Origin of the sequence: Azospirillum sp. TSH64 (genome assembly GCF_003116035.1) — a bacterium.
GTDB lineage: Bacteria > Pseudomonadota > Alphaproteobacteria > Azospirillales > Azospirillaceae > Azospirillum.
The window spans coordinates 1,300,568-1,413,936 of record NZ_LGQW01000015.1; the positions used below are offsets into that span (position 1 = coordinate 1,300,568).

Consider the following 113,369-nt stretch of genomic DNA (forward strand, 5'->3'; position numbering starts at 1 on the left):
TATGGTCAACCAGTATCCTTGGCTCTATGAGCGCGCCGGGCCGTTTGCCTGGCGCGACCGCACCGGCACCTCCGGTTGAGCAGGGCCGGTTGAGCAGGGACCACTAGACATAAGGAATTAGACCGTACGGCTGATTGGTGCCCGCGAAACTGTCGCACTGTGCGCCACTCGGGGTATGGTATTCTGGAACCCGCCGGAGGGGACCCGGCGGCAAGGCCCGAAAGGGCCGGGGGTATGTTGCAACAGGGACCACTTCATAGAACAGGGAGCAAGCACACCCATGAAATTCAAGCTGTCCCTTCTCGCCGCGATCGCGGCGACCGCGCTCTCCGCCACGGCCGCCAAGGCTGATATCGCGGTGGCCACCGCCGGCCCGATCACCGGCCAGTACGCCACCTTCGGCGAGCAGATGAAGAAGGGCATGGAGCAGGCCGTCGCGGACATCAATGCCGCCGGCGGTGTTCTGGGCCAGAAGCTGAAGCTGGAGGTCGGTGACGACGCCTGCGATCCCAAGCAGGCCGTGGCCGTCGCCAACCAGCTGGCCAAGGCCGGTGTGAAGTTCGTGGCCGGTCACTTCTGCTCGGGCTCGTCGATCCCGGCCAGTCAGGTCTATGCCGAGGAAGGGATGCTGCAGATCTCCCCGGCTTCGACCAACCCGAAGCTGACCGAGCAGGGCCTGAAGAACGTCTTCCGCGTCTGCGGCCGTGACGACCAGCAGGGCCTGATCGCCGGAAAGTACCTGCTGGACAAGTACAAGGGCAAGAACATCGCCATCCTGCACGACAAGTCGGCCTACGGTAAGGGTCTGGCCGACGAGACGCAGAAGGCGCTGAACGCCGGCGGCCAGAAGGAAGCCATCTACGAAGCCTATACGGCCGGTGAGAAGGACTATTCCGCTCTGGTGTCGAAGCTGAAGCAGGCGAACATCGACGCCGTCTATGTCGGTGGCTACCACACCGAGGCCGGCCTGATCGCCCGCCAGATGAAGGACCAGGGCCTGAAGGCCATCATCGTGTCGGGTGACGCGCTGGTGACCAACGAGTACTGGGCCATCACCGGCGATGCCGGCGAGGACACCATGATGACCTTCGGCCCGGATCCGCGCGAGAAGCCGGACGCCAAGGCCGTCGTGGAGAAGTTCCGCAAGGCGGGCTACGAGCCGGAAGGCTACACCCTCTACACCTACGCCGCTCTCCAGATCTGGGCGAACGCGGTGAAGCAGGCGAACTCGACCGACGCTGCAAAGGTTGCCGACGTCATGCGCAAGGGCAGCTATGACACCGTCATCGGCAAGATCGGGTTCGACGCCAAGGGCGACGTCACCAGCCCGGCCTATGTCTGGTACAAGTGGCACAACGGCCAGTACGCCGAAGTGAAGTAAGCGAAACGCATCTGCGTTCCGCGAGAAAGGGCCGGCACGTCAGTGCCGGCCTTTTTCTTTGATGGTTCAAAAAAGTACCGGGCTTGTCGAACAAGCCGGTCAGGGAATAGGTCGGGGAACATAGGCGACGCGGTGCTGGGCCATGGCTGGCTGCGCCGCAGCAATTGCCTGGGGGGAGAGCCCGGTCGCCACACGCCGGCCCGACCGTTCGGTCAGCAGCCGTTCGCATGTGCCCATCACCTCCCGCCAGAAGGCGGCGGCACGGGTGTGGTTGGCGGCCGTGAGTTCGACAAGACGAACGCGGCTCATTCGAATCGCGGTTTCGCCCAGTTCATCAACCAGGCGGGTCGCGAAGACAAGCACGTCGAGATCGGTGTTCATGACCGCTATGAACTCACAGCCGCGCCTTTTGTTCCACTCTGAAGGGGGCCTGCGGCAAAGGGTCATCGGGGGTGCTCCGGACGTGCTGCGTTGCAACAACGCAAATGCGTCATCGGCAAAGGGTCACCGAACGGACACTCGCCACGGCAGGGGGGTTTTGTGCTTCAATGGCGCCCTTCGCGGCGACTGTGACGGTCGCCGGCATGGGACGGGTTTTGGAGAACGAAAATGCGCAGGAAGCGCGAGGTGGTCGAGGGACAGATTTATCGCAAGCTGTCCCCCAGCGGCGGCTATTGGGAAGTGATCGCCATCCGCAAGGACGGCATGGGCACCCAGCATGCCCAGATGAAGCGCACCGACGACCCGAAGACGTTGAAGACCCTGTCGGTGGCGACGCTGCTCGATCCGCACGAGTTCGAGATCGTCACCGAATAACTGCCGTCAGGCCGCTGTGATGGCTGCCGGCCGGCGGTAGAGGTCGGCCGGCGGAAGCGAAGCCGGCTCGCCAGCCGGTCCGGCGGTCCGCTCCAGCCGCCCCTTGCGGATCAGGTGGTTGAGGTGAGCCACCGCCTCGCCCACGGCGAAGAGCATCTGCTGCGGGTCGAGTGGGCGCGGAAACAGCGCCCGCGTCACCGCCGCGGCGGTCCGGGGGGCTGCACACAGAGTCTCGATCTCGGCCAGCCGCTCCCCATGGTGGAGAGCCAGCTCCTCTGCACGCCGGTGCAGGCCGCGGAAGGGACGGCCGTGGGAGGGCAGGACCAGCGTATCCGCCGGCAGGACGCTCCATCCCTCAAGACTGGCAAGATAGTCGGCGAGCGGATCGGCCTCCGGTTCCGACGGCCAGACGCTGATGTTCGGGCTGATGCGCGGAAGAATCTGGTCGCCGGAAATCAGCAGGTCCGGGCTGCCGCCGCCGGCCGGCCGGTAGAGGCTGACCGGTTCCGCCGTATGGCCGCTGCCGCCGATCACCGTCCAGTGGCGGTCCCCCACCGGCAGCCGGTCGCCGGCCCGCAGGCGGGTCAGCGTCGCCGGCACGGTGGGCACGCCGCGGCTGTAAGCCCCCTTGCGGGCGAGCAGCGACCGCAGCGTATCCTCCTCCAGGCCGCAGCGGCGATAGAACTGCTCGACCACCGCGTCGGTGGCGGCATCGGTGCCGGCCGACAGGGTGCGGGCGAACAGCCATTCGGTCAGCGAGGTGGCAAAGCCGGCGCCGGTCCGTTCCACCAGCCAGGCGGCGGCGCCGATATGGTCGGGATGGAAATGGGTGACGACCACCCGCTCCACCGGGCGCCCGCCCAGCGCATCGCGCAGCAGCACTTCCCACACCGCGCGGCTGCGCGGATCGCCGAGCCCGCAATCGACCAGCGTCCAGCCGACCGTGCCGCCGTCCAGCGCCCAGACATTGATGTGGTCGAGCTGGAAGGGGAGGGACAGCCGGATCCACAGCACGCCGGGCGCCACCTCCTGCCAGCCGCCGGGCTCGGGAGTGGTGCAGAGGGGGTAATCAACCGAACCGTCCGGGGTAGAGGGCATTGGGGATTCTGTCCAAGTTATTGTTATCGCGCGAGGAAATGCCTCTGAGGCGGCTGAGGCAAATCTGCAACAGGGAAAATGGGCGTGAGGCGGCGGGATTGGAAGCCGCAGGTGCGGAATCCATTGTCGGGGCCGGAGCCCGTTCTGTCACGCATTTCACCGCAGGCCGGGATGTCCCGATCGACCAACGCCGTCAACGATGGGAACAAGAACATGACGATGCGTGGGATTTTGCTGGGCACGGCACTGACCGTCGCCCTTCCTTCGCTGGCCGTCCCGACCGCCGCTTTCGCCGGTACGGAAGGCTTCTATGTCGGTGCTGGCGCCGGCGTGAACTGGACCGAGGATGCGGACCTCAGCAGCTATCCGGCTCCCGGCCTGGGCCTGAAGGAGGAATTCAAGATCGGCGGCATCGGCGACCTGTCGGTCGGCTACGCCACCGCGATGGGCCTGCGCGCCGAGCTGGAGGCCGCCTGGCGGTGGCGCAACAGCGTGGACGGCACCAGCAGCGCCACCCCCGGCCTGAACAATCTGGGCGGCAAGATGAGCTCGGTCGCCTTCATGGGCAACCTGCTGTACGACATCAACATCGGCCTGCCGATCACCCCCTACATCGGTGCCGGTGCCGGTATCGCCGGCGTCAAGCAATCGCTGAACGGCGCCAGCGACCGCGACTGGGTCTTCGCCTATCAGGGCATCGTCGGCGCCTCCTATGCGATCAACGACAATGTCGCGCTGACGCTGGATTACCGGTATTTCGCCACCGTCGATCCGGAGTTCGAACTGGGCCCGGTGACCTCGAAGGGCGAGTACCGCAATCACACGATCCTCGCCGGCCTGCGCTACACCTTCGGCGGTCCGGAGCGTGCGACCCCCATCGCCGCCCCGGCGCCGGCAGCCCCGCCGATGGCCGCCCAGCCGCAGAGCGAGTATCAGGTGTTCTTCGATTGGGACAAGGCGGTCATCACGCCGAACTCCGACAAGATCATCGCCGATGCCGCCGACGGTGCCAGCCGCGCGCGTGCCGTCCGCATCCAGGTGATCGGCCACACCGACACCTCGGGCGCGCCGTCCTACAACCAGAGGCTCTCGCTCCGCCGCGCCGAGGCGGTGCGGCAGGCCATGATCAAGCATGGCACGCCGGCCAACATCATCTCCATCGAAGGTGTCGGCGAGAACCAGTTGATGGTCCCGACCGGTCCGAACGTGCGCGAGCCGTCGAACCGCCGTGCCCAGATTATGATCAAGATCTCCTGAACGGCAAACGGGGGGAGGGGCAGCGGCCTCTCCCCCGCAGGCGCCTGCAATCCTTCCAAGCATCGCGGCAATGGAACAAAGGTGCCGGATGTGCGAAGGAGGTAGCGCGGACCGTTGCGTCAGCGTATGACGATACGGTACCCAAGGCATCTCCGGTCCGAGACGTTACATGCAGGTTCTGATCGCCGACGATCATTCCATCGTCCGCAGCGGCTTGACCCATCTGGTGGGTGAACTGGACGAGCAGGCCACCGTGGTGGCCGCCACCAGCTTCAGCCAATTGAACGCCATCCTCGACGGCACGATGCAGGACGGCGGGACCGCGTTCGACCTCATCGTGATGGACCTGCGCATGCCGGGTCTCGGCGGGCTGGAGGATGTCGAGGCGCTGGTCAAGCGCGTGGCGCCGGTTCCGGTTGCCATCTTCTCGATGATCGAGTCGCCGGACGAAATGCGCGCGGTGCTGTCGCGCGGCGTCCGGGCCTTCATTCCGAAATCGACCGACGACGTGCTGGTGGTGAACATCCTGCGGCTGGTGATGGCCGGCGGATCCTATGTGCCGCCGGTGCTGGGCATGCCGGGCGCACCGGCCCACGCGGCTGCGGGAGCCCCGCGCGCCGTGGCCCCCAGCATCTTCGACGGGCTGACCCGCCGCCAGTTGGAGGTTCTGGACCTGCTCGCCCAAGGCCTGTCCAACCAGGAGATCGGCGAGCGGCTGGGCCTGAACCTGTCCACCGTGAAGACCCACGTCACCGGCGTGCTCAAGGCGCTGAACGTCGGCAGCCGCACCCAGGCGGTTCTGCTGGTCAAGGAAACGGGGCGCGACCGTCTGGCCTGACGCCTACTGCGATCACAGGATCGCGTTCAGCAGCGATCCGCGCCCGCCATAGCTGCCGCCGGACCCGCCCAGCAGCATCGCCGAGGGGTTGAGCGAGGCGCTGCCCGCTCCCAGGATCGAGGCCAGGCCCTGAAGCTTGGTGTTGCCGCCGAAGGGGTTGTCGCCCTTGGCCGGCTGCTTGGCGATGGTGTCGTAGTCCTTGCTGTAGTTGCCCATGCGCAGCTGGACGCCGTAGCTCTTGGCATCCTTGACCGGCACGTCCTTGTCGCGGGCGACACGCAGGGTGTAGTCGCCCTTGTCCAGCGTCATCTGGCCGGATTTCAGCTTCTGGAAGGCGTCATAGCTGGCGCCGGCATCCTTGTTGCTGTCGGCGATGACCTTGCCGCCACGGTCCATCAGTTGAAGCCGGACGCCGGCATCGCCCACCGTCCCCAGCGTCACGGCGCCGGATGTGGGCACGTTGAACTTGTAGAAATCTGCCGGATCGTTGGAGGCCAGCGAGCTGAAGACGTTCAGCCGGCTGGTGTCCTTTATCAGGGTGCCGATGCCCGTCGCGAAGGGGGCGGCGTTCATCGCCGACTTGTTGACGGTCTGCTCGTACTCCTGGACCTTGCCGGTAGCACCACCATTGCCCGTTGCCTGCTGCTGCACGCGCTTGACCGCGGCGTCGATCGACTGCTGCAGGCTCTGGGCCATGCTGCCGACATCGGCGTAACTGGACAGGCTGACCATGGTGCGCTCCCCTCGTTCCGCATTCCCGTCAGGAAATGACAATCGAGGGGTGTGCAGGATGCGGGCCAGAGCTAAGCCTTTGACCTGACAGGGGCTATGGCAGGCTCATCGGTGCCGGGCGGCAGGTTTGGACCGGCAGGGGCGGCAGGATTTTCCCATCGGTGTTCACATGTCGCCGCCGCGGTGCCTGCACTCCGGTCAGACGATGGACAACATCGCCGCCGCGGGCGCGTCGATCGCATCGGCAAGGGCGCGCAGGCCGCGGGCGGCCTCGTCGCGGCTGCGCGGCATGCACAGGCCGACACGCACCGCATGGGGCGCACTGGCGCGGCCGACGGCGAAGGCGTCGGCACCGGTGACGATCACCCCGCGGCGGCGCGCCTCTCCGATGAAGTCCTCGCGCCGCCAGGGCTCGGGCAGGACCAGCCACAGATGCTGGGCCGCCGGGTGGCCATAGACGGTCTCGGCCGGCAGGATGGATCTGGCGAGCCGCTGGCGCGCCAGATCCTCCTCCCGCTGGGTGGCGACGATGCGGTCGGCGGTGCCGTCCTGGATCCAGCGCGCGGCCACCTCCGCCGGCAGGGCGGGAGCGGAATATTGCAGGGCCCGGATGGCGGTCTCGACACGGGTGCGCAGTTCCGCCGGGGCGACGACGAAGCCCAGCCGCAGGCCGGCGGCGAGGCTCTTCGACACGCTGGACACATAGAGCGTGATGTCGGGGGCCATGGTCTGGATCGGCACGGCATCCGGCACCATGAAGCCGAACACGTCGTCCTCGATCAGGATCACGCCATAGCGGCGGGCGATCTCGACGATCTCGCGCCGGCGGGCGGCGGGCATGACGACCGCCGTCGGATTCTGCAGGGTCGGCACCAGATAGGCTGCCTTCGGCCCCAGCCGGCGGCAGGCGCTGTCGAACGCGTCGGGCACCAGACCATGCTCGTCGATGGCGACGCCTTCCAGATGATAGCCCTGGGTGGCGGCCAGCGCCTTGGTGCCGATGTTGGTCAGCCGTTCCGCCAGGATGACGTCGCCGGGGCGGGCCACGGCGGCCAGCGCCACGGCCAGCGCGTTCTGCGCCCCGGTGGTCAGCAGCACCGACTCAGGCGTCGCCTTGACCCGGTGCTGGCGTTCCAGCCAGGCCGCCGCGGCGGCACGATGGTCGGGCAGGCCGGCATGCGGGCCGTAGCCGATCAGTTTCGCCGCATGTCCCGATGCCGCGATGGCGGACAGCGTCTGGCCGAAGGTCTGCACCGCCACGGCGTGTTCGGGATGGACCGTGGTCATGTTGACAATGGCGGGGCCCGCCGAGATCTCCCCGGCCGGCGGCCAGCCGAGCGGCAGGGGGGTGGTTGGCGGACGCTGTCCCTGGACGAAGGTGCCGCGGCCGACCTCGCCGCCGATCAGCCCACGCTTCTCGGCCTCCGTATAGGCGCGGGTCACCGTTCCCACCGTCACGCCGAGGCGGAAGGCGAGGTCGCGGTGCGTCGGCAGCCGCGTGCCGGTGGGCAGCACGCCCTCCGCGATGTCGTCGGCCAGCGCGTCGGCGATGACGCGATAGAGCGGGCCGGGACGGCCCTCCAGGTTCGGGGTCCAGTTTGTCATGGGGACAAATGTGGCATTGTCTCGACCTTCTGGCAAGATCGCCCGCGATTGTCCCTATCAGCCACTGTGGCGGGGCGGAACAATCTGCCACTGCCCGTCGCAGTTCCGTTACTCTCCAGCTTGTGTCAAATTGCCGGAACCGATAGTTTCGGTGCTGGGTGTGGCAGACAATCCGCCACCCGTCTCAGTCCGGTACGGGGGACAATGCACACCATCGCGGTGGTCGACGACGATCCCATCACCCGCGAGACCCTGAAGGCCTACCTGGAAGGGGAGGGCTATCGGGTGATGCTGGCGCGGGACGGCGACCAGCTGTCGGCGCTGCTGGCGCGGGGGCGCATCGACTTGCTGCTGCTGGACATCCGGTTGCCCGGCAAGGACGGTCTGGCGGTGACGCGGGAAATGCGGGCTGCCTCCAACATCGGCATCATCCTGATCACCGGGCGGTCCGACCGCATGGACCGGCTGATCGGGCTGGAACTGGGCGCCGACGACTACATCACCAAGCCGTTCGAGCCGCGCGAGATCCTGGCGCGCACCCGCAGCCTGCTGCGCCGCATCGCCAAGCCGACCAGACCGGCCGGCGGGCGGGTGAAGCGGTTCGACGGGTGGGAGCTTCATCTCGACAAGCGTCGGCTGCGCGGTCCCGATGGGGAGGACGCCCGGCTGACCTCCGCCGAATTCGAGCTGCTCGCCGCCTTCGTCGAGAATCCGGGGCGGGTGCTGAGCCGCGACGACCTTCTCGATCTGACCTTGCGCGGCGACTCGGTGCCGTACGACCGTTCCATCGACCGGCTGGTCCGCCGCCTGCGCCGGGTGGTGGAACACGACCCCGCCGACCCCACCCGAATCGTCACCGTCCACGGCATGGGATACATGTTCCAGGCCGCGGTGGATTGATCAGCTTCCGGTTTCCGGCAGCGATTTCAGGAAACCATCGACATCGTCCAGCACCGGGTTCAGCCAGCGCAAGGGTGCGGCGAGGGCGGCGACGATGCGGATGTGGCCGATGCCGTCATATTCCACCGTGCGCACGCTTCCGCCGACCTCGCGCGCCTTGGCCGCCAGATTCCGGCTGTTGCGGGGCAGGACCGTCTCGTCGGCAGTGCCGGTGGCGAGGAACAGGGGCGGCAGCGGGGCGGCGACATGGGTGATCGGCTGGGTGTCCGGCCGCGTCTTCTCCGGGCCGAACAGGTCCTTCAGCATGTCGCTCTGCAATGGCAGGAAGTCGTAGGGCCCGGCCAGCCCCACGGCGGCGCGCAGGTCGCGGGCGGGGTCGAGCCCCTGTTCGGCGAGCCAGCGGCGATCCATCGCCAGCATCAGGGCGTTGTAGGCTCCGGCCGAATGCCCCATCACCGCCACCGGTCCGGGCTGTGCGCCGTGCTCGGCACCGTGGCGCCGGACCCAGGCGACCGCGGCGGCGGAATCGCGCAGAAAGTCCGGATAGCGCACCTGCGGATAGAGCCGGTAGTCGGGGATGGCGACGCTGTAGCCGCGGCTGGTCAACGCCTGGGCGACGAAGCGGTACATGCCCTTGTCGCCGGTCTCCCAGTTGCCGCCATAGAAGAACACCACCGTCGGCGCCCCCGGCGCCGGCCGGTCGGGCCGGTAGAGATCCAGCCGCAGGCGCGGATCGTCGGCGAAGGGCAGGCCGGTGGCGACCGTGTAGCCCGACCGTGGGGTGAGCGCATCGACGATCTGCGGGCCGGAACAGGCGCCCACAAGCGGCATGAGCAGGAGAGGGGCGAAAACCCAGGGGTTCGGTCTTGGTCGTTTCAGGAGAAATCTTGGCATGGCCCGACAGCAGATAGGCCGCCGCCAGCGACGGGAAAGGGGCGTTGGACAGGTGAAGACGGACTCAGGACTGCGCGGGCGAGGTCCGGCGTTGCGGGCGGGCGGCGGCGGCGGCGTCCTCCTCCGGCTTGGCCGGCTTGCGGAAGGTGCTGAGTTCGGAAATGCGGTTGACGGTCAGGCCATTGATGCGGCAGCCGGCGACCTCGACGATCTCGAAACCGGCCTTGCGGGGATAGCGGGCGGCGACCCGTTCGCGGGCCTCGCGTTCACCGTCGGCGATCAGCAGGAAGCGGCGCACCCCGGTCCAGCCGCGATATCCGCGCTGGTCGGACAGGCTGACGCCGATCGGGTGGCAGCGCACCGCGACCTCCCAGAAACGGCCGGGGCGCGGCTCGTTCCGGTCGAAGACGACGTAGCGCTGCATCGGGGCCGACTTCTTCTGGTCCAGTTCCAGAATGGCGGCCTGCATGTCGATCTCCGCCTTCTGGACGCGCTTTTCCATCTCCGCATAATGGTGCGCCAGCTGGGCATAGTCGGAGGCGACGTCGGCGACCTCCTTGGTCACGTCCTCCACCTTCTCCTTCAGCTTGGACATGGCGATCCGCGTCACGACCAGCTGGCGGCGCCAGTAGCGGTTGGACAGGACGGTCAGCACCATCAGGCCCAGCGCGAAATACAGCATCATGCCGGTCATGGCGCCGTTCCCCTCATGCGATCCCCGATCATGCCGCGTCAGCCTCGACCTCGGGGTCGGGAGCGAGCGCCAGGGGGACCACGGGAGAGCAGATCACGCCGTTGCGCTGGGAAAAGCTGCTCCGCACCGTGGCATGGGCCTGTTCGGCGGACGGAGCGGTGATGTGGGAGACGTTGCGGTATTCCCAAATCTGGCGCGAAAAGACGATCTCCTTGCGGTCCAGCTCGTTGAAATTGGGACCGACCGCCAGCTGTGCCCAATAGATGTCGCCGTCGCTGTCCTGGTCGCCCAGTTCGTGGACCAGTTCGATCTTGGAGAATTCCAGAGCGCGCGACTCGGTCAACGCCTTCTGGCGCCGGCCGTTGAATTCGGTCAGGCGGGCTTGCAGGGTCGTCAGATCGACGCGCTTGCGCTCCGTCTTTTGGCGCCATTCGGCGAGTGCGGCGCGTTTCTTGTCGTACTGGCGCTGGTTTATCGCCTCGCGGGTCTTTTCCGCGCTGACGCGGCCGACATCGACGACGATGGAAAGTCCGAGCGCGGCGGCGCTGGCGATCAGTAGCAGCATCCCCAGGAATTCGGCCGAAATGACCATTCGCCCTCCGCCAGCCGCACCGAATGCCTGCGTCTGTCCATCGACGCATGGTGCCACGACCGGCGAAGGGCGGCGATGCCCTCGCGACAACCCGTCGCACGGAGCGGATCATACCATCGCGCTCCGTGTCGGGGTTGTCATTTTTAGCCGAAATAGGGGCAAACCCGCCTTTTTCATTAGGGTTTATGACCGAACGCCGATCCGTCGAAGGAAAGCCGGCGGCCGGTCATAGTTCTGCCGGTCAGTCGGACTTTTCCTCGGGCTCGAAGCTCATGGCGACGCCATTCATGCAATAGCGCTTGCCTGTCGGCCGCGGCCCGTCCTCGAAGACATGGCCGAGATGGCCTTTGCAGGATGCGCAATGAACCTCGGTGCGCGGATAGGCCAACTTGTAGTCGGTGGAGGTTTCGACCGCTCCCGGCAGCGGCTCCCAGAAGCTGGGCCAGCCCGATCCGCTTTCGTATTTGGTGTCGCTGGCATACAGCGGCTGGCCGCAGCCGGCACAGCGGTAGACGCCGTGGCGCTTCTCGTCGTTCAGCGGGCTGGTGCCCGGATATTCGGTGGCGTGCTCGCGCAGAACCTTGAACTGGTTGGGCGACAGGTCCTGCTTCCACTCCTGTTCGCTCTTGGCCGATGCTGTCTTGTCCGATTCGGGCATGCCGCCGGTCTCCCATGCAGATGATCGATGTTCTGAGCCCAGTATATTGGGTCGCCATTCCCCCTACCCAAGCCGGGGAAGGCATCGATCACGCGGTCGTGACCGGCGGGCCGGCCTATGTCGGACCGGAAATGTCCATGCAACAAAAGATTCTTGCCGATCGGGCGAAGGTTCGACGGCTGGCATCTTCCGGAATTCAACCGGTTTCGGTAACATCCACCACGCCAACAGTCCGGGACAGCGTGTCCGGGACGGAAATGCCGGGGCAACGACGCGCCGCATGATGGATGAACGCTACCTCCGGGCGGTTCGCGATGCGCTGGTACGCCACCAGCAATGGCTTCTGCGCGACCCGGCAGGGAAGGGGCGGCGCGCCAACCTCAGCTTCTACGATCTGGCCGGGCTCGGCCTCAACCGCGTCAACCTGTCGGGCGCCAAGCTGACCGGCGCCAGCCTCACACGGGCGCGGTTGGTCGGCACCCTGCTGTCCAAGGCCGATCTGTATGGCGCCGACCTGTCGAAGGCCGACCTGACCGGGGCGCAGTTGCAGGGGGCGGATTTGCGCGGCGCCAGGGTGGATGGCGCCCGGCTGCAGAATGCCAACCTCCAGGGCGCCGACCTCCGCCGCGGCATGGTTCTGGACAGTGGCGAGTTCCGGGCCGCCGGCAATACGGACGGCACCACCACCTTCGTCGGCTGCACCCTGTCCGAGGCGGTGCTGACCGATTGCCGGATGGCGCAGTGCGATTTCAGCGGCAGCGACCTGTCCGGCGCCGACCTAACCGGCAGCGACCTCAGCGGCGCCATCCTGATCGGGGCCGACCTGACCGGGGCGACCATGCGCAAGACGACGCTGGACGGCGTGCTGATGTGCGGCGCCCGGCTGAACGACGAGCTGCGTACGGCGCTGGAACGGCACGGCATCGATGTCGACGGCACCGGCCTGACCACCACGGCGGCGCGGATGAGCGAGCTGATCGCCGAGCATCAGATCTGGGTCGACAAGTTCGGCAAGGGCGGCGACCGCATCCAGCTCCAGCGGGTCGATCTGCGCGGCTACAATTTTGCCAACCAGCTGCTGTGCGGGGCGGTGATGCGGTTCTGCGGGCTGCGCGGGGCCGATTTCTCGGGCGCCAAGCTGATGATGGCCGATTTGTCCTACAGCGACCTGCGCGATGCCGACTTCACCAGCGCCGACCTGTCCGGCTGCAATCTGGAAGGTGCCAATCTGGCCGGAGCGAAGCTGTGGCGAGCCAAGTTCCGCAAGGTGGACCTCAGCGGCGACGGCAGCCGGCTGTGGCCGACCAGCTTCGCCAAGGCGCGGCTGAACGGCGCCGACCTGCGCGACGCCAGCCTTGCCGGCGTGGTGCTGCGCGGCACCGACCTGACCGCGATCAAGACCAGCTTCGCCACGCTGAAGGGCGCCGACCTGACCGGGGCCCGTGGCTGGCAGCCGTTCGAGGCGCCGGCATAGCCGTGGCTCAGCTTCCGTCGGCCACCGGGATGCGGCCGGCGACGATGCCGCGGCGGGCGGCCTCCACCGCCTCCACCATCGCGGTCGTCACCAGATCGCGGTTGTTTTCGTCGAGCGCATAATCGACCGCCGACTCGGCAAGGCCGAGCGCCACCGTGCCGGCGCTCCATCGGCCCTGACGGGCCGCCTCGAAACTCGATTCCACGGCCAGATCGACCCGCTTCAGCATCGAGGTCAGGATGGAGCCGGGATAGAGGTAGTTCTGGTTGCTGTCGACGCCGATGGCCAGCCGCCTTGCCTCGTTCGCCGCGGCGAAGATGCCGAAGTTGGAGACGCCGGCCCCGGCGAACACCACGTCGGCGCCGCGCTGGAACTGGCTGCGCGCCACCTCGGCCCCGCTGGCGGGATCGTTGAAGGCGGCCGGCGTGGTGCCGACGAAATTCACCAGCACCTTGATGTCGCCGCGGGCATGGCGGGCGCCCTGCTCGTAACCGGCGATGAATTTGCGGATCAGGGGGATGTCGAGCGCGCCGACGAACCCGACGGTCCCGCTTTTCGATGCCAGCGCCGCCAGCACGCCGACAAGGAAGGATCCCTCCTGCTCCTTGAAGGTGACGCAGCGGATGTTCGGTCCCTCCGCCACCGCATCGATCAGCGTGAAGCGGACCGCCGGGTGCGCCGGGGCCAGCCGCGCCAGCGGTGTCGCGTAGTAGAAGCCGATGGCGACCAGATCGGTCACCCCGCGCCGAAGCAGCGAGGCCGCGCCCTGATCGAACTGCACGGGCGTGGAGGGCAGATATTCGGTGACGGCGATGCCGGTGGCGTTCCTGAACCGCTCCGCCCCGGTGAAGGCGCCCTCGTTGAAGCTCTTGTCGAATTTCTGCCCGGCGGCATAGACCAGCCCAGGGACGAGGGCGGGCTGGGTGGACTGGATGGCTGCCGCATGCGCGTGGTGCGGAAGCAGCGCCAGGGCGGTGCCGGCGGCACCGAGGGACAGGACCGACCGGCGGGTGGGGTGCGGCATGGCGCGGCCTCTGGCTGGGTGGAAGCCTGTGAACCGGGTTCAATTTTAGGCATGGATTACTGGAGCGAACCAGAATTTTATTGCGCCGTAACCGCGGTGATTTGACCTGAACCCAGATTGTCGCGGCGGCGTTACGTCGCGGCTTGCTCAACGCTGCCATGCCGAGACAGGACTTTGCGTCGGGCAATGAAGGGATCAGCTTGAAAGCTGCGGATTCCGTCCGGCCGACTCCCCATTCCTTCATATCCGGATTTCCCGATGCTCGCGCGCCTTGCCGCCGTCCGTTCCCGTTCGCCTGCCGAAAGCCCGTTCTTCATCGCAGCACTGGGCGTGCTGATGTCGTTCGGGCCGATGGGCACCGACATGTATCTGCCCGGCATGCCGGCGATCGGCCGGGACCTGCATGCGGCGCAGGACCAGGTGCAGTGGACGCTGTCGGCCTTCTTCCTGGGGTTCGGCGTCGGACAGCTGCTGTGGGGGGCGCTGAGCGACCGGTTCGGCCGGCGGATTCCGGTGGCGACCGGCATCCTGCTTTACGCCATCGGCTGCGTCGGCTGTTCGATGACCGTCGATGTCGGCCATCTGGCGGCATGGCGCTTCGTGCAGGCGGTGGGGGCTTGCGCCGGGCCGGTGCTGGTCCGCGCCATGATCCGCGACGTCTTCGAGCGCGACCGGGCGGCCAGCGTCCTGTCGATGATGATGCTGGTGATGGGGGCTGCCCCGATCATCGCGCCGCTGATCGGCGGCCAGATCCTGGTGTGGGCGAACTGGCGCTGGATCTTCTGGGCGCAGGCCGCCTTCGGCATCGTCGCCTTGCTGGCGCTTGCCAGCCTGCCGGAAACCCATCCCGACTCGCGGCGCACCAGCCTGCGCCCGATGGTGCTGGGAGAAGCCTACCGCAAGCTCCTGACCGACCGCCGTTACCTGGGCTATGCGGTGGGATCGTCCTTCATCTATGCGGGGATGTTCGCCTTCATCTCCGGCTCGCCCTTCGTTTACATCGAGCTGTTCGGCGTGCGGCCGGAGAATTACGGTTTCCTGTTCGGGTTGAACATCGTCGGCATGATCATCGTCAACACGCTGAACAGCCGCGCCGTGATGCGCTTCGGCTCGGACGTGATGTTGCGGATCGGCGTCTGGCTGGCCGCCGCAACCGGCATCCTGCTCGTCGCCTGCGTGTTGAGCGGCTGGGGCGGGCTGTGGGGGCTGGTCGGCTGCCTGTTCCTGTTCATGTCGGTGACCGGATTCTGCTTTGCCAATTCCATGGCCGGGGCGTTGCAGTCCTTCCCGCAGATGGCCGGCACCGCGTCGGCGCTTGCCGGCATGCTGCAATTCAGCACCGGCGCGCTGTCGGGCTGGGCGGTCGGGTTGATGGCCGACGGCACCGCCATGCCGATGGCAGGGGTGATCGGCGGCGCAGCGTTGGTTAGTCTGGCACTGAACCTGTGGCTGATCCGCCCGGTCCGTCGCCGGTTGCCGGCCTGACGGTAAAACAAATGTGCAGTGTTGATTCGGGGTTCCTCCTGTCGGGACCGGCCGTGAATTGAAATTTGCGGCTGGCCCTACTAGGTTGGCGCGGCAAAAGGAGACCGTCATGCCGCAGACCAACCCGAGCCAGTTCACCGATTCCGACCGTCCGACCGCTCCCGACGTCAGCCGGCGCGAGCTTCTGCTGGGCGCGGCGGCCTTGGGCATCGCCGCCGCTGCCGCGTCGCTGCCGGCCTTCGCGGCGACCGGCCTGCGGGTCGGCTATATCCCGATCATCCCTATGACGCAGCTCTATGTGCTGACGGGCGAGGGTTGGGCGGCGGATGCCGGTCTTGCGCTGCAAACCACCAGCTTCCAGTCGGGGCCGGCGATGATCCAGGCGCTCGCGTCCGGGACGCTGGACGTCGCCTATGTCGGCATCGGACCGGCGATGATCGCCCGCTCGAAAGGGGTGAAGCTGAAGGTCGTCGCCGCCAACGTCATCGATCAGGTGGCGCTGATCGGCCGTGGCCCGCTGGTGAAGGCGATGGCCGGCGCCGCCAGCCCGGCCGAGGGGGTCAAGGCCTTCCGCGCCGCCAACGGCCGGCGGCCGAAGATCGGCTCGCTGCCCGCCGGATCGGTGCCGGATACGGTGCTGCGCTATTGGATGGCGGAGATCGCCCGCATCCCCTCGGAGGATATCGAGATCGTCGGCATGGGCGAACAGCCCTTGCAGCAGTCTCTGCTGACCGGCGCCATCGACGGCGCGTCGATCCTGGAGCCGATCCTGACGCTGGTGCAGTCGCGTCTCCAGGATGCGGCGATCATCGCCAAGGCCGGCAGCATGTTCCCAAAGCAGCCGGGTGCGGTGCTGGTGGTGACGGAGGACGCCATCGCCAAAAACCGCGACGCGGTGGCCGAACTGGTCAAGCTGCACATCCGCGCCACCGCCTTCGCCAAATCCAATCCGGACCGCACGGCGGAACTGGTGACCGACATCATCGGCAAGGGACTGGTCGAACGCGACGTGATGCGGGCGGCGCTGACCTCGGACGCGACGACCTTCATCGACGACCCGCGGGTGATCCTGGACTCCACCAAGCGGATGCAGGCCTTCCAGCAATCGCTGGCCCAGATCACCGAACCGGTGGATGTCGATGCGCTGTTCGACTTCACCTTCCATGACGCGGCAAAGAAGAAGTGACGGACATGGCATCTCCGCACATGGCATCTCCCCTGCGGCTGGTCATCCACGCCCCCACCCCGGCCGCGCTGGAGCGGGCGCGGAACAATGCCCGCAACCTGCTGAAGGCACGGCCGGATGCGGAGGTGCGCATCGTGGTCAATGCCGGTGCGGTCGCCGCGGCCCTCGACAGCCCGGATGCGGAGACCGACCGGCTCCTGCGGGTCTGCGGCAACACGCTGGCGAAGACCGGCCGGACCGCCGAGGGGCTGACGGTGGTCGCCGCCGGCGTCCTCGACATCGCCGAGGCGCAGGCGGACGGCTGGGGCTACATGCGGGCGTAAGCGCTCGTCAGCCCACGCCCCAGCCGCCGGTGTCGGGGAAGGGGACCGGAGGCGGTGGGACGGCCGCCGCCGGATCGGCGACGATCCCGCGCGGCAGGGCGGGGGCGCCGGCTGGGGTTGGGAGCAGCCGGGTCGGCCTGACCCACCAGCCAGGCGATGCAGCGGCGATGGATTTGGCCGCGGAGTCGGCCGCCGCCGCCGTGGCGTAGAGGCCGAAGCAGGTGGCGCCGCTGCCGGACAGGCGGGGCAGCAGGCAGCCGGCGCTGCGCTCCAGCGCCGCCAGCACGTCGGCGATCACCGGTGCCACCGTCAGGGCCGGGGCGGTCAGGTCGTTGTTCCGCTCCAGCAATAGGGCGGCGAGGTCGGCCGCGTCGGCCGGTTTGCGGGTGAAGCGGGCAGGGGTGGAGAAACCGGCGCCGCTTTTGGCGCGGGCGGCCGCCATCGCCTTGAACACCGCCGGGGTCGGTACCGGGACATTCGGGTTGACCAGGACCACATGGGTTTCCGGCAGGTCCGGCGCCTCGTCCAACTCATCGCCGATGCCGCCGAAATAGCAGCTTCGCCCAGCGACGCAGACCGGCACGTCGGCGCCCAGCCCGGCGGCCACCGCAAACAGCGCCGCGTCGTCCGGCGCCACTCTCCAGAGCCGGGCGAGCGCCCGCAGGCAGGCGGCGGCGTCCGCCGATCCGCCGCCGATCCCCGATGCGACCGGCAGCGCCTTGGTCAGGGCGATCATCACGTCGGCCTCGCGCCCCAGCCGGACGGCCAGGGCATGGGCGGCGCGCATCACCAGATTGCTGGCGGGGGACTCGCCCATCAGGGCCGGGCCGAAAGGACCGGCGATGGCCAGACGCGGGCCGGCCGGCGGCAGGTCGGCACCGCGCAGGGCCACCCGTGCCGCACCGGGTGTCAGGGCGATGCTGTCGCCGAACTCGGCGAAGGCGACGAGGCTGTCAAGCTCGTGATAGCCGTCGGCGCGCCGGCCGGTGACATGCAGGTAGAGGTTCAGCTTGGCCGGGGCGGCCTCGACGATGGGAAGACCGGTCATAAGCTCCAATCCGCTGGCGGGCGCGCGACGACGCTCCTGTGTCGCACCCTTTCGCCCGCAGCGGCAAGGGGAGGTTAGATCTGGGCCAGCATGTCCTTCAGCAGCGTCTCACCCATCGGCCAGGGGCCATGGCCGCTGGCGCCGTTGATGTGGCCGACCTCGCCCGCGTCGATGAAGTCGGCGCCCCACAGCGCGGCGAAGCCGCAGGCGCGGGCGGCGGTGCAGTAGGGGTCGCTGCGGCTGCCGACCACCACCGCCGGGAAGGGCAGGGGATCGGTCGGCACCGGGGCGAAGCGGCAGGCCTCGGCCGGCACCGTCTGGGGTGATTCGACGTCGGGCGGGGCGACCAGCAAAGCGGCGGCGACCGTTTCCGTCCTGTCGCTGGCCGCGGCCCAGCGGGCGACGAGGATGCAGGCAAGGCTGTGCGCGACCAGCACGACCGGACCGGGCGCGGCACGCACCGCGTCGTCGAGCCGCTCCACCCAGCGGTCCGGCTCCGGCGCATCCCAATCGCCCAGATCGACGCGGGTCAGGGCCGGCAGACGGCCTTCCAGCCAGCTCTGCCAATGATCGGGGCCGGAGTTGCCCAGACCGGGAAGCACCAGAACGGTCGGCTGCGTCATTCTTTCAACTCTTCGTTCGTAAATGTTGTGTGTACTGTCTGAACATTGCGTGCGGGCGAAAGCAGTGCTCGCAACGCGGTAATTCGGCGACTGGCATATCCCGTTACAACGGGATGTGCCGTGGAAATCCGATTGAAAACCATAAACGGGAAGAAGGGGAGAAGCGTCTTGGACATCAGCGCCACCATCGCACAGGATCTTTGCGACTCCATCGGCCGGGAACTGGACTCCGTCGTCTCCATCGCCGGCAAGAGCGGTGCCGTCATCGCCTCAACCGCGCGGGAGCGGATCGGCACCGGCCATCCGGTCGCCGGCGACATCGTGGCCCGCCGGCTGGACGAGCGTGCCGTCACCCGCGATGAGGCGGCCAAGTCGGGCGGCACGATGCGGGAAGGCTATGCCATCGCCATCGAGCTGGACGGAGAGCGGGTCGGGGCGCTCGCCATCGCGGCGCCGGCCGATCAGGCCCGCCGCTTCGCCCGCCTCGCGCGCCATTGGGTGCTGGCGACCCTGCGGGCCGAAACGGCGGAAACCCGCCGGGTCGCCCTGATGCGCGAATTGTCGGAACGGGTCGAGCGCGAAGTCGGCGGGTTCGCCACCGAACTGGCCGATGCCGGCCGCAAGCTGGAATCGGCGGTCGCGGCCGTCCGCTCCGCCGGGACGGATGGGTTGCGGCAGGCCGCCGATGCCGCGGGGGCGGCGCGTGCCGTGGATGGCTCGGTCAGCGCCATCGCCGGCATGCTCGACCGGCTGGCCTCGACCTCCGACCAGATTTCCGGGGACACCAGCAAGGCGCGGGAGATCAGCCTTGCCGCGGCGTCGGACAGCGACCGCGCCACCACGGTGATGAACTCGCTGCGCTCCGCCGCGGAACAGATCGCCAGCGTGGTGAAGCTGATCAATGCCATCGCCAGCCAGACCAACCTGCTGGCGTTGAACGCCACCATCGAGGCCGCGCGGGCGGGAGAGGCCGGGCGCGGCTTTGCCGTCGTCGCCAACGAGGTGAAGGCACTGTCGCGCCAGACCGCCGACGCCACCAAGCAGATCGCCGATCAGGTCGCCAATCTGCAAAAGGAAACCGCCGCGGTGGACGAGGCGCTGGGCCGCATCCATTCCACCATCGGCTCGATCCAGGCGATCAACGGCACCGTCGCCGCCGCCATCGACGAGCAGGCGACCCTGACCTCGGAGGTCGCGCGGTCGCTCGACCGTTCGCGTCAGGACGCCATGGCGGCGGAACAGCGGATCGGCGACGCCGAACAGACGCTGGGGGGCGTGACCCGCAATCTTGAGGAGCTGACCGCGCTGAGCCGCAGCATCGCGGAGCGGGCCGGCAGCCTGGGCAGCGGTCTCGCCGGCCGCGTCACCGACGCGCTGCGTCAGACGCGCGGATAAGGCTGCTGGCAGTCGACGGAATCGCCGCCGGCGATGGTGGTGCGGGGGGTGCCGCTTCTGGCGGCGGGGGCCGCACCGCCCGGCAGCGGCACGATCAGCCGGCGCTTCACCGGCTGCTGCGCCGCCCGGCGCGACACGCCGGCAAAGATCTGCTTCGACGCCTCGATCATCGTCACCCCGGCGAAGGCCTTGAACCAGCGCCCGCCGACCTCTTCCCAGGCGGGTGCCGTCTTTTGCAGGAAGTGCGAGCGGAGCGGCGGCATGAACAGGGCGTGGCGGGTGCGTTCCGGCACGAACATGGTGTCGCGCAGCACCTGCTTCAGCTGCGAGGCGGAATAGGGAAAGCCGTGGCCGAAGGGTGTCCAGTCGGCGCGCGCCCACAGGCCGCGGCGGTTCGGCACCACCGCCAGCACCCGGCCGCCGCCGGCCAGCACGCGCCAGATCTCGCGCATCATCGGGCGCAACTGCTCGGTGCCCTCGAGCCCATGGACCAGAAGCACGCGGTCAATGGTGTTGTCGCCGAAGGGCAGGTCGGCCTCGTCGCCCAGCGCCACCATGCCGGGCCCCTCCGCCGGCCAGAAGCTGACGCCCTGGCTGGCCGGCATCACCGCCACCACCCGGTCGGCCTCGCCCATGAAGGGTCGCAGGTAGGGTGTGGTGTAGCCGACGCCGAGAACGATCTGGTCGCGCACGTCCGGCCAGATGGTGCGGATGCGCCGCCGGATCATCCGCTGGGCCGTCTGCCCCAATCCGGACTCGTAGAACTCCCTCAGATCGACGATATCTGTGTACATGGTATCCCAAGCGTAACACGGGTTTCGTATCGCAACAGCAGGGAGTCCGCTGCCGTGGAGGTCATTCTCGTTCCGGCTTTCGCCGACAACTATATCTATGTGCTGCGCGACGCGGCATCCGGCAAGGTCGGTGTGGTCGATCCCGGCGACGCTGCCCCGGTGCAGGCCGAGCTGGATCGGCGCGGCTGGTCCCTGACCCACATCTTCCTGACCCATCATCACGACGACCATATCGGCGGAGCGGCGGCACTGAAGGAGCGCCATCGCGCCAGCGTGGTCGGCGCCCGTGCCGACGCCCACCGCATCCCCGGCATGGATGTGGCACTCAGCGACGGCGACCGTACGGTGTTCGGCGAGCAGACCGCCCGTGTCTTCGCCGTGCCCGGCCACACCAGCGGCCACATCGCTTTCTGGTTCGAGGCGGCGGAAACCCTGTTCAGCGGCGACACGCTGTTCTCGCTGGGCTGCGGCCGTCTGTTTGAAGGCACGCCGGCGCAGATGTGGGAGTCGCTGCAAAGCCTGCGGGCGCTGACCGACCGGACCCTGGTCTATTGCGGCCACGAATACACCCAGTCGAATGGACGCTTCGCCCTGACCGTCGATCCCGCCAACGCCGCCCTGCATCAGCGGATGGAGGAGGTTGCGGAGCTGCGCGAGCGGAACCGGCCGACGCTTCCCACCACCATCGGCATGGAACGGCGCACCAACCCCTTCCTGCGCGCCGACGATCCCGGTGTCCAGGCCGCCATCGGCATGACCGGCGCCCCGTCGGTGGAGGTGTTCGCCGAACTGCGCCGGCGCAAGGACCATTTCCGCGGGTGAAGCTTGCCGACAACCAATCGAATGCGGAAGGAGCGTCCATGTTGAAGCTGCGCTGGAGCCCCACCTCGCCCTATGTGCGCAAGGTGATGATGGTCCTGATCGAACGCGGGCTGGAGGACCGGGTGGAGCGGGTGACGACCGATCCCTGGTCGGCCGACACCGATCTGCCGACGGACAACCCGCTGGGCAAGGTCCCCGCCCTGACGCTGGAGGACGGCACCACGCTGTTCGACAGCCCGGTGATCGTCGAGTATCTCGATTCGCTGGGCGACCGGGCGCCGCTGTTCCCGCCGGCCGGCCCGGCCCGTTGGACGGCGCTGCGCCAGCAGGCCGTCGCCGACGGCATCTGTGATGCCGCCATCCTGCGCCGGCTGGAATCCATGCGTCCGGACGGCGAAAAATCGGCCAACTGGATGGAACGCCAGCGTAAGGCGGTGGCCCGTTCGCTCGACCTGCTGGAGGCGGAGGCCGCGTCGCTGGAGGGTGAGGCGACCATCGGCATCCTGTCGGTGCTGGTGGCGCTCGGTTACCTCGATTTCCGGTTCGGGCACGAGGATTGGCGCGTGGGGCGCCCGGCGCTCACCGCCTGGTTCACCAAGGCTTCTGACCGTGACAGCCTGCGTCGGACGGCGCCGCCGGTGTAACGTCGGCATTCCTTCCAGATTCTACGCGGTATGCGTGCAGTAACGCGGCGTCCGGCCCAGTCGGGCGCCGCTATTCGTTTCACGCGCTGTTTACGTTCGATTCACCATGACCGCCTGCGCGACCGATGATTTCCGGCCTCCGGCAATCTTTCGATTGTGCGTAGCGAAAACTTCATCCAACCGTCACCGATTCATCCAACCAGAAGGGCTACCCATGGCACCGGCCGGCTTGCGGAGAACCGCGGGCGCGGTACGGACAACCTCCAAGCCACGGGTGGCCCATATGGCAAAGCCTATCGACCAGCGCCGGCGGTCCGGCATCAAGTCGAAGATGCTGATCGCCTTCGGAACCGTGGCGGCACTGCCCTGCATCGCGGCGGTGGTCGGCTGGATGTCCTACGGCGCCGTCCGCGGCCATGTCGCCGACATCACAGGGACGCAGGTGCCGGTGCTCAGCGCCGCCCATGGCCTTGCCACCACCACGGCGCGGGTGCTGGCGCTGGGGCCGCTGATCGACGCCGCTTCGTCGGAGGAGGATCTGGTCCGGCTGCGCAATGCGGCGGGCGAGCAGCGTCGGACGCTGGATGGTCAGCTCGCCCAGCTGGCCGGCGGACAGGGCCATGCTGGTGGCGATGCGGCCCGCGTCGCCGACCTGACCGGAACCGCGCGCTCGCTGCTCGGCACCATCGATGCGCTGGGGACGGCGACCGGACGGCGGCTGACCTTGCAGGAACAGCGCAGCGGCCGGCTGGCGGAGCTGAGCGATGCCCATGCCCGTCTGCTCGCCGCGCTGAAGCCGGACATGCAGGCCTCGCGCGAACAGCTGGCCCAGGCGATTTCCGCGATGGTGCAGGCGACCTCCGAATCCTCCGCGGTGATCGGCGCCGAACTGGGGCAGACGGTGATCCCGCTGTTCCAGCTGCGCGGTGCCGAAGCGGCCCTGGCAAAATCGCTGCTGATCGGCGCCTTCGAGACCAACCGGTCCAAGGTGATGTCGCTCTCCACCGACTTCGACTCCGCGCTGTCCGACCTGCAGGGCGCACTGCGTCCGCTGGCGAAGAGCGAGGCGGCGGCCCCGGTGGTGGCGACGATCAACGAGCTGGCCGCCTTCGGCGATGGCGATGCCAGCGTCTACACCCGCCGCGTCCGTCAGCTGAGCCCCGGGATTCCGGAGGCGGAAGGGCAAAAGCTGACCGAGTCGCTAAACGCCAGCGTCGACGACATCGTCCGGCTGGACCGCGACGCCAACGCCCGCATGCTGCCGCTGATGCTGAATTCGCGCGGCCGCATCGCTGAGGCCGGCAATGCGATCGCCGAACGGATGCAGGATTTGTCCACCAACACGGTGCCGGCGGCGCAGCAGCGCTACACCGTCCTGAGCGGCCTGATGGCCGACGCCAACCTGCTGGCCGGCAAGCTGGCGGAGGCCGGCAACGCCGAGACGCCGGCCCGTCTGACTGCCGCCCGCCGCATGCTGGACCCGCTGGCCGCAACGATCCGCGGCACCCTGGCCGCGTCCGGCGACGATCTGGGGGCGGAGGTCCGCCGGCTGGCGGAGCGGCTGCTGGACCTTGGCTTCGGCAACGACGGCATCCTGGCGCTGCGGGCCGGCGAGCTGGCGGCCTATGCCGAGAATGCCGCGCTGATCGACAGCAACCGCAGCACCGGCGCCACCCTCACCGCCATGGTCGACGGGCTGGTCCAGGCGGCGGAAAAGGCGACCGCCGACGGGGCCGCCGCCGCCCATGAGGCGCTGGAGCGCACCAATCAGGTTCAAATCCTGCTGGCGACCGCCGGCGTGCTGCTGGCCGGTCTGATCGTCTCGCTCTATGTCGGGCGCCGCGTCGTCGGCCGGATGGAGACGCTCGCCGATGCCATGCGCCGGGTCGCCGGCGGCGACCTGACGGTCGAGCAGAAGGCCGACGGCAATGACGAGATCACCGACATGGCCCGTGCGCTGTTCGTCTTCATCGCCAACGCCCGCGCCATGGAAGAGGCGCACGAGAAGGTGGAGATCGAGCGCCGCAACGCCGCGTCGGCCCGCCGCACCAGCATGCTGGAGATCGCCGACCAGTTCGAACGCAACGTGCTGAGCAGCGTCGAAACGCTGGCCGAGGCCGCGCGCCAGATGGCCGCCCGCGCCCGCTCGCTGACCGACATCGCCGCCAACGCCAACGACCGCGCCGAGGCCGCGATGCAGCTGTCCGGCGAGATGGCGGCGGGCATCCAGCAGGTGGCGACCGCCGCTTCGGAAATCTCCCAGTCCATCGCCGAGATCAGCAAGCGCACCGGCGAATCGGCCCGCATCATCGGCGACACCGCCGCCGGAGCGGAGCAGGTGAAGGCCACCGTCGCCGACCTGTCGAGCACGGCGGGAGAGATCGGCACCGTCGTCGGGCTGATCGACGAGATCGCCGGCCAGACCAACCTCTTGGCGTTGAACGCCACCATCGAGGCGGCGAGGGCAGGGGAGATGGGCCGCGGCTTCGCCGTGGTCGCCGGAGAGGTGAAGGCCCTTGCCGGCCAGACCGCCCAGGCCACCGCCGAGATCGCCCGCCAGATCGCCGCGACCCAGGCGGCCAGCCGCGAGACGGCGGAGGTGGTGGCGGCCATGACCGGCAGCGTCCAGCGCATCGAATCCAACGCCTCGGCCATCGCCGCGGCGGTGGAGGAGCAGGCGGTGATCACGTCGAGCATCGTCGACAGCTCGCACCGTGTGGCGGTCGGCACCCAGGCGGCGTCGGACCATGTCGCCGGCCTGTCCGAGGCCGCGGCCAAGGTGCGTACCCAAGCCGGTGACGTGCTGCTGGTGGCGGAAGGCCTGTCGCACGAGGCGACCAACCTCGGCTCCGCCGTGCATCTGTTCCTCCAGGAAATCCGGGCCGCGCGATGAGCCTTGCCAGGACTTCGCGTTCCCGGTCTCGAACGGGTCGGTTTCATAAAACTGACACGTAAACAAAACAAACCCGTCACCGGCGGCGGCTATGGTCACCGCGACGAAGAAGGCGGGTTCCGACATCCGGCCAAGGCCGGGCTTTTCCGAAAAACCCAACCAAACCGTCCAAACCTATCGGGAGTTTAGCCGTGAAAACCATGACCTCGGCGTTCGTTCGCTGCGCTGCCTTCGGTGCCCTGGCCGTCCTGTCCGTGTCGGTCGCCCCGATTTCGGTCGCTTCGGCCGCCGACATCTCCGGCGCCGGCGCCACCTTCCCGTACCCGATCTATGCCAAGTGGGCCGACGCCTACAAGAAGGAGACGGGCACGGGCCTGAACTACCAGTCGATCGGTTCGGGCGGCGGCATCAAGCAGATCAAGGCCAAGACGGTCACCTTCGGCGCGTCGGACATGCCGCTGAAGCCGGAAGAGCTGGAGCAGGCCGGCCTGATCCAGTTCCCGATGATCATGGGCGGCGTGGTTCCGGTCGTGAACCTGAAGGGCATCAAGGCCGGCGAGGTCAAGCTGTCGGGCACCGTTCTCGCCAACATCTACATGGGCGAGATCACCAAGTGGAACGACGCGCAGATCAAGGCGCTGAACCCCAACGTCAACCTGCCGAACACCGCCATCGCCCCGGTCTACCGCTCTGACGGGTCGGGCACCAACTTCCTGTTCACCGACTACCTGTCGAAGACCAGCCCGAAGTTCAAGACCCAGATCGGCGCCAACACCTCCGTCCAGTGGCCGGCCGGCATCGGCGCCAAGGGCAACGAGGGCGTGGCCAACATGGTCAAGCAGACGGACGGCTCGATCGGCTACGTCGAATACGCCTACGCCAAGCAGAACAACATCACCCATCTCGATCTGCAGAACAAGGACGGCAAGACCGTCTCCCCGAAGATCGAGGCCTTCCAGGCTGCCGCCGCCAACGCCGACTGGGCCAATGCCAAGGGCTACTACGTCCTGCTGACCGACGAGCCGGGTGCGGAGAGCTGGCCGATCACCGGCGCCAGCTTCATCCTGATGTACAAGACCCCGCAGGACGTGGCGTCTTCGGCCGAAGCGCTGAAGTTCTTCGACTGGGCCTACAAGAACGGCTCCAAGATGGCGACCGAGCTGGACTATGTCCCGATGCCGGACGCCGTGGTGTCGCTGGTCCAGAAGACCTGGTCGCAGACCATCCAGGCCGACGGCAAGCCGGTCTGGACCGCGTCGGCCAAGTAACGACGGCCAACCGACCCCGGGCGGGCCGCTGGTTGGCGCGCCCGGGGGCATGATCGCCGGAGGGGACGGAAATTGCGCCGTCCCCACCGCACGCCTCACGGAGCGGCCATGACCGAGATCGCGCTGACCTTGACCGACGCACACGCCTCCACCGCCCGACGGGCCCGCCGCCAGCGCCTGCAGGATGCGGCTTTCCGCAACGCCACCCTCGCATTCGCGCTGCTCGTCCTGCTGATTCTGGGCGGCGTCACGGTTTCCCTGATCGACGGCGCGCTGCCGGCACTCCGCGCGTTCGGCTTCGGATTCGTCGGAACCGAAGTCTGGAACCCGGTGTCGGAGGAATTCGGCGCGCTCGCCCCCATTTACGGCACGCTGGTAACGTCGGTCATCGCCATGGCTGTCGGCATTCCCGTCAGCTTCGGCATCGCCCTGTTCATCACCGAGATGTGCCCCGCCTGGCTGAAGCGCCCGCTCGGCGTCGCCATCGAGCTGCTCGCCGGGATCCCCAGCATCATCTACGGCATCTGGGGCCTGTTCGTCTTCGCCCCCTTCATGCAGTCGACCATCCAGCCCTTCCTGATCAATACGCTGGGCCAGATCCCCGGCATCGGCAACCTGTTCATGGGGCCGCCCTACGGCATCGGCATCCTGACCGCCGGCCTGATCCTGGGCATCATGGTTCTGCCCTTCATCACCTCCATCACCCGCGACGTCTTCGAGACGGTGCCGCCGATGGTGCGTGAATCCGCCTACGGGCTGGGTGCCACCACCTGGGAGGTGGTGTGGAACGTGGTGCTGCCCTACACCCGCACCGGCGTCGTCGGCGGCGTGATGCTGGGGCTGGGCCGCGCGCTGGGCGAGACGATGGCGGTTACCTTCGTCATCGGCAACGCGCACCGCATCAGCTCCTCGATCATGGCGCCGGGCACGACGATCTCGGCCTCCATCGCCAACGAGTTCACCGAGGCGGTTGGTGACGTCTACACCTCCTCGCTGGTGGCGCTCGGCCTGATCCTGTTCCTGATCACCTTCGCCGTCCTGTCGATCGCCAAGCTGATGCTGCTGCGCCTGCAGCGCAAGGCCGGAGTCTGAGGCCCATGACGATGTCCAATTCCGCGACGCTGGCGACCCCCATCGGCGGGCTGTATCACCGCCGGCGCATCGCCAACAAGCTGGCGCTGTCGCTGGCGCTGGGGGCCGCCGGCTTCGGCCTGTTCTGGCTGGTCGCCATCCTGTGGACGCTGCTCTACAACGGGCTGTCGGCCATCAACCTCAGCCTGTTCACCGAGAACACCCCGCCGCCGGGCGGCGAGGGCGGCCTGCTGAACGCCATCTTCGGCAGCGTCGTCATGACCGCGGTCGCCACCGCGGTCGGCACCCCGGTCGGCGTCATGGCCGGAACCTATCTGGCGGAGTTCGGCCGCAACACCAAGCTGGCCGAGGTGGTGCGCTTCATCAACGACGTGCTGCTGAGCGCGCCGTCGATCATGGTCGGCCTGTTCGTCTACGAGGTGCTGGTGATCCGCATGGGCCATTTCTCGGCCTGGGCGGGCGCCATGGCGCTCGCGGTGCTGGTGATCCCGGTCGTCGTCCGCACGACCGAGGACATGCTGAAGCTGGTGCCCAACAGCCTGCGCGAGGCCGCCGCCGCGCTCGGTGCGCCGCAATGGAAGGTGATCACGATGGTCGCCTACCGTGCCGCCCGCAACGGCATGATCACCGGCATGCTGCTGGCCGTCGCCCGCATCAGCGGCGAGACCGCGCCGTTGCTTTTCACCGCCCTGAACAACCAGTTCTGGAGCGCGGACATGAACGCGCCGATGGCCAACCTGCCGGTGGTCATCTTCCAGTACGCGATGTCGCCCTATGAGGACTGGCGCCAGCTGGCCTGGGGCGGCGCGCTCCTGATCACGGTCGCCATCCTGCTCCTCAACATCGGCGCCCGGCTGCTGGCCGGTCTCGGCACGACGAGAAAGTAACCATGACGATGACCCACATGGACGCCAACAGCCAAGCCCACGGCAGCCACCCGATGCCCCCCGGCATGATGGCCGGCGCCGCCGCCGACCGTGCCATCGCCGGTGCCGGCCTGCCCGAGAAGATCACCGTCCGCAACCTGGACTTCTTCTATGACGGCTATCGCGCGCTGAAGAGCATCTCGCTGCCGCTCTACGACCGCCAGGTCACCGCCTTCATCGGCCCGTCGGGCTGCGGCAAGTCGACCCTGCTGCGCATCCTGAACCGGATGTACGACCTCTATCCCAAGCAGGTCGCCACCGGCGAGGTCATGCTGGACGGCGTCAACATCCTGTCGCCCAAGCAGGACCTGAACCTGCTGCGCGCCCGCGTCGGCATGGTGTTCCAGAAGCCAACGCCGTTCCCGATGTCGATCTACGACAACATCGCCTTCGGCGTGAAGCTGTACGAGAAGCTGTCGCGCGCCGACATGGACGAGCGTGTGGAGTTCTCGCTGCGCCGCGCCGCCTTGTGGGACGAGGTGAAGGACAAGCTGCGCCAGAACGGCATGAGCCTGTCCGGTGGCCAGCAGCAGCGCCTGTGCATCGCCCGCGCCATCGCGGTGAAGCCGTCGGTCCTGCTGCTGGACGAGCCGACCTCGGCGCTCGATCCGATCTCCACTGCCAAGTGCGAGGAGCTGATCGACGAGCTGCGGTCCGACTACTGCATTGCCATCGTGACCCACAACATGCAGCAGGCGGCCCGCATCTCCAACTTCACCGCTTTCATGTATCTGGGCGAGCTGATCGAGTTCGGGAACACGGAAGAGATCTTCACGAATCCGACCAAGGAAAAGACCTCCGAATACATCACCGGCCGCTTCGGCTGACGCTGTCTGCGCCGTGTTCGGCAAACGCGAAAAGCTCCTGTCACCGGATGGTGACAGGAGCTTTTTTGTTTCTCCCTCAATCAGGATTCGGCAGGCTATGAAGCCCTGGAGGTTTAGCCGACCATTCAGGAAATTTCCATAATCGAACTTATGTGTTTTTCTCTTGTAAGCGCATGTAGCGCAATGTCAGAATGTCAGCGCTTTGACGGCCCGTCGCGATAAAACATCCGCTATCGGAAATATTCCGCTTCCAAATCGCCTTCGCTTCCTCTATGATCCGCCCCAACTTCGCGATGCCGTCCGGGCCGCCCATTCCGGCCGGGGCACGCCCGCGTCCCTTTTGGGCGCTTACATCTTTTGAGTTCAAAGGTTTTCCATGTCGTCCGTTCGTCCGCGCAAGGCCGCGATAGCCTTCATTCTCGTCACCGCCGCACTCGACATCGTGGCGATGGGCATCGTCATTCCGGTGCTGCCGGCGCTGATCGAGGAGTTCGCCGGGGCCGATGCACAGGCCGGCACCATCAACGGTGCGCTGGTGGCGCTGTGGGCGCTGATGCAGTTCTTCTCCTCGCCGGTGATCGGGTCGCTGTCGGACCGCTTTGGCCGGCGGCCAGTGATCCTGCTGTCGGCGCTGGGGCTGGCGGCGGACTATGTGCTGATGGCGGTGGCGCCGAATTTGTGGTGGCTGGTGGTCGGCCGTGCCGTTGCCGGCATCACCTCCTCCAGCTTCACCACGGTCTTCGCCTATATGGCCGACGTGACGCCGCCGGAGCAGCGGGCGCGCGCTTATGGCCTGATCGGCGCCGCCTTCAGCGCCGGCTTCATCGCCGGACCGCTGCTGGGCGGAGTGCTGGGCGAGATCTCGCCGCGTGCACCCTTCTGGGGGGCGGGCCTGCTCAGCGGGCTGGCCTTCCTCTATGGTCTGGTGGTGCTGCCGGAATCGCTTCCGCCGGAAAACCGCATGGCCTTTTCCTGGCGCCGGGCCAACCCGTTCGGAGCGTTCCAACTGCTGCGTTCGCATCCGGAACTGTCGGGTCTGGCGATGGTCAATTTCATGCTGCATGTCTCCCACCAGATCTTTCCCGCCGTCTTTGTGCTCTATGCCGCGCACCGCTATGGCTGGAGCGCCTGGGATGTCGGTCTTCTGCTGTCGATGGTTGGTGCGCTCGACATGGTCATGCAAGGTTTGGTGGTGCCGCGCGTGGTGAAGTGGCTGGGCGACCGCGGCACCATGGTCGTCGGCCTGTTCGGTGGGGCGTTCGGGCTGGCCTGCATGGGGCTGGCGCCGGATGGCGGCTGGTTCGCCTTCGCCATCGTGCCGAACGCGCTGTGGGGGCTGGCGATGCCGACAATCCAGTCGTTGATGACACAGCGGGTCAGCCCATCCGAACAAGGCCAGTTGCAGGGCGCCAACATGAGCGTGGCGAGCGTCGCCGGCATCCTGGCTCCGGTCTTCTTCGGCACGGTCTATTCCGCCTCGGTCGGCAGCGATCCGCTGTTCCCGCATCCGGGCGCCGCCTTCTTGATCGCGGCCCTGGTGATGCTGATGGGCGCGCTGATCGGCTGGGTGGTGGCACGGCGCAACGGCCGGACGGGTGAAACGGGCGGCGTTGCCGCCTGACTCTCCACCGCCCTGCCCTCTCCCGTGCCCACACGCGCGCCTTGTCTCCCGGTCGGCTCCCTTGGTCATCCCCCTGGCCGCGCCCCTTGCACGGGCTGTGGGGCGTCCCACATAGCTGTCGCGCCACCCCGCACAATGTCCCATTGCTCCGCTGCGTTATCAGCGGTGGGAATTTGCTGGCCGACAAGGTAAGACTGTCGGCTTATCCATCCGCATTGTTGATCGAGACCCGGAGAACGCGATGCTCGCGGCCCCCAACCTGTTCACTCACCGCCCCGACCGCAGCGTGCGCCCCAAGGCGGCGCCCTTTCTGCCGATGTCGCGCGCGGAAATGGACCGGCTGGGCTGGGACCAGTGCGACGTGATCGTCGTCACCGGCGATGCCTATGTCGACCATCCCAGCTTCGGCATGGCGATCATCGGCCGGCTGCTGGAATCGCAGGGCCTGCGGGTCGGCATCATCGCCCAGCCGGACTGGAGCAGTGCGGAGCCGTTCAAGATCCTGGGCAAGCCGCGGCTGTTCTGGGGCGTGACCGGCGGCAACATGGATTCGATGGTCAACCACTACACGGCTGACCGCCGCCTGCGCCACAACGACAGCTACACGCCGAACGACGAGGGCGGCAAGCGGCCGGACCGTGCCGTCATCGTCTATTCCCAGCGCTGCCGCGAAGCCTTCAAGGACGTGCCCATCGTCCTCGGCGGCATCGAGGCCAGCTTGCGCCGCATCGCCCAGTACGATCATTGGAGCGAGAAGATCCGCCGATCCGTCCTGGTCGATTCCAAGGCGGACATGCTGGTCTACGGCAATGCCGAACGTGCGATCATCGAGATCGCCCAGCGTGCGCTGACGGGGGAATCGCCCAAGGCGATGACCGACATCCGCGGCACCGCCATCATGCGCTCGTCCCTGCCGGACGGTTGGACGGTGGTGGACAGCAGCTCCATCGACGATCCGTCCGCGCCGGTGTCGCCGCGCGCCGCCGGTGCCGACCGCATGGCGGTGCGGCTGCCCAGCTACGAGCAGGTGACGGCCGACAAGGTGCTCTATGCCCATGCCAGCCGCGTGCTGCACCAGGAGAGCAACCCCGGCAATGCCCGCGCGCTGGTCCAGCGCCACGGCGACCGCGACGTCTGGCTGAACCCACCGCCGATCCCGCTCGAAACCAACGAGATGGACGGCGTCTACGACCTGCCCTATGCCCGCGCGCCGCATCCGTCCTACGGCGATGCACGCATTCCGGCGTGGGAGATGATCCGCTTCTCGGTCAACATCATGCGCGGCTGCTTCGGCGGCTGTTCCTTCTGCTCGATCACCGAGCATGAGGGGCGCATCATACAGAGCCGGTCGGAAGGGTCGATCCTGCGCGAGATCGAGCATATCCGCGACAAGACCAAGGGCTTCACCGGCGTCATCTCCGACATGGGCGGGCCGACCGCCAACATGTATCGCCTCGCCTGCAAGGACAAGGAGACGGAAGCCGTCTGCCGCCGCCCGTCCTGCGTCTTCCCGGACATCTGCAAGAATTTGAACACCGACCATTCCTCGCTGGTCCAGCTCTACCGCAAGGCCCGCGCGGTGCCGGGGGTGAAGAAGATCCACATCGCGTCGGGCCTGCGCTACGACCTCGCCGTCCGTAATCCGGAATATGTGAAGGAACTGGTGACCCACCATGTCGGCGGTTACCTGAAGATCGCGCCGGAACACACCGAGCCGGGGCCGCTGGGCAAGATGATGAAGCCCGGCATGGGGGCCTACGACGAGTTCAAGCGGATGTTCGACAAGGTCGCGAAGGAGGCCGGGAAGAAGCTCTACCTGATCCCCTACTTCATCGCCGCCCACCCCGGCACCACGGACGAGGACATGATGAACCTCGCCTTGTGGCTGAAGCGGAACGGCTTCAAGGCGGATCAGGTACAGACCTTCCTGCCCTCGCCGATGTCGCTGGCGACCGCGATGTACCACAGCGAGCGCAACCCGCTGCGGCCGGTCCGCCGCGTCGGATCGGAAATCGTTTCGTCGGCGAAGGGGTTGAAGCAGCGCCGCCTGCACAAGGCCTTCCTGCGCTATCACGATCCGGAGAACTGGCCGATCCTGCGCGAGGCGCTGAAGCGCCTGGGCCGCGAGGATCTGATCGGTCCGGGCGAGGAGCATCTGATCCCGGGCTGGCAACCGGTCGGCGCCACCGCCAAGCCGCGGGAGAAGGGGGGCAAGACCTTCTTCACCCAGCAGGCCGGCCAGGGCCGCCGCGTGGTGCCGCCGGTGGGCAAGGCGCCCGTTGGCAAGGCGCCGGGGGCGAAGCCAGCCGCTGGGGCTGGCGGCAAGCCGTCCGGCATGAAGCCGCGCCAGACCAATTTGAAGGGCCGGTGACGGTAAAGCGCACAGGCCCCATTCCCCTCTCCCCCCCGGGGAGAGGGTCAGGGTGAGGGGGATGCACTGCGAGGATTATCGCAATGTCCCACCAGGCATCCCCCTCACCCTCCCCACTTCGTGGGTCCCCTCCCTCTCCCCGAGGGAGAGAGGGCGATGACCGCCACGTAATGCCTTCGCGCCGGCTGCCTGAAGCCACGCACCGTCACCTGTTCGCATTTCTCCCAACGGCGCCGCCGCCCGCATGGCCGGCCCCTGCCCCGGTTGGATTCCCATGGCACAGTCGAAACGCACCCCGCGGCCGAACGCCATCCGCAGCGTTCTGGCCTTCACCTTCCGTCACTGGCGCCGCCAGACACCGCTGGCCGTCGGCATTGCCGGCGCCATCGCCCTGTCGACGCTGGCCGACGTCTTCATGCCGCTGTTCGCCGGCCGGCTGGTCGATGCCCTCACCCTGCTGCCGGGCGACCGCGACGCCGCACTGCATGCGGCGCTGACCGCCTTCGGCGCCATGGTGGCACTCGGCGTCGGCATGGTGGTGATGCGCCACATCGCCTGGAGCTGCGTCATTCCCTTCACCCTGCGCATCATGGCCGATGTCGGCCAGGACAGTTTCCACCGCATCCAGCGCTTCTCCACCGACTGGCATGCCAACAGCTTCGCCGGATCCGTGGTGCGCAAGATCACCCGCGGCATGTGGGCGCTCGACACGCTGGACGACACGCTGCTGCTGGCGCTGTGGCCGTCGCTGGTCGTGCTGATCGGCACGATGGTGACGCTGGGGCTGCATTGGCCAGCGATGGGGCTGGTGATCGCGCTCGGCACTGCAGTGTACATCGCGATGACGGTGCTGTTCTCCACCCTCTACATCGCGCCGGCCGCCCGGCTGTCGAACGCCTGGGACACCAGGCTCGGCGGGACGTTGGCCGACGCCATCGGCTGCAATGCCGTGGTCAAGGCCTTCGGCGCCGAGCCGCGCGAGGACGACCGCCTGTCCGGCGTCGTCGGCAAATGGAGCCGGCGCACCCACCGCACCTGGACCCGCCACACCCGCCACAGCACCGTGCAACTGGTTGTGCTGCTGCTGATCCGCAGCGCCGTGGTCGCGACGGCGCTCTGGCTGTGGTGGCGCGGGCAGGCGACGCCGGGCGACGTCGCCTATGTGCTGACCACCTACTTCGTCGTGCATGGCTATCTGCGTGACATCGGCATGCACATCAACCACCTCCAGCGCTCGGTCAACGAGATGGAGGAGCTGGTGGCGATCCATGCCGAGCCGTTGGGGGTGGAGGACCGGCCGGAGGCCACCCCGATCCGCATCCGGGCGGGCGAGGTGCGCTTCGACCGCGTCACCTTCCAGTATGGCGGGCACACCACGCCGCTCTACCGCGACCTGTCGCTGACCATCAAGGCGGGCGAGCGGGTCGGGCTGGTCGGGCCGTCGGGGTCGGGCAAGACCACCTTCGTCAAGCTGATCCAGCGCCTCTATGACGTGACCGACGGCCGGGTGCTGATCGACGGGCAGGAAGTCGCGGGGGCGACGCAGCACTCCCTGCGCTCCCAGATCGCCATCGTACCGCAGGAGCCGATCCTGTTCCACCGCACGCTCGCGGAGAACATCGCTTACGGACGCCCCGGCGCGTCGATGGCGGAGATCGAGCGGGCCGCCAAACTCGCCAACGCCCACGACTTCATCGTCCGCCTGCCGAAGGGCTATGCGACGCTGGTCGGCGAGCGCGGCGTCAAGCTGTCGGGCGGCGAGCGGCAGCGGGTGGCGCTGGCCCGCGCCTTCCTGGCCGACGCGCCGATCCTGATCCTGGACGAGGCGACCTCCAGCCTGGATTCGGAATCGGAGGCGCTGATCCAGGAGGCCATCGAGCGGCTGATGCAGGGCCGCACCGCCATCATCATCGCCCACCGCCTGTCCACCGTGCGCACACTGGACCGCATCCTGGTCTTCAACCAGGGCCGGGTGGTGGAGGAAGGCAGCCACGCCGTCCTGCTCCACCGGCCGGGTGGGCTCTATCGCCGTCTGTTCGAGCAGCAATCGGCGCCGGAGCCGGTCCGGCGGATCGGGGGGTAGAGTCTGCCCGGCGCCTCTACAGGCACCGGGCAGACGCAGACGCTCTCACACGAACAGTTCCATCGTCTGAGGCACGTTGCGCGGCGTCTCCCCCGCCAGGATGGCGCGGGCGACATCGACGGCGGCGAGCAGGCCGCTTTCGGTGAAGGGCTTGGGCAGGCAGCCGATGCCGGTCAGCGGGCCGTCCTTCTTCAGCTCGTCGCGGAAGGAGGTGATGAACAGGCAAGGCACACCCAGCCTGGTCAGTCCCCGTGCGGCGTCGATGCCGTTGGTGCCCATTCCCAGATGCACGTCGACCAGGGCGAGATCCGGCTTGTCGTCCGCGGCGATTTCCACCGCCTCCACGGCCGTGACTGCCGGGCCGATGACGCTGTGGCCGACATTCTCCAGATACAGCTGCTGTTCGAGCGCGATCAGCACCTCATCTTCAACCAGCAGGATCTTCATCCCGAGATCTCCTCTGGCGAAGAGGTCTCAAGCAGCGGCACCTCGTCCGGCACCGCAAGCTCGATGCGGAAGGTGGTGCCCTGGGCGGTGGTGTCGATGTCGACGCTGGCCCGGATCTGGCCGGCGAGGCTGGAAATCAGGCGCATGCCGAGGCTGCGGCTCTTGCGGATGTCGAAGTTGGACGGCAGGCCCGGACCGCGGTCCGAGACGGTCAGGGCGAGCTTCTCGTCTTCGCGCCGGAAGGTGACCGTCACCCTCGCCGCACCGTTGCCGCGATGCTTGACCGCGTTGGTGATCAGTTCGTTGGCGATCAGGCCGAGCGGGGCGGCATGGTCGATGGGCAGGTCGACCACGTCCGACCGCACGACGATGTCGCACATGCTGTCGCCGCCGGATGCGCGCGCCAGATCCTCGCACAGCTCGTTCAGGTAGGTGCCGAACTCGATGGTCTGGAACTGGTCGGCCTGATAGAGGCGATTGTGGACGCGGGCAATCGCCTCGATGCGGCTGCGGGCATCCTGGAAATGCACCCGCACCCCCTCGTCGGGCAGGCTCAGCGTCTGCAGGGTCAGCAGGCTGGACACCAGCTGCAGGCTGTTCTTGACGCGGTGGTTGACCTCGCGCAGCAGCGTCGATTTCTGGCCGACCAGCTTGCGCAGCGCCGCCTCCATCGACTTGATCTCCGTCACGTCGATGTGCATCAGCACGGTGCCGCCGAAGGGGCCCGCCGGCATCGGGGCAGCGAGACAGCGGAACCAATGCTGGTTGTTGGTGACATATTCCGCCGACACCGGCGGCCCGCCTTCGCTCAGCAGCCTGCGCAGGTTGTCCATCACGGTGTCGGCGCGCGGGTCGGCGGTGTCGCCCCGGCCGCAATGGTGGAGATAATCGTCGCCGACGATGCAGCCCTGGCCGAGGAAGGTCGTTTCCGGCCCGGCTTCGCCCCAGGCGCGGTTGACCGAGACGATGTGGCCGGAGCGGTCGAGCACCGCGATGAAGGCCGGCAGCGCGTCCAGCGTCGCCTTGGTCTGCTCGGCCAACTGGCGCATGGCGAGCGCGCTGGTCCGCAGCTCCTCTCGGGTGCGGCGGCGTTCGGTGATGTCGCGCAGGATGCCGGTGATGAAGCTGCGCCCTTCCGATTCCCAGCGAGCCATCGACAGTTCCAGGTCGATGTGGCTGCCGTCGCGACGCCGGCCGGACAGCTCCACCGGCTGCGCCGCCATATCGATGCCGGCGGCACCCGGCCCGCTGCCCTCCGCCATGGCGATCCAGTCGGGAGCATCCTCGCCCAGCAGCACCGCGACGCTCTGTCCGATCAGCTCGTCCGGCCGATAGTCGAACTGACGGGTGGCGGTGCCGTTCATCCACTGCACCATGCCGCGGGTGTCGGTGGTGATGATGGCGTCGGGGGCGGTGTCGACGATGGCGCGATAGCGCGCGTCGCGCTGTTCGCGCAGCACCCGTTCGCGGTTCACCGACGCGGTCACGTCGGTCACCTGGATCAGGCAGCGCGCCTCGTTGCCCGCGGATTGCGAATGGGGCGAGGATGCGTGCGACGGCAGGGGACGGATCACCACATTGTGGACCATCCGCCGCCCGTCCGGCAGGCGCAGCGGGAACAGCATGGGGTTCAGCGTGTGCGACAGGACGCCGGGTGCGCCGGTGGCCAGCGTATCGCGCACGGCGATGTGCAGACGCGATTCCCGCAGGTTGGGCAGTGCGTCGAACAGGTCGTGCCCGAGGATCTCCCTGGCCGTCAGGGTGGAGGCCTGCTCCATCCAGCCGTTCCAGTAGAGAACGCGGCAATGGCGGTCCAGAAGCAGGATGCCGGCATCCAGCGCGCCGAGGACATCCAGTGCCCAGGTGGGTTGTTCAGGCAATCTGGGAGCCATGAGACGACGTTCCAGCGGATGTGGGTTCTTCGGCGGCGATGCCTTCGATGAAGGCGTGGATCAGTTGCTTCAGGGACTGGAGGGACGAAACCCCCATCAGCAGGGCGATGTAGCCGCGGATGCTGCGGCTGCGGATGGTGAAATCGATGTAGAGGAACAGCACCAGCTCATCGCCGCTGCCGACCTTGTCCTTGAGGATGTTGGCGCCATCGCCGCGCAGCACCGCCGGCAGCGAGATGGTCAGCCGGTCCTTCAGCGCGTTGGCGACGACGACCAGGCAACCGTTGAGGATGATGTTGCCGATCTCAGCGAGGGCGTCCTGCTCCAGATCGACGATTTCCGCCAGGGTCAGGTCGCCGCCCAGAACCGCACGGGCCAGTTCCAGGCTGTTGGCCTCCGGAAAGATCAGCATGGCGCGGCCGTCGAAGGAGCCCTGGAACTGCTGCTCCACCGCCACCAGCCCGCTGCGCTCGCGCGCGGCCAGGAAATCGGAAGCCTCCTGCCGGCTGACGATGTCCACGGTCGGCACGGACAGCAGAACCTGGTCGTTGACCATGCGGCTGAGATGGGTGGCGGCGCGGCCGACCCCCATATTCACCAACTCGGTCAGCGCATCGCGCTCCAGGTCGGTCAGTTCCACCATCTCTCGGCGCCTGTTCATCTTGGTCTCGGCTTCTCAACCGGCGCCGCCGGGCGGTCGCATCACAAATGTGGCCTATCGATGGGAAAAAAGGCACCCCCGTCAATGTCATATGTTAATTCCGCGACGCCATAGCCGATATAGCCGCCCACTTCCCACAATGGTCAGCCCAGCAATCCACCATCCAAAGACCCAGCTTCGGAACCTTTGGCAAGTCGCTGGGATTTTTGCGCAATATTGCTTAAGACGCGAAACTAAATGACCGGCGCGGTGTTGTGGGGCGGGACAGTCCCTCAAGGCGGGGATACCTCACAAGGGACTTGTCCTCGGGGGGATGGCGACTCCACATGTAGGGGCGGCGTCCGCCTGCGATGGGCGCCATGTCTTAGGAGACGTCGATGACCCCCGAGGAACGCACGCTTCTGTCCGACCTGTTCCGTCGCCTGCGCGATGTGGAGTCCCAGCAGACCTCCCAGCCGCGCGACGCCGAAGCGGAGGACTTCATCCGCCGGTCGGTGCAGGACCAGCCGCTGTCGTCCTACTACATGGCGCAGACCGTCCTGGTGCAGCAGCAGGCGCTGACCGCGGCACAGACCCGGATCGAGGAGCTGGAACGCCAGATGCGCGAGCGTTCGGCCCAGCCGGCCCAGTCCGGCGGCAGCTTCCTGTCGAACGCGCTCGGCATTGGACGCAGCCCGTGGGGCCGTGGGGCCGAACCTTCCCCTGCCCCCTCCTATCCGCAGGCGCCGCAGGGGCAGCCGCAGCAACAGCCGGCCGCCGGCCGCAGCCCGTGGGGAGCGGCGCCGGGTGCCGCCTATCCGCAGCAGCAATACAGTCCCTCCCCCGTCCCGCAGCCGGGCATGGCGCCGCGCGGCGGCGGATTCTTCGCCGGTGCGGCGCAGACGGCGGCCGGCGTGGCCGGCGGCATGCTGGCGGCGAGCGCCATCTCCTCCCTGCTGCACCATTCGCCCGGCCCCTTCGGTACGGCGATGGCACAGCCGATGGCCGGCGAAACGATCAACGAGACGGTGATCACCAACAACTACTACGGCGACGACCAGGGTCCGCAAAGCGATGCGGGCGGCGACACGGCACAGGATGCCGCTTATGCGCCCGATCCGCCGCCGGCCGACGATGCATCGTACGACGATCCGTCCTTCGACGATGGCGGCAGCGGCGGGGACGATTCCTGGATCTGAGTCCACAGTCCACGGTTGCGGGCCAAGTCCGGTCCGGCCCGCGATTCCGCAGTCTGCGATTGCCTATTGCGTTGCAGACTGCAGCGTCGATGGATGGCTTCCTCCTGACGATCCGAGCCATGGTTAACAGGCGTGGGTTAACAGGTGCGCGATCCGTGAGCGGTGGACGGGGCCGATCACGGCCGCATGCCGGAACAGTCCTTCACACGCATAAGGTCTTTCCCTGATCGAGAGCTTTACCGTCCTGCTTTGGTATGAGCCTTGCGCCCTTGGTCGCGGTTCAGTTCAAACGGAAACACCATCCATGGCCATCACCGTCACCATCGCCCCCTGCCGCGCCGACCGGTCGTCGAATGGCCGGATGCGGCTGCCGCTTCAACTACTTGAGATCGCCCAGGCGATGTCGGACGATTGCGACGGGGATCCGATCCATATTCTGGACTCGGACGGCCAGGAGGCTGCGGTGATCGGCCGGCGCGAGGTCGAGATCGAGCTTTTCTGAGGATGGGCGCCACATGGTGCGCGATCCTCACTCCTCGTCCTTGTAACGGCTGGCGATGTCGGTGAACTCGTCCTCCAGGGCGTTGAAGGCGTCGACAACGGCGGGATCGAAATGGCTGCCGCTGCCTTCACGGATGATGGAGGCCGCCTGTTCGTGCGGGAAGGGCGGCTTGTAGCAGCGGCGGCTGATCAGCGCATCGTACACGTCGGCGACCGCCATCAGGCGGGCCGACAGCGGGATCGCCTCTCCCGCCAAGCCCTGGGGATAGCCGGTGCCGTCCCAGCGCTCGTGGTGGCCATGGGCGATCTCCCGCGCGATGCGCAGGAACGAGCTTCCGCCGGTGATGGCGAGGTCTGTCTGTCCCTCGGCGGCGAAAATGGCGTCATGTCCCAGGGCTGCGTGGGTCTTCATCACCTCGAACTCGGCGTCGCTGAGCTTGCCCGGCTTCAGCAGGATCGAATCCGGGATGCCGACCTTGCCGACATCGTGCAGCGGCGCCGATTTGTAGAGCAGCTCGATGGTTTCCTCGTCCAGCTGGCCGGCATAGCGCGGGTCGCGGCTGAGATGGAGGGCGAGCGCCAGCACATAGTTCTGGGTCCGGCGGATGTGGTTGCCGGTTTCGTTGTCGCGGGTTTCCGCCAGCGAGGCCATGGCGCGGATGGTGGCATCCTGGGCGCGCAGCAGGTCGCGGGTGCGTTCCGCCACACGATCCTCCAGCTGCCTGTTCTGGTCGGCGAGCGCGCGTTGCGCCTCGCGGAGCGCGATGTGGGTGCGGACGCGCGCCAGCATCACCGGCGGGGAGATCGGCTTGGTGATGTAATCGACGGCTCCCACCTCGAACCCGCGGGTCTCGTCATGGACCTGCCCCATTGCGGTGATGAAGATCACCGGCACGCCGCGGGTGCGGGCGTCGCTTTTGAGCCTCCGGCAGACCTCGACGCCGTCCATGCCCGGCATCATCACGTCCAGCAGGATCAGGTCGGGCAGCGGGTCGCCGGCCAGACGGGCAAGCGCCTGCGGGCCGTCCTTCGCCACGATCAGGCCGTAGCTGTCGCGCAACAGATCGGCCATGACCTTCAGGTTGATCGGCTCGTCGTCGACGATCAGGATGCGCGGCTTGTCGCCGTTCGGCTGTCCGACCGGGGGCGGCAGGCTCATGTCGCGGTCTCTCTCAAATCGCGCAGGCGGTCGCGCAGTTCGGTCAGGGCGGTGGAGGCGTCGTCGAAATCGAAGGCCCCCGCATGACGGTTCACCCGCTCGGCCAGGGACGTCACCGGGCTGCCGGCCAGCAGGCAAGCAAGCGCATCGGCCAGATCGCCCGCTTCCGGATCTCCGGCGATCAGCAGGCCGCCCAGCCGTTCAGACAGCGATTGCGCCGCGCGCAGCATGTCGCGCGGAAGGCTGGCCGATGCCGGCGGTTCGGGCATCGGGGTGATGTCCGCAACCGGCCGGCCGAGGCTGCCGATTCCCTCCACCACCCGCGCAAGTGCGTCGGCAAGCCGGTCGAGCAGGCCGTCCTCTACGGCCGGCGGCACCGTCATCGCGCCGGCCTCCACCCGGCCCGCCAGACCGGACAGCTCCATGGCGCCGATGGTGGCCGCCGTGCCCTTCAAGGTGTGGGACAGCCGCAGCACGTCCTTCCAGCGGTCCTCGCAAACGGCGGTGGACAGCCGCACCGCCTCTGCCTCATGGGTGGCGGCGAAATCGATCAGGATCCGGCGCAGCAGGGCTAGGTTGCCGTTCACATTGCGCCGGGCGACCGTGAGATCGAGCGGCGGCAGGCTCTCGGGCAGCGCCTGGGCGGCCGATACCGCGGAGACCGCCGGTATTGCGGCATTCCCGGTGGTGGCCGCGGCGGCGCCGCCGATCCCGCGCACCGGCTTCAGCCAGCGGGCGAGTGCGGCATAGAGCGTCTCCGGGTCGATCGGTTTGGAGACATGGTCGTTCATGCCGGAATCGAGGCAGCGCTCGCGGTCGCCTGCCATGGCGTGGGCGGTCATGGCGATGATCGGCAGGCTCGACAGTTCCAGCTTTCGCCGGATCAGCCGCGTCGTCTCGTAGCCGTCGAGCCCCGGCATCTGCACATCCATCAGCACGAGGTCGAATTTCACCTCACGCAGGCATTGCAGGGCCTCCTCGCCGCTGCCGACCACGGTGGCCTCGATGCCGACCAGCTCCAGCAGGCCGCAGGCGACCTGCTGGTTGACCAGATTGTCCTCCACCAGCAGCACGCTGCGCCCGACCAGCGCCGACAGCTCCGTCGACTGGGCCGGATCGTGCACGCGGCGTGCGGACTCGCCGGGCCGGGCCGCAGCCCCGCCCAGCGCCATCATCACCGAATCGAACATGGCGGACGGCGTCACCGGCTTTTCCAGCACGGCGGTGACCGGCCGGTCGGGACCGGCCGCGCTCGTGTTTTTCAGCGCGCCGTCCAGCGCCCCCTGCACCCCGTCGGTGCCGTAGGCGGTGGTCATCACCACAGGCGGCTGGGCGCCCGGCAGCGCGCGCAGGCGGCGCAGCGTCTCCACCCCGTCCAGTTCCGGCATGCGCCAGTCCAGCACCACCAGCTCCACCGGCGGCCTGATGCCGGTCTGTCCTTCCTCCAGCCGGCGCAGCGCCGACAAGCCGTCGCCGACCGATTCGACGGTCAGGCCGAAGCGTTCCAGCATGTCGGTCAGAATCGAGCGCACGGCATCGCTGTCGTCGACCACCAGCACGCGGCGGTCCATCAGGTCGCGCGGTAGCCGGTCGTCGGTGGTGTCGCCGGCCGCGACCCGGCAGCGGATGGAGAAGCGGAAGATGCTGCCCTCGCCCGGCCGGCTTTCCACCGACACGGTGCCGCCCATCAGCTCCACCAGCTGCCGGCAGATCGCCAGCCCCAGGCCGGTGCCGCCGAAGCGCCGCGTGGTGGAGCTGTCGGCCTGGGTGAAGGGGCGGAACAGGGCGGCGGCCTGTTCCGGCGACATGCCGATGCCGGTGTCGCAGACCTCCACCTCCAGCCGGTAATCGTCGGCGGTGCCGATGCGCCCGCCGACCGTCACCGCCACCTCGCCCCGTTCGGTGAACTTCACGGCGTTGGAGACGAGATTCAGGATGACCTGACCCAGCCGCAACGGGTCGCCGACCAGCGTGCCCGGCACGCCGCCATGCAGGTCGACGATCAGTTCCAGCCCCTTTTCCCGCACCTTGGGCAGGACGACGGTCGCCACCTCCTGCAACACGTCGCCGATGTGGAAGGGGATCGCCTCGATCGTCAGCTTTCCGGCCTCGACCTTCGAGAAATCGAGGATGTCGTTGATGATGCCGAGCAGGCTGCGCGAGGAGGCATGGATCTTGTCGAGGTAATCGCGCTGTCGCGGCGTCAGCTCCGTCTTCATCATCAGGTGGCTGAGGCCGATCACCGCGTTCATCGGCGTGCGGATCTCGTGGCTCATGTTGGCCAGGAAATCGCTCTTCTGCCGGTTGGCGCGGTCGGCCTCCTCCTTGGCGCGGGCAAGCTCGTCCTCGGTCCGCTTGCGGTCGGTCACATCCTTGTGGATGCCGGTGATGCGGGTCGGCAGGCCGTCGGCATCGCGGTCCGTCACCTTGCCGGCCGACAGGATCCAGACCCAGGCGCCCGATTTGTGGCGCATGCGGAACTCGACCTCATAGACCGGGGCGCGGCCGGCCACATGATCCTCCAGCGTCGCCAGCACGCGGTCGCGGTCGCCCTCGTGCAGCAGTGCCAGCCAAGTGGCGCCCCTTCCCGGCAGTTCGCCGGGCGCATAGCCGAGCATGCCGAGCCAGAGGTCGGAAAAATAGGCATGGTCCGTCACCGGGTTCCAGTCCCACAGCCCGGTGATGGAGGCGTCCAGCGCCACCGTCAGCCGTTCCTCGCTTTCCTGCAAAGCGGTCAGCATGCGCTGGCGCTCGGTGATGTCCTGGAAGACGGTGACCGAGCCGACGATGCGGCCATCCTCGCGCAGCGGCACCGCGGTGATGGCGATGGGGAAGATCGTGCCGTCGCGCCGGACGAAATGATCGGTTTCCGAGCGGTGGATCTCGCCGCGCCGGACGGTGTTGAGGACGGTGCAGTCCTTGCCGGCGACCGGCCGCCCCTGCCCGTCCTTGTAATGCACGGCATCATGCAGGGTGATGCCGCGCAACTCCTCCAGCGACCAGCCGAGCAGCCGTTCGGCTTCCGGGTTGAGGAAGGTGCAGAAGCCGTTGCGGTCCAGCGAGAAGACGCCCTCGCCCATGCTGTCGGTGATGCTTTGCAGGAAGCGGCGGCTGTCCTCAAGCTCCGCCTCCATCCGCTTGCGCTCGGTGATGTCGGTGCGGATGGCGATGTACTGGTGCGGCTGGCCGTCGGCGGTCAGCTGCGGGACGATGGTCGCCGCCACCCAGTATTCCTCGCCCGCCTTGGTGCGGTTGCAGATCTCGCCGTGCCAGACCTGCCCGTCCATGACGGTGTGCCACATCTCCGCGAAGAAGCCGGAGGGGTGGTGGCCGGAATTGACGATGCGGTGCGACCGGCCGAGCAACTCTTCGCGGGGGAAGCCGCTGATCTGGCAGAATTTGTCGTTGGCGTAGGTGATGATGCCGCGGTGGTCGGTGATGCTGACGATGGCATGCTGGTCGAGCGCGAATTTCTGCTGTTCCAGCGCCCGTTGCGCAGCGGAGCGTTCCTCCACCAGCCCTGCCATCAGCTGGCTCAGCCGTTCCAGGCTGTCGGTCGGGCTGCTGTCGGCCGCATCCGGCAGTTCGGGACGGCCATCCGCCCGCAGCAGGCTGTTGGCGATGCCGCGCAGCCGGCGGATGGCATGGGCCTGCGCCGCCGCCTCGCGCCGCAGGCGCTCGTTGGTGTCGGCCAGCTCCTCCGAACTCAGCTGCAGGCTGCGTGCCCTGAGCGTCAGGTCGCGGTCCGCCTGCTCATAGCTCTGGCCGATGCGGGTGAACAGCGCCGGCAGCGTCTCCAGCATCCGCGCCGCCTCCGCCGACAGACCGGCGGTGCTGGCGAGCGCCTTCAACTCCGCCAGGACGGAGTCCGCCGCCTCGGCGGTCGGCAGGCCCAGCACCCGCTTGAATTGGCTTTGCAGCAGGCGGTGCATGCGGTCAGCGTTCCGTCAGCAGAGCAACCGTCATCGTCTGGTTGTGCAACCGGCAATCGACCAGATCACGCATCGGCCCGATCTCTCCATAGGAATAGAAGCCGGCCAGCACGGTGCCGGCCCCCATCCGGTCGGCCACCGCCTGCACCTCCTCCTCCACCCGGTCGCCCATCACCAGCTTGCGTCCGACGCAGCTGGTCAACAGGGCGAACCGGCCATCTGCCGCTTCGGCGGCTGGCTCGGCAGCCATTCCGGCAGTCGTGCCGACCGTCAGAGCGCCGGCACTGGCGGCGGAGGCGATGGCGCCGGCCTGCTCCGCCCCGTCGACCAGCCCATCGGTGCTGGCATGCATCAGCCGCAGATAGAAGCCTTCCTCCACCGTGCCGGCCAGGATCAGCCCGCCGGCCGCCTCGTCGATGCCGAGGATGGTGCGGATCAGCCCGACCGAATCATGGTTGCCGTTCAGCAGCTCGAAGGGGAACAGCAGCCCGGATGCCGGCAGGTCGCGGGCATAATCGCCGAGATAGCGCTTGTAGACGTTCAGTGCCGGTTCGCCGTCCAGCTGGAGCAGCAGGTTGCCGACCGCCTTCGTCACCTTGCGCGCCGGCCCGAACGGCTCCCACCCGCCGACGGAACCGAGGCCGAGATGCACGGAATCGCCGTACAGCCCGACTGCCACCGCCCGCGCGTCGGACACGCCGGACGGTCCCAGCACCAGCGTGCGGACGAAAGCACCGCCGTCGCCGGCCAGTCCGCCCGATACCGGCACGCCGGATGGCAGGCGCGACGACAGCCCGTCGATCAGCGCACTGCCATTGACGCCGACGCCGCGGGCGAACAGCAGCACCCCCGACAGGCCCGGCCGGGCGGTCAGCGCCTCCCCGAGCGCTTCGCCCGCGCGCTGGCTGTCGTCGGAGGATGCGATGCCGGCCTCCGTGGCGAAGACCGCGGTGCACTTGTCGAAGCGGATGGCGGTCGTGATGCAGGAACCGTCGAGGACGCTGTCCCCGGCGATCTCACCCGCCGTGCTGCATCCCACCCTTATCGCCTCAGGGTAGGCGGCAGCCAGCCGGTTGGCGAAGCCTGGACTGTCGAAGATGTCGATGGAGCCGAAAACCAGAACGAGATCGGCGGTCCGCGGAGACAGATCCGCCCCCGGGGGTGCAAACGCCGATTGCCAGACCCGCATGCCTCTCCCCATCGTCGATGACTTCCAGTCCGAGACTATCATGCAGCTGTGATCGCGAAGAGACTCTATAACGTTGGTGGGCTGCGGATGGTCATAATGACGCATGTTAAGTTCACCATCCGAACAGGGTGTGACGATTGGATTATGACCGGCAAAGGCAGAAAATGAGAGTTCCCCCGTAAGGATCTGTCAACCACACTGCGGTATGGTTGGGCGGCCAAGCAGTGTGGGTCGGAACAATCCCTGGGAGTGGGGGAGCGGTCCGCAGCCGGCGGGAACCAACGAATTGGGCAGAATGGGTGGAAAGCCCGGCCTAGACGCACTTTCCGGGGAGCAGGACGCATATGACGATGAACGCGCGCGACGATACCACCGTGCCCCACCACCCAACAGGTGCCGCAGGCGGCCGCAGGCTGGGCGTGCGCGGCAAGCTTCTGCTCGCCTTCGCCGGCATGGCCGGCATGACGGTCGCCGCCAGCATGGTCGGGCTGACCTCCTTCTCGGCGGTGGAACGGCCGCTGACGCAGATCGTCGGCACCGGCCTGCCGGAGATGGAGCTGGCGAAGCGCCTGTCCGGCGAGAGCAGCGGCATCGCCGCTGCCGCGCCGGTGCTTGCCGCCGCCGAAAGCCAGAGCGAGCGCGAGCGCGTCTATGGCGAGATCATGGGCAACGGCAAGGCGCTGGGCGCCCTGGTGGAGGAACTGGCCACCCACCGGTCCGGCGATCCGCGGATCGGCGAACTGCGCGCCAAGACCCAGGGGCTGATCGCGACGCTGGAACGCGGCAACGCCGCCGCCAACCTGCGCCTGTCCGTCCGCGGCACGCGCGAGACAATGGCGGTCGATCTGGCCAAGTCCTACGACGCCTTCCTCGCCAACCTCGCTCCGCTGACCGAGCGGGCCGGCGCCACGCTGCGCGGCAAGGGCGAGACGCTGGACAGCAGCACCGAGCGTGACATGAATTCGCTGGGCGATGCTATCCGCTCGCTGATCACGATGTATGAGGTGCGTGGCGACTTGGGGCTCGCATCGGAAGCGCTGACGCGCACCGGTGGTGCCGAAACCGCCTTCGCCGTCACCCAGTTCCAGCAGAATTATCTGGAAGCGGCCGCCCGCATGGTCAGCGCCACCGCCCAGATCGGCAGCCGGCTGAGCAAGGAGACCTCCGACGGGCTGGACGCCTTCTTCCTGCTGGGCGACGGCGCCGACGGCGTCTTCGACATGCGCCGCAAGGCGCTGGAACTGCCGGCCGGCAGCGCCGAGCGCGATGCCATCCGCCAGAGGACGACCGAGGTCCTGGCCGATGCCGCCCGCCGGCAGGCCGCTCTGCTGGACCAGATGGAATCGCCGCTGATGCGGCTGAAGGCCGAGATCAAGCTGTCGAGCGTCAACATCCGGTCGCAGACCCGTGACTCGATGCAGGATCTGCTGGGGGACGGTCTGGCCCGCTTCCGCACATATCTGGAACTGTCGACCTACGCCGCCGCCACCGTCGGTGCGCTGAACGAAGCGACGCAGGCGCCCAGCGCCGACCGGCTCGCCATGCTGGAAACCCGTTTCACCGCCGCCGCCAAGGCGATGGAGGAGCGGCTGAAGGCACTCCAGGCAGCCGGCGACGACGGGCTGCCGAAGCTGGTGAAGAGTGCCGAACTGCTGGCCGGCTTCGGCAAGGGCGACAACAGCCTGTTCAAGCTGCGCCGCTCCGAACTCGGCGCCGCCGCGGAGAACGAGAAGGTGCTGGCGGAGAACCGCCAGATCGCCCAGCAGTTCGCCGGCATGGTCGACGGCCAGATCGCCGCGATGAAGCAGGAGGCGGACACCGCCGCCGCCGGGGCCACCGACGCCCTGTCGGCCGGCCGCAAGATGCTGATCCTGTTCGCGGTCGCCAGCCTGATCGGCGCTGCGGCGCTGGCCTGGTTCGTGGTCGGCCGCAACATCGTCGCGCGCCTCAGCCAACTGTCCGATGCTATGCGGGCGATTGCCGCCGGCAACCTGAACGCGCCGATCCCCGCTGCCGGCTCCGACGAGATCGGCGATATGACCCGCGCCCTGATGGTCTTCCGCGACACCGCCAACGAGGCGAATGCCGCCAATGCGCGGGCCGAGGCCGAACGCGGCCGTGCCGCCGGCGAGCGCCGCCGCGCCATGGTCGAGATGGCCGAGAACTTCGAGAGCAGCGTGCGCGGCGTGCTGGACCGCGTCGCACGCGCCGCCGGCGAGATGCAGGACATGGCCCAGCGGATGAGCCGCAACGCCGAGGCCACCACCGGCGAGGCGGCAACCGCCGCCAGCACGTCCCAGCAGGCCGAAGGCAGCGTCAAGGCGGTCGCCGCCGCGACGGAGGAGCTGTCGGCCTCGATCCAGGAGATCGGCAGCCAGGTCCACGCATCCAGCCAGATCGCCCGCAAGGCGGCGACCGAGGCCGAGCGCACCGACCGCACGGTGGAGGGCCTGTCGCAGTCGGCCAACAAGATCGGCGAGGTGGTGCAGCTCATCAACGACATCGCCAGCCAGACCAATTTGCTGGCACTGAACGCCACCATCGAGGCGGCCCGCGCCGGCGAGGCCGGCAAGGGCTTCGCCGTGGTGGCGAGCGAGGTGAAGAGCCTCGCCAACCAGACCGGCAAGGCGACGGAGGAGATCTCCAGCCAGATCCAGGCGATGCAGGCGGTGACCCAGGATGCGGTGGACGCGATCCGCTCCATCGCCGGCACCATCCGCGAGATCAACGAGATCGCCGCCACCGTCGCCGCCTCGGTCGAACAGCAGAGTGCGGCCACCCGCGAGATCGCCCGCAATGTCGGCGAGGCGGCCGACGGCACCCAGCATGTCCGGCGCAACATCGACAGCGTCGCCCGCGCCGCCGCTGAGTCCGGCGAGTCCGCCACCCGCGTGCTGACCGCCTCCTCCACCGTCGCGGATGAGGTGCGCTCGCTGGGCTCGCAGGTCGACAGTCTGGTCAACCGCATGCGGGCGGGCTGACCGGGCCGCCGGGACCGCAAATAGCCAAAAACAGAACCGAAAGAAAAAAGCCCCTCTCCCGTCAGCGGAGAGGGGCTTTTCTCATGCGGAGACCGTCGCTGGTCAGCGCCGGGTCCCGACCGTGATCGGGCGCCAGATCACCGCGGCGCCGGCACCGGCACCGCAGGCGCCGCCGCAGAATTCCTCATGGGTGTCGGTGGCGCCGCCCTGCGTGCCGCGGTTGCCCTGGGTACCGGTGGCCGTCCGCTCTTGATGCGGTTGGGCCATCTGTTGCTGCTGTGACTGAGTGGTCATACCATTTCTCCTCTCGGGGAGGCATGAGGTATCAAAATAATCACCGACGATCAACTGTGATTTTCGGCAGATCTGTCGTGACTTATTTTGGTCTCAACACCAATGGCCGAGCTTTGTTTTGCGATGCCGAAGAGTTGATCGTGCATCGCACAAGAAAAGGACAAGATGGACCAAGCCATTCGTCCGCAAACATAAAACGCCCTTCCTCGCGGCGGAGGAAGGGCGTTTTTGTCGGAAACCATGCGGCGGAACGTCGCCCGCCGCTGCGTTGCGGCAAGAAAACGGCGGGAGATCAGCCGCTGTTGCGCAGGCCGGCGGCGATGCCGTTGATGGTCAGATGGATGCCGCGGGCGATCTGCTCGCCGCTGTCGCTGGTGCGGTGACGCTTCAGCAACTCGACCTGGACATGGTTCAGCGGGTCCAGATAGGGGAAGCGGTTGCGGATCGACCGCGCCAGCAGCGGGTTCTTCTCCAGCAGGGCCGACTGTTCGGTGATCGCCAGCAGGGCGTCGATGCTGTCCTGCCATTCCGCCCGGATGCGGGTGAAGATGGCGTCGCGCAGCGCCGGGTCCGACACCAGCCCGGCATAGCGCGATGCGATGGCGATGTTCGACTTGGACAGCACCATGTCCATGTTGGACAGCAGCGTGCTGAAGAAGCCCCAATCGCGGTGCATGGCGCGCAGCCGCTCGATCCCGTCGGGATGCTGGGCCAGATAGGCCTTCACCGCCGACCCGAAGCCGTACCAGCCCGGCAGCATCAGGCGGCACTGCGCCCAGCTGAACACCCAGGGAATGGCGCGCAGATCCTCGATGCTGGTCGATTTCTTGCGCGAAGCCGGGCGGCTGCCGATGTTGAGGTTGGCGATCTCGCCGATCACCGTCGATTCCCAGAAATACTTCTCGAAGCCCTCGGTCTCGTAGACCAGCCCGCGATAGGCCTTGAAGGCGTGCTCCGACAGTTCCTCCATGGTCTGGAGGAACTGGTCGGTGCAGGGGGCGGCCGATTCCGGGTGCAGCAGCGTGGCTTCCAGCGTCGCCGCCGCCAGCGTTTCCAGGTTGCGGCGGCCGACCTCCGGGTTGGAGTACTTCCCGGCGATGACCTCGCCCTGCTCGGTGATGCGAATTGCGCCCTGCACGGCGCCGGCCGGCTGGGCCAGGATCGCCTGATAGCTGGGACCGCCGCCACGGCCGACCGAGCCGCCGCGGCCATGGAACAGCCGCAGCCGCACGCCATGCTTGGCGAACACTTCGACCAGCGCGATCTCGGCCTTGTACAGCTCCCAGCCGGAGGTGAGGAACCCGCCGTCCTTGTTGCTGTCCGAATAGCCGAGCATCACCTCCTGCAGATTGCCGCGGCTCTCCAGGAAGCGCCGATAGACCGGGATCGACAGCAGCCGGTCCATGGTGGCGGCGCAGTTGCGCAGGTCGCCGATGGTCTCGAACAGCGGGGCGATGTTCAGTTCCAGCGCCTTGTCCTTCGGCCGCAGCAGCCCGGCTTCCTTCAGCAGGACGGCGACCTCCAGGATGTCCGACACGCCGTCGGTCTTGGAGATGACGCAGTTCACCACCGCATCGGTGCCGAAGCGGACGCGGGCTTCGGCGGCGGTGCGCAGGATGTCCAGTTCGGAACTGGTTTCTTCGGAATAGTCGGCGTAGCCGGAGGCCAGCGGGCGGTTGGTGTCCAGCTCGCGCACCAGGATCTCGATCCGCTCGTTCTCCGACAGCGCCGTGTAATCGACGTCGGCGTCGGCGAAGGACAGCAGCTCCGCCACCGAACGCTCATGCACGTCGGAGTTCTGGCGCAGGTCGATGCTGGCGAGATGGAAGCCGAACAGGTCGACGGCGCGGCGCAGGTGACGCAGCCGGCCCTTCGCCAGAGCCGCCGAGCCGTTGACGGTCAGCGAGCGGTCGATGATCTCGAGGTCGGCGCGGAACTCAGCCGGCGTCTGGTAGGGCGGCGCGTCGCCCACGGCGTGGCGCGGCGCCTCCAGCCCGTCCAGCGTCCGAAGCGTCGCGGCGACCCGCGCATAGATGCCGGAAATGGCGCGGCGGTAGGGCTCCATCTTGCGGTGCGGCGACGGGTCGGGCGAACGCTCGGCCAGCTGCCGCAGCGGCTCCGACACGTCGATGACGCGGGTGCTGAGCGACAGCTCCGACCCCAGCGTGTGCAGCTCGTCCAGATAGAATTGCAGGGCGCGGGTGCTCTGCATCCGCATCGCCTGACGCAGCACGGGGGCGGTGACGAAGGGGTTGCCGTCGCGGTCGCCGCCGATCCAGCTGCCCATCCGTAGGAAGGACGGCAGCTCCGTCGTCGTCCAGGACGGGTCGGTCTTGCGCAGATGGTCTTCCAGCTGGGCATAGAAGCGCGGCATCTCGCGCAGGAAGGTGTAGTCGTAGAAGGTCAGGCCGTTGGCCACCTCGTCCGTCACCGCCAGCTTGGTGGCGCGCAGGATCGCGGTCTGCCACAGCGTCAGCACGGCGCGCTGGAGCGATTCGAGGTTGGTGTCCTCCTCCTCCGGCGTCATCGGCCCGTGGTCGCGCTCGGCCAGCAGCTTGGCGACCTGCATCTGCACGGTCAGGATGCTCTTGCGCTGCACCTCGGTCGGGTGGGCGGTCAGCACCGGGCTGACCAGCGCGCCGTCGAAGAACTCCTTCAACTGCTGGGTTGTGACACCGGCTTTCGCGGCCTCGTCCAGCGCATGGGCCATGGTGCCGTCGCGCGCGGCCGACCCGGCGAGCGCATGGGCACGGGTGCGGCGGATGTGGTGCTGGTCCTCCGCGATGTTGGCGAGGTGCGAGAAGAAGCTGTAGGCCCGCACCACCCGCGCCGTCTGCGGCGGGGACAGGCTGTTCAGGATCGCCTCAAGCTCCTTGCGGGCGCCCTGGTCCTCTTCGCGGTGAAAGCGGATCGAGGTCTGGCGGATGCGCTCGACGATGTCGAACACCGCCTCCCCTTCCTGGCTGCGGACGGTGTCGCCCAGGATGCGCCCCAGCAGGCGGATGTCTTCGCGGAGCGGCTGGTCCTTCGTCTCGGAACTTTCCTGCAGCAGGATGGCGGACATGGGCGACGGTTTCCTGGTCGAGGATGGACGGATACGGGTCGATGCGCGAACGAGGATGATCATTTTTCGGGCAGGAGGTGCCCCCTGCACGCGAAGTGGTCAGACCATCGGCGACAGCATGCCGATTCTGTCGGAAGTTTCAACCGTCCGTGTGCTGGTGCGAGATAATTTCCATAAGTCGCAGCGCTGTGAAATGCGACGTCGCATATCCCATCTCTGCCCACCTCCCTCCCCAGCTTGGGGACACGGCTCGAATGGGCGGTGTGCCGGAGCCAAGCCCACGAAATCCTTTCAATGGCCGGCGTCCGAACCCTACTATGGTCCGGTGCCATTCCGAGGCGCCCGCTGTTCCCGTTGCGCCGACTTACAGACCGAAGAGCCAAGGCAAGCGATGAAACCCGTTCCTCCCTTCAAGGTCGCGGGGTTGTTCGTCTGTCATGTCCGTTCCGAACGGATCGAGCGGCATTTCCAGCGTCTCGTCGATCAGACCGGGCACATGATCGACTGGCATTTCATGTTCAATCCGGACAACCGGGCGGAACCGCAAGTCGATTTCGCCTATCGGCCGCCCAAGTCCTGCATGCCGGCCCGCTATCGGGAGATGGCTGCGCATGGCGGCGTGCAGCGGGGCTATCTGGACGTGGCGATCATTCCCTGTGTCCTGTCCCTCGATGCCGATTTCGTGTGGATCGTCGAATACGACGTCGATTATTCCGGCGACTGGGCGCAGCTTTTCGATCAGTTCAGCCGGAACGCGTCCGATCTGCTGACGACGACCGTCCAACCGCTCGCCGCAAGTCGCGATTGGTACTATTGGCAGTCGGCAGCGATGCCGGGGTCGGTCAGTCCTGACCACGTCCACCGGGCGTTTCACCCGATCATGCGCCTGTCCCGCCATTTCGCGCGGACCTATGGGCTGATCATGTCCATCGCCGGCTGGCGCGGCCATTACGAGTTCACCCTGCCGACCGTCGCATTTGCCGGTGGCTTCACCGTCGAAGACATCGGTGGGCAGGGGCCGCTGTGTCCGCCATCCCGGCGCGGAACCAATTACGAGAACACCCCGCAGGACGAATGCCTGCGACCGGGCACCCTGATCTGGCGCCCCTCCTGTCCGCGTTATTTTGCCGAGGACCCGAGCGGCTTCGGCCGGAGCAACATGATCCATCACCCCGTAAAGCCCGACGTTGCGGATTGGGACATGCCTGCGTGACGAGAACGCCGCCAAAATTTCCGCCCGATCCAAAAGACACAATCTTGACGGGAACGCCTGGAGCTATGATTATCTTTGCCTCGAAGGGTGGTTCCGCTCAGCCTTCGTTTGAAATCGCCCTATAACTGTAGGAATGGAAAGCATGACTTTCTCCATCGAAACCGCTGCGCCTCTTGGTCCGCCCCCGCCGCCGCCGCCCCCTTCGCCGCTTTTTTCTTGATAACGCCGTTTTTCAACCTGATTTGCCTTGCGCACACAGGTTGAAGTTGTGGGCCATGGTTCGCCATGGCCCCGCAATGCCCGTCCATAGTGGAAGCATTCTCGACCGGCAGTCAGCACGGCGTGTCGATCGCCTGCATCGCCTCGCTCCAACGCCGTCTCGCCAGCATTTGGGCGTCACGGCGTTTCAGCCAGGGGTCCGGCACATAGTTGCCGAGAAACGGGTTGGTGTTGATCTCGAACACCACCGTCCCATCCGGTGTGGTGGCATGGTCCGCGCGGCCATACTCGATCCCGGCGATCTCGAATGCCGGCATGAGCCAAGACTCGAACCGATTGGTCGATACGGCATCGAATTCGTCTAAGACGATGTCTTCCGTAAGACAGTCATGCCGGCCATATTTGACCATCCACCGGTCTTCGACGGCGATGTGCTCCACGACGATCCGCTCGCCGATCCGCCAACTGCCCCATTTGGCCCACAGGGTGCCGTTGTACGTCGCATCGACCTTTTCCAGAACGAGAAGGCCGCGCAAAGGCACCCCATCCCGGCGTTGCACGGCAAGAGCCTCGTCGAGTTCGCTTTGGCTGTAGTAGAGCGTATCCGACGGCATCTCATGCTCGTCTTCAAGGCGCAGGAAGACGGGAAAACGCGACGGCCTCGGACGCATGTCCGCCCGATGGACCTCGATGGGATTGCCGGTTTTTTCGTTGAGGTTGGTCAGAAGCTCCACACGGCTCATCGCGCAGGCAGGGTCGTTCAAGCAGCGCACGCCAAAATCGCGCAATTTCCGATATAGGTCGGCGGCCCGTCTCAGGCGGGATGTCGAAAGCCGCTCGAGATCCGCGAAAATATAGGTGGCTCTCGGCAAGGTGGATGCCGCAAGAACCTGGTCGTAACTCAGGCTTTTGATGTCCGGAACCGGCACGCCGAACTGGCCTTCGGCAATGCTGCGAAGTGTGTATTGATGGTCCGGGGTCGTCAGGAGAATGATCATGGAAAAGCCGATGCTGCGTGCAGGAGGTCGGTTGGAAGCATGCCGCCAAGAAAATTACGCAGCCTGCTGACCCGAAGACTGTACATTCGCCCCAATAATAGAATGCCTTTTACCGAGAGACATGCTGCTTCTTGTAGTAACCGTTCCAAATCATGTCAAGTATATGTGGATTCCGCGCTCGAAGTCGATCCACACTCTTGAGATCGCTGTGCCCGGACGGAACAGACTGACCAGCCGATCTATTCTGTTGCGCAATCCGTGATTGTCGCGAGCGAACCGATGCCGGCGCACCACACCTTGCTTGCCGTCCCGGTCGAACAGCGTCAAGGCGCGGGTGTGGGCATCCGCAATACCGTCGACGGAATAGTTTTCCATCCGGACGATCGGCAAGGAGTGTTGATCATGGTGTGGAATCACCAGATCAAGATCGGGAAACTCAGGTGGAACGATGGGGATCAGACCACATGCCAGAGCATCGAACAACCGTTGTGAAATATCATTTTTCAATGGAAGAATTACACTGACCTTGTAGGAAGCCCAATCCAACAGCCTCTGTTCCTGGCTGAATGAGAAATACGCAGATCTTTTGTCGAGTCCGAGAGTGAACACATGATCATCAGGATATCGATCCCGATATGACGCGATCAATCCGTTTCTCTCTTTTGCATCCACATGATTGAAGAAACCGCCATATAGTTTATCGCACCGCCCCGCAGAAGCGATCTTCTCTTCCATCGAAGCCAGGAAGACACTGCTCCATTGCGTTATGCAAAGCGGAAGATGCGGCGCTATGAGGGTGGCTGCATTTGCCATGTCCTCATGCGCGAACCAATGAGCAGGGAATACCGCATCGGCGATCATAGCCGCCCGGTTGTTGAGGATGGGCTCATGATGATTGTCCCATGTCCAAAGCGCAACAAACGGCTGCCTTGGCATGTTTTGCAACTTCCAAGAAAATATCTCTTCGCTCTTTAGATGTCCGCACAGAATTACAACATCGAAATCAAAGTTTTGATCATCGAATATTGATCCATCACTGGAAATTTCTAATTTATAATAATGTTCGCGAAAGTCTTCGTCAAAATCATTGGGAAACAAGAATTTGTTTTCCGTGAAGAAAAGAATTTTTAGCTCTACTCTTTCAAGTATGGCCTTCAGTTTTCCAAGGGAGCCATCAATTTTTTCTTGGAATAATTTCGGTATCATTGTCATTCTATCCCATCCAAACCATCAAGATTCCATCCGTTCTATTAATTAGATATGGAGCGCGCGGAAAAATATAATATCAGCCTCGCGAAAAGTAGTTATCTTAATTTTTGGGATATTTTAAATAAGAAACAAAAATATTCTCATACTTTATTTATATCTTTTCGATTTTATCAAAATATTCTCGACCTCTCTTTAAGATTCTCCACCGACAAACCCTCTGAATTTGAGGTGCTGTTATCGAAGCGAGACAGGACCTCAACCGATATCAAGCCATAGCATATCGGCAGATGAATTTGGAACGCTCATACGTCGACCTGCGGTCGTTTCCACAGCTTGACATTGTGGCGACAGTCCAGTGCAGGAGGCAAAGAAAGTCAACGGTCATCGGACAAAGGCTTGCGCGCTCCCCCGCCCTACACGACACGACAAGCTACTACCATACGAGTTTCCGCTTGCGGAGCCGGGACTACCATACTAGCATTTGGCATAGGAACGAATTATCCGCATCTTCCGCGATCCTGCTCTCCGACCGGTTCCGTCAGGCCGCCAACCATGGCTTCCCGGCCGCTTCAGTATGTCCGCCGCAGCTCGAACCACCGCAATTTCAAAACACGCACAAACGGGAGGAAACCTATGATCGACCACGGGATTTCACGACGCGGCTTCCTCGCGGCGTCCGCCGGGACCGCCGGGCTCCTGGCGACCGGCCGGCCGGTGTTCGCAGCCCTGCCGAAGCCGGCGAGCCCGGTCACGCTGAATGTGGTGGACGTCGCCGGCAATCTGGCGCTGACCCAGAAGGCCATCGAGAATTACCGCAAGGCCAAGCCCGACTGGGCTTCGCGCATCGTCTTCTCCAAGGCGCCGGCGCCGGAACTCCCCGGCAAGCTGAAGGCGCAGCAGGACGCCAACCGGGTCGACATCGATCTGGTCCTGACCGGCACCGACGTGCTGTCCGCCGGCATCGACCAGAAGCTGTGGGTCAATCTGCTGCCGGACCGCGCCGGCGACCTGCCGAAACTGTCCGACATCTATCTGGAGCCGGCCGCCCGCATGCAGGGTCTCGCCGAAGGCCAGGGCGTGGTCGTCACCTACTACCCGTCGGGCCCGCTGTTCGAATATGCGCCGGAACGGGTGAAGCAGGTGCCGAAGACGGCCGCGGAACTGCTGGCCTGGGCGAAGGCCAATCCGAAGCGCTTCGCCTATGCCCGCCCGGCCAACTCCGGTCCCGGCCGCACCTTCCTGATGGGGCTGCCCTACATCCTGGGCGACAAGGATCCCAAGGATCCGGTCAACGGCTGGGAAAAGACCTGGGTCTATCTGCGCGAGCTGGGCGAGACCATCGAGGCCTATCCGGGCGGCACCACGCCGACCATGAAGGCGCTGGGCGAAGGATCGCTCGACATCATCGTGTCGACCACCGGCTGGGACATCAACCCGCGGGTGCTCGGCGTGGTGCCGAAGTCGGCCGAGGTCTTCGCGGTGGAGAATTTCCGCTGGGTCGCCGACGCCCATTACATGTGCATCCCCAAGGGCGTGTCGGCGGAAAAGCTCGCCGTCCTCCTGGACCTGATGAACCATCTGCTGACCCCGGCGCAGCAGGCCTACACCTATGACGAGGGCTATTTCTATCCGGGCCCGGCGGTGAAGGGCGTGACGCTCGCCATGGCGCCGAAGGAGAGCCAGGACGCCATCGCCGAGTTCGGCCGCCCATCCTACGACAAGCTGATCGCCGACCACCCCATCGAACTGCCGCTCGCCGCCGACAAGCTGGTGCAGGCCTTCCGCCGCTGGGACGAGGAGATCGGCGGGCGCAAGGGCAAATGACGGCGCTCCAGCCGACGACGTGAAACGGAGGGGTCCTCCGCCCGGCAGCGGGCGGCGGGCCTCTCCGAAGACAGCGCCCCATCCAGCCACAGGACCCCGGAATGACCGTCGGAGCCACCACCTTCAAGCAACTGCACCTTCAGGGAGTGAGGCGGGAGTTCGACGCCTTCACGGCGCTGAAAGGGCTGGACCTCACCATCGAACGGGGCGAGTTCATCGCCCTGCTCGGCCCGTCAGGATGCGGCAAGACGACCGCGCTGAACTGCATCGCCGGCCTGCTGCCGGTCAGCGGCGGGCGCATCATGCTCGACGACCGGCGGGTCGACGTGCTGCGGCCCGAAGAGCGCGGCTTCGGCATGGTCTTCCAGAATTACGCCCTGTTCCCGCACATGACCGTGCGCAAGAACATCGGTTTCGGCCTGCGCATGCGCGGCGTGCCGAAGCCGGAACTGGAGAAGCGGGTCGATGCCGCCCTGGCGGCGGTGCGGCTGGAATCGCAGGCGGAGAAGCTGCCGGGCCAGCTGTCGGGCGGCCAGCAGCAGCGGGTCGCCATCGCCCGTGCCATCGTGGTCGAGCCGCCGCTGGTGCTGATGGACGAACCGCTGTCCAACCTGGACGCCAAGCTGCGGCTGGAGATGCGCCAGGAAATCCGCCGCATCCACCAGTCCCTCGGCTCCACCACCATCTACGTCACCCACGACCAGGAAGAGGCGCTGTCGCTGGCCGACCGCATCGTCGTCCTGCGCGACGGCGCCATCCGGCAGGTCGGCACACCGGCGGAGCTTTACGCCCTGCCCGCCCATCTCGATGTCGCCGACTTCATGGGGTTCCGCAACCGCGTCAACGGCGAACTGGTCGGGATGGAGGGCGAGGACGCCCTGCTGAACATCGAAGGCACGGTGATCCGCGGCCGGATGCGTGCCGCTTCCGCCAGCAAGGCGGCAGTCGCCGCGATCCGCCCCGATGATCTGGAGCCGACCGGCACCGACAGCGGCATTCCGGTGCGGGTGGAGGCGGTGGAGTATCGCGGGCGCGGCTTCCACGGTGTCGGCGTCACCGCGTCGGGCACCGAGCTGCATTTCGCCTCCCCCTATCCGTTGCAGCGGGGCGCCGCCGTCCGGCTCGGCGCCGATGCCGGCCGCGTGCTGGTGTTCGGAGACGCGCGATGAGCGCCGTCCTGGAAGGCCGCGCCGAGGGGCCGACCCTGCGCCAGCGATTGGCTGCCCGCGGCATCGACGGGGCGACCCTGCTGGTGCTGCCCTGCGTGGCGCTGATCCTGGGGCTGTTCATCTACCCGTTCCTCTACGGGCTGATGCTGTCCTTCGAGCCCAAGGACGGATCGCTGTTCGGCAATTATGCCCGGTTCTTCGGCGATCCTTTCCTTTACGGCACCATCTTCAAGACGCTGCGTCTGGCATTCCCGGTGACGCTGCTGAACCTGCTGATCGCCATCCCCATCGCCTTCCGCGTCCGGCTGATGCGGCGCCAGCGTCTGCTGACCACCCTGCTGGTGCTGCCGATCACGCTCGGCACCGTTCTGGTGGCCGAAGGCATGCTGTTCTATTTCGGGCCGCAGGGCTGGTTCAACCGCGCCCTGATGGCGGCCGGGCTGCTGTCCACCCCGATCTCCGTGTTAAACGGCTATTGGGGCGTCTTCATCTCGCTGGTGCTGACCGGCTTCCCCTTCACCTTCCTGCTGACGCTGTCCTACGTCACCGGCATCGACCCGTCGCTGGAGAATGCGGCGGCGACGCTGGGTGCCGGCCCGGCCGCCCGCTTCCGCGAGGTCTTCCTGCCGCTGCTGATCCCCGGCCTCGCCATCACCTTCTGTCTGTCCTTCGTCCAGGCCTATTCGGTGCTGCCGTCGGCGGTGCTGGTCGGCGATCCGGCCGGCGCCACGCGCGTCATCTCCATCGCCGCCTATCAGGCCGCGTTCGAGGAGTACGACTACTCCATGGCCTCGGCCATCGCGATGATCATGGGGGCGGTCCAATTGCTGGTGGTCGTCGCGGTTCTCGGCTGCCGCTCGCTGTTCTACCGCGGCCCCGCCGCGGGCGCCAAAGGCTGAGGAGAGGCGGCAATGCAGAAATCCATCATGTCCCGCCTGTGGGTCTTCGCCGTCTGGGCGGTGATCGGGCTGTTTCTGATCAATCTGATGGGGCTGATCGCCTCGGTGGTGACCTCCTCCTTCGGAACCCGCTGGCTCGGCACCTGGCTGCCGGCGGGCTTCACCACCCGCTGGTACTTCGCCGCCTGGGACGAGTTCCAGCTGGGCGACGTGCTGTGGGTCACTTTCCAGGCGGTCGGGGCGGTGGTCCTGCTGTCTGGCCTGCTCGGTGTCCCGGCCGCCTATGCGCTGGCGCGGCGCGAGTTTCCGGCCAAGCGGGCGGTGATGCTGTTGCTGCTGCTTCCCCTGCTGGTTCCGCCCATCACCTACGGCATCCCGCTGGCGACGGTGCTGTACAAGGCGGGGCTGGGCGGCACGCTGACCGGCGTCATCCTGGCCAATCTGGTGCCCACCGTGCCCTTCGTGGTGCTGGTGATGATCCCCTTCATCGAACAGATCGACCCGCGCACCGAGGCGGCGGCCCGCGTCTTCGGCGCCAACATCTTCCAGATGTTCGTCCATGTGCTGGTGCCGATGCTGATGCCGGGTGTGCTGGCGGCGCTGCTTCTGGTGCTGGTCCGCACCATCGGCATGTTCGAGCTGACCTTCCTGGTCTCCGGGCCCGGCAGCCAGACCCTGGTGGTGGCGCTCTACTACGCTGTGTTCGCCTCCGGCGTCCGGGCGGTGCAGTCGATCGACGCCATGGCGGTCATCTATATGGTGACCACGCTGGTCTGGCTGATCGTCGCCCTGCGCTTCGTCAATCCGACCCAGATCGTCGGCCGCGGCAAGCGTCCGGCGGCATAGGTCCACTGTCCATGCCTGCCCCGTTCAAGGATGCACTGCCAACATCATGATCCTGAACGGGGTTCCCATAAATTCCGCCCGTACCGGCCGGCAGTTTGTTTGTGGAACTCTGGTGAGGTCTCTTTGATCCGGGTGAGCTTTCGTTGAGAAACCCGCCTTGGGCCAAGAGGGCTTGGCGGGAAATACTCTTGCCGACCGCTTGGTATGGTAGTATCCTGATAGACCAGTCATCCGCTCCGGCCCTTCGGGCAGGTTTCGAGGCGCCATAAACCATGACGTGCCGATGCTGAACAAGATCGACGTGGAATCCGGCGAGCCGATCGCGCGGCGCGTGTACCGGGTGCTGCGCCAAGCCATCGTGACGATGCAGTTCCGCCCCGGCCAGGCCCTGTCCGAGCAGGAGATCGCCGACCAGCTCGGCGTCAGCCGCCAGCCGGTGCGCGAGGCCTTCATCAAGCTGAGCGAAGCCGGCCTCCTCACCATCCGGCCGCAACGTGGCAGCTTCGTCGTCAAGATTTCGGTCAAGCAGGTGCTGGACGCGCGCTTCGTGCGCGAGGCGGTGGAGACCGCCGTGGTGCGCAAGGCCTGCGAGACCATCACGCCGGCCGGCATCGCCGAGCTCCGCGACAATCTGAAGGCCCAGTGGGACATCGCCGACGAACCGGTGCCGGTGCGCTTCCTGGAACTGGACGAAGCCTTTCACCGCGCCATCGCCATCGGGGCGGAGTGCGACTATGCCTGGCGCATCGTCGAGGAGACGAAGGCGCAGATGGACCGCGTCCGCTATCTCAGCGTTCCCTATGCCACGCCGATCCGCCGGCTGATCTCGCAGCATCAGGCGGTGCTGGAGGCGATTGTCGCTCGCGACCCGGCCAAGGCGGAGGCGGCGATGGGATTGCATCTGCGCGAGATCCTGACCTCGCTGCCCGAACTGGAAGGCAAGTTCCCCGACCTGTTCACCCTTGAGGAGGCCGGAGCCCCGCCGGCACCCAAGACCACCTCCAGAAACAACGGCCGGTCACGGGTTGCCGCCCTGCGCTGACCGCCGCCGCCTGTCCGGTGCCGGCCGCAAGGGCGGACGGCAGTAGCAGGGCTATATGGTTCGACAGGATGACAATCCGGGTTGCCCTTCTCCGCGCTTCTTGACATACTACCATACAAGAATGTGAGCCAACCGCTCGCCTGGAAGGAAATGCTCTCCATGCAATCGCCTGCGTCCACCGTCCCTCCGTCCGGCGCCCCGTCGCGGCGCCTCGGCGCCTCCGGCCTGTCCGCCCTGCCGGCGACGGTGGCCCGGCCCGGCTACGACCGCAACGGCCTCGACATCGGGATCGTCCATCTCGGCGTCGGTGCCTTCCAGCGCGCCCATCAGGCGGCCTACACCGACGCCCTGCTTGAACGGCAGTTCGGGCCCTGGGGTATCGCCGGCGTCAGCCTGCGCAGCCCCGACACCCGCGACGCGCTGGAACCGCAGGACGGGCTCTACACCGTCGCGGTGCGCGATGCGGAGGGGGAGCGGCTTCGGGTGATCGGCTGCCTGCTGGACCTGCTGGTCGCGCATGAGGACCCGGAAGCGGTGCTGGAGCGGATGTGCCGCCCCTCGGTGCGCATCGTCACCCTGACGGTGACCGAGAAGGGCTATTGCCATGATCCGGCCACCGGCGCGCTGAACGAGAGCCATCCCGACATCCGCCACGACCTGGACAACCCGGACAAGCCGCGCACCGCCATCGGTTTCCTGGCCGAGGCGCTGGCCCGCCGCCGCGCTGCCGGGCTGGCGCCCTTCACCGTGCTGAGCTGCGACAACCTGCCGAGCAACGGCGACACCGTCGCCCGCATCCTGCACCGTTTCGCGGAACTGCGTGACCCGGCCTTTGGCGCCTGGGTGGCCGAGGCCGTCGCCTGTCCGAACAGCATGGTCGACCGCATCGTCCCCGCCACCACCGAGGCCGACCGCGCCCGTGTCTCGCAGGCGCTCGGTGTGCAGGATGCCTGGCCGGTGGTGACGGAGCCCTTCACCCAATGGGTGGTCGAGGACCGCTTCCCCGCCGGCCGGCCGGCCTGGGAGACGGTCGGGGTGGAACTGGTCGCCGATGTCCATCCCTATGAGACGATGAAGCTGCGGCTGCTCAACGGCAGCCATTCCACCATCGCCTATCTCGGCTATCTGGCGGGCTACGAGACGGTGTCGGACACCATGGCCGATCCCGCCTTCGCCACGCTGGTCCGCAACCTGATGGACCACGAGACGGGGCCGACGCTCCACATGCCGCCCGGTGCGGATATGGAGCAGTACAAGGACGCGCTGATCGCCCGCTTCCGCAATCCGGCGCTGCGCCACCGCACCTGGCAGATCGCCATGGACGGCACGCAGAAGCTGCCGCAGCGGCTGCTGAACCCGATCCGCGACCGGCTTGCCGCCGGCTTGCCCATCGACCGGCTGGCCTTGGCCGTCGCCGCCTGGATGCGCTACGTCGCCGGCTCCGACGAGAAGGGACAGCCCATCGACGTGCGCGATCCGCTGGCTGCCAAGCTGGCGGAGATCGCAGCCGCCACGACCGGCGATCCCGACCGGCTGGCCGAGGCGCTGCTCGGGCTGACCGCTGTGTTCGGCGATGACCTGCCGCGCGACCAGCGCTTCACCGCCCCAGTCACCGTCGCGCTCAAGCGCCTGTTCGCCGAAGGCGCCCGCGCCGTCGTGGCCGCGTCTGCCTGATCCCGTTTCACCGTATTCTCTTCAGTAGGGAGTAGTCCCGTGGTTGCCCTGACCGTCGAAAAGCCGCATGTGCTGGCGCTCCGTCCCGAGAACACCCCGTCTGCCGGGCCGGTCAAGGCCGGCGAGGTGCTGGTGCGCGTCCAGCGTGCCGGCATCTGCGGGTCGGACCTGCACATCTACCACGGCTCCAACCCCTTCGCGGTCTATCCGCGCGTGATCGGCCACGAGTTCGCCGGCACGGTCGAGGCGGTCGGCGATGGCGTGACCAACGTCGTTGCCGGCGACCATGTGGTGGTGGATCCGGTGGTGTCCTGTGGCCGCTGCTATGCCTGCCGGGCCGGGCGCACCAATGTCTGCGCCAATCTGGAGGTGTTCGGCGTCCACCGCGACGGCGGTTTCCGCAACCATGTCGTTGTGCCGGCCGCCAATGCGGTCAAGGTGCGGTCCGACCTGCCGATCTCGATCGCCGCGCTGGCGGAGCCTCTGTCGATCGCCGCCAACGTGCTGTCGCGCACCGGCATCGCCGCCGACGACACGCTGCTGGTCTATGGCGCCGGCACGGTCGGGCTGACGATTGTGCAGGTCGCCAAACTGCACGGCGCCCGCTGCATCGTCGCCGACCTCGACGACAAGCGGCTGGAGCGGGCGAAGGAGTTCGGCGCCGATGTCGTCCTCAACTCGTCGCGGGTGTCGGTTCCCGATGCGGTGCGCGACGAGAATGACGGGCTCGGCCCCACGGTGGTGATCGACGGCGCCGGCGTGCCTGCCCTGCTGGAGGAGGCCTGCCGCCTCGCCAGCCCGGCGGCGCGCATCGGCCTGCTCGGCTTCTCTCCCGCCCCCTGCAACATCAGCCAGCAGGAGATCGTGAAGAAGGAACTGACGCTGGTCGGCTCGCGCCTGAACCGCCGCCTGCTGCCGCAGGTCATCGAATGGCTGGAGAGCGGCAAGCTGAAGCCGGCGGCGATGATCACCCAGGTCTTCCCGATCGCCGATGCGGCGAGCGCCTTCTCGCTGATCGAGACCGACCCGTCCAGCACCATCAAGGTTCAGCTCGACTTCGAAAGCTGATCGCGTGCCCAAGGGCAGCCACCAATCGAAGCAACGGCGGACCCGATCCGCCCAAAATGGAGGGACACCAGGATGAACAGCAAGACCCCGATCTCGCGCCGCACGCTGGCCAAGAGCATCGGCCTCGGCGCCGGCATCGCCGCCGGTGCGACGCTGCTGGGCGGGATCGCCGCCCCGGCCATCGTCCGCGCCCAGGCCAAGACGACGCTGAAGCTCGGCCACCTCGCCAACGAGGAGAATGTCTGGCACAAGGCCTCGCTGGTCTTCGCCGAGGAAGTCGCCAAGCGCACCAACGGCGCGGTCGAGGTCAAGGTGTTCCCCAACGAGCAGCTCGGCAAGGAAACCGACCTGATCAAGGGCATCCAGCTCGGCACCATCGACTTCACCATCACCGGCGAGTCCCTGCAGAACTGGGCGCCGGCCGCCGCACTGCTGGCCGTTCCCTACGCCATCCGCGATCTCGATCACCTCGACAAGGTCGTCACCGGCGAGCCGGGCAAGAAGATCGCCGACGCCATCGAGCAGAAGACCCAGCTGGTCCCGCTGACCTACTTCGCCCGCGGCCCGCGCAACCTGACCAGCAAGCGCCCGATCAAGTCGCCGGACGATCTGAACGGCCTGAAGATGCGCGTCCCCAACGTGCCGCTGTTCGTGTCCTTCTGGCAGGGGCTGGGTGCCAAGCCGACGCCGATGGCCTTCTCGGAGGTGTTCACCGGTCTGCAGAACGACACCATCGAGGCGCAGGAGAACCCGCTGGCGTTGATCAAGTCGGCGAGCTTCTACGAGGTCCAGAAATACGTGAACCAGACGGAGCACGTCATCAGCTGGATTTATCTGGTCGGCGGCTCGAAGAAGCTGAACAAGCTGCCGGCCGAACAGCGCGCCGCCATCATGGAGGCCGCCAAGGCTGCCCAAGCCGCCGAGCGCAAGCTGTTCATCGAGGACGAGGCCAAGCTGGCCGCCGACCTGAAGGCCAAGGGCATGGAGTTCATCGCCGTCGACAAGGCCGCCTTCGCCGAGAAGGGCCGTCCGGCCGTCGTCGCGGCGCTGTCGCCGGAGATCAAGCCGATCTACGACGAAATCCTCGCGGTGAAGTGAGCGGCAGACAAGGCCCTCTCCCGTCCCGGGAGAGGGCGCCCGTCTTCTCCCGAACCGCAAGAGTCCTTCCATGCGCAACGCCTTTGCCGCCCTGGTGTCGGCCGTCTCCGCCCTTTGCCGTTGGGGAACCCTGGCGGCCATCGGCGTCCTTATCGTCGTCGTGACCATCCAGGTGCTGGGCCGGATACCGGGCTTTCCCTCGCCGCCCTGGACCGAAGAGGTGGCCCGCTTCGCGCTGGTCCATCTCGTCGCCTTCTCCTGTGGCCTTGCGCTGCTGCGCGGCGAGCTGGTGAACGTCGACATGTTCATCCTGCTGCTGCCCAAGCCGATGCAATGGGCGGTCGCCCGGCTGGTCGACGTGGCCATCCTGGTCTTCGCCGTCGCGATCATCCCCGGTGCCTGGGACTATGTCGTCGGCAGCCTGGGTGAGCGGGCACGGTCCATCAACGTCCCGATGATCTGGGTCTATGTCGTGACGCTGATCATCCCGGTCTCGCTTGCCTTCTTCTCGATTGCCCGGCTGGCCGGGCTCGGGCGCGACTCCGCGCCGCCCAGCCATGGGGAAACCGTCTGATGGTCACCGCATTGTTCGTCACCTTCGCCGTCCTGCTGATCCTGGGCGCGCCGGTGGGCATCGCCCTGGGCGGCGCGTCGGCGGTCTATCTGGTCGGCAGCGACATCGACCTCGCCGTGGTCCCGCAGTTCATGTATGCGGGCATGGACAGCTTCGTCCTGCTCTGCATCCCCGGCTTCGTGCTGGCCGGCAACCTGATGAACGGCGGCGGCATCACCGACCAGATCGTGCTGTTCAGCAACCGGCTGGTCGGCCATATCCGCGGCGGCCTCGGCCTTGCCAACGTCACCGGGTCGATGGTGTTCGCCGGCATCTCCGGAACCGCGGTGGCGGAAACCGCCTCCATCGGTGCGGTGATGATCCCGGCGATGCGCAAGTCGGGCTACGACGCGCCTTTCGCCGCCGCTGTGACGGCCGCCGCCTCCACCGTCGGTCCGATCATCCCGCCCAGCGTGCCGATGATCATCGTCGGCACGCTGACCGGCCTGTCGGTCGGCAAGATGTTCATGGCCGGCGCCATCCCTGGTGTGCTGCTCGGCCTCGGCATGATGCTGACAGTCTGGATCCTGGCGCGGGTTCGCAACTACCCGCGTGAGCCGTGGCAGGGCTTCGGCGCACTGGTCCGCGCCAGCCGCGGCGCCTTCTGGGCGCTGCTGATGACGGCGATCATCCTGTTCGGCATCGTCGGCGGCTATTTCACCCCGACCGAGGCCTCCATCGTCGCGGCTCTCTACGCCTTCGTCATCGGTCTGTTCGTCTACAAGGGTTTCAAGCTGCGCCAGCTGCCCGGTATCCTGCTGGAAAGCGCCATCGGGGCGGGCGGGCTGATCCTGCTGGTCGGCCTCGCCAACGTCTTCGGCTGGATCCTGACCAGCGAGCAGATCCCGCAGGCCATCGCCGCCTCGATGCTGGCGCTGACCACCAACAAGTATCTGATCATCCTGCTGATCAACATCCTGCTGCTGATCGTCGGCACCTTCATGGAGACGATTGCGGCGCTGATCATCCTGTTCCCGCCCTTGCTGGCGGTGGCGACCCAGGTCGGCATCGACCCGATCCATTTCGCCACCTTCGCCGTGCTGAACCTGATGATCGGCCTGACCACCCCGCCGGTCGGCGTCTGCCTGTTCGTCGCCGCCAACATCGCGAAGATCTCCCTGGGGGCCATCACCAAGGCGATCTGGCCCTTCCTGCTCTGCAACATCCTGATCCTGTTCCTGGTCTCCTACATCCCGGCCCTGTCGCTGTGGCTGCCGAGCCTGCTTTTCCGCTGATTTCTCCAGACTTCCAAAGCCCCCTCTCTATCCAAGGAGTTCGCAGCCATGGAACAATCCTGGCGCTGGTTCGGTCCCGAAGACGCGATCAAGCTGAACCACATCCGCCAAGCCGGCGCCACCGGCGTGGTCACCGCCCTGCACCACATCCCCTACGGCGTCGTCTGGTCGGTGGAGGAAATCCAGAAACGCAAGGCGATGATCGAGTCCGACAAGGAACTCGGCCTCAGCTGGACTGTCACCGAAAGCCTGCCGGTGCATGAGGCGATCAAGATCGGCGAAGGCGACCTGACCGAGCTGTTCGACAATTACCGCCAGTCGATGCGCAACCTCGCCGCCTGCGGCGTGACGACCATCTGCTACAACTTCATGCCGGTGCTGGACTGGACGCGGACGGAACTGGCGGCGGCCCTGCCGGGCGGCGGCACCTCGCTGCGCTTCAACGCCCATGAACATGCCGCCTTCGACGTCTATATGCTGGAGCGTCCGGGCGCGGAGGAGGACCATTCGCCGGAGGTTCTCGCCAAGGCCAAGGAATGGTTCGACCGCTCGTCGGAAAGCGACCGCGCCAAGCTGCTGACCAACATCATGGCCGGCCTGCCGGGTGCGTACGACCGCTACGACATCCCCGGCCTGCGCAAGATGATCGCGCGCTTCAACGGCATGAGCGCCGACGGCCTGCGCGAGACGCTGGCCCGCTTCCTGCGCGAGGTGATCCCGACCGCGGAAGAGGTCGGCATCCGCATGGCGATCCACCCCGACGACCCGCCCCGCCCGCTGTTCGGCCTGCCCCGCATCGTCAGCACCGAGGACGACCTCGCCCACCTGATCAATGCGGTGAAGTCGCCCAACAACGGCCTGACCTTCTGCACCGGCTCGCTGGGGGCCGGACAGACGAACAATGTGCCGGCGATGGCGAAGCGCTTCGTCGAGGACATCCACTTCGTCCATCTGCGCAACGTCGCCAAGGATCCGGACGGGTCGTTCGAGGAAGCCGACCATCTGGGCGGCGACGTCGACATGGTGTCGGTCGTCACCACCCTGCTGGAGGAACAGAAGCGCCGCCAGGACGCCGGCAACGACAACTGGCGCCTGCCCTTCCGCCCCGACCATGGCCACGAGCTGCTGGACGACGTCGGCAAGCCGACCCACCCCGGCTACCCGATGATCGGCCGTCTGCGCGGTCTGGCCGAAATCCGCGGCGTGATGACCGCCGTGGCGCAGGTGAAGCAGTTGCCGATGTGAGTTGACTGCGCGCCGGCCTCACCCGCCGGCGCGCATCCCCAGACGGGCGAGCTTCTTGTAGAAGGCGGCGCGGGAGATGCCGAGCGCCTGTGCCGCCTCCACCGCACGGCCGCCGCTGGCCGCGAGCGCCCGGCCGAGCAGTCCGCGCTCGAACTCGTCGAAGGCCCGGTCATAGTCCGGCAGAGGCAGCGCTTGCGGTTCCGCCCGGACTGCCGTGCCGGTCGGCACGGAAGGACGTTCAAGCGGAGCGGCCTCACCCAGATCCGGCAAGGCCTCCGCAAGGTCGGCGGCGGTCAGGCGGCGGTTGTCGGTCAGCAGGCAGGCACGCTCCAGCACGTTGCGCAGTTCGCGCACGTTGCCCGGCCAGCGATGTCGGCCCAGGGTCTCGACCGCCTCCGGGGTCAGGCCGCGCAGGGGAAGTCCGGTGCGGGCGGCGATCTCCTGCAGGATGGATTCGGCGATGGCCTCCAGGCCGCCGCCCATTTCCGCCAAAGCCGGCAGTCGGATCGGCAGCACGTTCAGACGGTAATAGAGATCGGAGCGGAAGCGGCCGTCGCGGATCCGCTGTTCCAGATCGACGTTGGTCGCCGCGATCACCCGCACATCCACCTTCACCGGCCGGTCGGAGCCCAGAGGCTCGATCTCCTGCTCCTGCAGGGCGCGCAGCAGCTTGGCCTGGAGCCCCAGCGGCATGTCGCCGATCTCGTCCAGGAAGAGCGTGCCGCCGTCGGCGGTCTTGAAGCGCCCCTCGCGCCCGCGGCGGTCCAGCCCGGTATAGGCGCCGGGCACCGCGCCGAAGAACTCCGCCTCCAGCAGCGTTTCGGGGATCGCCGCCACGTTGACGCCGACGAAGGACCGTCCGCTGCGCGCCGACAGGCCGTGGATGGCCTGGGCGATCAGTTCCTTCCCCGTGCCGGTCTCCCCCAGCAGCAGGATCGGCGCGTCTGTCCGGGCGGCGAGACGGGCCTTGCGCTTGACCTCCAGGCAGACCGGGCTGTCGCCGACATAGCTTTGCAGCGTGTAACGCGGCTGCCGCCCCTCGTCGAGCCGGCGCTTGGTCGCCGCCAGTTCCGCCTCCAGCCGCGACAATTCGGCCAGCAGGGGTTTCAGCCGGTGCAGGCTGTCGTAGAGAACGAAGCCGACGGCGCCGATCACCGTGCCGGCATCGTCGGTCAGCGGAAAGCGCGAGACCACCAGCCGCTGGGTCCCGAACAGCATCAGGTCGAGAAGGATCGGCTGGCCGGTCGCCAGGATCTGGCGCATCTGCGAATGGGGGATGATCTCCTCCACCTCGCGGCCGATGGCCTCGGCGGGGTCGGAGATGCCGAGCATCCGGGCGTATTTCTCGTTGATCCACACGACACGGGCGTTGCGGTCGACCGCCACCGTTCCTTCGGACTGGGTTTCCAGCGCCTCGAACAGCGAGGGAATCGCCCGGCTGCGCAGCAGCGCCGCGTCGCCCTGCCCCACCTCGGAGAACCGCTCCCGATCACTCACACCCGCCGTCCCCGTTCCATGTCAGAGCAGGCTTACCTTATCGGCCCCTACGTCCGAATCCGCAACCGGCTGGGGCTTGCCACTTCCGGTAAGGCCGCACTGAACCGATGGCGGGGGCGGCGCGACCATCCCACCGACGCCCTGTTCTGATCTGCACCGTTGCGGTTCCGCACGGTGACGACCTTTCGATCATCACACAGGATGGAGAACACATCATGGCGAACCAGAACGAAGGGCGCAGCGCAGGCGGCCAGCACTCCGGCGGCAACTTCAAGAACGATCCGGAGCGCGCGGCCGAAGCCGGCCACAAGGGCGGCCAGGTGTCGGGCGGCAGCTTCAAGAACGATCCCGAACGTGCGTCCGAGGCCGGCAAGAAGGGTGGCGAGCACAGCCACGGTGGCGGCGGCAACAGTGGCGGCAACAAGGAATAAGGAGTGACCGGCTCCACGATCCGGTGAGGTCCGGGCAAACAGCCCGGCTGGGAAAGCGCGCCGATTGCGGCGCGCTTTTCCTTTTTGGCGGAGAAGCTTGCGCAGCTTCGGCGGAAAGGTTCATTCTCTGCACTTCCCATCTGCCGCAACGACCACGGCCGAAGCCCCGACCCATGCACGCTCCGCGATGACCCTTCCGTCAGCCCTGCTTCTGGCCGCGGTCGTCGCCACATTGTGGATCGCAGCGCGCAGTTGGACCCTTCCCGCTTTCCCCGGCCGCACCGATTTCGTGCTGATGCAGTTGTCGGCAGCCTGGTGGTCGACGGCCGTCGCCGTCGAGAGCATGGTGCCGGCGCCGGCCGACAAGCTGTTGTGGGCGGAAATGGCGTGGTTGGGCATTGTCTGCACACCGAGCCTGTGGGCGTTCTTCCTCTGGTCCTACACCAGGGGGGAGCTGCCGGCACGCTGGCGGCTGGTGCTGGTGACGATCGGATTGGCGACCTGGGCGGTGGCCCTGACCAACGACGTCCACCACCTGTTCTACACTGCCATCCAACCGATCAGCGCGGAGCCGGGCGCCGCCCTGGTCTACAGCCATGGGTTGCTTTTTTACGCCGTCACCATCTACATCTATGCCTTCATGGTGATGAGCATCGTCGTCACCGCCAGCGGCATCCACCGGGCGACGCCGGCCTACCGCACCCATTACCTGGGTTTCCTGGTGGTGATGGCCGTCCCGTGGGCCGCCAATGCCGGTTACGTCTTCGGCAACCTGACCCTGTTCGACCTGGACCCCACCGCCTTCAGCTTCCTGATGATGGACGGGATTTTCTATTGGTTGATCACCCGGCGTCGCCTTTTCGAGCTGTTGCCGGTGGCCCGCGATGCGCTGCTGGACGCGGTGCCGGATCCGGTGCTGGTGCTGGACGGCGACGGCACCGTGGTGGAAGCCAATCCGGCGGCACAGGCGCTTGCCGGCGATCATGCCGCCATCGGACGGCGGCTTGCCGACCTGCCCGGGCTGTCGGCCCTGTCCACCATGGTCGGCGCCATGCCGGCGACTGTACCGGGTCCGCTGACGCTGGACTGCGGCGGCTCTCCGCGCAGCTTCGAGGTGACCTGGGTGCCGCTGACGGCGGGCAGCGGCGGGCGCGAGGTCGGCTGCCTGCTGATGCTGCGCGACGTCACCCACCGCCGCCGGGCCGAGATGAGGCTGGAGGACACCGTGCGCCGCCTCGACCTCGCCCGGCTGGAGGCGGAAGAGCGGCTGATGGCGGAGCAGGAGGCGAAGCGGGCGCTGAACGGCTTCCTGTCGATGGCGGCGCACGAGTTCAAGACGCCGCTCGCCATCATCGATGGGGCGGCCCAGCTTCTGCTGATGGATGCGGAGGTGAAGGCCCCCGGCATGCTGCCGCGGCTTGAGAAGATCCGACGCGCCGTGCGCCGGCAGATCAACATCCTGGAAACCTGCCTTGCCGACGACCGGCTGAACGATCCCGCCTTTGCGTTGCGCCGGGACCGGCTGGCCTTGCCGGCCCTGCTGCGCGCCGCCGCCTCGGCCCAGGGCGACGCCGCACCCGGCCGACGCATCGAACTGGATCTGGACGGCTGCCCGCACTGGGTGGTGGGCGACGGTCCGATGCTGGAGTTGTGCGTCCACAACCTGCTGAACAACGCGCTGAAATACTCCCCCTCCGGCACGCCGGTCGGGCTGCGGGTCCGGGAAGAGGAAGAGGCGGATGGACCGTGGCTAGCGCTGTCCGTCGCCGACCAGGGCATCGGCATTCCGGACAGCGAGCGGAACCGGGTGTTCGACCGCTTCTTCCGCGCGTCCAACACCGGGACGGCGGCGGGGAGCGGCGTCGGGCTGAACATGGTCCGCCGCATCGCAGCACTGCATGGCGGAACCGTGACGGTGGACAGCCGGCTGGGCGAGGGCAGCGTCTTCACCCTGCGGATCCCGCTGTCAAAAGAGACGCTCTGCGAAGAGGGGATGGCCGGCATGCCGGCGGAGTAATCCGGGCGGGAGATCGTTTCTTGCATTGATTGCCCGGTGAAGGGAATAATCCCGCTCCCTTTATCTGGACCCTGGCAATATGAGCGATCACGACCCCACCGTCGTCCGGCCGGTGCCGAAACCCCGCGTCCCCCTGGGCATCGAAGAAGTGCTGGTCGCCATCACCATGGCGGCGGTGGCCCTGATCACCTTCGCCAACGTCGTGGTGCGCTACCTGACCGACGTTTCCTTCGCCTTCACCGAGGAGTATTCGATTGCGCTGATGGTCATCCTGACCTTTCTCGGCGCGTCGGCCGCGGTGGTCAAGGACCGGCATATTCGCATCACCTTCGTCACCGACAAGATGTCGCCCGTCAACCGCCGCCGGGCCGAGCAGTTCGCCATGGCCTGCGTCGCGCTGATGTACGGGCTGCTGACGGTTTACGGCGCCTGGGCCACCTGGGACGATTACCGGTTCGAGGTGACCTCGCCGGCGCTGGGTCTGCCGCAATGGATCTACACGATCTGCCTGCCGGTCCTGTCGTTCGTGGTGCTGGCCCGCACCGTCGGCCGCATGGTGCGCATCCACAAGGGCACGGAGCCGCTTGAGACCGGACATATCCCGGAGGGCGAGCCGTGATCACCACCCTGCTCTTCGGCTCTTTCCTGGTGATGATGGTGCTGGGCGTGCCGATCGCCGCCGCCCTCGGGCTGGCTGGCACCGCCGCCATCGCCTTCGCCCATCTCGGCGTCATCTCGGTGCCGACCAGCGTCTATACCGGCATCGCCAAATATCCGCTGCTGACCATCCCGATGTTCGTGCTGGCCGGCACCATCTTCGACCGGTCGGGCGTGGCGCAGAAGCTGGTGCGCTTCGCCACCGCCATCGTCGGCCAGGGCAAGGGCGCGCTGGCGGTCATCGCCGTCGTGGTGGCGATGATGATGGGCGGCATTTCGGGGTCCGGTCCGGCCATCGCCGCGGCGGTCTGCGGCGTCATGGCGCCCAGCATGATCCGCGCCGGCTATCCCCGCCCCTACATCGCCAGCGTCATCGCCGCCGCGGCGGCCACCGACATCCTGATCCCGCCGTCGGTCGCGCTGATCATCTACAGCGTGCTGGTTCCTGCCGCCCCGACCACCTCGATGTTCGCTGCCGGCATCATCCCCGGCACGCTCGCCGGCCTTGCCCTGATCATTCCGGTCTTCTGGCTGGCACGGAAACACAATCTCGGTTCGAAGCTGTCGCACGAGCCGCGCCCGCCCTTCTGGCGCAGCCTGTGGGACGCGTCGCTGGGCCTGTTCGCCAAGGTCATCATCCTGGGCGGCCTGCGTCTCGGCATCTTCACCCCGACGGAAGCGGCGGTGATCGCCGTGGCCTACGGCCTTCTGCTGGGCATGGTGGTCTACCGCACCATCCGTTTCCGCGATCTCTATTCCATGCTGGTCGAGGCGGCGGAAATTTCCGCCATCATCCTGACGGTGATCGCGCTTGCAAGCGTGTTCGGCTGGGCATTGAGCACCCTGTCGGTGATCGACCCTATCGCCGATGCCATCATCCATTCCGGGCTGGGCGAATATGGGGTGATGGCCCTTCTGGTGGTGCTGCTGACCATCGTCGGCACCTTCCTGGACGGCATCTCGATCTTCATCATCCTGCTGCCGCTGCTGATCCCCATCGCCACCGCCTACAAGTGGGACCTGACCTGGTTCGGCGTCATCCTGACCCTGATGATCGCCGTCGGCCAGTTCACTCCGCCGATGGCCGTCAACCTGATGGTCGCCTGCCGGATGACCGGCTGCACGATGGAAAGCACCCTGCGCTGGGTGATGTGGCCGTTGGTCACCATGCTGCTGGTGGTGGTCGCGGTGATCGTCTGGCCGGATCTGGCGCTGTGGATGCCGCGGCAGATGGGGTTCTAGAGGAGGCGGGCGACATCGCGGCTGGTCAGATGCAGGCTGGCCGCGGCGCCGTAGCCGCGCCGGGCGATCTTGCCCGCGGCCGCAGCCTCGAACGAGGCGCGGTGGGCGGCAGCAAAGGCGAGACAGTCTTCCGGCGTCGGTTCCCGCCGGTCCAGCAAGGAACGGAAGGCCAACCGGTGAACGGCGCACCAGCCGCCGTGCCCGGCCGGCCGGAAGACCAGCGCATCGATGTCCGCGCGCCAGAACAACTTCTCCCCGCTCATTCCCGCAGCCCCAGCCGGCGGGCGAGGCGGAACAGGTTGCTGCGGTCGAGCCCAAGCGACCGTGCCGCCTGCGCCCAATTGCCATCATGGCGGGCCAGATGCTCACGGATCATCCGGCGCTCCAGTTCCTCCACCGCATCGCGCAGCGGCAGTTGAGGCAGGTCCGGCAACGTCGGCTGCTCCGTCGGGCGAGCCTGCTGCACGGACATCGTCGCCGTCACGGCGCTCCCCTCCTCTTCCAGCCCCAGATCGGCGGGGGTCAGGGTCAGCACCCCGCCGTCCGTCGGGCGGGCCACGCGGGCGCGGATGGCGCCGCGGCCGATGGCGTGTTCCAACTCACGCACATTGCCGGGCCAGGGATAGGCCAGCATGCGCTGCTCCGCCGCCACCGACAGGCGCAGGTTGCGCAGGCCCAGCCGCGCCCGGTTGCGCTCCAGGAACAGGCCGGCCAGCCGCAGGATGTCGGTGCCGCGGTCGCGCAGCGGCGGCACCCGCAGCGGATAGACGCTGAGCCGGTGATAGACGTCGGCGCGGAAGCGTCCCTCGCGTACCTCCGCCGCCAGATCGCGGTTGGTGGCGGCGATCACCCGCACATCGACGGTGATGTGACGGTCGGAGCCGACGCGCTGAATCTCGCCGTTCTGCAAGGCCCGCAGCATCTTCGCCTGCGCCGCCAGCGGCAACTCGCCGACCTCGTCCAGGAACAGGGTGCCGCCGTCGGCCAACTCGAACTTGCCGCGCCGGTCGGCCACTGCGCCCGAGAAGGCGCCGCGCACATGGCCGAACAGTTCGCTTTCCACCAGCGCATCCGGCAGGGCGGCGCAGTTGACGTGGACCAGCCGCCCGGCGGCGCGAGGGGAACGGGTATGCAGCCGTCGCGCCACCAGTTCCTTGCCTACCCCGGTTTCGCCCAGCACCAGCACGACGAGGTCGCTGGCCGCCACGGTGTCGATCTCCGTCAGCAGGCTCGCCATCGCCGGGCTGGCACCGATGGGATCGAAGTCGAGGCCCTGCGGCGGATCGTCGAGAATCCGCAGGGCGGTGCCGCCATCGCCAGCCAGGGCGGCACGCCGCTCCGTCGCCGCCGCAAGGTCGGCGGCGAGCCGGGCCCAGGCGGCAATCGCTCCCTCCCACCCTTCAAAACGCCCCTCGTTCAGCGCATCCAGGGTCAGCATCCCCCACGGCCGCCCATCGACGCCGAGCGGCGCACCGACGCAGTCATGGACATGCAGCCGCTGGCGCAGGTCGGGGATCAGCCCGTCATAGGGGTCGGGAAGCTCGCAGCCGGCGGGAAAGCGCAACAGCCCGCCGCCAGCCTCGGCAATCGCCTTCAGGCGGGGATGCTCCTCCAGCTCGAAGCGCCGCCCCAACGTGTCGGGACTGAGACCGCGGGTGGCGAGCGGCACCAGCAGCCCCTCCCCCGCCCGACCGGTTCCGCCGCGGTCGTCACGCCGCAGCAGCGCACAGGCATCGCAAGGCAGATGGCGCGCCATCAGGTCGAGCAGCAACGGCCACAGCCGTGCCGGATCGTCCAGCGCCTGCACCAGCGCTCCAGCCTCTTCCAGCGGGAGCGATAGTGTCGAAATGACCGCATCGTTGTCCATCCGACATCATACCGTGCGCAGTCACTTTGACAACGCAGCTTCCGTGCAGCGCGGATTTCCGCGCTGCGTCGCTTTGGCACAGGGCTTGCCATCTGATTGCGACATCGTGACGCGCAAAAGGATTGCCCCCTCCCATGCTGACGCCTGCCCAGATCGCCGTCATCAAGGCCACCGCTCCCGTCGTCGCCGCCAACGCCAACACGATCACCGGCACCTTCTATCCGCTGATGTTCGAGCGCTTCCCCGAAGTGCGCGCCGTCTTCAACCAGAGCCACCAGCGCAGCAGCGCCCAGCCGGAAGCGCTGGCCAACGCCATCATCGCCTATGCCTCCAACATCGACCGGCTTGAGGTGCTGGGTCCGGCGGTGGATGGGATCGTGCAGAAGCACGTCTCGCTGAACATCACCCCCGACCAGTACAAGATCGTCGGCACCTGCCTGATGGAAGCCATCGGCAAGGTTCTGGGCGATGCTGTGACCACCGAGGTCGCCGACGCCTGGGGTGCCGCCTATTGGCAGTTGGCGGAGCTGCTGATCGCCGCGGAAGAGAAGGAATATGCCCGCAAGGCGGCGTTGACCGGCGGCTGGCGCGGCGCCCGCCGTTTCCGCATCGCGGAGAAGACGCCGGAGAGTGCCGTCATCACCTCCTTCCGGCTGGTACCGGTCGATGGCGGGACGGTAATGGACTTCCACCCCGGCCAGTATCTCGGCCTGCGGCTGACCATCGACGGCGAGACCGTCCACCGCAACTACAGCCTGTCGGCTTCGCCGAACGGCAAGGACTACCGCATCTCGGTGAAGCGGGAACAGCAGGGGCTGGTTTCCGGCTTCCTCCATGACCGCGTGCAGGTCGGCGACGAGATCGACGTCTATCCGCCCGCCGGCGAGTTCGTGCTGCGCGAGGGCGCCGGTCCGCTGCTGCTGATCACCGGCGGCGTCGGCCAGACCCCCGCCCTGCCGCTGGCCGAACAGGCGCTGGCCGCCGGCCGCAAGGTCATCTACGTGCACGCGGCACTCAACGGCTCGGTCCATGCCTTCCGCCGGCAGGTCGACCAGCTGGCCGCCCTGCACGATGCGCTGAAGCCGGTCTACTGCTATGCCGACCCGCAGCCGGGCGACACGCCGCACATGGTCGGCCTGCTGGACGAGGAGCGGCTGGGCAAGCTGCTGCCGCAGGAGCCGGGGGTCGCCGCCTATGTCGTGGGTCCGAAGCCGTTCATGGCTGCGGTGGTCAAGGCGCTGACCGCGCTCGGCCTGCCGGAGTCGGCCATCGTGCATGAGTTCTTCGGCCCGCGCGAGGCGCTCGCCTGACGCACCGCCGACACCGCCTTGCCTCCGACTGGATGGGCCGGCCTTTCCGAAGGCCGGCCTTCTTTCTGCCGGTCCGGCGGACCGCAAGGTCCATGGGGGCCGTATGCGCCCGCCGGTTGTGAGTAAATCTGTTATATCACTGGTTTTATATATGCCGACGACCGGCCTAGATCATCATTCCGGCTTGCGACGGCCAGGCAATGCGCGCTTTTAGTGAAATCCAAGCGGAGCCCGACTGGCCGATCATTGCGCTGCGGCATGTTTCGCAGGCCGTCACGGAAGAATCGTGGATTCTCCTTATTTCTTTCTTAAGCGGTTTGGCGCTTTCCTAGTCACGGAACGGTCAAATTATTTGCAATTGTTCCTTTTCTGCGACATCGCCCGCCAACCGCCCGCGACCGTCGCAGGCAGGTTCGGTGGAATGAAGGTGCGGCGAGAGCCGGAACGGCCAGCCGCAATGATTTATGGAGCGTCGGTGTCCGAGCACCGAAGGGGGAGGATGGGATGTCGAAGGGTAGCCAGAGCATGACGCGCCACGGCGCACCCGCCAAGGGCGGTGCATGGTATTCCGGACTGCGCGCCAAGCTGATGATCGCCATCGGCGTGGTGCTGTCCGGCACGCTGGTCGCCGCCGCGGTGGCGCTGATCGGCTATGCGAACGTGCGCACCACCATCGACGCCATCGTCGGCGAAGCGGTGCCGGCGATGACCGAGGGCATGGCGGTGGCGCAGCAGGCCGAACGGCTGGTGGCGCTGGCCCCGGCCCTGACCTCCGCCGACACCGCCGCCGCGCGTGAGGCGGTCTCCGCCCGCATCGCCGCCGCGAAGGATGAGTTCAACGTACGCCTGTCCCGGCTGCGGGCCACCGGTTCCGCCGGTGCTCAGCTCGCCGCAATCGAGGAGGCATCGCAGGGGCTGCTCGGCAATCTGGCGCAACTCGACCAGGCGGCTGCCGAACGGGTGGCGCTCGGCGCCGAACGCATGGCGATGATGCCGAAGGTGATGGCGGCCGAAGCGGAAATCCAGAAATTCGCCGCCCCCTGGACCTCCGTCCTCAACAATGACGAGGAGCAGGCCCGCTCCACCCTGGCGGAGCCGGATGCCGCCCCTGCGGCGATGCGCGAGGCGGCGGACACCCTGAACAAGGTGATGGCGCAGAAGAAGCCGCTGGCCATCGTCACGGCGGAAGCCGCCAACATCCGCAACATGCTGATGGAGGCGTCGACCACCAGGGACGACCAGCGGCTGGCGATCATCGAAACGCGGGTGGGCGTGTCGCTCGCCGGGCTTTCCAACAACGCGGAGACACTGCCGGAACGGCTGGCCGCCGTGGCCACCAAGCAGGCGGAACTGCTGAACGGCTTTTCCATCGGCGAAAACTCCATGGTCACCCTGCGCCAGAAGGAACTGACCATCGAGGGCTATTTCACCCAGCTGCTGGAGAGCAACCACGCCCTGACCACCACCCTTGCCAAGGGCATTTCCACCTTGGTGGAGGGCCAGAAGAGCAGCATCGCGGAGGCCAGTACCGCCACCACCCGCATGCTGGACAACAGCCGCCTGACCCAGCTCGCCGTCGCGGTGGCGAGCATCCTGGTGTCGATCCTGGTGGTCTGGCTCTATATCGGCCGGATCGTCATCCGCCGCATGATGGATCTGAAGACCGGCATGGACCGCATCGCCGCTGGCGATTTGGATGCCGAGATCGCGCTGACCGGCAAGGACGAAATCGCGGAGATGGGCACGGCGCTGCTGGTCTTCCGCGACACCGCGCGCGAGGTGGAGACCGCCCGCACCGCCGCCGAGGCCGAACGCCAGCGGGCTGCGGGCGAACGCCGCCAGACCATGCTGTCGCTGGCCGACCAGTTCGAAAACGGCGTCAAGACGGTGGTGGAGACGGTGTCCGCCGCCGCCACCCAGATGCACCAGACCGCCGCCGGCATGGTGGCGACCGCCGACGACACCTCGCGCCGGGCCGGCAATGCCGCCGAAGCGGCGGAGACCGCGTCGGTCAACGTGGATGGCGCCGCTTCGGCCGCGCATGAGCTGTCGCAGTCGATCAGCGAGATCGCCCGACAGGTGACCGAATCGGCGACCATCGCCGCCAAGGCCGCCAATGAGGCCGAGCGTACCGACAGCACCATGCGTGAACTGAACGACGCGGCCAGCCGCATCGGCGCCGTGCTGGACCTGATCTCCGACATCGCCGGCCAGACCAACCTGCTGGCGCTCAACGCCACCATCGAAGCGGCGCGTGCCGGAGAAGCCGGCAAGGGCTTTGCCGTGGTGGCGAGCGAGGTGAAGCAGCTGGCCAGCCAGACGGCGAAGGCCACCGAGCAGATCGCCGGCCAGATCGGCGCCATGCAGCAGGCAACCGGCGAGGCGGTGGGCGCCATCCGCAGCATCGGCCAAACCATCGGCCGCCTGAACGACATCGCCGCCAGCATCGCCGCGGCGGTGGAGGAGCAGGGTGCCGCCACCTCGGAGATCGCCCGCAACGTCCAGCAGGCGGCGGGCGGCACCGCCCAGGCTTCCCAGAACATCGGTCAGGTGCGGACCGCCGCCGGCCAGACCGGCCAGTCGGCCCAGGAAGTCCTGTCGGTCGCCCAGGAGGTGTCGAGCCAGACCGGCCGCCTCCAGCAGCAGATCGACCGCTTCCTCAGTCAGGTGAGGTCGGCATGATGCCAGCGAAAGGCCCCTCTTCTCCGCGGGGAAGAGGGGCCTTTCGTTTCTCAGCCCCGAAGTGGCGTCAGCCCTGGACCACCGTCTGGCGCTGGGTGCCCAACCCTTCGACGCCCAGTTCCACCACGTCGCCGGCCTTCAGGAAGACCTGCGGCTTCTGGCCCATGCCGACGCCGGGCGGAGTCCCGGTGGAGACGATGTCGCCCGGCTGAAGGCTCATGAAGCGCGACAGGTAGGACACCAGATAGCGCACGCCATAGACCATGGTGGCGCTGGTGCCGTCCTGATAGCGGTGGCCGTTGACCTCCAGCCACATCTTCAGCGCCTGCGGATCCTCGATCTCGTCACGGGTCACCAGCCAGGGGCCGGTCGGGCCGAAGCTGTCGCAGCTCTTGCCCTTGGTCCACTGGCCCTGCCGTTCGATCTGGAAGGCGCGCTCGGACACGTCGTTGACGATGCAATAGCCGGCGACATGGTCCATCGCCTCGTCTTCCGAGACGTATTTGGCCGTCTTGCCGATGACGAAGGCCAGTTCGACCTCCCAGTCGGTCTTTTCCGAGCCGCGCGGCAGTTCGATGGGGTCGTTCGGGCCGACGATGGCGCTGGTCGCCTTCATGAAAATGATCGGCTCCGGCGGCACTGCCATGCCCGTCTCCGCCGCATGGTCGGAGAAGTTCAGGCCGATGCAGACCATCTTGCCCACCTGCCCGACGCAGGGACCGAGGCGCGGGTTGCCCTCCACCAGCGGCAGCGAGGCCGGGTCGATGGCCCGCAGCCGGTCGAGCGCGTCCGGCAGCAGAGTGGCGCCGGCGATGTCGTCGACATGGGCGGACAGATCGCGGATGCGGCCGTCGGCATCCAGCAGGCCCGGCTTTTCCTGGCCCGGCGGGCCGTAGCGCAGCAGTTTCATGAAAAACCTTTCCAGATAAGGAGGTTGTCTCCGACAGGACGGCTGTGTTGGCCGATCCTGCCCGGACGGCGTGGAAAGTAAAGGGGGGAGCGAACGAATTGTAGCATTGCTTCACAGACTGGTCGACAAAGCGGCCGAACTGTAGTAAAACTACATTTGGTTCCGATACGCCTCCCTTCGCTGCCCATTCGGCAGTCACTCCGGTCCTCCCATGCTGGACAGCATCGCCTCCTCCCTCGACAGCCTGCGCCGCGCGGAAGCCGCGGTGGCGCGCAGCGTTCTGGCCGATCCCGGTGCGGCGGTGCGCGACAGCCTGGCCCAGCTTGCCGGCAAGGCCGGGGTCAGCGAACCGTCGGTCCTGCGCTTCTGCCGCTCCGCCGGTTTCGGCGGTTTCCAGGAATTCAAGATCGCGCTGGCCCAGCATCTGGCCGCCTCGGCGGCGCGGGAGGAGGCCGGCGACCGCCCGACACCGCTGGTGCGCGACCTCTCTCCCGGCGACAGCGTCGCCAGTGCGGCTGAGAAAGTGCTGAACCGCTCCATCGACGCGCTGGTCCGCCTGCGCGGCCGGCTCGACGCCCTGGCGTTGGAAAAGGCGGCCGGGGTGCTGGCACGGGCGCGGCGGGTGCAGATCGTCGGCGTCGGCGCGTCCGGTGCGGTGGCGCTGGACGCCCATCACAAGCTGTTCCGGCTGCTGCCGCAGGTCACCGCCAGCACCGATGCCCATCTCCAGGCGATGGCCGCCGCGACGCTCGGCCCCGGCGACGCGCTGCTGGCGATCTCCAAGACCGGAACCAGCGACGAGATCTTCGACGTCGCCGCCATCGCCCGCGACGGCGGAGCGACGGTGATCGCCATCACCGCATCGGCGACACCGCTGGCCGAACGCGCCGACATCCGCCTGACCGTCGATGTGGACGAGGACACCGCGGTCCATACCCCGATGGCCTCCCGTCTGGCACAGCTGGCGCTGATCGACGTGCTGACCGTCGCCGTCGGCCTGCAGGCTCCGCCCGGCCTCGACCGCCGCTTGGCCCGCATCAAGGCAGTCCTGGCCGGGCATCACCGCGCGCCGGAGCGGCCGGCTTCCGTTTCAAACTCCGCGTCTTCCGCCACCCGAAGAAAAACCGAGGAATCCTGATGTCCACCACGCAGACCCCGAATGAAATCCTGGACCAGCTCGTCGCTTACGGCGTCGTTCCGGTCATCCGCAACAGCTCCGCCGATCTGGCGCGCACCGCCGTGACTTGGCTGCGCGAGGCCGGTTACGGCACCTTCGAGATCACCATGACGACCCCCGGCGCCGTCGGCCTGATCGAGGAGCTGTCGGCGGAAGGCGGCGCCCTGATCGGCGCCGGCACCGTCCTGACCCCGGCCGCCGTCGCCGACGTGGTGAAGGCCGGCGCCAAGTATGTGGTGTCGCCCTGCGTCGTGCCGAAGGTGGCCGCCGCCTGCCGCGACCATGGCGTCGCCTGCCTGATGGGCGCCCTGACCCCGACCGAGGTGCATGCCGCCATCTCCGCCGGTGCCGACGCCATCAAGATCTTCCCGGCCTCCACCGTCGGTCCGGCGCACATCAAGGCGCTGAAGTCGGTCTTCCCCGGTGTCCGCTTCGTCCCCACCGGCGGCATCGACGCCACCACTGTGGCCTCCTATGTCGCGGCCGGTGTCGCCTGCGTCGGCGCCGGCGGCAAGCTGGTCGATGAAACGCTGGTCAAGAAGGGCGACCGCGAGGGCATCCTCGCCGCCGGCCGCCAGCTGATGGAAGCCTATCGCGCCGCCAAGGGCGTCTGAGCGAACCGGCATGAGGCGGGGGGCGAACCCCCGCCTCAAACCCCTTCCAGCACCCCGCGCACCGCGTCCATCGCGGCCAGGCCGCGGCTGAAGGCCGATTCCGCGGTTACAGCCAAGTCCTGCGCCTCCACCCGGCGGCCTTCGCGCATGCCGTCCTCCACCGCCCGCATCAGCCCGACGAAGGCGGTCAGGCCGAAATGGCTGGCGGCACCGGCAAGGCGGTGGGCGATGTCCTCGATCTCGTCGTCGGGGGTGTCGGCGGCGGTCAGGCGGGGCAGCCCCTCCTGGGCCGATTCCAGCAGCAGGCCGCGGATGGTGGCGAAGCGGGCGGGACCGAGGGAGCGGATGTAGCGTTCCAGAATCTCCTCGTTCACATCGTCCTCGACCACCCGCGGGCGGGGCGATGCCTCCGCCAAGCTCATCCCAACCTGCTGCTCCTCCTCATCGTCGGCACGCGGGGCGACGGCGTTCGACAGCAGGTGCATCAGCCGCTCCGGAAAAATCGGCTTCTCGATCACCGCATCGATGCCGGCGGCGATATAGCGGGCGCGGTCGGCGGCGAAGACGTTGGCGGTCACCGCGACGATGGGCACCGCCGCACGGTCGGCATCCTCCAGGGCACGGATGCGGCGCGCCACCTCCGGCCCGTCGATGTCGGGAAGGCGGATGTCCAGCAGGATGGCGTCGAAACGCCGCCGGGTCGCCAGTTCCAGCGCGCTTTCGCCGGTTTCGGCAACGGTGATGCGGTGGCCGGCGTCGGACAGCAACCCCAGCGCCACCTCCCGGTTGATCGCGTCGTCCTCCACCAGCAGCAGGGCCAGCGACCGCACCCGGCTGATTGGCAGCAGCCGTCCGGGCCGCGCCGGCAGCGCCGGCTCCTCCACCCGCAGCAAGGGGATGGTGACGGTGAAGACGCTGCCCAGCCCCTCCACACTGTCGACACGGATGCTGCCCTGCATGGCGTCCAGCAGGTGGCGGACGATGGCGAGCCCCAGCCCGCTGCCGCCGAACCGCCGGGCGATGGTCGGATCGGCCTGCTCCAGCTTCTCGAAGATGGCGGCACGGCGGTCGGCCGGCACGCCGATCCCAGTGTCGCGCACGGCCAGACGCAGCATCTCTCCGGCCCCGGAACGTTCCGGACCCGGTTCGATGTCGACGCGCAGATCCACCCCGCCGCGCTCGGTGAACTTCACCGCATTGCCGACGAGGTTCACCAGGATCTGCCGCAACCGTTGACGGTCGACCACCACCAGTTCCGGAACCTCCGGCGCGATGTCGAGGTCGAGGTAGATCCCCTTCTCGTTCGCCAGTCCTTCCACAGTCGCAACGACTTCCTCCAGCACCGGCAGCAGGGCGCAGGGAGCCGGGTCGAGGTCCAGCTTGCCGTCCTCGATCTTGCGCAGGTCGAGGATGTCGTTGACCTGATCGAGCAGCCCATGGCCGCAGCGCATGATCGACATGGCATAGCGGCGCTCCCCGGCATGCAGCTGCCCGGTCAGCAGCAGCCGGCACAGCCCGAGGATGCCGTTCAGCGGCGTGCGCATCTCGTGGCTGACGGTGGCGAGGAACTCCGTCTTGGCGGCGTCGGCGCGCTCCGCCCGGTCCTTGGCCTGCCGCAGCTCCTCGCGCGCCCGGCGCGATGCGGTGATGTCGTTGGCGACGCAGATGATGCGGCAGCGCCCGTCGCCCGACCATTCGAAGGGATGGCGCTGCAACGCGAAGACGGTGTTCTCGCCGTTGCGGGGAAGAATCAGTTCCTCCACCCCCAGCGAGCGCATGGATCCCGGATTGCCGCCGGCGAGCGCCCGCCCGGTCTCCGGACCCAGCACCTCGGCCAGCGTGCGGTCCTCGATGTCGGCGCGGCGGGTGCCGAAGCAATCCTCCGCCGCCCGGTTCCACAGCACGACGCGGCCGCTGTCGCCGTCCAGCACGTAGAGGACGCTCGGCACATTGTCGATCACCGCATCCAGGAAGGCCTGGGTCCGGCGCAGCAGCTCCTCCGCCTCGCGGCGGCGGGTGATGTCGACGACCGAACTCAGAAGCACCTCCTCGCCCTGGAATTCAAAGGCGATGCCGGACAGCAGGCCCCACAGCCGGCGGCCGGTACGGGTCACGAGTTCGGTCTCGACATCCAGCGCCAGCCCGCTGGTGAAGACGTCGCGGACGAACTCGTCGCGCACCTGCGGGACGTACCAGACGCTGGCGGCAGGGCGCCCCAGCAGTTCGCCGGCCTCATCCGCCTCGAACAGGTCGGCGGCCCGGCGGTTGACGAAGCGGATCTGTCCGTCGGCGCGGCCGGAGATCACCAGCGGGACCGGTGCGGCTTCCAGCACCGTGCGCAGCCACTGCTCGTTGCGGCGCAGCGCCTCGCTCTTGTCCTCCGTCTCCTGGATGTAGAAGCGCAGTGCGCGCGCCAGTTCGCCGATCTCGTCGGCGCCGGTCACCGGAACTTCCGCCCGGCCACCGCCGGTGCGGTCGCGGATCGCTTCGCTGACCGCCCACAGCCGGGCCAGCACCTTGCGCCGCACATACAGCACCGACAGAACCATCCCCAGCACCACCACCCCGACCGAGGCGAAGAACAGGCGGGTGTAGGTGGTCGACACCTCGATCACCTGCTGGCGGCTCTCCTCCGCCGCCTTGGTCTGCTCGACGAAGATGCCGGTGTTGAGGCCGGTGTTGACCAGCGACACCTGATTGGCGCGGTCGACCAGCCCGTTCAGCATCTCAGATGCCTGCAATTCCGCCTGCCGCTGGCGGAAGACGGAGCGGTCGCCCTCCACCACCGAGCGCATGCCCTCCGCCAGCCGGGCGAGCCGGTCCGCCACATTATCGCCTGAGCCGTCCGCCGGACCGACCGGGGCGGACCCATCCAGCGCCGACAGTTGCGCCACCGCGCTGTCGGCCAGCCGGGTGAGCGCGAAGCTGTTCTCCGCCTGATGGACCGAGGCGATCAGGAACAGCAACCGTTCCGCCATCGCCAGCCAGCGCTGCACGCCTGCATCGTCAACCCCGCGCAGGGCCGGTTCGGCCAGGGCATCGGCCATCCGCCGCACGTCGCGGTTGCGTTCAGCGAGGGCGCGGCGGGCGGTGATGCGGGCGGTCACGCCGCGGTCGATGGCGTCGCGCAGCCGCAGAATCTCGTCGCGTTGTACTTTCAGTCCGGTGATCCGCTGGGTCTGCCGGCCGTCGGAGGAGTCCATCTCCGCCAGCAGCCGGTCATAGCCGTCCAACTGGTCGGCTAACCCCTGCTTGATCGTTTCGCGTCCGAAATTTTCCTGCGACAGGGCCAATTGTTCCAGCGTCCGCATGATCCGCTGGTGCTGGCGCTCCAGCTTGGCGGACGCGACGACCGCCGGGAACTGCTCGGATGTGACCTTGGTGATGCCGGCATGGAGCCCGTCGAAGGCGATGTAGGCGCCAAGCCCGATCAGGAAGGCGACCAGACCGTTGAAGGCGAGAGCGCCGAACAACCGCGCGCCGACACCGATCCTGACCACCCCGGCCTTCGCCGATCCCGAACCACCCGATTTGGAACCGCCCGATTTGGAACCGCTTGGCCCCGCCTTGCTGTCGCCCGCCATGCCCGTTCCCGCTTCCCTCGGCCGCGCATCGTTTGCGTGGCGGCGCCGGCAGCGTATCATAGCGCGGCCGTCGGATAAGGGGAGAAGGATGGGGTCGAAGCCTGTTGCCGCCACTGTCGGCCTGCTGCTGGCGCTGCAACCGCTGCTGTCCGCCGGAACCGCCGCGGCGCAGCCGGACGTCGCCGCACGCAACGGTGACCGCCCGGTCCTTGCCGAGATCGAACGGCGCGGGGTCGTGCGCTGCGGCGTGTCCTTCAATCCCGGCTTCGCCGCCAACGACGATGGCGGGCGCCCGGTCGGCTTCATGGTCGACCTGTGCCGGGCGCTGGCCGCAACGGTTCTGGGCAAGGCCGACGCCATAGAAATCCGCCGTCTGTCCAAGCCGCAGGAATTCGCCGCAGTGGCCACCGGCGAGGTCGACGTCTCCTTCGCCCAGACATCCTGGACGCTGACGCGCGACGCCACCTATGCCGTGGATTTCGGGCCGCCGATCTTCTACGACGTGCAGGGGATCGCCGCATGGCGGCTGCCGGACGGCCATTCGGCGCTGGACGGCGACCTGACGGTCTGCGTGCCGGCCGGAACCACCACCCAGGCCGAGCTTGAAACCCTGATCGGCGGCGGCAAGCGGCCCTGGAAGCTGCGCAGCTTTCCCGGCTGGCCCGACACGCTGGAAGCCTTCCTCAGCCGCGACTGCGCGGCGATCAGCGCCGACCGCGCGCTGCTGACCACGGCGCTGCACATGCTGGAAACGCCGCAGGACGCGGTGGAGATCGCCGACATCCCATCGTCCCCGGCCTCGCGCGAGCCGCTGGCCCCGCTGACGCCGAACAGCGACCGCAACTGGATGGCGGCGGTTCGCTGGACCATGTTCGCCCTGTTCCTGACCGACGATGCCGGGGTGTCCGGCGCCAACGCCAATTTCCAGCGCATCACCGGCACCAGCGAAATGCGCCGCCTGCTGTCCGGCATGCCGGAGGTCGCAGCGAAAGCGGGATTGCGGCCGGATTGGGCCTATCAGGCGGTGGTGCAGGTCGGCAATTACGGCGAGATCTTTGAACGCAATCTCGGGAACCGCTCGCCCTTCAAGCTCGATCGCGGCCTGAACCGGCCCTGGACCCAAGGTGGGCTGCTCTACGCGCCCGTGTTCCAGTAAGCCCGGTATCCGTCCAAAAGATTAGCGTAACCCATTACCGTGCCCCCGATACCCCCGACCATGGTCGGGGGTGACGCACACTGTTCGTGCACGCAACTATCAGTGACATAACAAAGGCGCGGGCTCGGTCATCAAATCACGCGACCGACAGGCCCCTCATGCCAGAAAACCAACCAAAGTTGTGGATTATTCACTTGGGAGGGTGAAGACCATGGCCTATGCGGCTTCGACATCGGACGCCGTCCGACCGATGACGGGCGAGGAGAAGAAAGTCATCTTCGCGTCCTCGCTCGGGACCGTCTTCGAGTGGTATGATTTCTATCTTTACGGATCGCTCAGCGCGGTGATCGCCGCGCAGTTCTTCTCCGGCGTCAACCCGACCGCAGGCTTCATCTTCGCGCTGATGGCGTTCGCCGCAGGCTTCGCGGTCCGTCCCTTCGGCGCCCTGGTCTTCGGCCGCCTCGGCGACATGATCGGCCGCAAATACACCTTCCTGGTCACCATCCTGATCATGGGCCTGTCGACCTTCATCGTCGGCATCCTGCCCAACTACGCCTCCATCGGCATCGCCGCCCCGATCATCCTGATCGGGCTGCGCCTGCTGCAGGGGCTGGCGCTCGGCGGCGAGTATGGCGGTGCCGCGACCTATGTCGCCGAGCATGCGCCGCACGGCCGCCGCGGCAACTACACCTCCTGGATCCAGACCACCGCGACGCTCGGCCTGTTCCTGTCGCTGCTCATCATCCTGGGCTGCCGCGTCGCCATGTCGCCGGAGGACTTCAATGCCTGGGGCTGGCGCATCCCGTTCCTGATCTCCATCGTGCTGCTCGGCATCTCGGTGTGGATCCGGCTGATGCTGAACGAGTCGCCCGCCTTCAAGAAGATGAAGGAGGAAGGCAAGCATTCCAAGGCGCCGCTGACCGAATCCTTCGGCGAGTGGAAGAACCTGAAGATCGTCCTGCTCGCCCTGTTCGGCCTCGTCGCCGGCCAGGCGGTGGTCTGGTACACTGGCCAGTTCTATGCCCTGTTCTTCCTGACCCAGACGCTGAAGGTCGATGCCCAGGCGGCCAACCTGATGATCGCGGCGGCCCTGCTGATCGGCACTCCCTTCTTCGTGATCTTCGGCACGCTGGCCGACCGGATCGGCCGCAAGCCGATCATCATGGCCGGGCTGCTTCTCGCCTGCCTGACCTATTTCCCGCTGTTCAAGGGCATCACCCACTACGCCAACCCGGCGCTCGAGGAGGCCATCGCCACCGCGCCGGTCGTGGTCCTCGCAGATCCCAACGAGTGCTCGTTCCAGTTCAACCCGGTCGGCACCAGCCAGTTCACCAGCTCCTGCGACATTGCCAAGAGCGCCCTGGTGAGGCGCGGCATTCCCTACACCAATGAGGTGGCGCCTGCCGGTACGGTGGCGTCGATCAAGGTCGGCAGCACGGTCATCCCGAGCTATACGGCCGTGCCGCAGGCCAACACCACCGTGTCGCTGAGCCACGGCCCGGCCACCGCCGCCACCCCGACCGACGCCAAGGCCGCCGGTGCCGCCTTCGACAAGGGTCTCGGCGATGCGCTGAAGACCGCCAACTATCCGGCCAAGGCCGATCCGGCCCGCATCGACACGGTGATGGTCATCGCCCTGCTGACGGTGCTGGTCCTCTACGTGACGATGGTCTACGGCCCGATCGCCGCGATGCTGGTGGAGATGTTCCCGACCCGCATCCGCTACACCTCGATGTCGCTGCCCTACCACATCGGCAACGGCTGGTTCGGCGGCTTCCTGCCGACCACCTCCTTCGCCATCGTGGCGGCCACCGGCGACATCTACTCCGGCCTCTGGTACCCGATCATCATCGCCGCGGCGACCCTGGTGATCGGCCTGCTGTTCGTCCGCGAAACCAAGGACGTGGACATCTACCAGCACGACTGACCGCGGCCGCATCGACGCCTGACAAGAAAAACGGGCGGAGGGGATGACCCTCCGCCCGTTTGCCGTTGAGAGCGCCTGCCCGCTCGCCGTCAGGCGATGGTCAGCGTCGCGTTGCGCTGGGCCGCGTCGTCCAGGGCGAAGGCAGCACCGGCGGCGGGGGCAAGCGGAAAGGCGACGCGGCCTTCCTCATAGCCCTCGGCGACATAGTGGGCGGTCGCCGCCTGCAGGTCGCTGCCGAAGGCCGCCTGCAGATCCGGGTAGCGCGCCAGATAGGACTGCGCGTCGAAGCCCAGGCTCCGCCCCTCGGTCCGGCCGATGGTGGCGTAATGCAGCGCCGCCGCCGTCGGGTCGTTGCCGAAGGCCTGGATCAGGTCGGGATTGGCGGCCAGATAGGACTCCGCATCGAAATCGAACCGGCGATTTTCGTTGCGGCCGGTCTCGATGTAATGGCGGGTGGCATCGGCCGTGTTGGTGCCGAAGGCCGCGGCCAGATCGGGGTTGTCGGCCAGATAACCAGCGGCGTTGAAGGTCAGCGACCGCCCCTCGCTCCAGCCGAAGGAGCGGTAATGGTCGAAGGCGGCCTCGCTGTCCATCCCATAGGCGGCGGCAAGGTCCGGATTGGCGGCGAGATAGGACAGGCCGTCGAACACCGGGGCCGAGGCGCCGGCCACCGTCTGGTCGGTGTACTGGATGAACTCGACGTTGGTCAGCCGGTCATAGCCGTTGGCGTCGATCACATAGATCTCGCCATTATATTTGACGGCACCGCTGTCGGCCAGCGAAGCGTGGCGGACGACCGTGTCGTTGCTGCCGTCACCGCCATCGATGACATTGACGCCGCTGCCGCCATCCAGCAGGTCGTCGCCCATGCCGCCCTTGATGGTGTCGTCGCCGGCATAGCCGCGCAGCGTGTCGTTGAGGTTCGACCCGGACAGGCTGTCATTGCCTCCCAGCAGGGCGGCGCGGATCGCCTCCGGGCTGGTGCCGGCGCTCGCCCAGTTCAGAGCCGTCGCCACCGGCAGGTTCAGATCCGACACCGCCACGTCGAGAACGCCATTGCTCGCGTTGGTGACGCTGGTGATGGTGCCCCCGGTCAGGGCCTTGGTGAGGGGATCGTAGGTGAAATTGCCGCGCAAATCGGTGAACCGGTTGCCGGGATAGGTGATGACGAGCTGGTCGGGCGTGGCACCGGTGATCGTGCCGCCCTGGATGTTCGTCACATCAAGCGCGTCGGTGTTGAGGCTGGACTGGGAACCGGCGCTGACCGAAACCATTCGGACTCTCCTTCACCTTTTCGTGTTCGACCAAAGGCTTTGCAGCCTTGCAGGAAGAACACCAAAGGAAAGGAAATGTCCCGACGGGGGCGGGCGGGCGGTCGGGCGGCTCCCTTTGCTCCCCGCTCCACCGGCCGCATCCTTTTGCGTCCCGCCAAAAGTGGAAAGCGGATGCAGATTGCAAGCGCGGCGACAATGACGGGTTTGTGATAGGCTGTTGCCCGCAGGGAGCGAAAATCAAAAACCGGAGGCGCAAAGCCCCATGGAAAGCTGGTTCATCCTGGCCGCGTCGCTGGCCTATCTGCTGTCGCTGTTCGCCATCGCGTGGTACGGCGACCGAACCGGCACCCATGGCAGCGAGCGGCGCACACCCTGGCTCTATGCCCTAAGTTTCGGCGTCTACTGCACCTCCTGGACCTTCTATGGTGCGGTCGGGCGGGCGGCGACCGGCGGCTTCTACTTCCTGCCCATCTATATCGGACCCATCCTGATGATCGGGCTGGGCTGGCCGGTGCTGGCCCGCATCGTCCGGGTGGCGAAGTCGGAAAACGTCGTCTCGATCTCGGACTTCCTGTCGGCGCGCTATGGCAAGAGCCGCAGCCTGGCGGCACTCGTCACCGTCGCCGCGGTGATCGGGCTGCTGCCCTACATCGCCCTGCAATTGAAGGCGATCAGCGTCAGCTTCGAGATCCTGGCCGGGGCGTCACTGGGCGCCGACCTCAGCCAGATGCCGGGCGGGACGGCGCTGATGGCGGCGCTGCTGATGGCGGCCTTCGCCATCCTGTTCGGCGTGCGCAGCGTGTCGGCCAACGAACATCACCGCGGCCTGATGATGGCAATCGCCGCGGAATCGGTGGTGAAGCTGGCCGCGGCGCTGGGCGTGGGCGGGGCCATCGCCTTTTCCGTCTTCGGCGACCCGGCGACCTTCTTCGATGCCGCCGTCCGCCACCCGGGCTTTCTGGAGCTGATCCGGATGGACAGCATCGGCACCGACTGGTGGGTGGCCTGCCTGCTGTCGGGGCTGGCGATCCTGTGCCTGCCGCGCCAGTTCCACGTTGCGGTGGTGGAGAATACCCATGGCGGCGACGTGCGGTCGTCGGCGAAGCTGTTCCCGGCCTATCTGGTCGCCATCAACGTCTTCGTCCTGCCGGTGGCGCTGGCCGGGCTGATGCTGTTCCCGGACGGAACGACGAATGCCGACACCTTCATGGTGTCCATCCCTTTGAGCCAGGGCTGGCCATGGTTGGCGCTGGCCGCCTTCATCGGCGGACTGTCGGCCGCCACCAGCATGATCCTGGTGGAGATGGTAGCGCTCAGCACCATGATCTGCAACGACGTCGCCGTCCCGCTGCTGATGGCGCTGCGCCCGGACGACCGGCGGCTGCGCGACGATCCCGCGGGGATCCTGCTGCTGGTGCGGCGGTCGGCGGTGATCGTGCTGGTTCTGCTGTCCTACGGCTGCTACCGGCTGATCGGCCCGGCCTTTCCGCTGGCGACCATCGGGATGATGAGTTTCACCGCGGTGGCGCAGTTCGCCCCGGCATTGCTGGGCGGGCTGATCTGGAGCCGCGCCAGCCGCAGCGGCGCCTTCGCCGGCATCTGCGCCGGATTCGTCGGCTGGGCCTACACCATGCTGCTGCCGTCCTTCGCCGATGCCGGATGGCTGGCCTCCAGCGCCTTGCGCGAGGGCCCCTTCGGCTTGACCGGCCTCAGCCCGGTGGCGCTCGCCGGCATCGCCGGCATCGACCCGCTGACCAACGCCGCCCTGTGGAGCCTGGGGCCGAACCTCCTGCTGTTCGTCGTGGTCTCGCTGCTGACCCGTCCGTCGACTCTGGAGCGCCAGCAGGCCGCCCGCTTCATGAGCCTGCGCCGCGCCTCCGATGGCGAGCCGCATGGGCCGCGCGGCGCCACGCTGGCCGACCTGCACGATCTGGCACTGCGCTATGTCGGGCAGTCGCGCGCCGATGCCGCGTTCCGCCGCTTCACCGGCGTGGCAGACGGCGATTTGCGCACAGCACTGCTGATGCGCACCGATGGCGAGGCGATTCAGCTGACCGAGCGTCTGCTCGCCGGCGCCGTCGGGTCGGCATCGGCCCGCGTCGTGGTGGCTGGGCTGCTGTCCGACCGCCGGCTGTCGCGCACCGATGCGCGCTCGATCATCGACGAAGCCTCACGCGCCATCCTGAAGCAGCACGAGCTGCTCCGCGCCACCGTGGAGAATGTGCCCCAGGGCATCGCCGTGTTCGACGAGGACTGGCGCGTCGCCACCTGGAACAACCAGTTCGTCGTCCTCCTGGAACTGCCGGACGGCTTCGTCCAGGTCGGCACCTCGTTGCAGGACATCGTCGGACTGATCGCCCGGCGCGGTGAATATGGCCGCAACGGCGAGATCGAGACCCTGCTGGAGCGCCGGTCCGATCCGCGCCGCCGCAACAGGCCCGACGTCTATGAGCGGGTGCGGCCCGACGGCACGGTGCTGGAGATCGCCACCAACCCGATGCCGGGGCAGAGGCCCGGCGGACGGCCCGGCGGCGGCTTCGTCGCCGTCTACACCGACGTCACCGAACGCCACCGCGCCGCCGCCGCCCTGCGCGAAGCCAACGAAACGCTGGAACGCCGCATCGAGGAACGAACCCACGCCCTGTCGGAAGCGAAGGCGGAGGCCGAGCGTGCCAACCGCGGCAAGACCCGCTTCCTGGCCGCCGCCAGCCACGACCTGTTGCAACCTCTGCACGCCGCCCGGCTGTTCCTGTCGGCCCTGTCCGAACGCAACGGCGACAGTGCCATCCGCCAGATCGACGCCTCGCTGCGGTCGGTGGAAACGATCCTGGGCGATCTGCTGGACGTGTCGAAGATCGACAGCGGCGTTGTGAAGCCGAACCCGGTGCCGATGCGGATCGAGGAACTGCTGAAGCCGCTTGGCGAGGAATTCACCGTGCTGGCCAGCCGCCACGGGCTGGGGCTGCGGGTGGTCGACTGCTCCGCCATAGTCCACAGCGACCCGACGCTGCTACGGCGAATTCTTCAGAACTACCTCGCCAACGCGGTGCGCTACACCCGCACCGGCCGCATCCTGCTGGGCTGCCGGCGGCGGGGGAGTTTCCTGTCCATCGAGGTGTGGGACACCGGGCCCGGCATCCCCGAACACAAGGTGCCGGAAATCTTCATGGAGTTCCGCCAGCTCGACAACGACAGCGACGATCGGGGCGACCGCGGCAAGGGGCTGGGGCTGGGCCTCGCCATCGTCGAGCGACTGGCCGGCATCCTCGGCCACACGGTGCAGGTACGCTCCAAGGTCGGGCGGGGCAGCGCCTTCTCCGTGCTGGTGCCGCTGACCGACGAGCCGGTCGCCGCCCGTGCCGTCGTGGTCCGCCCGCGCGGCCGCGACCTGCGCGGCGTGCTGGTCCTTTGCCTGGAGAACGAGCCGGCCATCGCCCGCGCCACCGAGGATCTTTTGTCCAGCTGGTCCTGCCGCGTCGTCACCGCCGTCGCCCCCGACCTTGCGCTGGCGAAGCTGGAGGGGCGGACGCCGGACGTGATCCTGACCGACTACCACCTCGACCGCAGCCTGACCGGCGTGGAGGCTTTGCGGACCCTGCGCGCCTCGCTGGGCAGCGACATCCCGGCCGCCGTCGTCACCGCCGACCGCGACGCCGCCGTGCGCGAGGACATCGAGACGGCCGGCTGCCGGCTGCTGTACAAGCCGGTGCGTCCGGGCGCGCTGCGGGCATTGCTGGGCCAGCTGCTCGCCGAAAGGCAGCGGATGGCCGGTTAGCCGCACCGAAATTAAACCGCATAGAAATTGAGATTATTGACGGTTGAGACGCGGAGCCATACGGTTCCGGGGCATCGACCGTCACGGCCAGCCTTGGAGCTTCCGGTCAACGGACTCCACGATCCGAACAGGCCCCGTCAGGCAGGATGCGAATACTGGGGAGGCGCTTTGCGGCTTCGTCCGGAACCGTCGGGAGGAAAAGGTTCCGCAAAAGGACGCAGCGGCGGCGCCGACGACATGTATTGACGTGCAATGACGGAACGAAAGGATTGCCCTTCCATGGTGAATCCCACGGCGGCAAATTCCACGACACATTCGACTGCGGAACTTGAGGCGCTGCTGATGCAGCGCCCGCTGACCGATGCCGAGCTTCAGGCGACGGCGGAAGCGGCGGCGAATTTCCGCATCCTCCCCGATGCCACGGTGATCAAGATCGGTGGACAGAGCGTCATCGACCGCGGCCGGTCGGCGGTCTACCCGCTGGTGGACGAGATCGCGGCGGCGCGCAAGGCCCATAAGCTGCTGATCGGTACCGGCGCCGGCACCCGCGCCCGGCATCTCTATTCCATCGCCGCCGGCCTCGGCCTGCCGGCGGGCGTGCTGTCGCAGCTCGGCGCCTCGGTCGCCGACCAGAACGCCGCCATGCTGGGGCAGCTCCTCGCCAAGCACGGCGTCTCTGCCGTGGACGGCGCCGGCCTGTCCGTGGTCCCGCTCTATCTGGCGGAGGTGAACGCGGTGGTCTTCAGCGGCATGCCACCCTACACGCTGTGGATGCGTCCTCCGGCCAACGGCGTCATCCCGCCCTACCGTACCGACGCCGGCTGCTTCCTGGTCGCCGAACAGTTCGGCTGCAAGCGGATGATCTATGTGAAGGACGAGAACGGGCTCTACACCGCCAACCCGAAGACGTCCAAGGATGCGACCTTCATTCCGAAGATTTCGGTCGAGGAGATGAAGGCGAAGGGGCTTCAGGACTCGATCCTGGAGTTCCCGGTGCTCGACCTGCTGAAGGCCGCGCGCCATGTCCGCGAGGTGCAGATCGTCAATGGTCTGGTCCCCGGCAACCTGACCCGCGCACTCGCCGGCGAGCATGTCGGCACCATCATCACCGCGAGCTGAGGAGCCGGGACATGTCCGAGACCATCAACACCATCAAGCATGTGGCCTCGCCGCTCGCGCGGCAGACCCTTCTCAACGACGACCTGACCCGTCCGGTTGCCGGCGGCCGGCCGATCGCGCTGCTGCCCTGGCTTCATGTCGTGAAGATCGGCGGCCGGTCGATCATGGACCGCGGCCGCGACGCGATCCTGCCGGTCGTCGAGGAAATCCGCCGCCTCCTGCCGGAACACCGTCTGCTGATCCTGACCGGTGCCGGCATCCGCGCCCGCCATCTCTACAGCGTCGGGCTCGATCTCGGCCTGCCGGTCGGTTCGCTGGCGCCGCTGGCGGCGAGCGAGGCCGGACAGAATGGCCATATCCTGGCGTCGCTGCTGACACCGGACGGCGTCTCCTATGTGGAGCATCCGACCATCGCCAGCCAGTTGGCCGTCCATCTGTCGGCCGCCCGCGCGGTGGTGGGCAGTGCCTTCCCGCCCTATCATCATCACGAATTCCCGACCTCGCGCATTCCATCCCACCGGGCCGACACCGGGGCCTTCCTGCTGGCCGACGCGCTGGGGGTCGCCAGCCTGACCATCGTCGAGGATGTGGACGGCATTTATAGCACCGATCCCAACGGTGCGGACGGTGCAGTGGCCCGTCTATTGCCGGAGATCACGACCGCCGATCTGGCTGCCCATGACGGTCCCCTGCCGGTGGACCGGGCATTCGTCGAGGTGCTGGCGAACGCCCGCCACATCACCCGCGTCCAGTTGGTGAATGGCCTAGTTCCGGGACGGCTGACCGCCGCACTGCGCGGCGAGCATGTCGGCACGATAATCCACACTGGCGCCCGCCGGGTTTGACGGCCAGGAATTGAAACCAGGGCAGCGGGCGTACCATCGACGATGCGGTGCGCCCGCCTCTAGTTCACCGGAGCACGACGGACAGGAATGGTTAGGGCATTGTTGCGTTGCCAACAGAGTTCAATGGAATGTCATCAAGGCTGCTGTAGACCGGAAGCCCCCGCCTCCGAAAACGCTGCACCTCGGCATCAGCCCCGGCCGATGGGCCACCGACCCGCAAGCATGCATCGCAACGCTCGGCCAAGGCCAATGACACTGGCATCATGATTTCGTCATAAGCCGTCTCTCCGGCAACGGCGATGATCGGCAAGGCGGCATTCACGCCGATTACTGGAATATGCCCCCGGCGAAAGACTTGAAGAGCCGCCTCATTCAGAACGGTAAGATTTGCAGCGCGCTTCAGGGTATCGGCACCGTCGGTACTGTACGGACCGGCAACCATGATCAGCATATTTTCCTCATTCCACCGGTGGCGGCGGTACGGCGGACAGCGCCAACTGGCTCGCCAGCACGGCGGCCTGGGTGCGGGTCAGCACGCCCAGCTTGCGCAGGATCGTGGTGACATGCGCCTTCACCGTCGTCTCGGCGACGTTCATCTCATAGGCGATCTGCTTGTTCAGCTTGCCTTCGGCAATGCCGGCCAGGACGCGGAGCTGCTGGGGCGTCAGGGTGGCGGCGCGCTGGGCCGGGTCGGGGGCTTCGGTTTCGGGGCCGCCGTTGATCTCCGGCAGCCACAGCTCGCCGTCCAGCACGGCGTGGATCGCCTCGACGATCTGGGTGTTCGGCGCCGACTTGGGCACGAAGCCGGAAGCGCCATAGTCGATGGAGCGTTGGATCGTCACCGGATCCTCCGATGCCGACACCACGATCACCGGGATCGCCGGATGTTCGGACCGCAGCATCATCAGGCCGATCAGGCCGCTCATGCCGGGCATGTGCAGGTCCAGCAGGATGATGTCCGGCGGCTCCCCGGTGTCCAGCAGCGGCTTGATCTGTTCGAACCGCGACGCTTCCAGAATCACGGCGCCGGCAATCGCCTGACCAATGGTCTGGGTCAAGGCGGTACGCATCAGCGGGTGGTCGTCGGCAATCAGGATGCGGTGCGACATTGATTTTCCGAGAATGGAATTTCCGGATAAGGATGGTCCGGGTTTAAAACGGTTCCACCAGTATCCCCTTGCAGCCGCCCGTTGACAACTGCGCCCAATGCCGCGCGTCGACGTTTCCGGAGGATTTCCCCTCATCCGTCCGCGGACGGAATCGCACCGGCGCTGGTGCGTTCGTGGATGGCCTGACGGCGGAAGCGGTACAGCTCGGCCGGCCGGCCGCCGGTCTGGCTTTCATACTGGCCGGTGGGCTCCACGAAGCCGCCGCTGATCATCAGGCGGCGGAAATTCTGCTTGTGGACCCGTTCGCCCGACAGCGCCTCCACCACCAGCTGGAGCTGGTGCAGGGTGAAGGTCGGCGGCAGCAGCTCAAACACGATGGGGCGGTAGCGCAGCTTGCCTCGCAGCCGCTCCAGCGCGGTTGCCAGGATGCGCCGGCCATCGCGCGCCATCGGCCGGCCAAGCGCGCGCGGCATCGGCCCGCCGGTCGACACCGACGGGTCGACCCGGGCGGCGAGGTCGCGGTCGCGGAAGGACTCAACCACCAGCCCGGCCTCGTAGAGCAGTTCGAACCGCTCCAGCACGCGTTCCATGTCCCAGTCGGCACCGTCCAGGCCGAAGGCCATCTGGGCACGCTCGGCCCGGCGCAGCCGGGTCTCCTCGTCGGGCGCCGAGGCGATCCAGCCGCCGAGCGCCGGGGCGATGACTCCATCCAGCAGCGGCGGGCGCTGGTCGCGCCAGTCTTCCCACGGGAAATGGTCGTAGAGGTCGCGCCATTCGGCCGAGCCGCCGCCGCCCAGGGGGCCGTCCCTGACCAGCGCCAGATAGCCGACCACGACCGAGCGCGGACCGCCGAACAGCTCGTGCGGGTCGCGGTAACGGTCGCCGAAGGTGTAGAGCTGCTCGACATAACGGAGCGCCAGACCTGACAACCCCTCCGCCACCGCGCGGACACCTTCCTGCAGAGTGCGGAAACGCTCAGGCTCGAAGGGCGCGCCGGGGAGAGCGTCGCGATGCGGCAACGGCTCGTCGCCGCGCCGGTGGTTGTCCGGCACGGTGAATCCGCTGCGCACCGTCACGACGCGCGGAGTCCCGCCGGTCACCGCCACGATGGCGACCGACAGGCCCAGTTGAAGCGATTGGGTCACGGTGCGCCCCTCTCCTTTCGAAGAGGGGACGTCCGATGATGTGGGATCAACGCTTGTCCAAGGAGACGAAGGGACGGGCAGCGTGGCCGGTGAAGAGCTGGCGGGGGCGGCCGATCTTCTGGGCCGGATCCTCGATCATCTCCTTCCACTGGCTGATCCAGCCGACGGTGCGGGCCAGCGCGAACAGCACGGTGAACATGCTGGTCGGGAAGCCCATCGCCTTCAGGATGATGCCCGAGTAGAAATCGACGTTCGGATAGAGCTTCTTCTCGATGAAGTACTCGTCCGACAGGGCGATCTTCTCCAGCTCCATCGCGATGTCCAGCAGCGGCTCGTCCTTGATGCCGAGCTCGCCGAGAACCTCGTGGCAGGTCTGGCGCATGACCTGGGCGCGCGGGTCGTAGTTCTTGTAGACCCGGTGGCCGAAGCCCATCAGGCGGAAGTTGTCGTTCTTGTCCTTGGCGCGGCGGACGAACTCGGGGATGCGCTCCACCGAGCCGATCTCCTCCAGCATCTTCAGCACGGCTTCGTTCGCACCGCCATGGGCCGGACCCCACAGCGAGGCGATGCCGGCGGCGATGCAGGCGAACGGGTTGGCGCCCGACGAACCCGCCAGACGGACGGTGGAGGTCGAGGCGTTCTGCTCGTGGTCGGCGTGCAGGATGAAGATCTTGTCCATCGCCTTGGACAGGATCGGGTTGACCTTGAACGGCTCGCAGGGCGTGCCGAAGGTCATGTAGAGGAAGTTTTCCGCGTAGGACAGGTCGTTGCGCGGATACATGAAGGGCTGGCCGGTCGAGTACTTGTAGGCCATCGCCGCGATCGTCGGCATCTTGGCGATCAGGCGGTGCGCGGCGATCTTGCGCGCGGTCGGATCGTTGATGTCCAGCGAGTCGTGGTAGAAGGCCGACAGGGCGCCGACGACGCCGCACATGATCGCCATCGGGTGGGCATCACGGCGGAAGCCGCTGTAGAACTTGGTCAGCTGCTCGTGCACCATCGAGTGGCGGCGCAGGATGTTCTCGAACTCCGTGCGCTCGGCCGCGGTCGGCAGGTGGTTGTTGAGCAGGAGGAAGCAGACTTCCGGGAAGGTCGAATGCTCGGCCAGCTCATCGATGGCGTAGCCGCGGTGCAGCAGCACACCCTCGTCGCCGTCGATGTAGGTGATGCCCGATTCGCAGCTGCCCGTGGAGGTGAAGCCCGGATCGTAGGTGAAATAGCCGGTCTCGGCGTAGAGCTTGCGGATGTCGATCACGCTCGGCCCAACGCTGCCGTGCATGATCGGCATCGTGACCTGCTTGCCCGTCTTATTGTCGATGAGGGTAACGGTGTCCTTGCCGTCCTCAGTCTGGGTCATCTCGGCACGTCCTTATCGTTGAGGGTCGGGCTTAGCGCCCTTTTTTCGTCGGCGCAGCATAGTTCCATGGCTGCCCGATGGCAACGCACGGAAATGACCATTATGCTGCACCCGCTGCATCGCGGATGCGAGAAAGCGTCGCTTCCCGACCCAGCAATTCGGCCACCTCGAAGATCGGCGGCGACACCGTCGAACCGGTCAGCGCGGCGCGCAGCGGCTGCGCCACCTTGCCCAGCTTTTCGCCCCGTGCCTCGGCGAAGGCGCGGACCTGGGATTCGAGCGCGGCGGCGGTGAATTCCGGCTCGGCGGCGAAGGCTGCCGCCAGTTCCTTCAACAGAGTCCGGCCCTTTTCATCCAGCAGAGCGGTTGCTTTTTCGTCATAGCTGAGCGGCTGCGGCGCAACGTAGAAGCGTGCGCTCTGGGCCAGATCGACGACAGTGCGGGCGCGCTGCTTCAGCCCGTTCATCGCCCGCGTCAGAAGGTCGCGTTCCGCCTCGGACAGGCTGCGGCCGAGATCGGCCTCCAGCCGCGGGGCGATCAGGCCGAGCAGGCGGGAATCATCGGCCAGACGCATATAATGGGCGTTCAGATTTTCCAGCTTGGCGAAGTCGAAGCGCGACGCCGACCGGCCGATGCTCTCCAGGTTGAACCACTCGATCGCCTGTTCGGTCGAGATGATCTCGTCATCGCCGTGCGACCAGCCGAGCCGCAGCAGATAGTTGCGGACCGCCTCCGGCAGATAGCCCATGTCGCGGTAGGCATCGACGCCCAGCGCGCCATGGCGCTTGGACAGCTTGGCGCCGTCCGGCCCGTGGATGAGCGGGATATGGCCGAAGCGCGGCAGGTCCCAACCCATCGAATTGAAGATCTGGATCTGGCGGAAGGTGTTGGTCAGATGATCGTCGCCGCGGATGACGTGGGTGACGCCCATGTCGTGGTCGTCCACCACCACCGCCAGCAGATAGGTCGGCGTGCCGTCGGCGCGCAGCAGGATCAGGTCGTCGAGCTGGGCGTTCTGCACCGTCACCTCGCCCTGGACGAGGTCGTTCAGGACGGTCTGGCCTTCCTGCGGCGCCTTCAGGCGGATCACCGGTGCCACGCCCGGAGGGGCGTCGGACTCGGGACGGTCACGCCAGCGGCCGTCGTAGCGCATCGGCTGGCCGGCGGCCTTCTGGGCGGCGCGCATCTCCTCCAGCTCTTCCGGGCTGCAATAGCAACGATAGGCCTTGCCGGCGGCCAGCATCTGGTGCGCGACCTCGGCATGGCGGTCCTTGCGCCCGAACTGGCTGACGGCATCGCCGTCCCAATCCAGGCCCAGCCACTTCAGCCCGTCGATGATGGCATCCACCGCCGCGTCGGTGGACCGTTGCCGGTCGGTGTCTTCGATCCGCAGCAGGAACTGACCGCCGGTGTTGCGGGCGTACAGCCAGTTGAACAGGGCGGTGCGGCCACCGCCGATGTGCAGAAAGCCGGTCGGCGACGGAGCGAAGCGGGTGACGACGGTCATCGGTCTCTCAATTTCCGGTTCGGCGCTGGTATGATGCGCCGGTGGTTCGACACCGTGGTTTAACACAGCCACCCGGCTTGGAGGCAATGCGATGCGCGCATGGACGGTCGTTGAGGGGCTCGCGGGTGGCATCGCTGCGCCCGGAATCCGTTACCGGTGACGGCCGCCGGCTGGCCGGAGGAGGAAACCGACGGCCCCCCGGCGCTCGGCGGAGGCTGGCGGCGCCTGCTGGCGCGCGTGGGTGGGCGACTCGTGGCGCTCGCGGAGGCGGAAGGCGAGCGCTGGGTGCTGTGGCTGCCCGTCGCCTTCGGGGCGGGGGTATCGTTCTATTTCGGCCTGCGGCAGGAGCCCGACTGGTGGATTGGCGCGGCTGCGGTCGGCGGCTGCGCGGTGCTGGTTCTGGCGCTGCGGCGATGGTTCGCCATGGCCGGTGTGGCGATGGCGCTGTTGATGCTGGCGGCGGGGTTCCTGGTGGCGCAGGCGCACACCATCCGCATGGCGGCCCCGGTGCTGAGCCGCAGCATCGCCGGGGCGACCGTCACCGGCCGGGTGATGGCGGTGGAACGGCGGCCGGGCGCGACGCGGATCACCCTGCGGGAGGTGACCGTCAGCAGGCTGGCGCCGGAACGGACGCCGGCCGCCGTGCGCATCCGCCTGTCGGACCGCTTCCCGGCACCGGCGCCCGGATCGGTGGTGCGGCTGCGGGCGACGCTGCTGCCGCCGCAGGCGCCGGCCGAACCAGGCGCCTTCGACTTCCAGCGGCGCGCCTGGTTCATGGGGCTGGGCGGCACGGGCTTCGCCACCGGTGCGCCGGAACTGGTCGAGGCGCCGCCGGTGACGGGATGGAGTACGGTCGCCATCGCCTTCGAGAAGGCGCGCGGCGCGATTGCCGAGCGGGTGGCGTCCGCCATCGGCGACCCGGTGGAGGCGAGCGTCACCACGGCGCTGCTGAACGGCGAGGAGTTCGGCATCCCGGAAGCGACGATGGACGACTTCCGCAACAGCGGGCTGGCGCATCTGCTGTCGATTTCCGGCCTGCATGTCGGCATCGCCGCCGGCATCCTGTTCTATGTCGTGCGGGCGTTGCTGGCGTCGGTGCCCTATATTGCGCTGCGCTGGCCGATCAAGAAGATCGCCGCGCTGTTCGGCATCCTGTCGGCGCTTGGCTACACGCTCTTGGTCGGGGCGCCGCTGCCGACGGTGCGGTCGGTGCTGATGACCGGCATAGTGATGGGAGCGATCATGCTGGACCGTCACCCGTTGAGCATGCGGCTGGTCGCCTTCGCCGGGCTGGTCACCATGGCGATGGATCCGGAGGGGATGCTGGGCCCGAGCTTCCAGATGTCCTTTGCCGCGGTGGTGGCGCTGATCGCCGCCTTCGAGAAGGGCAGCGCCAGGCTGGCGGACTGGCGGCGCGATGCGGGATGGGTCGTGCGCGGGCTGTTCTATGTCGGCGGGATCCTGCTGACCAGCGTGGTGGCGACGCTGGCGACCTTGCCCTTCTCGCTCTTCCATTTCCAGCAGATCGCCTTCTATGGCGTGTTGTCGAACCTGATCGCCATTCCCATCACGTCCTTCTGGGTCATGCCGTGGAGCCTGATCGCCTACGCGCTGCTGCCCTTCGGACTGGAGGCGCCGGCGCTGATCGCCATGAACTGGGGCGACCGGGCGGTGATCTGGACGGCGGAGTTCTTCGGCCGTCTCCCCTGGGCTTCGCTGACCGTGCCGGCGATGCCGGCGGAAGGCTTCGCGGTGCTGGTGATGGGAGGGATCTGGCTCTGTCTTTGGACGCGCTGGTGGCGGTGGCTGGGGATGCTGCCGGTCCTGGCCGGGCTGGCCTCGCCGATGCTGGCGGTGCGGCCGGATGTGCTGGTGGCCGGCGACGGGACGGTGATGGCGGTCAGGCTGCCGGACGGACGGCTGAGCGCATCGGTCAAGGGCGGCGGCCGGATGACCGAAACCTGGCGGGAGCGCGATGGCGAGCGGTCGGTGGCCGATCCCTGGCCGGCCGACGGGGGATGGAGCGGGGGAGGGCGGTCGCTGGACTGCGACGCGTTTGGCTGCCTGTACCGGGTGCAGGGAAAGACCGTGGCGTTGCCGCGGCTGCCGGATGCGCTGGACGAGGACTGTGGGGCAGCCGATGCGGTGGTGACGGCGCAGGTGGCGCGGCGCTGCCGGGCGGACCTGGTGGTGGACCGCTGGACCCTGCGGCATGAAGGCGCGCATACGCTGACGGTGACCGCCGAGGGGGTGACGGTGGAGACGGTGCGCGGGCTGCGGGGAGATCGGCCCTGGACCGGAGGAAAGTGAGAGGAACTTGGACCTCGCCGATCCCATCCGCCGCGGGGACGGAGGAGAGGATCGGCGGTCGGGCAGGAAAAGCTCAGTACTTGCGCACGAGACCGACCAGCTTGCCCTGCACGCGGACGCGGTCGGCGCCGAAGATGCGGGTTTCATAGGCGGCGTTGGCGGGTTCCAGGGCGATGGTGTTGCCCTTGCGGCGCAGGCGCTTCAGCGTCACTTCGCCCTCATCCACCAGTGCGACGACAATCGTGCCGTTCTCCGCCGCATCGCAGCGCTGGATCACGATGGTGTCGTGGTCGAGGATGCCGGCTTCGATCATCGAGTCGCCGGAAACCTCCAGCGCATAATGGTCGCCACCGGTCAGCATGGAGGCGGGGACATCGACGAAGGCGCTGTTGTCGCGCAGCGCCTCGATGGGCGTACCGGCGGCGATCCGTCCATAGAGTGGGAGCTGCACCGTCTCGTTCGCGGCGGCCGGGGTCGGTGCGGGGGGAGCGGCGTCGCGGCCGGCGAAGGCGAAATCGCCCTTGATGACGTTGGGCTGGAACTTCGGCTTGGGAGCCGCGGTCCGGTTGCGGGAAGCGTCGAGACCCTCGGGAAGGCGCAGAACCTCCAGCGCACGGGCCCGGTGGGGCAGGCGGCGGATGAAGCCGCGCTCCTCGAGCCCGGTGATCAGGCGATGGATACCCGACTTGGACTTCAGGCCCAGGGCGTCCTTCATCTCGTCGAACGACGGCGAGACACCGCCCTGGCCAAGCCGTTCGTGGATGAACAGCAGCAATTCGTGCTGCTTGCGCGTGAGCATGGATGCCTCCCGGCCTCGGCCAGACTGAAGATGGAACAAAAACTAAACGTTGCTCCATGTTCTAGTTTGGTTCCTGCCGCGCGTCAAGCCCTCCATCGGCATCTTTTAGAACTAGAGGGGAACATCTGGAACGGCATGAAACAGTTTTCCGGGTGATGTTCAACTGTTCCAGCCGGCCGTTCCGGCGCTCTGCTGAAGTCTAGATGCTGAGTGCCCCATCCGTCAAAGGAAGCACGGTCACCATGGCGCCGGCCGGTTCCGGGTCGGCATGGGGCGGGCGGGGGATCAGGCAATCGGCCTGGGCGTACAGGGTGGTGATGGCGCTGTCCTGCCGGGCGAAGGGGGTCACGGTCAGGACACCGTCCGGGCCGGCGGCCAGCGTGGCGCGCAGATACTCCTCGCGACGGTCGTTGGCCCTCAACGGGCCGGTCAGGCGGGCGCGCAGCGGCAGACGGTCGTCCTCCGGCGGCAGGCCCTGCAGCACGCGCAGGACCGGGCGGAGGAACAGGAGCGCCGTGACGCCGGTGGACACCGGGTTGCCGGGCAATCCCAGCAGCGGCACAGACCCGGCACGGCCGAACATCAGCGCCTTGCCCGGACGCATCGCCACCGTCTGCACCTCCAGCGCCACGCCGCGTTCGGCAAGCACATCGCGCACGAGGTCGTAGTCGCCCTGTGCCGCCCCGCCGGTGGTGACCAGCAGGTCGCAACCGGCCGCCCCCTTCGCCAGCGCCGCCACGCTCTCCGCCGTGTCCCTGGCGACGCCCAGATTGTGGGCGATCCCACCCTGGGCGGTCACCAGGGCACAGAGGCCAAGCGCATTGGTGCTGACGATCTGGCTCGGACCCAGCGGGTCGCCGGGCAGGGCGATCTCGTCGCCGGTGGCAAGCACGGCGATGCGCGGCCGGCGATGGACCGACAGCCAAGGCACGTTGCCGCCGGCGGCCAGCGCGATGTCGCGCGCGGTCAGGCGCCGGCCCTTTGGCAGAAGCTCCTGACCGGCCGTGAAGTCGAATCCGGCCTCGCGGACGAAGCGGCCGGCGGCCACGGCGCGGCCGATCCGCACGGTGGCGTCGTCGGCGCTGCAATCCTCCTGCATCACCACGGCGTCGGCACCGCCGGGCAGGGGCGCGCCGGTGAAGATGCGCACCGCCTCGCCCCTGCCGACGCTGCCGGTGAAGGCATGGCCGGCGGCGGATTCGCCGATGCGGCGCAGCGGGACGGGGGCCTCGGCGGTCGCAGCGGCGATGTCGGCGGCACGCACGGCCCAGCCATCCATGGCGGCGGCGTGAAAGGGCGGCTGGGTCAGCCGGGCGACCACCGGTTCGGCCAGCACACGGCCGAGCGCGTCGGGCAGGGCGACGGTTTCCGCCGGGAGGGCGGCGAAGGCCGACAGGATGCGGGCGCGCGCCTCGGCGACGGAGATCATCGCGTCAGGCTCCGGTGGAGGAGGATGTGGACGCGCCCCACTCGCCGCTCTTGCCGCCGGCCTTGTGCAGCAGGCGCACATCGGTGACGGTCATGCCGCGGTCCACCGCCTTGCACATGTCGTAGACCGTCAATGCTGCGATGGTGACGGCGGTCAACGCCTCCATCTCCACGCCGGTCTGGCCCTTCAGCTTGCAGGTCGCCGTCACGTCCACCGCGTTGCGGGCGGGGTCGCAGGACAGGTCGACCTTGACCGAGGTCAGCATCAGCGGGTGGCACAGCGGGATCAGGTCGGGCGTGCGCTTGGCCCCCATGATGCCGGCCAGCCGGGCGACCGACAGCACGTCGCCCTTCTTCACCCCGCCCTGCATGATGAGATCAAGGGTTTCCGGCTGCATCAGCACGGTCGCCGCGGCTGTCGCGGTGCGTTCGGTGTCGGCCTTGTCGGAGACGTCGACCATCACCGCCTTGCCCTCGGCGTCGAAATGGGTGAAGCCGGTCATCGGGCGGTCTCCGTCAGAAATTTTTCCATGAAGACGCTGACGCCATTGTCTTCGTAGCAGGCATAGGGGCCGCGGTCGGTGAAGCCGGCCTTGCGGTAGAGCGCCAGCGCTTCGGGCTGGTGGATGCCCGATTCGAGCAGCAGGGCGTCCAAGCCCTCCGCCCGCGCCAGATCCTCCAGCCGGGCGAGCAGACGGTCGCCGATGCGCTGTCCGCGGGTGGCGGGATCGACATACATCCGCTTGATCTCGCCATAGCCGGTCGGATCGACGCGGAGTGCGGCGCAGCCGACCGGAACGCCGTCCTTGCGGGCGACGAGGAAGCGCAGGTCCGGCGCTTCCAATTCGCCGATGTCGAGCAGGTGGCAGGTATCCGCCGGATAGAGATCCAGCAGATAGCGGTCGAGCGCCGCCACCAGCGCGATCACCGCATCCTGGCGCGGGCTCTCCGCAGCGATCAGCACATCGGCTGTCACATCGGCTGTCGCATCGGCCACCACATCGGTCATCGCATCACACCGGAGCCAGCAGGGCACGGGTGGCGGCGGTCACATCGGCCTGCCGCATCAGCGATTCGCCGACCAGGAAGCAGCGCGCCCCGACCTTCGCCATCCGCGCCAGATCGGCGGGGTTGTAGAGCCCGCTTTCGGCCACCAGCATGCGGTCGGCCGGCACGTTGGCGGCCAGTTCCTCCGTCGTCGCAATATCGACCGCCAAGGTCTTGAGATTGCGGTTGTTGACGCCCAGCAGCGGCGTCCTCAGCAGCAGCGCGCGGTCCAGTTCGGCGCGGTCATGCACCTCGACCAGCACGTCCAGGCCCTGGGCGATGGCGGCGTCCTCGATCTCCGCTGCCTGGGCGTCGGACAGGGAGGCCATGATGATCAGGATGCAGTCGGCGCCCAGCGCGCGGGCTTCGACGATCTGGTAAGGATCGACCATGAAGTCCTTGCGCAGAACCGGCAAATCCACTGCGGCACGGGCCGCCACCAGATATTCGTCCCTGCCCTGGAAATAGGGCTCGTCGGTTAGCACCGACAGGCAGGTCGCTCCGCCCTCGCGGTAGGCACGGGCCAGGGCCGGCGGGTCGAAGTCGGCGCGGATCAGGCCCTTGGACGGGCTCGCCTTCTTGATCTCGGCGATCAGGCCGTAACGCCCGGCCTCGACCGCGGCGCTCAGCGCCCGGATGAAGCCACGCGGCGGGTTGCTCTCATTGGCGGCCCTGGCGGCGGTCTCCACCTCCGACAAAGGGCGGGCGGCCTTGCGGGAGGCCACCAGGGCGCGCTTGTCGTCGTTGATGCGGGTCAGAACGTCGCTCATCAGGCCACTGCCTCGTTGGTGATGGCGACCAGCCGGCGCAGCCGGTCGCGGGCGCCGCCGCTGTCGATGGCGTCGGCGGCCAGGGCGACACCGTCCTTCAGGGTCGCGGCCTTGCCGGCCACCAGCAGGGCGGCGGCGGCGTTCAGGAGCACGATGTCGCGGTAGGGGCTGCGCACGCCGTCGAACAGGGCGTGTATGGCCTCGGCGTTGACCTGGGCGTCGCCCCCCTTCAACTCCTCGATCCGGGCGCGGGGCAGGCCGGCATCCTCCGGCGTCACCTCGAACACCGTCACCTCGCCGTCCTTCAACTGGGCGACGGTGGTGGGGCCGGTGGTGGTGATCTCGTCCAGCCCGTCGGAACCGTGGACGACCCAGGCGGCCTCGGAGCCCAGCCGCTTCAGCACCTGGGCCAGCGGCTCCACCCACTGCTTGGAGAAGACGCCCAGCACCTGCCGCCTGGCGGTCGCCGGGTTGGCGAGCGGGCCCAGCAGGTTGAAGACGGTGCGGGTGCCAAGCTCGACACGGGTCGGGCCGACGTTGCGCATGGCGAGGTGGTGGCGCGGCGCCATCAGGAAGGCGATGCCGGCGTCCCACAGCGCCTTGCGGACCAGCGCGAAGTCGCAATCGAGGTTGACGCCGAGCGAGCCGAGCACGTCGGCGGCACCGGACTTCGACGAGATGGCGCGGTTGCCGTGCTTGGCGACCGGCACGCCACAGGACGACACCACCAGTGCCGCGGCGGTGGAGATGTTGTAGGTGCCCGCACCGTCGCCGCCGGTGCCGCAGGTGTCGATGGTGCCGGGAGGCGCTTCGACCGGGATCGCCTTGGCGCGCATGACGCGGGCGGCGCCGGTGATCTCGTCCACCGTCTCGCCGCGGACGCGCAGCGCCATCAGGAAGCCGCCCATCTGCGACGGGGTGGCGTTGCCGGACATGATGATGTCGAAGGCGAAGCCGGCCTCGGCCTCGGTCAGGGCGGCGCCGGTGGCGACCTTGCCCAGGATGGCCTTCATGTCGGACAGATCGCCGCTCATGCCGCGGTCTCCAGCGACGCGTTTTCCGGGCGGGGACGGGTCAGGTCCAGGAAGTTCCGCAGGATCTGGTGGCCGTGCTCGCTCTCGATGCTCTCGGGGTGGAACTGCACGCCGTGGATCGGCAGCTCGCGGTGGGCCAGCGCCATGATCAGGCCGTCGGCGGTCTCGCCGGTCACCTCCAGGCAGGCCGGCAGCGTGTCGCGCTCGACGATCAGCGAATGGTAGCGGGTGGCGCGGAACGGGCTGGGCAGGCCGGCGAGCACGCCGCGGCCCTCGTGCCGGATGTTGTCGACCTTGCCGTGCATGGGAACCGGCGCGCGGATCACCCGGCCGCCGAAGGCCTGCCCAATGGACTGGTGGCCGAGGCAGACGCCCATCAGAGGCAGGTGGGCCTTGGCGGCGGCGTCGATCAGGGGCAGGCAGATGCCGGCGCGGTCGGGATCGCAGGGGCCGGGGGACAGGACGATGCCGTCGGGGCGGAGCGCCATCGCCTCGTCCACCGTCAGGGCGTCGTTGCGGCGGACCTGCACGTCGGCGCCAAGCTCACCCAGGTAATGGACGAGGTTGTAGGTAAAGCTGTCGTAATTATCGATGAGCAGCAGCATGCGCCTTCCGCCTTCCACCTTTGCCCGGCCACCGTCGCCCGGGTCGTCCGGGCCGTTCCGGCCCCGTTCCAACGAGGGACACCCTAGCGGCTGAAAAGGGGGATTTCCAGCCTCCGCGCAGAACTTTGCCCCTGGGCCCCCGCGTCCTCACCGGCAGTCGAGCTGCGGCGGCGTCTTCGGCTCGTCCAGGACGTTGCCGCGGATGTCGGTTTCCAGCGTCAGCGTGCAGCGGCGGGTCTGGCGCGGCAGGTCGGCAGCGAGCGTCGCCTCGGTGCCGCGATACCGGCAGAGCACGAAGAGCTTGCCGCGCTGCGCGGCGTCGAACTCCCAGAGCTGGACCAAACGGCGCGCATGCCTGGTCTCGCTGTCGGGCGCCAGGGTGGTGCGCGCGGCGCTGGCCATCTGCTGGGCGCGGTCGCCCTCGATCAGGGTGATGCCGATGAAGCCGTGGCTGTCGCGGCCGGGATAAGGCGCCCAGCCGCCGGGCGCTTCCGGTTGGGCGGTCACGCTGACGGTCGGCGGGCATTGCGGGCCGCCGGCAGCCAATGCCGGAGAGGCGGTGGCCAGCAGCAGCGGGACGATGACGAGGAACGGGCGCATCGGGCGGTCTCCGGAGACTGGTCGGGCCGGTGGAAAGACGGTGCCGTTGCGGCGGCCGTCTTGTGTCGTTTGAGCAATTGCGGTCGCGGCGGCAGGGTGCCACTGTGCGCCGCCCCGGTCGCAGGATGGACATCGTCACCATGGCCCGCAAGGCGCCTTCGAAAGCCCGCAAGGTTCCGCTTCCCCCCTTTCTGTCGAATCCCTTCGTCCTGGCTCTGGCGGCAGTCGCCGCGGTGTTCGCTGTGGCGATCGGCGTGGCGACGCTGACCGGCGGACGGTCCGGCGGCGAGCGTGTCCAGCAGGCGTCCGTTCAGCAGAGTCCGGCCCAGCCGGCTCCACCCCAGCAGGCTGCCGTGCCGCCGGCTCCCCCCTCGCTGCCGGCGGCGAAGGCGGAGGCCCCGGCGCCCGCCCAGCATGCGGCGGACGGCCCGGAGCATGCGGTGCCGGAAAAGCCGGCCCAGGCGGAAACGCGCCCGCCCGCCACCACCGTGGCGATGCTGCCGCCGCCGGTTCCCCCGGCCCAGCCGCCGGTGCAGGCGCCTTCGGGCAATGCGGCATTGTGGCGCAGGAATGCGCTGCCGGCCGAGGTTCCGCAGGGCCGGCCGATCATCGCCATCGTCATCGACGACATGGGGCTGGACCGCAAGCGCTCGTCCCGGATGGCCGGGCTTCACGGCCCGCTGACGCTGTCCTGGCTGCCCTATGCCCGCGACCTGTCGGCCCAGTCGAAGGCGGCCCGCGCCAACGGGCATGAGCTGATGCTGCACATGCCGATGGAACCCAGCGTGAAGGCCGATCCCGGTCCGAACGCGCTGCTGGTCTCGCTGGACAAGGGCGAGATCGTGAAGCGGTTCCGCGCGGCTTTGGACAGCTTCGACGGCTATGTTGGGGTGAACAACCATATGGGCAGCCGCTTCACCGCCGACCGCGCGGCGCTGGCGCCGGTGCTGACGGAACTGCACCGGCGCGGGCTGCTGTGGCTGGACAGCCGGACGACGCCCAACAGCGCCGGAATCGGGCTGGCGCAGGAGCTGAAGATGCCCTGGGTCGGGCGCGACGTGTTCCTCGACAATGTGGAAACGGTGGCGGCGGTGAAGGCCCAGCTGACCAAGACCGAACAGGTTGCGAAGCGCCAGGGCTACGCCGTCGCCATCGGCCACCCGCATGATGCGACAATCGAGGCTCTGGCGTCCTGGTTGCCGGATGTGCAAAAGCGTGGCTTCGTTCTTGTCCCGGTCAGCGCGGTGGTGCGGACGCACCATGCCGGAGGTTGACCCGACCCAAAGGAAGCCCGTGGCGATGCCTGTAACGATGACCGATGCGTACAAGGTGGATGGGATGACCTGTGGCGGCTGCGCCCGCTCCGTTTCCAACGCGATCACCAAGGCGGCCCCGAATGCCGCGGTGACCGTCGATCTCGCAACCGGCACAGTCGTGGTCGCCGGCGGCATCGCGGCCGAACTGGTGCAGCAGGCGGTCGAGGCTGCGGGATTCGATTTCGGCGGAGCGGCGGCCTGATCGTGCTGCTGTTGCGGCGCAACAAAACCGTTTTCATGTTGTGGGTATTGCGGCATGCTCGGACCGATGCGATCCGTTCCGCGAGGGTGCGATGCCGCTCTATTCCTACCGTTGCCAGTCCTGCGGACAGGGGTTCGAGACCCTGGTCCGCTCCGGTGAGACGCCTGCCTGCCCGTCCTGCGGCGGTGCCGACCTGACCCGCCAGCTGTCGAATGTGGCGCCGGAGGGCAAGTCCGATGCCATCCTCCAGTCCGCCCGCCGGCAGGCTTCCAGGGAGGGGCATTTCAGCAACTATTCCCGGTCGGAACGGCCGAAGGTTTAGACAGGGGCGGGCAGGGTCAGACGGCCGAGCCGGACGGGGCGGTTTCGGCCGTCACGGTCGCTGCGATCCACGTCTCCAGACGCTCGGCCGCCGCCTGCCAGTCCTGTTCCAGCATCATCGCATGGCCCATGCCCGGCATGAACACTGGCTGGGTGCCCAGCGCCATGGCGGTGGCGACGATCTCGGCGCGCGGGAACAGCAGATCCTCCTCGGCCCCCATCACCAGCACCGGCATGTCGCGCGGCGGCAGGATTGGGAAGGGGATCCAGCCGCCGATGTCGAGCAGGACGCGGCGCGATTCCTCCTGAAGATAGCTCTCGTACTTGGCCGCTTCGGCGTGCGGCATCTTGTCGGAGAACATGGCCCGGCGGATGGCGTCGGGGTTGATCGCGGTCTCGCCGAAGGCCATCAGCATCGACATCTGCTGGAACACGTAGGGCGAGCGCCAGGCCAGCCCCATGGTGGAGGTCAGCAGGCCGTAGGGCGGGGCCGACGCCATCAGCACGCCTGCCGGAAAGCGGCGCTTCGCCAGCGCGCGCTGCACCACCATGCCACCCATCGAATGGCCGATCAGCACCGGGGGAGTGGACAGGCGGCCCGCCGCCTCCAGCACGTCGTCGACATAGTCGGCGATGCCAAACTCATGCAGCCGGTCGCGTCCTTCGCTGTTGCCATGGCCGCGGAGCGAGACGGCATGCGCTTCCCATCCCCGTTCGGCGA

At 67.5% G+C, this 113,369-nt stretch carries 96 protein-coding genes (1 of these 96 cut by a window edge); 54 read left to right on the forward strand and 42 right to left on the reverse strand.

Translation table 11 applies throughout. The features are described 5' to 3' along the window. Position 1: 1 nt before the first annotated feature. Both TSH64_RS36730 and TSH64_RS07460 read left to right on the forward strand, forming a co-directional pair. Entirely contained in the window at positions 2 to 79 is a 78-nt protein-coding gene (locus TSH64_RS36730) for a DUF6867 family protein (protein ID WP_348770337.1), read from the forward strand. 201 nt (positions 80 to 280) lie between these two features. Next, positions 281 to 1,381, forward strand: coding sequence for a branched-chain amino acid ABC transporter substrate-binding protein (locus TSH64_RS07460; protein ID WP_109096193.1), 1,101 nt, complete (start codon positions 281 to 283; stop codon positions 1,379 to 1,381). Positions 1,382 to 1,480: 99 nt separating this feature from the next. Here the strand turns inward: TSH64_RS07460 and TSH64_RS07465 are convergent, their stop codons facing one another. Further along, positions 1,481 to 1,762 carry a hypothetical protein gene (locus TSH64_RS07465; protein WP_109096194.1) on the reverse strand — a complete coding sequence of 94 codons (282 nt, stop codon included), beginning with the start codon at positions 1,760 to 1,762 and terminating at the stop codon, positions 1,481 to 1,483. Positions 1,763 to 1,990: 228 nt separating this feature from the next. Here TSH64_RS07465 and TSH64_RS07470 point away from each other — a divergent pair, with 228 nt between their 5' ends. Further along, positions 1,991 to 2,197 carry a hypothetical protein gene (locus TSH64_RS07470; RefSeq protein WP_042696427.1) on the forward strand — a complete coding sequence of 69 codons (207 nt, stop codon included), beginning with the start codon at positions 1,991 to 1,993 and terminating at the stop codon, positions 2,195 to 2,197. Between the two features lie 6 nt (positions 2,198 to 2,203). On the opposite strand, the gene TSH64_RS07475 is transcribed toward TSH64_RS07470, so the two are convergent. Then, the gene (locus TSH64_RS07475; RefSeq protein ID WP_109096195.1) at positions 2,204 to 3,295 is read right to left on the reverse strand and encodes an MBL fold metallo-hydrolase; all 1,092 of its coding nucleotides are present in this window, start codon (positions 3,293 to 3,295) and stop codon (positions 2,204 to 2,206) included. Positions 3,296 to 3,514: 219 nt separating this feature from the next. On the opposite strand from TSH64_RS07475, the gene TSH64_RS07480 reads away from it, so the two are divergent. After that, on the forward strand, positions 3,515 to 4,552 hold the full coding sequence (locus TSH64_RS07480) for an outer membrane beta-barrel protein (protein WP_247872808.1): 1,038 nt from the start codon (positions 3,515 to 3,517) through the stop codon (positions 4,550 to 4,552). Between the two features lie 169 nt (positions 4,553 to 4,721). After that, positions 4,722 to 5,390 (forward strand): response regulator transcription factor, encoded by a 669-nt coding sequence (locus TSH64_RS07485; protein WP_109096196.1) that lies wholly within the window; start codon positions 4,722 to 4,724, stop codon positions 5,388 to 5,390. Positions 5,391 to 5,402: 12 nt separating this feature from the next. On the opposite strand, the gene TSH64_RS07490 is transcribed toward TSH64_RS07485, so the two are convergent. Both TSH64_RS07490 and TSH64_RS07495 read right to left on the reverse strand, forming a co-directional pair. Beyond that, positions 5,403 to 6,122, reverse strand: a complete 720-nt coding sequence (locus TSH64_RS07490) for a hypothetical protein (protein WP_109096197.1) — start codon at positions 6,120 to 6,122, stop codon at positions 5,403 to 5,405. Positions 6,123 to 6,320: 198 nt separating this feature from the next. Next, positions 6,321 to 7,727, reverse strand: coding sequence for a PLP-dependent aminotransferase family protein (locus tag TSH64_RS07495; RefSeq protein ID WP_109096198.1), 1,407 nt, complete (start codon positions 7,725 to 7,727; stop codon positions 6,321 to 6,323). A 204-nt stretch (positions 7,728 to 7,931) separates the two neighbouring features. Between TSH64_RS07495 and TSH64_RS07500 the strand changes: the two genes are divergently transcribed. Then, complete coding sequence (locus TSH64_RS07500; RefSeq protein ID WP_109096199.1) at positions 7,932 to 8,627, forward strand: response regulator; 696 nt, start codon at positions 7,932 to 7,934, stop codon at positions 8,625 to 8,627. Here TSH64_RS07500 and TSH64_RS07505 read toward each other — a convergent pair whose 3' ends face one another. From TSH64_RS07505 to msrB, 4 genes are all read right to left on the reverse strand, one after another. Further along, the gene (locus TSH64_RS07505) at positions 8,628 to 9,458 is read right to left on the reverse strand and encodes an alpha/beta hydrolase (protein ID WP_199237500.1); all 831 of its coding nucleotides are present in this window, start codon (positions 9,456 to 9,458) and stop codon (positions 8,628 to 8,630) included. Positions 9,459 to 9,585: 127 nt separating this feature from the next. After that, a complete protein-coding gene (locus TSH64_RS07510) occupies positions 9,586 to 10,215 on the reverse strand; it encodes a hypothetical protein (protein WP_109096201.1) in 630 nt (209 codons plus the stop codon). Between the two features lie 28 nt (positions 10,216 to 10,243). Further along, complete coding sequence (locus TSH64_RS07515; RefSeq protein ID WP_109096202.1) at positions 10,244 to 10,807, reverse strand: hypothetical protein; 564 nt, start codon at positions 10,805 to 10,807, stop codon at positions 10,244 to 10,246. A gap of 241 nt (positions 10,808 to 11,048) precedes the next feature. Further along, positions 11,049 to 11,465 carry a peptide-methionine (R)-S-oxide reductase MsrB gene (gene msrB / locus TSH64_RS07520; protein WP_109096203.1) on the reverse strand — a complete coding sequence of 139 codons (417 nt, stop codon included), beginning with the start codon at positions 11,463 to 11,465 and terminating at the stop codon, positions 11,049 to 11,051. A 20-nt stretch (positions 11,466 to 11,485) separates the two neighbouring features. On the opposite strand from msrB, the gene TSH64_RS35290 reads away from it, so the two are divergent. Both TSH64_RS35290 and TSH64_RS07525 read left to right on the forward strand, forming a co-directional pair. Further along, positions 11,486 to 11,749 carry a hypothetical protein gene (locus tag TSH64_RS35290; RefSeq protein ID WP_146208010.1) on the forward strand — a complete coding sequence of 88 codons (264 nt, stop codon included), beginning with the start codon at positions 11,486 to 11,488 and terminating at the stop codon, positions 11,747 to 11,749. Beyond that, a complete protein-coding gene (locus TSH64_RS07525) occupies positions 11,746 to 12,939 on the forward strand; it encodes a pentapeptide repeat-containing protein (RefSeq protein WP_109096204.1) in 1,194 nt (397 codons plus the stop codon). Before TSH64_RS35290 ends, TSH64_RS07525 begins: the two co-directional genes overlap by 4 nt. 7 nt (positions 12,940 to 12,946) lie before the next feature. On the opposite strand, the gene TSH64_RS07530 is transcribed toward TSH64_RS07525, so the two are convergent. Further along, positions 12,947 to 13,963, reverse strand: coding sequence for a BMP family ABC transporter substrate-binding protein (locus TSH64_RS07530; protein ID WP_109096205.1), 1,017 nt, complete (start codon positions 13,961 to 13,963; stop codon positions 12,947 to 12,949). Between the two features lie 258 nt (positions 13,964 to 14,221). On the opposite strand from TSH64_RS07530, the gene TSH64_RS07535 reads away from it, so the two are divergent. The 3 genes from TSH64_RS07535 to TSH64_RS07545 all read left to right on the forward strand — a co-directional run bounded on the left by TSH64_RS07535 (position 14,222) and on the right by TSH64_RS07545 (position 16,957). Then, positions 14,222 to 15,448 (forward strand): Bcr/CflA family multidrug efflux MFS transporter, encoded by a 1,227-nt coding sequence (locus tag TSH64_RS07535; RefSeq protein ID WP_109096206.1) that lies wholly within the window; start codon positions 14,222 to 14,224, stop codon positions 15,446 to 15,448. A gap of 109 nt (positions 15,449 to 15,557) precedes the next feature. Further along, on the forward strand, positions 15,558 to 16,634 hold the full coding sequence (locus TSH64_RS07540) for an ABC transporter substrate-binding protein (RefSeq protein ID WP_109096207.1): 1,077 nt from the start codon (positions 15,558 to 15,560) through the stop codon (positions 16,632 to 16,634). Positions 16,635 to 16,639: 5 nt separating this feature from the next. Then, positions 16,640 to 16,957: a hypothetical protein gene (locus tag TSH64_RS07545; protein WP_199237502.1), complete on the forward strand. Its 318-nt coding sequence runs from the start codon at positions 16,640 to 16,642 to the stop codon at positions 16,955 to 16,957. 7 nt (positions 16,958 to 16,964) lie between these two features. Here the strand turns inward: TSH64_RS07545 and TSH64_RS07550 are convergent, their stop codons facing one another. Continuing rightward, positions 16,965 to 18,005 carry a 4-(cytidine 5'-diphospho)-2-C-methyl-D-erythritol kinase gene (locus TSH64_RS07550; protein ID WP_109096209.1) on the reverse strand — a complete coding sequence of 347 codons (1,041 nt, stop codon included), beginning with the start codon at positions 18,003 to 18,005 and terminating at the stop codon, positions 16,965 to 16,967. Positions 18,006 to 18,079: 74 nt separating this feature from the next. Continuing rightward, entirely contained in the window at positions 18,080 to 18,628 is a 549-nt protein-coding gene (locus TSH64_RS07555; protein ID WP_109096210.1) for an alpha/beta hydrolase, read from the reverse strand. Between the two features lie 168 nt (positions 18,629 to 18,796). Here TSH64_RS07555 and TSH64_RS07560 point away from each other — a divergent pair, with 168 nt between their 5' ends. Continuing rightward, a complete protein-coding gene (locus tag TSH64_RS07560) occupies positions 18,797 to 20,023 on the forward strand; it encodes a methyl-accepting chemotaxis protein (protein ID WP_109096211.1) in 1,227 nt (408 codons plus the stop codon). Here the strand turns inward: TSH64_RS07560 and TSH64_RS07565 are convergent. Further along, entirely contained in the window at positions 20,008 to 20,817 is an 810-nt protein-coding gene (locus TSH64_RS07565; protein ID WP_109096212.1) for a methyltransferase domain-containing protein, read from the reverse strand. The two genes, TSH64_RS07560 and TSH64_RS07565, sit on opposite strands and share 16 nt — an antisense overlap. 54 nt (positions 20,818 to 20,871) lie before the next feature. Between TSH64_RS07565 and gloB the strand changes: the two genes are divergently transcribed. The 10 genes from gloB (at position 20,872) to TSH64_RS07615 (ending at position 35,364) form a co-directional block, all read left to right on the forward strand. Beyond that, positions 20,872 to 21,639, forward strand: a complete 768-nt coding sequence (gene gloB, locus TSH64_RS07570; RefSeq protein WP_109096213.1) for a hydroxyacylglutathione hydrolase — start codon at positions 20,872 to 20,874, stop codon at positions 21,637 to 21,639. A 38-nt stretch (positions 21,640 to 21,677) separates the two neighbouring features. Then, positions 21,678 to 22,283 carry a glutathione S-transferase N-terminal domain-containing protein gene (locus tag TSH64_RS07575; RefSeq protein WP_199237504.1) on the forward strand — a complete coding sequence of 202 codons (606 nt, stop codon included), beginning with the start codon at positions 21,678 to 21,680 and terminating at the stop codon, positions 22,281 to 22,283. 283 nt (positions 22,284 to 22,566) lie between these two features. Then, positions 22,567 to 25,176: a methyl-accepting chemotaxis protein gene (locus TSH64_RS07580; protein ID WP_247872809.1), complete on the forward strand. Its 2,610-nt coding sequence runs from the start codon at positions 22,567 to 22,569 to the stop codon at positions 25,174 to 25,176. 200 nt (positions 25,177 to 25,376) lie between these two features. Next, entirely contained in the window at positions 25,377 to 26,444 is a 1,068-nt protein-coding gene (gene pstS / locus TSH64_RS07585; RefSeq protein ID WP_109096215.1) for a phosphate ABC transporter substrate-binding protein PstS, read from the forward strand. A 108-nt stretch (positions 26,445 to 26,552) separates the two neighbouring features. Next, complete coding sequence (gene pstC / locus TSH64_RS07590; protein ID WP_109096216.1) at positions 26,553 to 27,536, forward strand: phosphate ABC transporter permease subunit PstC; 984 nt, start codon at positions 26,553 to 26,555, stop codon at positions 27,534 to 27,536. A 5-nt stretch (positions 27,537 to 27,541) separates the two neighbouring features. Then, positions 27,542 to 28,423 carry a phosphate ABC transporter permease PstA gene (gene pstA / locus TSH64_RS07595; protein ID WP_109096217.1) on the forward strand — a complete coding sequence of 294 codons (882 nt, stop codon included), beginning with the start codon at positions 27,542 to 27,544 and terminating at the stop codon, positions 28,421 to 28,423. 2 nt (positions 28,424 to 28,425) lie between these two features. Beyond that, positions 28,426 to 29,289 (forward strand): phosphate ABC transporter ATP-binding protein PstB, encoded by an 864-nt coding sequence (gene pstB / locus TSH64_RS07600; RefSeq protein ID WP_282188099.1) that lies wholly within the window; start codon positions 28,426 to 28,428, stop codon positions 29,287 to 29,289. 376 nt (positions 29,290 to 29,665) lie between these two features. After that, a complete protein-coding gene (locus TSH64_RS07605; RefSeq protein ID WP_109096218.1) occupies positions 29,666 to 30,910 on the forward strand; it encodes a TCR/Tet family MFS transporter in 1,245 nt (414 codons plus the stop codon). Positions 30,911 to 31,151: 241 nt separating this feature from the next. Beyond that, positions 31,152 to 33,281 carry a YgiQ family radical SAM protein gene (locus TSH64_RS07610; protein ID WP_109096219.1) on the forward strand — a complete coding sequence of 710 codons (2,130 nt, stop codon included), beginning with the start codon at positions 31,152 to 31,154 and terminating at the stop codon, positions 33,279 to 33,281. A gap of 274 nt (positions 33,282 to 33,555) precedes the next feature. Beyond that, the gene (locus tag TSH64_RS07615) at positions 33,556 to 35,364 is read left to right on the forward strand and encodes an ABC transporter ATP-binding protein (protein WP_109096220.1); all 1,809 of its coding nucleotides are present in this window, start codon (positions 33,556 to 33,558) and stop codon (positions 35,362 to 35,364) included. 45 nt (positions 35,365 to 35,409) lie between these two features. Here TSH64_RS07615 and TSH64_RS07620 read toward each other — a convergent pair whose 3' ends face one another. The 3 genes from TSH64_RS07620 to TSH64_RS07630 are packed head-to-tail and all read right to left on the reverse strand — an operon-like array spanning position 35,410 to position 38,364. Continuing rightward, on the reverse strand, positions 35,410 to 35,811 hold the full coding sequence (locus TSH64_RS07620; RefSeq protein ID WP_098735247.1) for a response regulator: 402 nt from the start codon (positions 35,809 to 35,811) through the stop codon (positions 35,410 to 35,412). Then, the gene (locus TSH64_RS07625; RefSeq protein WP_109096221.1) at positions 35,808 to 37,703 is read right to left on the reverse strand and encodes a PAS domain S-box protein; all 1,896 of its coding nucleotides are present in this window, start codon (positions 37,701 to 37,703) and stop codon (positions 35,808 to 35,810) included. Before TSH64_RS07625 ends, TSH64_RS07620 begins: the two co-directional genes overlap by 4 nt. After that, positions 37,684 to 38,364, reverse strand: coding sequence for a chemotaxis protein CheX (locus TSH64_RS07630; RefSeq protein ID WP_247872810.1), 681 nt, complete (start codon positions 38,362 to 38,364; stop codon positions 37,684 to 37,686). Before TSH64_RS07630 ends, TSH64_RS07625 begins: the two co-directional genes overlap by 20 nt. Positions 38,365 to 38,741: 377 nt before the next feature. On the opposite strand from TSH64_RS07630, the gene TSH64_RS07635 reads away from it, so the two are divergent. Both TSH64_RS07635 and TSH64_RS07640 read left to right on the forward strand, forming a co-directional pair. Further along, entirely contained in the window at positions 38,742 to 39,542 is an 801-nt protein-coding gene (locus TSH64_RS07635; protein ID WP_109096223.1) for a DUF2076 domain-containing protein, read from the forward strand. 304 nt (positions 39,543 to 39,846) lie between these two features. After that, complete coding sequence (locus TSH64_RS07640) at positions 39,847 to 40,044, forward strand: hypothetical protein (protein WP_109096224.1); 198 nt, start codon at positions 39,847 to 39,849, stop codon at positions 40,042 to 40,044. 27 nt (positions 40,045 to 40,071) lie between these two features. Here the strand turns inward: TSH64_RS07640 and TSH64_RS07645 are convergent, their stop codons facing one another. The 3 genes from TSH64_RS07645 to TSH64_RS07655 are packed head-to-tail and all read right to left on the reverse strand — an operon-like array spanning position 40,072 to position 46,323. After that, on the reverse strand, positions 40,072 to 41,202 hold the full coding sequence (locus TSH64_RS07645; RefSeq protein WP_109096225.1) for a two-component system response regulator: 1,131 nt from the start codon (positions 41,200 to 41,202) through the stop codon (positions 40,072 to 40,074). Continuing rightward, positions 41,199 to 45,134 (reverse strand): PAS domain S-box protein, encoded by a 3,936-nt coding sequence (locus TSH64_RS07650; RefSeq protein WP_109096226.1) that lies wholly within the window; start codon positions 45,132 to 45,134, stop codon positions 41,199 to 41,201. Before TSH64_RS07650 ends, TSH64_RS07645 begins: the two co-directional genes overlap by 4 nt. Before the next feature lie 4 nt (positions 45,135 to 45,138). Further along, positions 45,139 to 46,323 (reverse strand): FIST N-terminal domain-containing protein, encoded by a 1,185-nt coding sequence (locus tag TSH64_RS07655; protein WP_109096227.1) that lies wholly within the window; start codon positions 46,321 to 46,323, stop codon positions 45,139 to 45,141. Positions 46,324 to 46,667: 344 nt separating this feature from the next. Here TSH64_RS07655 and TSH64_RS07660 point away from each other — a divergent pair, with 344 nt between their 5' ends. Continuing rightward, positions 46,668 to 49,304: a HAMP domain-containing methyl-accepting chemotaxis protein gene (locus TSH64_RS07660; protein WP_109096228.1), complete on the forward strand. Its 2,637-nt coding sequence runs from the start codon at positions 46,668 to 46,670 to the stop codon at positions 49,302 to 49,304. Positions 49,305 to 49,406: 102 nt separating this feature from the next. On the opposite strand, the gene TSH64_RS07665 is transcribed toward TSH64_RS07660, so the two are convergent. Together TSH64_RS07665 and ppc are read right to left on the reverse strand one after the other, a co-directional pair. Then, positions 49,407 to 49,598 (reverse strand): hypothetical protein, encoded by a 192-nt coding sequence (locus TSH64_RS07665; protein ID WP_109096229.1) that lies wholly within the window; start codon positions 49,596 to 49,598, stop codon positions 49,407 to 49,409. A gap of 292 nt (positions 49,599 to 49,890) precedes the next feature. Then, positions 49,891 to 52,662: a phosphoenolpyruvate carboxylase gene (gene ppc, locus TSH64_RS07670; RefSeq protein WP_109096230.1), complete on the reverse strand. Its 2,772-nt coding sequence runs from the start codon at positions 52,660 to 52,662 to the stop codon at positions 49,891 to 49,893. Between ppc and TSH64_RS07675 the strand changes: the two genes are divergently transcribed. Further along, on the forward strand, positions 52,661 to 53,875 hold the full coding sequence (locus TSH64_RS07675) for a hypothetical protein (protein WP_109096231.1): 1,215 nt from the start codon (positions 52,661 to 52,663) through the stop codon (positions 53,873 to 53,875). The two genes, ppc and TSH64_RS07675, sit on opposite strands and share 2 nt — an antisense overlap. A 332-nt stretch (positions 53,876 to 54,207) precedes the next feature. On the opposite strand, the gene TSH64_RS07680 is transcribed toward TSH64_RS07675, so the two are convergent. Both TSH64_RS07680 and TSH64_RS35295 read right to left on the reverse strand, forming a co-directional pair. Then, a complete protein-coding gene (locus TSH64_RS07680; protein WP_109096232.1) occupies positions 54,208 to 55,092 on the reverse strand; it encodes a hypothetical protein in 885 nt (294 codons plus the stop codon). Between the two features lie 150 nt (positions 55,093 to 55,242). Next, on the reverse strand, positions 55,243 to 56,304 hold the full coding sequence (locus TSH64_RS35295) for a hypothetical protein (RefSeq protein WP_146208011.1): 1,062 nt from the start codon (positions 56,302 to 56,304) through the stop codon (positions 55,243 to 55,245). Between the two features lie 630 nt (positions 56,305 to 56,934). Between TSH64_RS35295 and TSH64_RS07690 the strand changes: the two genes are divergently transcribed. From TSH64_RS07690 to uxuA, 11 genes are all read left to right on the forward strand, one after another. Next, positions 56,935 to 58,125 carry an extracellular solute-binding protein gene (locus TSH64_RS07690; RefSeq protein ID WP_109096234.1) on the forward strand — a complete coding sequence of 397 codons (1,191 nt, stop codon included), beginning with the start codon at positions 56,935 to 56,937 and terminating at the stop codon, positions 58,123 to 58,125. A gap of 101 nt (positions 58,126 to 58,226) precedes the next feature. Further along, complete coding sequence (locus TSH64_RS07695; RefSeq protein WP_109096235.1) at positions 58,227 to 59,294, forward strand: ABC transporter ATP-binding protein; 1,068 nt, start codon at positions 58,227 to 58,229, stop codon at positions 59,292 to 59,294. Further along, positions 59,291 to 60,193: an ABC transporter permease subunit gene (locus tag TSH64_RS07700; RefSeq protein WP_109096236.1), complete on the forward strand. Its 903-nt coding sequence runs from the start codon at positions 59,291 to 59,293 to the stop codon at positions 60,191 to 60,193. Before TSH64_RS07695 ends, TSH64_RS07700 begins: the two co-directional genes overlap by 4 nt. Positions 60,194 to 60,205: 12 nt before the next feature. Next, positions 60,206 to 61,039, forward strand: a complete 834-nt coding sequence (locus TSH64_RS07705; RefSeq protein ID WP_109096237.1) for an ABC transporter permease subunit — start codon at positions 60,206 to 60,208, stop codon at positions 61,037 to 61,039. A gap of 283 nt (positions 61,040 to 61,322) precedes the next feature. Further along, complete coding sequence (locus TSH64_RS07710) at positions 61,323 to 62,081, forward strand: GntR family transcriptional regulator (RefSeq protein WP_109096238.1); 759 nt, start codon at positions 61,323 to 61,325, stop codon at positions 62,079 to 62,081. Between the two features lie 159 nt (positions 62,082 to 62,240). Further along, entirely contained in the window at positions 62,241 to 63,755 is a 1,515-nt protein-coding gene (locus TSH64_RS07715) for a mannitol dehydrogenase family protein (protein ID WP_109452398.1), read from the forward strand. A gap of 39 nt (positions 63,756 to 63,794) precedes the next feature. Beyond that, positions 63,795 to 64,823 (forward strand): Zn-dependent oxidoreductase, encoded by a 1,029-nt coding sequence (locus tag TSH64_RS07720; protein ID WP_109096239.1) that lies wholly within the window; start codon positions 63,795 to 63,797, stop codon positions 64,821 to 64,823. A gap of 72 nt (positions 64,824 to 64,895) precedes the next feature. Continuing rightward, positions 64,896 to 65,921, forward strand: a complete 1,026-nt coding sequence (locus TSH64_RS07725) for a TRAP transporter substrate-binding protein (RefSeq protein WP_109096240.1) — start codon at positions 64,896 to 64,898, stop codon at positions 65,919 to 65,921. Positions 65,922 to 65,991: 70 nt separating this feature from the next. After that, on the forward strand, positions 65,992 to 66,495 hold the full coding sequence (locus TSH64_RS07730; RefSeq protein ID WP_109096241.1) for a TRAP transporter small permease subunit: 504 nt from the start codon (positions 65,992 to 65,994) through the stop codon (positions 66,493 to 66,495). After that, positions 66,495 to 67,769 (forward strand): TRAP transporter large permease, encoded by a 1,275-nt coding sequence (locus TSH64_RS07735; protein WP_109096242.1) that lies wholly within the window; start codon positions 66,495 to 66,497, stop codon positions 67,767 to 67,769. Before TSH64_RS07730 ends, TSH64_RS07735 begins: the two co-directional genes overlap by 1 nt. 48 nt (positions 67,770 to 67,817) lie before the next feature. Continuing rightward, on the forward strand, positions 67,818 to 69,014 hold the full coding sequence (uxuA, locus tag TSH64_RS07740; RefSeq protein ID WP_109096243.1) for a mannonate dehydratase: 1,197 nt from the start codon (positions 67,818 to 67,820) through the stop codon (positions 69,012 to 69,014). An 18-nt stretch (positions 69,015 to 69,032) separates the two neighbouring features. Here uxuA and TSH64_RS07745 read toward each other — a convergent pair whose 3' ends face one another. Further along, positions 69,033 to 70,511 (reverse strand): sigma 54-interacting transcriptional regulator, encoded by a 1,479-nt coding sequence (locus tag TSH64_RS07745; RefSeq protein ID WP_109096244.1) that lies wholly within the window; start codon positions 70,509 to 70,511, stop codon positions 69,033 to 69,035. A gap of 215 nt (positions 70,512 to 70,726) precedes the next feature. Here TSH64_RS07745 and TSH64_RS07750 point away from each other — a divergent pair, with 215 nt between their 5' ends. From TSH64_RS07750 to TSH64_RS07765, 4 genes are all read left to right on the forward strand, one after another. Beyond that, complete coding sequence (locus TSH64_RS07750) at positions 70,727 to 70,942, forward strand: general stress protein (RefSeq protein ID WP_109096245.1); 216 nt, start codon at positions 70,727 to 70,729, stop codon at positions 70,940 to 70,942. A 187-nt stretch (positions 70,943 to 71,129) separates the two neighbouring features. Then, the gene (locus TSH64_RS07755; RefSeq protein ID WP_109096246.1) at positions 71,130 to 72,959 is read left to right on the forward strand and encodes a histidine kinase N-terminal 7TM domain-containing protein; all 1,830 of its coding nucleotides are present in this window, start codon (positions 71,130 to 71,132) and stop codon (positions 72,957 to 72,959) included. Between the two features lie 79 nt (positions 72,960 to 73,038). Continuing rightward, entirely contained in the window at positions 73,039 to 73,578 is a 540-nt protein-coding gene (locus TSH64_RS07760) for a TRAP transporter small permease (RefSeq protein ID WP_109096247.1), read from the forward strand. Continuing rightward, positions 73,575 to 74,858, forward strand: a complete 1,284-nt coding sequence (locus tag TSH64_RS07765) for a TRAP transporter large permease (protein ID WP_109096248.1) — start codon at positions 73,575 to 73,577, stop codon at positions 74,856 to 74,858. The genes TSH64_RS07760 and TSH64_RS07765 overlap by 4 nt, the downstream gene beginning before the upstream one ends. Here TSH64_RS07765 and TSH64_RS07770 read toward each other — a convergent pair. Together TSH64_RS07770 and norR are read right to left on the reverse strand one after the other, a co-directional pair. Beyond that, positions 74,855 to 75,121, reverse strand: a complete 267-nt coding sequence (locus TSH64_RS07770) for a hypothetical protein (protein WP_109096249.1) — start codon at positions 75,119 to 75,121, stop codon at positions 74,855 to 74,857. The two genes, TSH64_RS07765 and TSH64_RS07770, sit on opposite strands and share 4 nt — an antisense overlap. Next, positions 75,118 to 76,725 carry a nitric oxide reductase transcriptional regulator NorR gene (norR, locus tag TSH64_RS07775; RefSeq protein ID WP_109096250.1) on the reverse strand — a complete coding sequence of 536 codons (1,608 nt, stop codon included), beginning with the start codon at positions 76,723 to 76,725 and terminating at the stop codon, positions 75,118 to 75,120. The genes TSH64_RS07770 and norR overlap by 4 nt, the downstream gene beginning before the upstream one ends. A 134-nt stretch (positions 76,726 to 76,859) precedes the next feature. Here norR and hmpA point away from each other — a divergent pair, with 134 nt between their 5' ends. Both hmpA and TSH64_RS07785 read left to right on the forward strand, forming a co-directional pair. Next, on the forward strand, positions 76,860 to 78,035 hold the full coding sequence (hmpA, locus tag TSH64_RS07780) for an NO-inducible flavohemoprotein (RefSeq protein ID WP_109096251.1): 1,176 nt from the start codon (positions 76,860 to 76,862) through the stop codon (positions 78,033 to 78,035). Between the two features lie 504 nt (positions 78,036 to 78,539). Then, entirely contained in the window at positions 78,540 to 80,717 is a 2,178-nt protein-coding gene (locus TSH64_RS07785; protein WP_109096252.1) for a methyl-accepting chemotaxis protein, read from the forward strand. A 67-nt stretch (positions 80,718 to 80,784) separates the two neighbouring features. On the opposite strand, the gene TSH64_RS07790 is transcribed toward TSH64_RS07785, so the two are convergent. After that, positions 80,785 to 81,627, reverse strand: coding sequence for a fumarylacetoacetate hydrolase family protein (locus TSH64_RS07790; protein ID WP_109096253.1), 843 nt, complete (start codon positions 81,625 to 81,627; stop codon positions 80,785 to 80,787). 211 nt (positions 81,628 to 81,838) lie between these two features. On the opposite strand from TSH64_RS07790, the gene TSH64_RS07795 reads away from it, so the two are divergent. Continuing rightward, on the forward strand, positions 81,839 to 82,765 hold the full coding sequence (locus tag TSH64_RS07795) for an SIS domain-containing protein (protein WP_109096254.1): 927 nt from the start codon (positions 81,839 to 81,841) through the stop codon (positions 82,763 to 82,765). After that, positions 82,765 to 83,418 carry a bifunctional 4-hydroxy-2-oxoglutarate aldolase/2-dehydro-3-deoxy-phosphogluconate aldolase gene (locus TSH64_RS07800; protein ID WP_109096255.1) on the forward strand — a complete coding sequence of 218 codons (654 nt, stop codon included), beginning with the start codon at positions 82,765 to 82,767 and terminating at the stop codon, positions 83,416 to 83,418. Before TSH64_RS07795 ends, TSH64_RS07800 begins: the two co-directional genes overlap by 1 nt. 35 nt (positions 83,419 to 83,453) lie before the next feature. Here the strand turns inward: TSH64_RS07800 and TSH64_RS07805 are convergent, their stop codons facing one another. Next, entirely contained in the window at positions 83,454 to 87,002 is a 3,549-nt protein-coding gene (locus TSH64_RS07805) for an ATP-binding protein (RefSeq protein WP_109096256.1), read from the reverse strand. An 88-nt stretch (positions 87,003 to 87,090) separates the two neighbouring features. Between TSH64_RS07805 and TSH64_RS07810 the strand changes: the two genes are divergently transcribed. Beyond that, positions 87,091 to 88,158, forward strand: coding sequence for a transporter substrate-binding domain-containing protein (locus TSH64_RS07810; RefSeq protein WP_109096257.1), 1,068 nt, complete (start codon positions 87,091 to 87,093; stop codon positions 88,156 to 88,158). Positions 88,159 to 88,369: 211 nt separating this feature from the next. Then, positions 88,370 to 90,085, forward strand: coding sequence for an MFS transporter (locus tag TSH64_RS07815; protein ID WP_109096258.1), 1,716 nt, complete (start codon positions 88,370 to 88,372; stop codon positions 90,083 to 90,085). Positions 90,086 to 90,174: 89 nt separating this feature from the next. On the opposite strand, the gene TSH64_RS07820 is transcribed toward TSH64_RS07815, so the two are convergent. Continuing rightward, positions 90,175 to 91,359 (reverse strand): hypothetical protein, encoded by a 1,185-nt coding sequence (locus tag TSH64_RS07820; RefSeq protein ID WP_109096259.1) that lies wholly within the window; start codon positions 91,357 to 91,359, stop codon positions 90,175 to 90,177. Between the two features lie 262 nt (positions 91,360 to 91,621). Between TSH64_RS07820 and TSH64_RS07825 the strand changes: the two genes are divergently transcribed. The 3 genes from TSH64_RS07825 (at position 91,622) to TSH64_RS07835 (ending at position 97,098) form a co-directional block, all read left to right on the forward strand. Continuing rightward, entirely contained in the window at positions 91,622 to 95,134 is a 3,513-nt protein-coding gene (locus TSH64_RS07825) for a PAS domain-containing hybrid sensor histidine kinase/response regulator (RefSeq protein ID WP_109096260.1), read from the forward strand. A 279-nt stretch (positions 95,135 to 95,413) separates the two neighbouring features. Then, positions 95,414 to 96,253, forward strand: coding sequence for a uridine kinase (locus TSH64_RS07830; protein WP_109096261.1), 840 nt, complete (start codon positions 95,414 to 95,416; stop codon positions 96,251 to 96,253). 11 nt (positions 96,254 to 96,264) lie between these two features. Beyond that, positions 96,265 to 97,098, forward strand: a complete 834-nt coding sequence (locus TSH64_RS07835) for a molybdenum storage protein subunit alpha (protein WP_109096262.1) — start codon at positions 96,265 to 96,267, stop codon at positions 97,096 to 97,098. A 91-nt stretch (positions 97,099 to 97,189) separates the two neighbouring features. Here TSH64_RS07835 and TSH64_RS07840 read toward each other — a convergent pair whose 3' ends face one another. From TSH64_RS07840 to gltX, 5 genes are all read right to left on the reverse strand, one after another. Beyond that, positions 97,190 to 97,549, reverse strand: coding sequence for a DUF4406 domain-containing protein (locus TSH64_RS07840; RefSeq protein WP_109096263.1), 360 nt, complete (start codon positions 97,547 to 97,549; stop codon positions 97,190 to 97,192). A gap of 7 nt (positions 97,550 to 97,556) precedes the next feature. Further along, positions 97,557 to 98,207: a response regulator transcription factor gene (locus tag TSH64_RS07845; protein WP_109051712.1), complete on the reverse strand. Its 651-nt coding sequence runs from the start codon at positions 98,205 to 98,207 to the stop codon at positions 97,557 to 97,559. 131 nt (positions 98,208 to 98,338) lie between these two features. Beyond that, on the reverse strand, positions 98,339 to 99,352 hold the full coding sequence (locus tag TSH64_RS07850) for a hypothetical protein (RefSeq protein WP_109096264.1): 1,014 nt from the start codon (positions 99,350 to 99,352) through the stop codon (positions 98,339 to 98,341). A 46-nt stretch (positions 99,353 to 99,398) separates the two neighbouring features. Continuing rightward, positions 99,399 to 100,709: a citrate synthase gene (gene gltA / locus TSH64_RS07855; protein WP_109096265.1), complete on the reverse strand. Its 1,311-nt coding sequence runs from the start codon at positions 100,707 to 100,709 to the stop codon at positions 99,399 to 99,401. A 100-nt stretch (positions 100,710 to 100,809) separates the two neighbouring features. Continuing rightward, positions 100,810 to 102,216, reverse strand: a complete 1,407-nt coding sequence (gene gltX, locus TSH64_RS07860; protein ID WP_109096266.1) for a glutamate--tRNA ligase — start codon at positions 102,214 to 102,216, stop codon at positions 100,810 to 100,812. Positions 102,217 to 102,372: 156 nt separating this feature from the next. Here gltX and TSH64_RS07865 point away from each other — a divergent pair, with 156 nt between their 5' ends. Next, on the forward strand, positions 102,373 to 104,526 hold the full coding sequence (locus TSH64_RS07865; RefSeq protein ID WP_109096267.1) for a ComEC/Rec2 family competence protein: 2,154 nt from the start codon (positions 102,373 to 102,375) through the stop codon (positions 104,524 to 104,526). 73 nt (positions 104,527 to 104,599) lie between these two features. Here TSH64_RS07865 and lexA read toward each other — a convergent pair whose 3' ends face one another. The 8 genes from lexA to TSH64_RS07905 all read right to left on the reverse strand — a co-directional run bounded on the left by lexA (position 104,600) and on the right by TSH64_RS07905 (position 110,809). Further along, positions 104,600 to 105,325 carry a transcriptional repressor LexA gene (lexA, locus tag TSH64_RS07870; RefSeq protein ID WP_109096268.1) on the reverse strand — a complete coding sequence of 242 codons (726 nt, stop codon included), beginning with the start codon at positions 105,323 to 105,325 and terminating at the stop codon, positions 104,600 to 104,602. A 199-nt stretch (positions 105,326 to 105,524) separates the two neighbouring features. Beyond that, the gene (gene glp / locus TSH64_RS07875; RefSeq protein ID WP_109096269.1) at positions 105,525 to 106,754 is read right to left on the reverse strand and encodes a gephyrin-like molybdotransferase Glp; all 1,230 of its coding nucleotides are present in this window, start codon (positions 106,752 to 106,754) and stop codon (positions 105,525 to 105,527) included. 4 nt (positions 106,755 to 106,758) lie between these two features. Beyond that, positions 106,759 to 107,256: a cyclic pyranopterin monophosphate synthase MoaC gene (moaC, locus tag TSH64_RS07880; RefSeq protein WP_109096270.1), complete on the reverse strand. Its 498-nt coding sequence runs from the start codon at positions 107,254 to 107,256 to the stop codon at positions 106,759 to 106,761. Continuing rightward, positions 107,253 to 107,762, reverse strand: coding sequence for a GNAT family N-acetyltransferase (locus TSH64_RS07885; protein ID WP_109096271.1), 510 nt, complete (start codon positions 107,760 to 107,762; stop codon positions 107,253 to 107,255). The genes moaC and TSH64_RS07885 overlap by 4 nt, the downstream gene beginning before the upstream one ends. A gap of 4 nt (positions 107,763 to 107,766) precedes the next feature. Beyond that, a complete protein-coding gene (trpC, locus tag TSH64_RS07890; protein WP_109096272.1) occupies positions 107,767 to 108,570 on the reverse strand; it encodes an indole-3-glycerol phosphate synthase TrpC in 804 nt (267 codons plus the stop codon). Then, the gene (gene trpD, locus TSH64_RS07895) at positions 108,570 to 109,604 is read right to left on the reverse strand and encodes an anthranilate phosphoribosyltransferase (protein WP_109096273.1); all 1,035 of its coding nucleotides are present in this window, start codon (positions 109,602 to 109,604) and stop codon (positions 108,570 to 108,572) included. The genes trpC and trpD overlap by 1 nt, the downstream gene beginning before the upstream one ends. Further along, on the reverse strand, positions 109,601 to 110,209 hold the full coding sequence (locus TSH64_RS07900) for an aminodeoxychorismate/anthranilate synthase component II (RefSeq protein ID WP_109096274.1): 609 nt from the start codon (positions 110,207 to 110,209) through the stop codon (positions 109,601 to 109,603). Before TSH64_RS07900 ends, trpD begins: the two co-directional genes overlap by 4 nt. A gap of 147 nt (positions 110,210 to 110,356) precedes the next feature. Continuing rightward, positions 110,357 to 110,809, reverse strand: coding sequence for an STY0301 family protein (locus tag TSH64_RS07905; protein WP_109096275.1), 453 nt, complete (start codon positions 110,807 to 110,809; stop codon positions 110,357 to 110,359). Between the two features lie 125 nt (positions 110,810 to 110,934). On the opposite strand from TSH64_RS07905, the gene TSH64_RS07910 reads away from it, so the two are divergent. The 3 genes from TSH64_RS07910 (at position 110,935) to TSH64_RS07920 (ending at position 112,649) form a co-directional block, all read left to right on the forward strand. Further along, the gene (locus tag TSH64_RS07910) at positions 110,935 to 112,083 is read left to right on the forward strand and encodes a divergent polysaccharide deacetylase family protein (protein ID WP_247872811.1); all 1,149 of its coding nucleotides are present in this window, start codon (positions 110,935 to 110,937) and stop codon (positions 112,081 to 112,083) included. 37 nt (positions 112,084 to 112,120) lie between these two features. Further along, positions 112,121 to 112,327: a heavy-metal-associated domain-containing protein gene (locus tag TSH64_RS07915; protein ID WP_109096276.1), complete on the forward strand. Its 207-nt coding sequence runs from the start codon at positions 112,121 to 112,123 to the stop codon at positions 112,325 to 112,327. A 91-nt stretch (positions 112,328 to 112,418) separates the two neighbouring features. Then, positions 112,419 to 112,649: a zinc ribbon domain-containing protein gene (locus tag TSH64_RS07920; RefSeq protein WP_109096277.1), complete on the forward strand. Its 231-nt coding sequence runs from the start codon at positions 112,419 to 112,421 to the stop codon at positions 112,647 to 112,649. 16 nt (positions 112,650 to 112,665) lie between these two features. Here the strand turns inward: TSH64_RS07920 and TSH64_RS07925 are convergent, their stop codons facing one another. Continuing rightward, positions 112,666 to 113,369, reverse strand: partial view of an alpha/beta fold hydrolase gene (locus tag TSH64_RS07925; protein ID WP_247872812.1) — the 3' portion only. The gene runs 73 nt beyond the window's last position; only the last 704 of its 777 coding nucleotides appear in the window; the start codon falls outside the window, past its right edge — the gene reads right to left on this strand; its stop codon occupies positions 112,666 to 112,668.

What these genes read in the sequence shown, in the direction of transcription:
- TSH64_RS36730 (WP_348770337.1), top strand. Translation starts at nt 2, where the DNA reads ATGGTCAACCAGTATCCTTGGCTCTATGAGCGCGCCGGGCCGTTTGCC.
- TSH64_RS07460 (WP_109096193.1), top strand. Translation starts at nt 281, where the DNA reads ATGAAATTCAAGCTGTCCCTTCTCGCCGCGATCGCGGCGACCGCGCTC.
- TSH64_RS07465 (WP_109096194.1), bottom strand. Translation starts at nt 1,762, where the DNA reads ATGAACACCGATCTCGACGTGCTTGTCTTCGCGACCCGCCTGGTTGAT.
- TSH64_RS07470 (WP_042696427.1), top strand. Translation starts at nt 1,991, where the DNA reads ATGCGCAGGAAGCGCGAGGTGGTCGAGGGACAGATTTATCGCAAGCTG.
- TSH64_RS07475 (WP_109096195.1), bottom strand. Translation starts at nt 3,295, where the DNA reads ATGCCCTCTACCCCGGACGGTTCGGTTGATTACCCCCTCTGCACCACT.
- TSH64_RS07480 (WP_247872808.1), top strand. Translation starts at nt 3,515, where the DNA reads ATGCGTGGGATTTTGCTGGGCACGGCACTGACCGTCGCCCTTCCTTCG.
- TSH64_RS07485 (WP_109096196.1), top strand. Translation starts at nt 4,722, where the DNA reads ATGCAGGTTCTGATCGCCGACGATCATTCCATCGTCCGCAGCGGCTTG.
- TSH64_RS07490 (WP_109096197.1), bottom strand. Translation starts at nt 6,122, where the DNA reads ATGGTCAGCCTGTCCAGTTACGCCGATGTCGGCAGCATGGCCCAGAGC.
- TSH64_RS07495 (WP_109096198.1), bottom strand. Translation starts at nt 7,727, where the DNA reads ATGACAAACTGGACCCCGAACCTGGAGGGCCGTCCCGGCCCGCTCTAT.
- TSH64_RS07500 (WP_109096199.1), top strand. Translation starts at nt 7,932, where the DNA reads ATGCACACCATCGCGGTGGTCGACGACGATCCCATCACCCGCGAGACC.
- TSH64_RS07505 (WP_199237500.1), bottom strand. Translation starts at nt 9,458, where the DNA reads ATGCCGCTTGTGGGCGCCTGTTCCGGCCCGCAGATCGTCGATGCGCTC.
- TSH64_RS07510 (WP_109096201.1), bottom strand. Translation starts at nt 10,215, where the DNA reads ATGACCGGCATGATGCTGTATTTCGCGCTGGGCCTGATGGTGCTGACC.
- TSH64_RS07515 (WP_109096202.1), bottom strand. Translation starts at nt 10,807, where the DNA reads ATGGTCATTTCGGCCGAATTCCTGGGGATGCTGCTACTGATCGCCAGC.
- msrB (WP_109096203.1), bottom strand. Translation starts at nt 11,465, where the DNA reads ATGCCCGAATCGGACAAGACAGCATCGGCCAAGAGCGAACAGGAGTGG.
- TSH64_RS35290 (WP_146208010.1), top strand. Translation starts at nt 11,486, where the DNA reads ATGATCGATGTTCTGAGCCCAGTATATTGGGTCGCCATTCCCCCTACC.
- TSH64_RS07525 (WP_109096204.1), top strand. Translation starts at nt 11,746, where the DNA reads ATGATGGATGAACGCTACCTCCGGGCGGTTCGCGATGCGCTGGTACGC.
- TSH64_RS07530 (WP_109096205.1), bottom strand. Translation starts at nt 13,963, where the DNA reads ATGCCGCACCCCACCCGCCGGTCGGTCCTGTCCCTCGGTGCCGCCGGC.
- TSH64_RS07535 (WP_109096206.1), top strand. Translation starts at nt 14,222, where the DNA reads ATGCTCGCGCGCCTTGCCGCCGTCCGTTCCCGTTCGCCTGCCGAAAGC.
- TSH64_RS07540 (WP_109096207.1), top strand. Translation starts at nt 15,558, where the DNA reads ATGCCGCAGACCAACCCGAGCCAGTTCACCGATTCCGACCGTCCGACC.
- TSH64_RS07545 (WP_199237502.1), top strand. Translation starts at nt 16,640, where the DNA reads ATGGCATCTCCGCACATGGCATCTCCCCTGCGGCTGGTCATCCACGCC.
- TSH64_RS07550 (WP_109096209.1), bottom strand. Translation starts at nt 18,005, where the DNA reads ATGACCGGTCTTCCCATCGTCGAGGCCGCCCCGGCCAAGCTGAACCTC.
- TSH64_RS07555 (WP_109096210.1), bottom strand. Translation starts at nt 18,628, where the DNA reads ATGACGCAGCCGACCGTTCTGGTGCTTCCCGGTCTGGGCAACTCCGGC.
- TSH64_RS07565 (WP_109096212.1), bottom strand. Translation starts at nt 20,817, where the DNA reads ATGTACACAGATATCGTCGATCTGAGGGAGTTCTACGAGTCCGGATTG.
- TSH64_RS07575 (WP_199237504.1), top strand. Translation starts at nt 21,678, where the DNA reads ATGTTGAAGCTGCGCTGGAGCCCCACCTCGCCCTATGTGCGCAAGGTG.
- TSH64_RS07580 (WP_247872809.1), top strand. Translation starts at nt 22,567, where the DNA reads ATGGCAAAGCCTATCGACCAGCGCCGGCGGTCCGGCATCAAGTCGAAG.
- pstS (WP_109096215.1), top strand. Translation starts at nt 25,377, where the DNA reads ATGACCTCGGCGTTCGTTCGCTGCGCTGCCTTCGGTGCCCTGGCCGTC.
- pstC (WP_109096216.1), top strand. Translation starts at nt 26,553, where the DNA reads ATGACCGAGATCGCGCTGACCTTGACCGACGCACACGCCTCCACCGCC.
- pstA (WP_109096217.1), top strand. Translation starts at nt 27,542, where the DNA reads ATGACGATGTCCAATTCCGCGACGCTGGCGACCCCCATCGGCGGGCTG.
- pstB (WP_282188099.1), top strand. Translation starts at nt 28,426, where the DNA reads ATGACGATGACCCACATGGACGCCAACAGCCAAGCCCACGGCAGCCAC.
- TSH64_RS07605 (WP_109096218.1), top strand. Translation starts at nt 29,666, where the DNA reads ATGTCGTCCGTTCGTCCGCGCAAGGCCGCGATAGCCTTCATTCTCGTC.
- TSH64_RS07610 (WP_109096219.1), top strand. Translation starts at nt 31,152, where the DNA reads ATGCTCGCGGCCCCCAACCTGTTCACTCACCGCCCCGACCGCAGCGTG.
- TSH64_RS07615 (WP_109096220.1), top strand. Translation starts at nt 33,556, where the DNA reads ATGGCACAGTCGAAACGCACCCCGCGGCCGAACGCCATCCGCAGCGTT.
- TSH64_RS07620 (WP_098735247.1), bottom strand. Translation starts at nt 35,811, where the DNA reads ATGAAGATCCTGCTGGTTGAAGATGAGGTGCTGATCGCGCTCGAACAG.
- TSH64_RS07625 (WP_109096221.1), bottom strand. Translation starts at nt 37,703, where the DNA reads ATGGCTCCCAGATTGCCTGAACAACCCACCTGGGCACTGGATGTCCTC.
- TSH64_RS07630 (WP_247872810.1), bottom strand. Translation starts at nt 38,364, where the DNA reads ATGAACAGGCGCCGAGAGATGGTGGAACTGACCGACCTGGAGCGCGAT.
- TSH64_RS07635 (WP_109096223.1), top strand. Translation starts at nt 38,742, where the DNA reads ATGACCCCCGAGGAACGCACGCTTCTGTCCGACCTGTTCCGTCGCCTG.
- TSH64_RS07640 (WP_109096224.1), top strand. Translation starts at nt 39,847, where the DNA reads ATGGCCATCACCGTCACCATCGCCCCCTGCCGCGCCGACCGGTCGTCG.
- TSH64_RS07645 (WP_109096225.1), bottom strand. Translation starts at nt 41,202, where the DNA reads ATGAGCCTGCCGCCCCCGGTCGGACAGCCGAACGGCGACAAGCCGCGC.
- TSH64_RS07650 (WP_109096226.1), bottom strand. Translation starts at nt 45,134, where the DNA reads ATGCACCGCCTGCTGCAAAGCCAATTCAAGCGGGTGCTGGGCCTGCCG.
- TSH64_RS07655 (WP_109096227.1), bottom strand. Translation starts at nt 46,323, where the DNA reads ATGCGGGTCTGGCAATCGGCGTTTGCACCCCCGGGGGCGGATCTGTCT.
- TSH64_RS07660 (WP_109096228.1), top strand. Translation starts at nt 46,668, where the DNA reads ATGACGATGAACGCGCGCGACGATACCACCGTGCCCCACCACCCAACA.
- TSH64_RS07665 (WP_109096229.1), bottom strand. Translation starts at nt 49,598, where the DNA reads ATGACCACTCAGTCACAGCAGCAACAGATGGCCCAACCGCATCAAGAG.
- TSH64_RS07675 (WP_109096231.1), top strand. Translation starts at nt 52,661, where the DNA reads ATGGGCGACGGTTTCCTGGTCGAGGATGGACGGATACGGGTCGATGCG.
- ppc (WP_109096230.1), bottom strand. Translation starts at nt 52,662, where the DNA reads ATGTCCGCCATCCTGCTGCAGGAAAGTTCCGAGACGAAGGACCAGCCG.
- TSH64_RS07680 (WP_109096232.1), bottom strand. Translation starts at nt 55,092, where the DNA reads ATGATCATTCTCCTGACGACCCCGGACCATCAATACACACTTCGCAGC.
- TSH64_RS35295 (WP_146208011.1), bottom strand. Translation starts at nt 56,304, where the DNA reads ATGACAATGATACCGAAATTATTCCAAGAAAAAATTGATGGCTCCCTT.
- TSH64_RS07690 (WP_109096234.1), top strand. Translation starts at nt 56,935, where the DNA reads ATGATCGACCACGGGATTTCACGACGCGGCTTCCTCGCGGCGTCCGCC.
- TSH64_RS07695 (WP_109096235.1), top strand. Translation starts at nt 58,227, where the DNA reads ATGACCGTCGGAGCCACCACCTTCAAGCAACTGCACCTTCAGGGAGTG.
- TSH64_RS07700 (WP_109096236.1), top strand. Translation starts at nt 59,291, where the DNA reads ATGAGCGCCGTCCTGGAAGGCCGCGCCGAGGGGCCGACCCTGCGCCAG.
- TSH64_RS07705 (WP_109096237.1), top strand. Translation starts at nt 60,206, where the DNA reads ATGCAGAAATCCATCATGTCCCGCCTGTGGGTCTTCGCCGTCTGGGCG.
- TSH64_RS07710 (WP_109096238.1), top strand. Translation starts at nt 61,323, where the DNA reads ATGCTGAACAAGATCGACGTGGAATCCGGCGAGCCGATCGCGCGGCGC.
- TSH64_RS07715 (WP_109452398.1), top strand. Translation starts at nt 62,241, where the DNA reads ATGCAATCGCCTGCGTCCACCGTCCCTCCGTCCGGCGCCCCGTCGCGG.
- TSH64_RS07725 (WP_109096240.1), top strand. Translation starts at nt 64,896, where the DNA reads ATGAACAGCAAGACCCCGATCTCGCGCCGCACGCTGGCCAAGAGCATC.
- TSH64_RS07730 (WP_109096241.1), top strand. Translation starts at nt 65,992, where the DNA reads ATGCGCAACGCCTTTGCCGCCCTGGTGTCGGCCGTCTCCGCCCTTTGC.
- TSH64_RS07735 (WP_109096242.1), top strand. Translation starts at nt 66,495, where the DNA reads ATGGTCACCGCATTGTTCGTCACCTTCGCCGTCCTGCTGATCCTGGGC.
- uxuA (WP_109096243.1), top strand. Translation starts at nt 67,818, where the DNA reads ATGGAACAATCCTGGCGCTGGTTCGGTCCCGAAGACGCGATCAAGCTG.
- TSH64_RS07750 (WP_109096245.1), top strand. Translation starts at nt 70,727, where the DNA reads ATGGCGAACCAGAACGAAGGGCGCAGCGCAGGCGGCCAGCACTCCGGC.
- TSH64_RS07755 (WP_109096246.1), top strand. Translation starts at nt 71,130, where the DNA reads ATGACCCTTCCGTCAGCCCTGCTTCTGGCCGCGGTCGTCGCCACATTG.
- TSH64_RS07760 (WP_109096247.1), top strand. Translation starts at nt 73,039, where the DNA reads ATGAGCGATCACGACCCCACCGTCGTCCGGCCGGTGCCGAAACCCCGC.
- TSH64_RS07770 (WP_109096249.1), bottom strand. Translation starts at nt 75,121, where the DNA reads ATGAGCGGGGAGAAGTTGTTCTGGCGCGCGGACATCGATGCGCTGGTC.
- norR (WP_109096250.1), bottom strand. Translation starts at nt 76,725, where the DNA reads ATGGACAACGATGCGGTCATTTCGACACTATCGCTCCCGCTGGAAGAG.
- hmpA (WP_109096251.1), top strand. Translation starts at nt 76,860, where the DNA reads ATGCTGACGCCTGCCCAGATCGCCGTCATCAAGGCCACCGCTCCCGTC.
- TSH64_RS07785 (WP_109096252.1), top strand. Translation starts at nt 78,540, where the DNA reads ATGTCGAAGGGTAGCCAGAGCATGACGCGCCACGGCGCACCCGCCAAG.
- TSH64_RS07790 (WP_109096253.1), bottom strand. Translation starts at nt 81,627, where the DNA reads ATGAAACTGCTGCGCTACGGCCCGCCGGGCCAGGAAAAGCCGGGCCTG.
- TSH64_RS07795 (WP_109096254.1), top strand. Translation starts at nt 81,839, where the DNA reads ATGCTGGACAGCATCGCCTCCTCCCTCGACAGCCTGCGCCGCGCGGAA.
- TSH64_RS07800 (WP_109096255.1), top strand. Translation starts at nt 82,765, where the DNA reads ATGTCCACCACGCAGACCCCGAATGAAATCCTGGACCAGCTCGTCGCT.
- TSH64_RS07805 (WP_109096256.1), bottom strand. Translation starts at nt 87,002, where the DNA reads ATGGCGGGCGACAGCAAGGCGGGGCCAAGCGGTTCCAAATCGGGCGGT.
- TSH64_RS07810 (WP_109096257.1), top strand. Translation starts at nt 87,091, where the DNA reads ATGGGGTCGAAGCCTGTTGCCGCCACTGTCGGCCTGCTGCTGGCGCTG.
- TSH64_RS07815 (WP_109096258.1), top strand. Translation starts at nt 88,370, where the DNA reads ATGGCCTATGCGGCTTCGACATCGGACGCCGTCCGACCGATGACGGGC.
- TSH64_RS07820 (WP_109096259.1), bottom strand. Translation starts at nt 91,359, where the DNA reads ATGGTTTCGGTCAGCGCCGGTTCCCAGTCCAGCCTCAACACCGACGCG.
- TSH64_RS07825 (WP_109096260.1), top strand. Translation starts at nt 91,622, where the DNA reads ATGGAAAGCTGGTTCATCCTGGCCGCGTCGCTGGCCTATCTGCTGTCG.
- TSH64_RS07830 (WP_109096261.1), top strand. Translation starts at nt 95,414, where the DNA reads ATGGTGAATCCCACGGCGGCAAATTCCACGACACATTCGACTGCGGAA.
- TSH64_RS07835 (WP_109096262.1), top strand. Translation starts at nt 96,265, where the DNA reads ATGTCCGAGACCATCAACACCATCAAGCATGTGGCCTCGCCGCTCGCG.
- TSH64_RS07840 (WP_109096263.1), bottom strand. Translation starts at nt 97,549, where the DNA reads ATGCTGATCATGGTTGCCGGTCCGTACAGTACCGACGGTGCCGATACC.
- TSH64_RS07845 (WP_109051712.1), bottom strand. Translation starts at nt 98,207, where the DNA reads ATGTCGCACCGCATCCTGATTGCCGACGACCACCCGCTGATGCGTACC.
- gltA (WP_109096265.1), bottom strand. Translation starts at nt 100,709, where the DNA reads ATGACCCAGACTGAGGACGGCAAGGACACCGTTACCCTCATCGACAAT.
- gltX (WP_109096266.1), bottom strand. Translation starts at nt 102,216, where the DNA reads ATGACCGTCGTCACCCGCTTCGCTCCGTCGCCGACCGGCTTTCTGCAC.
- lexA (WP_109096268.1), bottom strand. Translation starts at nt 105,325, where the DNA reads ATGCTCACGCGCAAGCAGCACGAATTGCTGCTGTTCATCCACGAACGG.
- glp (WP_109096269.1), bottom strand. Translation starts at nt 106,754, where the DNA reads ATGATCTCCGTCGCCGAGGCGCGCGCCCGCATCCTGTCGGCCTTCGCC.
- moaC (WP_109096270.1), bottom strand. Translation starts at nt 107,256, where the DNA reads ATGACCGGCTTCACCCATTTCGACGCCGAGGGCAAGGCGGTGATGGTC.
- TSH64_RS07885 (WP_109096271.1), bottom strand. Translation starts at nt 107,762, where the DNA reads ATGACCGATGTGGTGGCCGATGCGACAGCCGATGTGACAGCCGATGTG.
- trpC (WP_109096272.1), bottom strand. Translation starts at nt 108,570, where the DNA reads ATGAGCGACGTTCTGACCCGCATCAACGACGACAAGCGCGCCCTGGTG.
- trpD (WP_109096273.1), bottom strand. Translation starts at nt 109,604, where the DNA reads ATGAGCGGCGATCTGTCCGACATGAAGGCCATCCTGGGCAAGGTCGCC.
- TSH64_RS07900 (WP_109096274.1), bottom strand. Translation starts at nt 110,209, where the DNA reads ATGCTGCTGCTCATCGATAATTACGACAGCTTTACCTACAACCTCGTC.
- TSH64_RS07905 (WP_109096275.1), bottom strand. Translation starts at nt 110,809, where the DNA reads ATGCGCCCGTTCCTCGTCATCGTCCCGCTGCTGCTGGCCACCGCCTCT.
- TSH64_RS07910 (WP_247872811.1), top strand. Translation starts at nt 110,935, where the DNA reads ATGGACATCGTCACCATGGCCCGCAAGGCGCCTTCGAAAGCCCGCAAG.
- TSH64_RS07915 (WP_109096276.1), top strand. Translation starts at nt 112,121, where the DNA reads ATGACCGATGCGTACAAGGTGGATGGGATGACCTGTGGCGGCTGCGCC.
- TSH64_RS07920 (WP_109096277.1), top strand. Translation starts at nt 112,419, where the DNA reads ATGCCGCTCTATTCCTACCGTTGCCAGTCCTGCGGACAGGGGTTCGAG.